This window comes from Enterobacter cloacae complex sp. SYL001 (genome assembly GCF_049237025.1).
Classification (GTDB): domain Bacteria; phylum Pseudomonadota; class Gammaproteobacteria; order Enterobacterales; family Enterobacteriaceae; genus Enterobacter; species Enterobacter intestinihominis.
Map to the genome: position 1 here is coordinate 1 of NZ_JBMKJI010000002.1, position 115343 is coordinate 115343.

General features: G+C 55.2%; 99 protein-coding genes, 3 tRNA genes and 1 pseudogene (1 of these 103 running past the window's edge). 63 read left to right on the forward strand and 40 right to left on the reverse strand.

The window, feature by feature from the left end; genetic code table 11:
• Positions 1 to 396: 396 nt before the first annotated feature.
• From ACOTZP_RS03300 to ACOTZP_RS03315, 4 genes are all read left to right on the forward strand, one after another.
• Positions 397 to 540, forward strand: coding sequence for a hypothetical protein (locus tag ACOTZP_RS03300; protein ID WP_058676772.1), 144 nt, complete (start codon positions 397 to 399; stop codon positions 538 to 540).
• Positions 541 to 752: 212 nt separating this feature from the next.
• Positions 753 to 1928 (forward strand): OmpP1/FadL family transporter, encoded by a 1176-nt coding sequence (locus ACOTZP_RS03305; protein WP_063152116.1) that lies wholly within the window; start codon positions 753 to 755, stop codon positions 1926 to 1928.
• A 63-nt stretch (positions 1929 to 1991) separates the two neighbouring features.
• Complete coding sequence (locus ACOTZP_RS03310; protein WP_022649277.1) at positions 1992 to 2621, forward strand: winged helix-turn-helix transcriptional regulator; 630 nt, start codon at positions 1992 to 1994, stop codon at positions 2619 to 2621.
• A 100-nt stretch (positions 2622 to 2721) separates the two neighbouring features.
• The gene (locus ACOTZP_RS03315; protein ID WP_022649276.1) at positions 2722 to 3333 is read left to right on the forward strand and encodes an outer membrane beta-barrel protein; all 612 of its coding nucleotides are present in this window, start codon (positions 2722 to 2724) and stop codon (positions 3331 to 3333) included.
• Positions 3334 to 3391: 58 nt separating this feature from the next.
• Here ACOTZP_RS03315 and ACOTZP_RS03320 read toward each other — a convergent pair whose 3' ends face one another.
• Positions 3392 to 3790, reverse strand: a complete 399-nt coding sequence (locus ACOTZP_RS03320) for a hypothetical protein (protein ID WP_022649275.1) — start codon at positions 3788 to 3790, stop codon at positions 3392 to 3394.
• Between the two features lie 171 nt (positions 3791 to 3961).
• On the opposite strand from ACOTZP_RS03320, the gene ACOTZP_RS03325 reads away from it, so the two are divergent.
• Positions 3962 to 5944 (forward strand): alkyl/aryl-sulfatase, encoded by a 1983-nt coding sequence (locus tag ACOTZP_RS03325; protein ID WP_271074801.1) that lies wholly within the window; start codon positions 3962 to 3964, stop codon positions 5942 to 5944.
• Positions 5945 to 6046: 102 nt separating this feature from the next.
• Here the strand turns inward: ACOTZP_RS03325 and ACOTZP_RS03330 are convergent, their stop codons facing one another.
• Both ACOTZP_RS03330 and ACOTZP_RS03335 read right to left on the reverse strand, forming a co-directional pair.
• Positions 6047 to 6931: an SDR family oxidoreductase gene (locus ACOTZP_RS03330; protein WP_022649272.1), complete on the reverse strand. Its 885-nt coding sequence runs from the start codon at positions 6929 to 6931 to the stop codon at positions 6047 to 6049.
• 61 nt (positions 6932 to 6992) lie between these two features.
• Complete coding sequence (locus ACOTZP_RS03335) at positions 6993 to 7382, reverse strand: YdeI family stress tolerance OB fold protein (protein ID WP_022649271.1); 390 nt, start codon at positions 7380 to 7382, stop codon at positions 6993 to 6995.
• A gap of 139 nt (positions 7383 to 7521) precedes the next feature.
• On the opposite strand from ACOTZP_RS03335, the gene ACOTZP_RS03340 reads away from it, so the two are divergent.
• The 4 genes from ACOTZP_RS03340 to ACOTZP_RS03355 are packed head-to-tail and all read left to right on the forward strand — an operon-like array spanning position 7522 to position 10018.
• The gene (locus ACOTZP_RS03340) at positions 7522 to 8025 is read left to right on the forward strand and encodes a hypothetical protein (protein ID WP_023298530.1); all 504 of its coding nucleotides are present in this window, start codon (positions 7522 to 7524) and stop codon (positions 8023 to 8025) included.
• A 9-nt stretch (positions 8026 to 8034) separates the two neighbouring features.
• A complete protein-coding gene (locus ACOTZP_RS03345; protein ID WP_421633654.1) occupies positions 8035 to 8481 on the forward strand; it encodes a DUF421 domain-containing protein in 447 nt (148 codons plus the stop codon).
• 15 nt (positions 8482 to 8496) lie between these two features.
• Complete coding sequence (locus tag ACOTZP_RS03350; RefSeq protein WP_022649268.1) at positions 8497 to 9015, forward strand: 2-oxo-tetronate isomerase; 519 nt, start codon at positions 8497 to 8499, stop codon at positions 9013 to 9015.
• Positions 9016 to 9031: 16 nt separating this feature from the next.
• Positions 9032 to 10018, forward strand: a complete 987-nt coding sequence (locus tag ACOTZP_RS03355) for an SDR family oxidoreductase (protein ID WP_063147422.1) — start codon at positions 9032 to 9034, stop codon at positions 10016 to 10018.
• Here ACOTZP_RS03355 and ACOTZP_RS03360 read toward each other — a convergent pair whose 3' ends face one another.
• The 7 genes from ACOTZP_RS03360 to ACOTZP_RS03390 form a co-directional block, all read right to left on the reverse strand.
• Positions 10019 to 11644 carry an alpha-amylase family protein gene (locus ACOTZP_RS03360; protein WP_022649266.1) on the reverse strand — a complete coding sequence of 542 codons (1626 nt, stop codon included), beginning with the start codon at positions 11642 to 11644 and terminating at the stop codon, positions 10019 to 10021.
• 8 nt (positions 11645 to 11652) lie between these two features.
• Positions 11653 to 12663, reverse strand: coding sequence for a cytochrome d ubiquinol oxidase subunit II (gene cydB, locus ACOTZP_RS03365; protein ID WP_022649265.1), 1011 nt, complete (start codon positions 12661 to 12663; stop codon positions 11653 to 11655).
• The gene (locus ACOTZP_RS03370) at positions 12663 to 14066 is read right to left on the reverse strand and encodes a cytochrome ubiquinol oxidase subunit I (RefSeq protein WP_063147423.1); all 1404 of its coding nucleotides are present in this window, start codon (positions 14064 to 14066) and stop codon (positions 12663 to 12665) included. The genes cydB and ACOTZP_RS03370 overlap by 1 nt, the downstream gene beginning before the upstream one ends.
• A gap of 70 nt (positions 14067 to 14136) precedes the next feature.
• The gene (locus ACOTZP_RS03375; RefSeq protein ID WP_022649263.1) at positions 14137 to 15009 is read right to left on the reverse strand and encodes a manganese catalase family protein; all 873 of its coding nucleotides are present in this window, start codon (positions 15007 to 15009) and stop codon (positions 14137 to 14139) included.
• 17 nt (positions 15010 to 15026) lie between these two features.
• The gene (locus tag ACOTZP_RS03380; RefSeq protein WP_022649262.1) at positions 15027 to 15533 is read right to left on the reverse strand and encodes a ferritin-like domain-containing protein; all 507 of its coding nucleotides are present in this window, start codon (positions 15531 to 15533) and stop codon (positions 15027 to 15029) included.
• 62 nt (positions 15534 to 15595) lie between these two features.
• Positions 15596 to 16093 carry a ferritin-like domain-containing protein gene (locus ACOTZP_RS03385; RefSeq protein ID WP_003862851.1) on the reverse strand — a complete coding sequence of 166 codons (498 nt, stop codon included), beginning with the start codon at positions 16091 to 16093 and terminating at the stop codon, positions 15596 to 15598.
• Between the two features lie 90 nt (positions 16094 to 16183).
• On the reverse strand, positions 16184 to 16372 hold the full coding sequence (locus ACOTZP_RS03390; protein WP_022649261.1) for a general stress protein: 189 nt from the start codon (positions 16370 to 16372) through the stop codon (positions 16184 to 16186).
• Positions 16373 to 16824: 452 nt separating this feature from the next.
• Between ACOTZP_RS03390 and yjdI the strand changes: the two genes are divergently transcribed.
• Together yjdI and ACOTZP_RS03400 are read left to right on the forward strand one after the other, a co-directional pair.
• Positions 16825 to 17055, forward strand: coding sequence for a 4Fe-4S mono-cluster protein YjdI (gene yjdI / locus ACOTZP_RS03395; RefSeq protein ID WP_022649260.1), 231 nt, complete (start codon positions 16825 to 16827; stop codon positions 17053 to 17055).
• Positions 17056 to 17065: 10 nt separating this feature from the next.
• Positions 17066 to 17338, forward strand: coding sequence for a GNAT family N-acetyltransferase (locus ACOTZP_RS03400; RefSeq protein ID WP_006811846.1), 273 nt, complete (start codon positions 17066 to 17068; stop codon positions 17336 to 17338).
• A 33-nt stretch (positions 17339 to 17371) separates the two neighbouring features.
• Here ACOTZP_RS03400 and ACOTZP_RS03405 read toward each other — a convergent pair whose 3' ends face one another.
• Together ACOTZP_RS03405 and ACOTZP_RS03410 are read right to left on the reverse strand one after the other, a co-directional pair.
• Positions 17372 to 18601: an amino acid permease gene (locus ACOTZP_RS03405; RefSeq protein ID WP_022649259.1), complete on the reverse strand. Its 1230-nt coding sequence runs from the start codon at positions 18599 to 18601 to the stop codon at positions 17372 to 17374.
• 116 nt (positions 18602 to 18717) lie between these two features.
• Positions 18718 to 19182 carry a multidrug/biocide efflux PACE transporter gene (locus tag ACOTZP_RS03410; RefSeq protein ID WP_022651793.1) on the reverse strand — a complete coding sequence of 155 codons (465 nt, stop codon included), beginning with the start codon at positions 19180 to 19182 and terminating at the stop codon, positions 18718 to 18720.
• A gap of 101 nt (positions 19183 to 19283) precedes the next feature.
• On the opposite strand from ACOTZP_RS03410, the gene ACOTZP_RS03415 reads away from it, so the two are divergent.
• The 3 genes from ACOTZP_RS03415 (at position 19284) to ACOTZP_RS03425 (ending at position 22422) form a co-directional block, all read left to right on the forward strand.
• Positions 19284 to 20150, forward strand: coding sequence for a LysR family transcriptional regulator (locus tag ACOTZP_RS03415; protein ID WP_023298525.1), 867 nt, complete (start codon positions 19284 to 19286; stop codon positions 20148 to 20150).
• Between the two features lie 92 nt (positions 20151 to 20242).
• Positions 20243 to 21421, forward strand: coding sequence for an acetyl-CoA C-acetyltransferase (locus ACOTZP_RS03420; RefSeq protein WP_193129779.1), 1179 nt, complete (start codon positions 20243 to 20245; stop codon positions 21419 to 21421).
• Positions 21422 to 21738: 317 nt separating this feature from the next.
• A complete protein-coding gene (locus tag ACOTZP_RS03425) occupies positions 21739 to 22422 on the forward strand; it encodes an oligogalacturonate-specific porin KdgM family protein (protein ID WP_003862842.1) in 684 nt (227 codons plus the stop codon).
• A gap of 184 nt (positions 22423 to 22606) precedes the next feature.
• Here ACOTZP_RS03425 and ACOTZP_RS03430 read toward each other — a convergent pair whose 3' ends face one another.
• Complete coding sequence (locus tag ACOTZP_RS03430) at positions 22607 to 23782, reverse strand: oligogalacturonate lyase family protein (protein WP_022649254.1); 1176 nt, start codon at positions 23780 to 23782, stop codon at positions 22607 to 22609.
• Positions 23783 to 24082: 300 nt separating this feature from the next.
• On the opposite strand from ACOTZP_RS03430, the gene kduI reads away from it, so the two are divergent.
• The 3 genes from kduI to ACOTZP_RS03445 all read left to right on the forward strand — a co-directional run bounded on the left by kduI (position 24083) and on the right by ACOTZP_RS03445 (position 27472).
• Entirely contained in the window at positions 24083 to 24919 is an 837-nt protein-coding gene (gene kduI, locus ACOTZP_RS03435; protein ID WP_017382863.1) for a 5-dehydro-4-deoxy-D-glucuronate isomerase, read from the forward strand.
• 63 nt (positions 24920 to 24982) lie between these two features.
• Positions 24983 to 25744, forward strand: a complete 762-nt coding sequence (kduD, locus tag ACOTZP_RS03440; protein WP_003862835.1) for a 2-dehydro-3-deoxy-D-gluconate 5-dehydrogenase KduD — start codon at positions 24983 to 24985, stop codon at positions 25742 to 25744.
• 312 nt (positions 25745 to 26056) lie between these two features.
• The gene (locus ACOTZP_RS03445; protein WP_023298523.1) at positions 26057 to 27472 is read left to right on the forward strand and encodes a sugar porter family MFS transporter; all 1416 of its coding nucleotides are present in this window, start codon (positions 26057 to 26059) and stop codon (positions 27470 to 27472) included.
• Between the two features lie 70 nt (positions 27473 to 27542).
• Here the strand turns inward: ACOTZP_RS03445 and ACOTZP_RS03450 are convergent, their stop codons facing one another.
• The 4 genes from ACOTZP_RS03450 to ACOTZP_RS03465 are packed head-to-tail and all read right to left on the reverse strand — an operon-like array spanning position 27543 to position 31768.
• Positions 27543 to 28829: an ABC transporter substrate-binding protein gene (locus ACOTZP_RS03450; protein ID WP_023298522.1), complete on the reverse strand. Its 1287-nt coding sequence runs from the start codon at positions 28827 to 28829 to the stop codon at positions 27543 to 27545.
• Between the two features lie 13 nt (positions 28830 to 28842).
• The gene (locus tag ACOTZP_RS03455; protein ID WP_271074799.1) at positions 28843 to 29970 is read right to left on the reverse strand and encodes an ABC transporter ATP-binding protein; all 1128 of its coding nucleotides are present in this window, start codon (positions 29968 to 29970) and stop codon (positions 28843 to 28845) included.
• 12 nt (positions 29971 to 29982) lie between these two features.
• Positions 29983 to 30885 (reverse strand): carbohydrate ABC transporter permease, encoded by a 903-nt coding sequence (locus tag ACOTZP_RS03460; RefSeq protein WP_022649251.1) that lies wholly within the window; start codon positions 30883 to 30885, stop codon positions 29983 to 29985.
• On the reverse strand, positions 30878 to 31768 hold the full coding sequence (locus ACOTZP_RS03465) for a carbohydrate ABC transporter permease (protein WP_003862825.1): 891 nt from the start codon (positions 31766 to 31768) through the stop codon (positions 30878 to 30880). Before ACOTZP_RS03465 ends, ACOTZP_RS03460 begins: the two co-directional genes overlap by 8 nt.
• A gap of 543 nt (positions 31769 to 32311) precedes the next feature.
• Between ACOTZP_RS03465 and wzz(fepE) the strand changes: the two genes are divergently transcribed.
• Positions 32312 to 33448 (forward strand): LPS O-antigen length regulator Wzz(fepE), encoded by a 1137-nt coding sequence (wzz(fepE), locus tag ACOTZP_RS03470; protein ID WP_069596923.1) that lies wholly within the window; start codon positions 32312 to 32314, stop codon positions 33446 to 33448.
• 33 nt (positions 33449 to 33481) lie between these two features.
• Here the strand turns inward: wzz(fepE) and ACOTZP_RS03475 are convergent, their stop codons facing one another.
• Positions 33482 to 33805 carry a cupin domain-containing protein gene (locus tag ACOTZP_RS03475; RefSeq protein WP_022649249.1) on the reverse strand — a complete coding sequence of 108 codons (324 nt, stop codon included), beginning with the start codon at positions 33803 to 33805 and terminating at the stop codon, positions 33482 to 33484.
• A 135-nt stretch (positions 33806 to 33940) separates the two neighbouring features.
• Here ACOTZP_RS03475 and ACOTZP_RS03480 point away from each other — a divergent pair, with 135 nt between their 5' ends.
• Positions 33941 to 34633, forward strand: coding sequence for an aspartate/glutamate racemase (locus tag ACOTZP_RS03480; RefSeq protein ID WP_023306862.1), 693 nt, complete (start codon positions 33941 to 33943; stop codon positions 34631 to 34633).
• Here ACOTZP_RS03480 and ACOTZP_RS03485 read toward each other — a convergent pair.
• Positions 34628 to 35554 carry a LysR family transcriptional regulator gene (locus ACOTZP_RS03485; protein ID WP_022649247.1) on the reverse strand — a complete coding sequence of 309 codons (927 nt, stop codon included), beginning with the start codon at positions 35552 to 35554 and terminating at the stop codon, positions 34628 to 34630. The two genes, ACOTZP_RS03480 and ACOTZP_RS03485, sit on opposite strands and share 6 nt — an antisense overlap.
• 120 nt (positions 35555 to 35674) lie before the next feature.
• Here ACOTZP_RS03485 and lysA point away from each other — a divergent pair, with 120 nt between their 5' ends.
• Positions 35675 to 36937 (forward strand): diaminopimelate decarboxylase, encoded by a 1263-nt coding sequence (gene lysA / locus ACOTZP_RS03490; protein WP_017692727.1) that lies wholly within the window; start codon positions 35675 to 35677, stop codon positions 36935 to 36937.
• On the opposite strand, the gene ACOTZP_RS03495 is transcribed toward lysA, so the two are convergent.
• Positions 36907 to 37944: a LacI family DNA-binding transcriptional regulator gene (locus tag ACOTZP_RS03495; RefSeq protein ID WP_022649245.1), complete on the reverse strand. Its 1038-nt coding sequence runs from the start codon at positions 37942 to 37944 to the stop codon at positions 36907 to 36909. The two genes, lysA and ACOTZP_RS03495, sit on opposite strands and share 31 nt — an antisense overlap.
• A gap of 299 nt (positions 37945 to 38243) precedes the next feature.
• Here ACOTZP_RS03495 and ACOTZP_RS03500 point away from each other — a divergent pair, with 299 nt between their 5' ends.
• From ACOTZP_RS03500 to ACOTZP_RS03515, 4 genes are all read left to right on the forward strand, one after another.
• Complete coding sequence (locus ACOTZP_RS03500; protein WP_003862812.1) at positions 38244 to 39569, forward strand: PTS sugar transporter subunit IIC; 1326 nt, start codon at positions 38244 to 38246, stop codon at positions 39567 to 39569.
• Positions 39570 to 39576: 7 nt separating this feature from the next.
• Positions 39577 to 41004, forward strand: coding sequence for a glycoside hydrolase family 1 protein (locus tag ACOTZP_RS03505; protein ID WP_023298517.1), 1428 nt, complete (start codon positions 39577 to 39579; stop codon positions 41002 to 41004).
• A 78-nt stretch (positions 41005 to 41082) separates the two neighbouring features.
• Positions 41083 to 41856, forward strand: a complete 774-nt coding sequence (locus ACOTZP_RS03510; RefSeq protein WP_058671145.1) for a GntR family transcriptional regulator — start codon at positions 41083 to 41085, stop codon at positions 41854 to 41856.
• Entirely contained in the window at positions 41853 to 42329 is a 477-nt protein-coding gene (locus tag ACOTZP_RS03515) for a GNAT family N-acetyltransferase (protein WP_032626051.1), read from the forward strand. Before ACOTZP_RS03510 ends, ACOTZP_RS03515 begins: the two co-directional genes overlap by 4 nt.
• Here the strand turns inward: ACOTZP_RS03515 and galR are convergent.
• Positions 42284 to 43306 (reverse strand): HTH-type transcriptional regulator GalR, encoded by a 1023-nt coding sequence (gene galR, locus ACOTZP_RS03520; RefSeq protein ID WP_271074796.1) that lies wholly within the window; start codon positions 43304 to 43306, stop codon positions 42284 to 42286. The genes ACOTZP_RS03515 and galR overlap by 46 nt on opposite strands.
• Before the next feature lie 616 nt (positions 43307 to 43922).
• On the opposite strand from galR, the gene aas reads away from it, so the two are divergent.
• Together aas and lplT are read left to right on the forward strand one after the other, a co-directional pair.
• On the forward strand, positions 43923 to 46082 hold the full coding sequence (gene aas, locus ACOTZP_RS03525; protein ID WP_063150163.1) for a bifunctional acyl-ACP--phospholipid O-acyltransferase/long-chain-fatty-acid--ACP ligase: 2160 nt from the start codon (positions 43923 to 43925) through the stop codon (positions 46080 to 46082).
• Positions 46075 to 47268 carry a lysophospholipid transporter LplT gene (gene lplT, locus ACOTZP_RS03530; RefSeq protein ID WP_022649240.1) on the forward strand — a complete coding sequence of 398 codons (1194 nt, stop codon included), beginning with the start codon at positions 46075 to 46077 and terminating at the stop codon, positions 47266 to 47268. Before aas ends, lplT begins: the two co-directional genes overlap by 8 nt.
• A gap of 105 nt (positions 47269 to 47373) precedes the next feature.
• Here lplT and ACOTZP_RS03535 read toward each other — a convergent pair whose 3' ends face one another.
• From ACOTZP_RS03535 to mutH, 3 genes are all read right to left on the reverse strand, one after another.
• Positions 47374 to 48414 (reverse strand): NADP(H)-dependent aldo-keto reductase, encoded by a 1041-nt coding sequence (locus tag ACOTZP_RS03535; RefSeq protein WP_015571754.1) that lies wholly within the window; start codon positions 48412 to 48414, stop codon positions 47374 to 47376.
• A gap of 132 nt (positions 48415 to 48546) precedes the next feature.
• Positions 48547 to 48765, reverse strand: coding sequence for a YgdI/YgdR family lipoprotein (locus tag ACOTZP_RS03540; RefSeq protein WP_003862794.1), 219 nt, complete (start codon positions 48763 to 48765; stop codon positions 48547 to 48549).
• A 128-nt stretch (positions 48766 to 48893) separates the two neighbouring features.
• Positions 48894 to 49586 carry a DNA mismatch repair endonuclease MutH gene (gene mutH, locus ACOTZP_RS03545; protein WP_271074794.1) on the reverse strand — a complete coding sequence of 231 codons (693 nt, stop codon included), beginning with the start codon at positions 49584 to 49586 and terminating at the stop codon, positions 48894 to 48896.
• A gap of 684 nt (positions 49587 to 50270) precedes the next feature.
• Here mutH and rppH point away from each other — a divergent pair.
• The 12 genes from rppH to recD all read left to right on the forward strand — a co-directional run bounded on the left by rppH (position 50271) and on the right by recD (position 68632).
• Positions 50271 to 50801, forward strand: coding sequence for an RNA pyrophosphohydrolase (gene rppH, locus ACOTZP_RS03550; protein WP_032622373.1), 531 nt, complete (start codon positions 50271 to 50273; stop codon positions 50799 to 50801).
• Positions 50802 to 50813: 12 nt separating this feature from the next.
• The gene (gene ptsP, locus ACOTZP_RS03555; protein ID WP_023306854.1) at positions 50814 to 53060 is read left to right on the forward strand and encodes a phosphoenolpyruvate--protein phosphotransferase; all 2247 of its coding nucleotides are present in this window, start codon (positions 50814 to 50816) and stop codon (positions 53058 to 53060) included.
• A gap of 228 nt (positions 53061 to 53288) precedes the next feature.
• Positions 53289 to 54164, forward strand: coding sequence for a prolipoprotein diacylglyceryl transferase (gene lgt, locus ACOTZP_RS03560; protein WP_022649236.1), 876 nt, complete (start codon positions 53289 to 53291; stop codon positions 54162 to 54164).
• Between the two features lie 6 nt (positions 54165 to 54170).
• Positions 54171 to 54965, forward strand: a complete 795-nt coding sequence (gene thyA, locus ACOTZP_RS03565; RefSeq protein ID WP_006811817.1) for a thymidylate synthase — start codon at positions 54171 to 54173, stop codon at positions 54963 to 54965.
• A gap of 183 nt (positions 54966 to 55148) precedes the next feature.
• Positions 55149 to 55613: a prepilin peptidase-dependent protein gene (locus tag ACOTZP_RS03570; protein ID WP_023298512.1), complete on the forward strand. Its 465-nt coding sequence runs from the start codon at positions 55149 to 55151 to the stop codon at positions 55611 to 55613.
• On the forward strand, positions 55604 to 56164 hold the full coding sequence (locus ACOTZP_RS03575) for a prepilin peptidase-dependent protein (protein WP_271074792.1): 561 nt from the start codon (positions 55604 to 55606) through the stop codon (positions 56162 to 56164). Before ACOTZP_RS03570 ends, ACOTZP_RS03575 begins: the two co-directional genes overlap by 10 nt.
• Positions 56161 to 56559 (forward strand): DUF2509 family protein, encoded by a 399-nt coding sequence (locus ACOTZP_RS03580; RefSeq protein ID WP_421633655.1) that lies wholly within the window; start codon positions 56161 to 56163, stop codon positions 56557 to 56559. The genes ACOTZP_RS03575 and ACOTZP_RS03580 overlap by 4 nt, the downstream gene beginning before the upstream one ends.
• Positions 56544 to 56867, forward strand: coding sequence for a prepilin-type N-terminal cleavage/methylation domain-containing protein (locus tag ACOTZP_RS03585; RefSeq protein ID WP_023298509.1), 324 nt, complete (start codon positions 56544 to 56546; stop codon positions 56865 to 56867). The genes ACOTZP_RS03580 and ACOTZP_RS03585 overlap by 16 nt, the downstream gene beginning before the upstream one ends.
• Before the next feature lie 12 nt (positions 56868 to 56879).
• Positions 56880 to 60254 (forward strand): exodeoxyribonuclease V subunit gamma, encoded by a 3375-nt coding sequence (gene recC, locus ACOTZP_RS03590; protein ID WP_271074791.1) that lies wholly within the window; start codon positions 56880 to 56882, stop codon positions 60252 to 60254.
• Between the two features lie 139 nt (positions 60255 to 60393).
• Positions 60394 to 63276 carry a pitrilysin gene (gene ptrA, locus ACOTZP_RS03595; protein ID WP_271074790.1) on the forward strand — a complete coding sequence of 961 codons (2883 nt, stop codon included), beginning with the start codon at positions 60394 to 60396 and terminating at the stop codon, positions 63274 to 63276.
• Positions 63273 to 66815, forward strand: a complete 3543-nt coding sequence (gene recB, locus ACOTZP_RS03600; RefSeq protein ID WP_271074789.1) for an exodeoxyribonuclease V subunit beta — start codon at positions 63273 to 63275, stop codon at positions 66813 to 66815. Before ptrA ends, recB begins: the two co-directional genes overlap by 4 nt.
• Positions 66812 to 68632, forward strand: coding sequence for an exodeoxyribonuclease V subunit alpha (recD, locus tag ACOTZP_RS03605; protein ID WP_271074788.1), 1821 nt, complete (start codon positions 66812 to 66814; stop codon positions 68630 to 68632). Before recB ends, recD begins: the two co-directional genes overlap by 4 nt.
• 33 nt (positions 68633 to 68665) lie before the next feature.
• Here the strand turns inward: recD and argA are convergent, their stop codons facing one another.
• Positions 68666 to 69997: an amino-acid N-acetyltransferase gene (gene argA / locus ACOTZP_RS03610; protein ID WP_022649227.1), complete on the reverse strand. Its 1332-nt coding sequence runs from the start codon at positions 69995 to 69997 to the stop codon at positions 68666 to 68668.
• A 227-nt stretch (positions 69998 to 70224) separates the two neighbouring features.
• On the opposite strand from argA, the gene amiC reads away from it, so the two are divergent.
• The gene (amiC, locus tag ACOTZP_RS03615; RefSeq protein WP_022649226.1) at positions 70225 to 71478 is read left to right on the forward strand and encodes an N-acetylmuramoyl-L-alanine amidase AmiC; all 1254 of its coding nucleotides are present in this window, start codon (positions 70225 to 70227) and stop codon (positions 71476 to 71478) included.
• Positions 71479 to 71567: 89 nt separating this feature from the next.
• Here amiC and ACOTZP_RS03620 read toward each other — a convergent pair.
• The 3 genes from ACOTZP_RS03620 to ACOTZP_RS03630 all read right to left on the reverse strand — a co-directional run bounded on the left by ACOTZP_RS03620 (position 71568) and on the right by ACOTZP_RS03630 (position 71886).
• Positions 71568 to 71644, reverse strand: a tRNA-Met gene (locus tag ACOTZP_RS03620).
• A gap of 44 nt (positions 71645 to 71688) precedes the next feature.
• Positions 71689 to 71765: transfer RNA gene (locus tag ACOTZP_RS03625), tRNA-Met, on the reverse strand.
• 44 nt (positions 71766 to 71809) lie between these two features.
• A tRNA-Met gene (locus tag ACOTZP_RS03630) sits at positions 71810 to 71886 on the reverse strand.
• Positions 71887 to 72094: 208 nt separating this feature from the next.
• Between ACOTZP_RS03630 and mltA the strand changes: the two genes are divergently transcribed.
• A complete protein-coding gene (gene mltA / locus ACOTZP_RS03635; RefSeq protein WP_022649225.1) occupies positions 72095 to 73192 on the forward strand; it encodes a murein transglycosylase A in 1098 nt (365 codons plus the stop codon).
• A gap of 75 nt (positions 73193 to 73267) precedes the next feature.
• Complete coding sequence (gene tcdA / locus ACOTZP_RS03640) at positions 73268 to 74074, forward strand: tRNA cyclic N6-threonylcarbamoyladenosine(37) synthase TcdA (RefSeq protein ID WP_006811804.1); 807 nt, start codon at positions 73268 to 73270, stop codon at positions 74072 to 74074.
• Here the strand turns inward: tcdA and csdE are convergent.
• Together csdE and csdA are read right to left on the reverse strand one after the other, a co-directional pair.
• Positions 74065 to 74511, reverse strand: coding sequence for a cysteine desulfurase sulfur acceptor subunit CsdE (gene csdE / locus ACOTZP_RS03645; protein ID WP_023306844.1), 447 nt, complete (start codon positions 74509 to 74511; stop codon positions 74065 to 74067). The genes tcdA and csdE overlap by 10 nt on opposite strands.
• Entirely contained in the window at positions 74511 to 75716 is a 1206-nt protein-coding gene (csdA, locus tag ACOTZP_RS03650; protein WP_022649223.1) for a cysteine desulfurase CsdA, read from the reverse strand. The genes csdE and csdA overlap by 1 nt, the downstream gene beginning before the upstream one ends.
• Before the next feature lie 192 nt (positions 75717 to 75908).
• Between csdA and ACOTZP_RS03655 the strand changes: the two genes are divergently transcribed.
• The 4 genes from ACOTZP_RS03655 (at position 75909) to rlmM (ending at position 78932) form a co-directional block, all read left to right on the forward strand.
• Entirely contained in the window at positions 75909 to 76136 is a 228-nt protein-coding gene (locus ACOTZP_RS03655) for a YgdI/YgdR family lipoprotein (RefSeq protein WP_015571738.1), read from the forward strand.
• Between the two features lie 350 nt (positions 76137 to 76486).
• Positions 76487 to 77404, forward strand: a complete 918-nt coding sequence (gcvA, locus tag ACOTZP_RS03660) for a glycine cleavage system transcriptional regulator GcvA (protein WP_022649222.1) — start codon at positions 76487 to 76489, stop codon at positions 77402 to 77404.
• A 39-nt stretch (positions 77405 to 77443) separates the two neighbouring features.
• Positions 77444 to 77839: a DUF423 domain-containing protein gene (locus ACOTZP_RS03665; RefSeq protein WP_003862756.1), complete on the forward strand. Its 396-nt coding sequence runs from the start codon at positions 77444 to 77446 to the stop codon at positions 77837 to 77839.
• Positions 77832 to 78932, forward strand: a complete 1101-nt coding sequence (gene rlmM, locus ACOTZP_RS03670) for a 23S rRNA (cytidine(2498)-2'-O)-methyltransferase RlmM (protein ID WP_022649221.1) — start codon at positions 77832 to 77834, stop codon at positions 78930 to 78932. Before ACOTZP_RS03665 ends, rlmM begins: the two co-directional genes overlap by 8 nt.
• Before the next feature lie 57 nt (positions 78933 to 78989).
• On the opposite strand, the gene xni is transcribed toward rlmM, so the two are convergent.
• From xni to queF, 5 genes are all read right to left on the reverse strand, one after another.
• Positions 78990 to 79745, reverse strand: a complete 756-nt coding sequence (gene xni / locus ACOTZP_RS03675) for a flap endonuclease Xni (protein ID WP_023298503.1) — start codon at positions 79743 to 79745, stop codon at positions 78990 to 78992.
• A gap of 112 nt (positions 79746 to 79857) precedes the next feature.
• Complete coding sequence (locus ACOTZP_RS03680; RefSeq protein ID WP_022649219.1) at positions 79858 to 81225, reverse strand: L-serine ammonia-lyase; 1368 nt, start codon at positions 81223 to 81225, stop codon at positions 79858 to 79860.
• Positions 81226 to 81287: 62 nt separating this feature from the next.
• Positions 81288 to 82577: an HAAAP family serine/threonine permease gene (locus tag ACOTZP_RS03685; protein WP_022649218.1), complete on the reverse strand. Its 1290-nt coding sequence runs from the start codon at positions 82575 to 82577 to the stop codon at positions 81288 to 81290.
• A gap of 504 nt (positions 82578 to 83081) precedes the next feature.
• A complete protein-coding gene (ppnN, locus tag ACOTZP_RS03690; protein WP_023298502.1) occupies positions 83082 to 84446 on the reverse strand; it encodes a nucleotide 5'-monophosphate nucleosidase PpnN in 1365 nt (454 codons plus the stop codon).
• 116 nt (positions 84447 to 84562) lie between these two features.
• Complete coding sequence (gene queF, locus ACOTZP_RS03695) at positions 84563 to 85405, reverse strand: NADPH-dependent 7-cyano-7-deazaguanine reductase QueF (protein WP_271074544.1); 843 nt, start codon at positions 85403 to 85405, stop codon at positions 84563 to 84565.
• Between the two features lie 69 nt (positions 85406 to 85474).
• On the opposite strand from queF, the gene syd reads away from it, so the two are divergent.
• The 8 genes from syd (at position 85475) to ACOTZP_RS03735 (ending at position 93809) form a co-directional block, all read left to right on the forward strand.
• Positions 85475 to 86020: a SecY-interacting protein gene (gene syd, locus ACOTZP_RS03700; RefSeq protein ID WP_022649215.1), complete on the forward strand. Its 546-nt coding sequence runs from the start codon at positions 85475 to 85477 to the stop codon at positions 86018 to 86020.
• Between the two features lie 632 nt (positions 86021 to 86652).
• Complete coding sequence (locus ACOTZP_RS03705) at positions 86653 to 86982, forward strand: YqcC family protein (protein ID WP_022649214.1); 330 nt, start codon at positions 86653 to 86655, stop codon at positions 86980 to 86982.
• Positions 86979 to 87764 carry a tRNA pseudouridine(65) synthase TruC gene (gene truC / locus ACOTZP_RS03710; RefSeq protein WP_193131767.1) on the forward strand — a complete coding sequence of 262 codons (786 nt, stop codon included), beginning with the start codon at positions 86979 to 86981 and terminating at the stop codon, positions 87762 to 87764. Before ACOTZP_RS03705 ends, truC begins: the two co-directional genes overlap by 4 nt.
• 15 nt (positions 87765 to 87779) lie before the next feature.
• Entirely contained in the window at positions 87780 to 88229 is a 450-nt protein-coding gene (locus tag ACOTZP_RS03715; protein WP_022649212.1) for a flavodoxin, read from the forward strand.
• A gap of 308 nt (positions 88230 to 88537) precedes the next feature.
• The gene (gene gudP / locus ACOTZP_RS03720) at positions 88538 to 89893 is read left to right on the forward strand and encodes a galactarate/glucarate/glycerate transporter GudP (protein WP_003862734.1); all 1356 of its coding nucleotides are present in this window, start codon (positions 88538 to 88540) and stop codon (positions 89891 to 89893) included.
• Entirely contained in the window at positions 89893 to 91233 is a 1341-nt protein-coding gene (locus tag ACOTZP_RS03725) for an enolase C-terminal domain-like protein (protein WP_271074546.1), read from the forward strand. The genes gudP and ACOTZP_RS03725 overlap by 1 nt, the downstream gene beginning before the upstream one ends.
• Before the next feature lie 15 nt (positions 91234 to 91248).
• The gene (gene gudD, locus ACOTZP_RS03730; RefSeq protein WP_023298497.1) at positions 91249 to 92586 is read left to right on the forward strand and encodes a glucarate dehydratase; all 1338 of its coding nucleotides are present in this window, start codon (positions 91249 to 91251) and stop codon (positions 92584 to 92586) included.
• A gap of 77 nt (positions 92587 to 92663) precedes the next feature.
• Complete coding sequence (locus ACOTZP_RS03735) at positions 92664 to 93809, forward strand: glycerate kinase (RefSeq protein WP_206227601.1); 1146 nt, start codon at positions 92664 to 92666, stop codon at positions 93807 to 93809.
• Positions 93810 to 93859: 50 nt separating this feature from the next.
• Here ACOTZP_RS03735 and barA read toward each other — a convergent pair whose 3' ends face one another.
• A complete protein-coding gene (gene barA, locus ACOTZP_RS03740) occupies positions 93860 to 96619 on the reverse strand; it encodes a two-component sensor histidine kinase BarA (protein ID WP_022649206.1) in 2760 nt (919 codons plus the stop codon).
• Between the two features lie 57 nt (positions 96620 to 96676).
• Here barA and rlmD point away from each other — a divergent pair, with 57 nt between their 5' ends.
• The 5 genes from rlmD to eno all read left to right on the forward strand — a co-directional run bounded on the left by rlmD (position 96677) and on the right by eno (position 104358).
• A complete protein-coding gene (rlmD, locus tag ACOTZP_RS03745; protein ID WP_022649205.1) occupies positions 96677 to 97975 on the forward strand; it encodes a 23S rRNA (uracil(1939)-C(5))-methyltransferase RlmD in 1299 nt (432 codons plus the stop codon).
• A gap of 51 nt (positions 97976 to 98026) precedes the next feature.
• Complete coding sequence (relA, locus tag ACOTZP_RS03750) at positions 98027 to 100258, forward strand: GTP diphosphokinase (protein WP_022649204.1); 2232 nt, start codon at positions 98027 to 98029, stop codon at positions 100256 to 100258.
• Positions 100259 to 100324: 66 nt separating this feature from the next.
• The gene (gene mazG / locus ACOTZP_RS03755; RefSeq protein WP_022649203.1) at positions 100325 to 101116 is read left to right on the forward strand and encodes a nucleoside triphosphate pyrophosphohydrolase; all 792 of its coding nucleotides are present in this window, start codon (positions 100325 to 100327) and stop codon (positions 101114 to 101116) included.
• A gap of 223 nt (positions 101117 to 101339) precedes the next feature.
• Entirely contained in the window at positions 101340 to 102977 is a 1638-nt protein-coding gene (gene pyrG, locus ACOTZP_RS03760; protein WP_022649202.1) for a glutamine hydrolyzing CTP synthase, read from the forward strand.
• An 82-nt stretch (positions 102978 to 103059) separates the two neighbouring features.
• Positions 103060 to 104358, forward strand: coding sequence for a phosphopyruvate hydratase (gene eno / locus ACOTZP_RS03765; RefSeq protein ID WP_022649201.1), 1299 nt, complete (start codon positions 103060 to 103062; stop codon positions 104356 to 104358).
• Positions 104359 to 104410: 52 nt separating this feature from the next.
• Here the strand turns inward: eno and ACOTZP_RS03770 are convergent, their stop codons facing one another.
• Positions 104411 to 105235 carry a MurR/RpiR family transcriptional regulator gene (locus tag ACOTZP_RS03770; protein WP_015571725.1) on the reverse strand — a complete coding sequence of 275 codons (825 nt, stop codon included), beginning with the start codon at positions 105233 to 105235 and terminating at the stop codon, positions 104411 to 104413.
• A 166-nt stretch (positions 105236 to 105401) separates the two neighbouring features.
• On the opposite strand from ACOTZP_RS03770, the pseudogene ACOTZP_RS03775 reads away from it, so the two are divergent.
• The 3 genes and pseudogenes from ACOTZP_RS03775 (at position 105402) to queE (ending at position 108393) form a co-directional block, all read left to right on the forward strand.
• A pseudogene (locus ACOTZP_RS03775) lies at positions 105402 to 106960 on the forward strand (maltose/glucose-specific PTS transporter subunit IIC).
• Positions 106960 to 107667 (forward strand): N-acetylmannosamine-6-phosphate 2-epimerase, encoded by a 708-nt coding sequence (locus ACOTZP_RS03780; protein WP_023298492.1) that lies wholly within the window; start codon positions 106960 to 106962, stop codon positions 107665 to 107667. Before ACOTZP_RS03775 ends, ACOTZP_RS03780 begins: the two are co-directional and overlap by 1 nt.
• A gap of 54 nt (positions 107668 to 107721) precedes the next feature.
• Entirely contained in the window at positions 107722 to 108393 is a 672-nt protein-coding gene (gene queE, locus ACOTZP_RS03785; protein WP_006811780.1) for a 7-carboxy-7-deazaguanine synthase QueE, read from the forward strand.
• Positions 108394 to 108410: 17 nt separating this feature from the next.
• Here the strand turns inward: queE and ACOTZP_RS03790 are convergent, their stop codons facing one another.
• Positions 108411 to 109808 carry an MFS transporter gene (locus ACOTZP_RS03790; protein ID WP_032626005.1) on the reverse strand — a complete coding sequence of 466 codons (1398 nt, stop codon included), beginning with the start codon at positions 109806 to 109808 and terminating at the stop codon, positions 108411 to 108413.
• Between the two features lie 27 nt (positions 109809 to 109835).
• A complete protein-coding gene (locus tag ACOTZP_RS03795; RefSeq protein WP_271074541.1) occupies positions 109836 to 111005 on the reverse strand; it encodes a M20 aminoacylase family protein in 1170 nt (389 codons plus the stop codon).
• 171 nt (positions 111006 to 111176) lie between these two features.
• On the opposite strand from ACOTZP_RS03795, the gene ACOTZP_RS03800 reads away from it, so the two are divergent.
• On the forward strand, positions 111177 to 113531 hold the full coding sequence (locus tag ACOTZP_RS03800) for a helix-turn-helix domain-containing protein (RefSeq protein ID WP_271074540.1): 2355 nt from the start codon (positions 111177 to 111179) through the stop codon (positions 113529 to 113531).
• Here the strand turns inward: ACOTZP_RS03800 and queD are convergent.
• The gene (queD, locus tag ACOTZP_RS03805) at positions 113516 to 113881 is read right to left on the reverse strand and encodes a 6-carboxytetrahydropterin synthase QueD (RefSeq protein ID WP_006811776.1); all 366 of its coding nucleotides are present in this window, start codon (positions 113879 to 113881) and stop codon (positions 113516 to 113518) included. The genes ACOTZP_RS03800 and queD overlap by 16 nt on opposite strands.
• A gap of 303 nt (positions 113882 to 114184) precedes the next feature.
• Between queD and cysJ the strand changes: the two genes are divergently transcribed.
• On the forward strand, positions 114185 to 115343 hold the 5' portion of the coding sequence (gene cysJ, locus ACOTZP_RS03810) for an NADPH-dependent assimilatory sulfite reductase flavoprotein subunit (protein ID WP_271074539.1). It continues 647 nt past the right edge of the window; the window shows 1159 of its 1806 coding nt (coding positions 1-1159); it begins with the start codon at positions 114185 to 114187; its stop codon lies beyond the right edge, outside the window.

The following is a 115343-nucleotide window of genomic DNA, read 5'->3' on the forward strand; positions in this document are numbered from 1 at the left end:
ACTATATCGTCGGGTATTACAGCTCGCTCAGGCCGCATGACTATAACGGTGGGTTACCGCCAAACGAATCGGAAAACCGATACTGGAAAAAATCTAAAGCCGTGGCCCGTTTTAGTTGACCACTACAGCTCTATTATAGATCCGCTGAGTGGAACGATTAACCGCCTAATAATTTCACTGGACCTGCATGAAATATTCTGGTGTTGCCACTGCCTCACACCGCTTTGCTTACGTTGCAATTTGCCTCGCTTTATTGCAACAGTCACAAAGCTCTCTTTTCGTAGTAAAAAGCCTTCTTTTGCTAAACAACGAATCACTCATGGCATAACACGCTAAGTTGCACATTTCCTGTACCCTGGATACCCTGAGATTAATCCTAATAACTCAAGGGTGAGTATGGCTAGCGGGAAGAGAAAGAATCAAAAGGAATCGCCTGAAGAAGAGTTAGATCGCCTGCTGGATGAGCTTGAACTCACACCGGAGCAACGGGAGTTTATCGAATCCATGCGAGAGGATAAGGGCGATCCCAGTAGTGAGTAACGCTTGTCTTAAGCCGAACGAGTACAAACGGCATTGTAAGAAATTCCTCTCCTGGTGCATGCAGAATCACGGTGCCTTTGTTCCGGCTGTCGCTGGAGTGTCATAAATATAATTACGCGCGCGCATAATTTAAAATTAAACCCTCTTTCTTTTTACGTAATCAATCGCCCCTGTTATATCTGTCGGCAAATTTTTTATTTCCCGGATCGCAGATGAAAACACGACTCCTCCTGTGCGCTGGCTTATTAGCTGCCTCCAGTGCCCATGCCAGCGCCCTCTATTTTTATGAAGCTGGCACCGAAGATACCGCGCTTGCCGGAGCAGGGCAGGCGGCTCGTGCGCAGGATGCCTCTACAATTATGACCAACCCGGCTGGCATGACGCGCTTACCGGATCATATTGTCACAGGTGGGTTACAGGTTATGGATGGCTCCATCGACAACCAGCTGGATAACGATGCCCATCAAAGCCCCGGCGATGTGATGAAAACCATCCCGAATGCCAGCGCCTTTTATAGCCAGAAGGTGACCGATAATCTTTATGCCGGGGTCGGGCTTTACGGTAATTACGGCCTGGGGATCGACTACGGCAGCTGGGCGGGCGACAGGCTGATTAAAAAGAGTACCATGGTAGCCATGACGCTCAGCCCCTCGCTAGCCTATAAGCTTAACGACCGTCTTTCGATTGGCGCGTCCGCCAACGTTAACTACGGTTACTTCTCGCTGACTCGCAGCGTTAACGATGATGACTACCGGCGACGAGATGAAGACCTGGCCATGAGCTATCGGCTTGGGCTGCTGATGCAGCTAACTGACCAGACCCGAGCTGGTATTACCTGGAACAGCGAAACGGACTACAGCTTCAATATTGACGGCAACGCGCGTCTACAGAACGGCACCTACGACCTGCCGGTGTCAGCACAAATCAGCGCGCCGCAGCAAATTATGCTCAGCCTTGTGCATGACATTAACCCGCAGTGGTCGGTTATGGGCGATCTCGGCTGGCAGGACTGGAGCCAGTTCGGCGCGCCGCAAATCGTCGTCGGGGACCAGCAGCTGAACAACGTCAGCCGCCTGAAGGACACGTGGCACGGTGCGGTGGGCGTGCAGTATCGTCCAACGCCTCAATGGCGACTGAATGCCGGTGTGGCGTTCGACAGCTCGCCGTATGAAAGCCAGAGCGATGTGGCCTTAACCTTACCTACCGGCGATGAGTGGCGATTTGGTACGGGAGCCCAGTATCAGATCACCCCGGCCAGCAATATTGGTATTGCCGTGTCGTATCTTCATATGCAGTCGTCGCATGTGAAATCGCCGGTGGCGTTTGCCGGAAGTTACGACCATCCTTATCTTTGGTTTGCCAGCGTCAACTACAGCTACCAGTTTTGATCGGCTAACCGCTTAAAATATATGGTCTATAATGGCAGATACTGAATGTCAGAAGGTTGTACCATGCATATTTTACCGCCTGTTCGACCCGAAAAATCCATCGAACGACTGACCGCTATCCTTGAGCCGATAGCGGAGAAAGTGCACGTTGTTCCACGTAAGCGACTCACCTGGTTACGGAAGGGGAAACAGCAGATGTACCTCTTTCTGGAAGGGGAGCTGTCCCTGCTGCGGACATCGGATGGACTGGTGGTCGTGACCGTTTACGAGCCGCATTTGTTTGGTATTGCTGAGATGATCCAGCCTACGCAAGGCCATTTTCTCCGTGCGGAAAGGGAGTCGACCATTTTACGTCTCGATGCGGACAAGGCGGCCGAGTTATTCCGTGCCGAGGGCGTCTGGGAGGATGTCGCAGCGCTGCTCTCATACCATACGGCCTATTTGATATTCCGTGATGCGCAGGTACTCCAGCAGCGTACCTATTCCGTTATTCGTAACCACCTTCAGGAAATGATTTTGCTCCCGGAGGAGACGCGTTTGCGTACCACGATACTGGAATATATTCAGGATCGTACGCTGCTTTCTCGCAGTAGTATACTCAATGTATTATCCGCCCTTAAACAGGGAGAATATATCTCCTTTAAGCGCGGTGGGTATTTGCTTGAAGTCAGACACTTACCTGAATCATTCTAGGGGAAGTTTAAAATTAAACAGAAATGGAATTAACGAGGCTGTTAATTTTCTATATCGTTTGCTTTCTAAGGTTTATCTTTATTAAGTAAACGGTATATTTATGAAAAAGACAGTTCTCGCTTTGATTATGGTTAATGCGTTTACCGCCACTTCCGCGTTCGCCGCCGCTGATGCGGGCACCTGGTATGGCGGAGCGAAATTCGGCTGGTCACACTATTTTGATACCAATATGGGTTCAAAAGCGTTTGATAACAATAATTCCGACCACTTCGATTTTGACCATGATAATGTCGGTGGGGGTGTTTATACGGGTTACCAGATTACCCCATGGCTTGCGGTAGAAGGCGGTTATGATTATTTAGGCAACATGCAGATCAAGGGTCAGCATGGCGCAGGGGCGCAAATGAAGACGCAGGGTCTGCAAATGTCCCTGAAGGCCAGCTATGCCTTAACCAATGACTGGGATATCTACGGCCGTGCCGGTGCGATGGGCTATCGCGCTGAATCCGATGTAAGTGGTCACAATCGTTTTGAAACCGGTGTGCGCCCGCTTGCAGCTGTGGGTACTGAATACGCCTTCAATAAAAACTGGGCTGGCCGCCTGGAATATCAGTGGGTAAGCAATGTGGGTAATGCAAACCAGATCGGTGTGAGCAGCGACCTGAGTTCCGTCACCGCAGGGCTTAGCTATCGCTTTGGTCAGTACGACTGATGCATGTGATATGGCGATTAAGAAAAACCCGGCTGCTATGTTGCCGGGTTTTTTGTTGTCAGCTGGCGAATAACGGTTCAAGCATAATATGAATATTTTGCAGGCCCGTGACATTATTGTCTTTCAGGTATTGCTGATTAACCATATCTAACTGTTCCAGTTTGGTCAGCGAGGCGTAAACGCGTTGAACAGCGCTGTCCGCAACAAAAATTTCTTTTGCGGTAGTGTCCTGAAGATACTGTGATTTTACGCTGCGCGTTAAGTTATCGATCTGCTGTTTATTTTCCTGATAAAGAGACGCGATATGAGATATCTGTGCCTGCGGCGGTTTTTCCCCCGGTAATACCAGCGGAATTTGCAGATGATTAATCTTTTCAACGTTGTCTGGTGGTGGAGAGCTACATGCTGTTAATGTGCTCAGACTTAATATAGCGAAAAAGAACGGCAGGCTCTTCATCGAATCACTCCGGGGAAATAATTGGACTCAGCATTATCCCTGAAGGCCGCAGCGACGAAAGAATAAACTTATTTATTTATAAACGTTATTTCCATAGGTAAAAGAAAAGCCCGGTGATAGCCTCCTTTCCCCCCATGTACCGCCAGCGTGAATATGACGCCTCGAGGATGTATGAAATTTAAAACTCTCGTTAGTGCGATGGCCGTTGCTGGTCTGCTATTGGCCTCGTTGATCTCATTGCCTGTCCTGGCACAAAAGGAGGTGAAGGAAGCTACTGCCCATACGAAACACATGAATGATGCACTTTATGGTCAACTGCCCTTCTTTGATAAAACCGATTTCCGAAATGCGCATAAAGGCTTTATTGCCCCGCTGCCACCTGCGGTGATTAAAGGTGAAAAAGGCGCCGTTATCTGGAATCCCCAGAAATACGCTTTTATCAAAGAAGGGCAAAAAGCGCCGGATACCGTCAACCCGAGCCTGTGGCGTCAGGCGCAGCTGAATAATATCGGCGGTCTGTTTGAAGTCACGGAAGGCGTCTACCAGATCCGCAACCTCGATCTGTCGAATATGACAATCATAGAGGGCAAAGAGGGGATCACGGTTATCGATCCGCTGGTGTCTGCGGAAACGGCTAAAGCGGGCTTGGATCTTTACGTTAAGCATCGCGGCAAACGTCCGGTTGTTGCCGTTATTTATACCCATAGCCACGTCGATCATTATGGCGGCGTGCGTGGCGTAATTGATGAAGCCGGGGTAATGTCCGGCAAAGTGAAAGTCTATGCGCCAGCCGGTTTTATGGAAGAGGCGGTATCGGAAAATATCATGGCCGGAAACGCCATGAGCCGCCGTGCCAGCTATATCCACGGAAACCTGCTGAAGCCCGGTGTGAAGGGGCAGGTGGGGGCAGGTCTGGGGACGACCACCTCAGCCGGAACGGTCACGCTCATCGCGCCCACTCACTCTATTACCGAAGAGGAGCAGAAAGAGGTCATTGACGGTCTCACCTATGACTTTATGCTGACGCCGGAATCGGAAGCACCGTCTGAAATGCTCTGGTATGTGGAAGAGAAAAAGCTGATCGAAGCAGCAGAGAACGTCACTCACACCCTGCACAATACCTACTCGCTGCGCGGGGCGAAAATACACGATCCGCTGGCATGGTCAAAGTACATCAATAACGCCATCGATCGTTGGGGTGATAAAGCGGAAATCATTATCGCGCAGCACCACTGGCCCACGTGGGGTAACAAAAAAGTGGTGAAGCTGATGAAAAGCCAGCGTGATATCTACCGCTATATCAACGACCAGACGCTCAGACTGGCGAATAAGGGGCTGACGAGGGATGAAATAGCCGCTAATTTCGCCCTGCCTTACGGGCTGGCTAAATCCTGGGCAGGCCGTGGCTATTACGGCTCGGTAAGCAACAACGTCAAAGCCACCTATGTCTACTATCTTGGCTGGTTCGACGGCAATCCGGCGACGCTCGATGAACTGCCTCCGGTCGAGGCGGCGAAAAAGTATGTCGATTACATGGGCGGAGCCCGCGCGATCCTTGAAAAAGCCCGTGTCGATTATGCCCGGGGGAATTATCGCTGGGTGGCTCAGGTGGTCAGTAAAGTCGTTTTTGCCGATCCGAATAATAAAGCGGCGCGCGAACTGGAAGCCGATGCGTTTGAACAGCTGGGATACCATGCGGAGTCAGGGCCGTGGCGTAACGCCTACCTCACCGGTGCGCAAGAGTTGCGTAACGGCGTGAAGATAAAGCCGACGCCCAAAACCGCCAGCCCGGATGCGGTCCGTGCCATGTCGACTGAGATGATTTTTGACTACTTCGGCGTTCATCTTAACGGCGTCAGAGCAGCGAATGCCAGAGGCGTTTTTAACGTTGATTTAGGCCGCGAGGGCGGCAGGTATAAGCTGGAGCTGGAGAATGGCGTGCTAAACCACAGTGCCAATATCCAGGCAGAAGATCCGGATGCAACCATTACGCTCAGCCGCGAAACGCTGAACAAAATCATCCTTAAGGAGACCACGCTGAAAAAGGCGCAACAGGCAGGAGAGGTGACGATCGTCGGCAACGCCGCGAAGGTAGACGAAATGCTGCGCTGCATGGAGAGCTTCAGTTTCTGGTTTCCTGTCGTCACCCCTTAAAAGTAAAAAAGGCTGCTTTCGCAGCCTTTTAGCATTCGCCAGCAACAATTTGCCGGGTGGCGGCTTCGCCTTACCCGGCCTACACTCTGCGCTGCTTAAGCGCTAGATGACGCCATCCCCGCCGTCTGAACACCAGACCTGCCCGGAGGTGTATGAACACTCATCCGAGGCCAGAGTGACATACAGCGGTGCGATCTCCACAGGCTGTCCCGGGCGTCCCAGAGGGGTACTCTCGCCAAAATGTTTCACTTTTTCCTGTGGCTGCCCACCGCTGGGCTGGAGCACGGTCCAGTAAGGTCCGGGCGCTACCGCGTTCACGCGGATCCCTTTCGGACCCAGCTGTTTCGCCAGCGCTTTGGTAAACACCGCGAGACAGGCTTTGGTCTGCGCATAGTCAAGCAGTACGGCGCTCGGTTTTACCGCCTGTACAGATGAGGTATTAATGATGGAAGCGGGAGCTTTCATGTGGCGCAACGCCGCCTTTGTGATCCAGAAAGGCGCATAGACGTTGGTTTTAAAGGTCGCGTCAAAATCTTCCGTGGTCAGTTCTTCCAGCGTCTCACGATACTGCTGGCGGCCTGCGTTATTCACCAGGATGTCCAGCCCGCCCAGTTTTCCGACGGCCTGTTCCACCAGGTTCTGACAAAAAGTTTCGTCCCGCACATCGCCCGGAAGCGCGACGGCATTCCGTCCTTCCGCTTTAATCAGGGCGATCACTTCCGCAGCGTCTTCTTCCTCTTCCGGCAAATAGTTAATGGCGACATCTGCCCCTTCGCGGGCATAGGCAATGGCTACCGCGCGTCCGATGCCGGAATCGCCCCCGGTAATTAGCGCCTTCTTACCGGTAAGCCGGCCATGCCCTTTGTAGCTTGTCTCGCCGTGATCGGGAACAGGGTCCATTTCAGAGGCCAGGCCCGGTGGCGTCTGGGGCTGCTCCGGGAAAGGTGGCGTTGGGTAAGCGTTCGTACGTTGTTCATTATCACTCATAGCTAACTCCTTGTTAGGGGTGAGATTAGATGGATAGTTACAGCGTTAACGCTTCGCTGAATTATTTTTGCAAGTGGCTGACCCGCACTACGGGTGGGGATGATTTTTTATCGAGCGAGCCGCTAATACTGATCATGTTGTCAGGTTCCACGGTTCTGTCGTCAAATACGGCTTTTGGGATAATAACGTCGATTTTCCCGGTTTTATCCTGGAATACGTATTTATCGCCATTGCCATCAATAAGATTGCCGCGCAGTGAAATAGAGGCGCCATCATGCATCTCTTTTGCCTGAGTAATGGTCATAATGCGCGCATCGTCAGTACCACGATAACCACTGTCCAGGGCATGCGGCGGTGGCGGCGCTTCACCCTTTTGTAACCCGCCGTTATTATCTGCCCATGCGGAAGGGATAATTAATATTAACAAGGCTGAAATCACTGATAATTTCATCTGATATCCTTAATTTTGGATGTCTTGACTTATTAAGTATTGTTGCTATTCCTTTATGTGGCAAATGTGATAAGTCTTAAAAGCATTTGCGTAGAAAAATCAAAAATTTCGGCAATTAAGCGAAACGGTGACAAAAGCCATGGAACCAAAAAATGAAAAAGTGCCTGGGATAAAAGAGAGTTATCGTTTACTGACGTTTGAGTATGCATTTCGTCAGGTGGGTTTTATTGTACTGTTAGGTATTATCGTGGCCGCATTAGCCGGCCTGTTTTCCAGCGGTGCGGTTAGCGACGTGGAGAAAACAAACGAAGCAAAATCCCTGAACCTGAGCTATGAGCGCTTCGGCCGCCGCCAGACCGAATCGCGGATGACGCTGACGTTTCCGGTGACGTCTGAGGGTAAATATATTCTCAGCCTGACCAGCGAAAGCAGCGACGTATATGAGCCGGGCAGCGTCTGGCCGCAGCCGGACAGCATGTATAGCCGGGGGAACACCTTGTTTCTCGTTTACGACAATCTGAAACAGAGCGATAAGTTCACCGTCCTGCTGTTCATCACGCCGACAAAAGCAGGGAAATGGACAAACAGCATCCGCGTAAACAACGGGCCAGATATCCGCTTCTGGCAGTTTATTTACCCCTAGGAGTCGAATATGGACATGGTTTTTCGTGCCCTGGCAATATACCTGTTTCTGGTGATCGTGTTTAAAGTCGCCGGACGGCGCGCCCTGCTGCAAATGACCAGCTTTGACCTTATTTTGCTCTTAATTATCAGTGAGGCGACGCAGCAGGCGCTACTGGGCGAAGATTTTTCCGTCACCGGTGCGATGATTACAATAACAACGTTCGTGGTGGTGGATATTATTTTTGGTCTGATTAAAAAATATTCTTCTTCTGTTGAGAATGTTCTTGATGGCACCCCGGTGATATTGGTAGAGAATGGTATTCCCATCGAGGATAAACTGAAAAAAGTCGATGTATCCTGCGATGATATATTGGTTTCAGCACGCCAGAACCACGGCATAACGGAATTAAAGGATATTAAGTACGCGATCCTTGAGCGTAACGGCCATATTTCAATTATTCCTGAAGAAAATTAACTAAGGGGCACATCCATGAGCAACCTTATTCACGATAATAATACGACCATCAGCGAGCTGACGAAAAAGCTTGCCACGACGCTCACAGAAAGAGGACTGCGTCTAACCACGGCGGAGTCCTGCACCGGGGGTAATCTCGCGGTTGCGCTTTGCGCTGAAGAGAACACGGCGGAATTTTATGACGTTGGCATGGTGGTGTTCAGCGATGCGGCGAAGGAGAGGATCCTCGGCGTGCGGCACGAAACGATTGAGCGCTTCACCGCCGTCAGTGAACAAACGGTTACTGAGATGGCCGCTAAAATTCGCGATATTGCCGAGGCGGATATTGGTGTTGCCATCAGCGGCTATGCGGGACCGGAAGGCGGAGACGATGGCACGGCAGCCGGTACGGTCTGCTTCGGCTGGAATATTCGCGGACAGACGGAAACCCGCACCGTGCTGTTTTCCGGTGAATGTCAGGATGTGGTGGAAAAAGCGGTGCGTTATTCGCTGTCTGAACTGATCGAAATACTCTCCGGATGGGATAACGTCTGAGACAAGGGGAAAGGCTATGGCTGTTATCGTTATTACCGGCGGTACGGCGGGCGTGGGGAAAGCCACGGCGCTGCACTTTGCTAAAGCGGGCTACGATGTAGGCATTATTGCCCGCGATGAGCAGAGCCTGCGCTCCACAGAAGAGGAGTTGCGCCGTTTCGGGATCAACGCGTGTGCCGTTCAGGCCGACGTGGCGGACAGCAAGGCGGTGACCGATGCTGCTAACGAAATTGAATACCGGCTTGGAGCCATCGATGTGTGGGTGAATAACGCCATGGGCGGGATGCTGGCGCCGTTTCGCACCATGTCCCCGGAGGAGTTTCGCCGCGTCACCGAGGTGACCTATCTGGGCTATGTTAACGGCACCCGCGCCGCGCTGGAGTTAATGACCCCTCGCGATCGTGGAACGATTATTCAGGTTGGCTCCGCGCTGGCCTACCGTTCCATTCCCTTGCAGTCAGCCTACTGTGGGGCGAAGGCCGCGATCCGCGGATTTACCGATGCCGTACGCACCGAGCTGATGCATGAAAACAGCCGGGTGCAGATCGCAATGGTACAGATGCCGGGCCTCAATACGCCGCAGTTCGAGTGGGCGAGGAATAAATTTGCCTGGGCGATGCGCCCGGTTCCTCCCGTGTTTCAGCCGGAAGTGGCTGCCAGCGCTATTTTTAAGGTGGCGCAGAAACCGGTGCGGGAGCTGTGGGTAGGCAGCAGCACTGTCCAGTCGATTGTCGGGCAGTTTTTTTTCCCCGGTTTTCTGGACCGGCTGATGGTTAAAAAGGCCTGGGAAGGGCAGATGACCGATACGCTAAATGCGGATGACCGTCAGGACTATCTGGATCAGCCGGTTAACGATCTGCATAAAATCCACGGGCATTTCACCGACGAAGCAAAAGAGCGCGCCACCAGCGTTACCTCCGGCATGCCGGGGAAAGTGCTGCTCGGCTCCCTCGCCGTCACGGGCGCGATCGTGGCGCGTCTGCTGCTCTCGCGGAGACGATAATCAGCGCAGTGCGGTACGATCGGTCCAGAACCAGCGGTAGCCATAGCCGCTGAGGTTAAGTGCGACGGTTTTGCCGCATACCAGCGCGTCGTCGTAGCGTTTGTCCGCCAGGCATGCGGTCCAGGTCGCATGCCGGATCCCTCTGGCGGTAAAATTAACGGGCTTATCGCTGAAATTAACGAAGGTCAGAATGCTGCGCGTGTCGGTTTCGTAATAGATCCCCAGTACCGCATCGTTGTCGATAGTAATAAGACGAAACGGCGCGACGCCGATCTCAGGAAACTCCGAGCGCGTATTGGCGATATCGATAATGCAGTGCAGGAGGGAGTTGCGGTGCAACAGCGAATCCGCCACGTTGATTTTTTGATAGCGGTACGGACCATGGTCAATCATTGGGGCGATAAAGGTTTTCGGGTCGGCATCTGAGAAACCGCCGCCCTGCGACCCGGCCCACTGCATCGGGGTGCGTACGGCGTAACGCTCCTCCAGATCTAAATCATCGCCCATTCCAATTTCATCCCCGTAGCGCATGACCGGTACGCCCGGCAGCGAAAACAAGACCGCATGGCAAAAGGCCAGCCGCTTTCGATCGCCCTTAAGCATCGGCGCCAGACGGCGGCGGATCCCTCGCTGATACACGCTCATCTCTTCATCAGGGGCGAAGGCATCAATGACGGTCTGCTTCGCTTTTTTGCCTATCCCTTCCAGATCCAGCTCATCATGATTGCGCAGCCAGTTGGCAAAACAGCAGGAGTCCGGCGGCACAATCATCTTTTTCACCGCGTTGCGCAGCGGTCGTGCGCTCTTCTCTGCAAGGCTGACGTAAAAGTACTTATTGAGCCAGAAATTCAGCACCAGGTTGAGCCGGTCATTCTGACCAAAATAATCTTTGTAGGCGTCGACCTCCACGTCGACTTCGCCGAGCAGGATCGCGTCCGGATTGCGCTGTTCGATAAGACGGCGCAGATGCTCCAGGATCCACAGGCCGCGTTTTTCATCTCCACGCCCGGCCTGTTTTGTCAGGTGCGACGCTGCATCCAGGCGAAAGCCCGACACCCCGAGCTTTAGCCAGAAGATGATGATGTTCTCAACCTCCTTCAGCACCGCCGGGGAGGCCAGATTGAGATCCGGCTCGTGGTGATAAAACATATGCCGGTAGTATTGCCCCGCTTCGTCGTCCCATGTCCAGACGCTCTTTTCCACGCCGGGGAACATCGGTGGCGTATCGTCCTCGTCCGTGTCAGACCAGAGATAATAGTCACGGTAGGGTGACTGCGGGTTGCGGCGGGCTTGCTGAAACCAGGGATGCGCATCCGAGGTGTGCTGGATCAGCAGCTCAATAATGACCTTCATCCCCAGCTCCCGCGCCTGTTCAATAAAGGCGATGATATCGTTGAGCTTGCCGAAGCGGGGATCGACCTGCAAATGGTCGCTTACGTCATAGCCTTCATCGAGAAAAGGGGTGAGGTAAAACGGGGTGATCCAGATAACCGTCGCGCCCATCCGGCGGATGTAGCGCAACTTCGCGGCGATCCCGGCGATGTCGCCACAACCATCGCCGTTAAGATCGTAAAACAGGGCGGTATCAATCTGGTAAATAATGGCGCGTGTATGCCAGCCTGCCATAGCAATCCTTAGTGATAACCTTCGGTATCAGACACTTTGCCCCGGAAGACGTAGTAGCTCCAGGCGGTGTAAACCAGGATCACCGGGATGATTAACAGCGTGCCGATCAGCATAAACAGCTGGCTGGCAGGCGGCGCGGCGGCTTCCCACAGGGTGATGTGCGGCGGGATAATGTGTGGCCACAGGCTGATGCCCAGTCCGCTAAAGCCGAGGAAAATCAGGCCCAGCGTTAACAGGAACGGACGGGCATGGCTGTCGGGATTGCGCGTCAGCCGCCAGATCCACAGGCTGAATACCGCCACCAGAACCGGAACCGGCAGGAACCAGAAGAAGTTAGGCAGTGTAAACCAGCGCTCGGCGACAAACTGCCAGCCGAGCGGGGTCCAGATACTCACCACCGCAATAACGGCGATCAGTGCCAGCAGCACGTGCCGGGTCAGCTCACGCATCCGGTTTTGCAGCGCGCCTTCGCTTTTCATGATCAGCCATGTGGTAGCCAGCAGGGTATAGGCGACAATCAAACCCAGCCCGCAGAACAGGTTAAACGGGGTTAACCAGTCCAGCGAGGAGCCCACAAAGCGTCGCCCTTCCACGTCAAAGCCGTTGATCATCGCGCCGACCACGATCCCCTGGCTGAAGGTTGCCAGCAGGGAACCGCCAGCAAAAGAATAGTCCCAGAATTTGCGGTGGGAAGGGGTCGCCTTAAAGCGAAACTCAAATGCCACGCCGCGGAAAATAAGCCCGATCAGCATGGCCGTGAGCGGGATGGTCAGGGCATCGATAATCACCGCGTAGGCCAGCGGAAACGCGCCGAACAACCCTGCGCCGCCGAGAACCAGCCAGGTTTCATTTCCGTCCCAGACCGGTGCGACGCTGTTCACCATTACGTCGCGCTCTTTGGCATCGCCCACAAAGCTGAACAGCATGCCGATACCGAGATCGAAACCGTCCATGATGATGTACATCAGCGTGGCGAAGACAATAATGGCAAACCAGATGACCGGGATATCGACGCCCATCAGATCTTCTCCTCTTCCGGAACGGACTCGGCGGCGGACAGCGGACGGGCAGGGGTGCCCGACGTATTAGACGTTAGCGTGCCCACAGGCTGCGGACCTTTCTTAATCAACCGGGCGAGATACACATAACCCACGCCAAACACCGAACAGTAGACCACGATAAAGGCCAGCAGGCTGATGCTCATCTGCAACGTGCTGTGCAGAGACACCGCATCTATCGTGCGCAGATAGCCGTAGACGACCCACGGCTGGCGGCCCACTTCGGTGGTGACCCACCCGGCGAGCAGCGCAAGCAGTCCGGCTGGCCCCATGAACAGGGCAAACCAGTGGAATGGTCGCGAGTGATAGAGTCGGCGGCGATAGCGCAGCCAGACGCTCAGCACACCAAGCGTAATCATCAGCAGCCCCATGCCGACCATAATGCGGAAAGACCAGAAGACGATGAGCGAGTTCGGGCGGTCCTCTTTCGGGAAATCTTTCAGCGCCGGGACCTGTTTATCCAGGCTATGCGTCAGGATCAGGCTGCCGAGCGCCGGAATTTCAAGCCCGTATTTGGTGCGCTCCTCCTCCATATCCGGTACGCCGAACAGCAGCAGCGGGGTAGCCTCGCCGGGCGGATTTTCCCAGTGGCCTTCAATCGCGGCGATTTTGGCAGGCTGATGCTCAAGCGTATTCAGGCCGTGCATATCCCCAACCACGGCCTGTATGGGCGCGACCAGCAGCGCCATCCACATGGCCATGGAGAACATTTTGCGAATAGCGGGCGTGTCGTTGCCGCGCAGCAGATGCCATGCCCCGGACGCGCCCACAAACAAGGCGCTGCACAGGAAGGCGGCGATGGACATATGGATCAGACGGTAAGGGAATGAGGGGTTAAAAATAATGGCCAGCCAGTCTTCGGGAATGACCTGACCGTTCTGAATACTGAAGCCCTGCGGGGTGTGCATCCAGCTGTTGGAGGCGAGGATCCAGAAGGTGGACATCAGCGTGCCCAGCGCCACCATGCAGGTGGCAAAGAAGTGCAGGCCGGGGCCGACCTTGTTCCAGCCGAACAACATCACGCCCAGGAAACCGGCTTCGAGGAAGAAGGCGGTTAAGACTTCATAAGTGAGCAGAGGGCCGGTTATGCTGCCTGCGAACTGGGAAAATCCGCTCCAGTTAGTCCCAAACTGGTAAGCCATTACCAGCCCGGAAACCACGCCCATACCAAAGTTAACGGCGAAAATTTTCAGCCAGAAATGGTAAAGCGAGCGCCAGACATCATTTTTTGTGCGAAGCCACATGCCCTCGAGAACCACCAGATAGCTCGCAAGCCCGATGGTGATTGCCGGAAAGAGAATATGGAAAGAGACGGTAAAGGCGAACTGTATCCTGGCCAGATGAAACGCATCAAGCTCGAACATGCTCCGTACCTCTGGAACTGATAGCCCACAAGGCATTGCCAGACAGCCTCAGGCTGCCTGGCAAAACCGGTTACGGTTTTTTCTTACCCGCGCCAAGCTCGGCACCGGTAAGCGGATCGGCTTTAGGATCGGATTTCGTACGTGCGCACATTGCTTTGACCAGCGTAGCCTGCTCTGTTGTGAGCGTTACGCTTGCGCCGCCGTCACCGCCATCGACCGCTGGCTGAGGAGATTCCACGTAGTCGAAATGCTTGTCGCTGTTCCAGCTTCCGCGAACTTCTCCCCCCTCAGACATATTGTAGTACTTGTTGGTGTACTCTTCGATTGGAGGCAATTTACCCGGTGGGAAGTTGTTACGGATCGACTGGAGCGCCTTCTCAAACGAAAGCTGGTGTGCTGCCTCACGCGTCATTAAAAACGCCAGCGCATCTTTAACACCTGGATCGTCCGTTACGTTAATAAGCCGTTCGTAGATAATTTTGGCGCGCGCCTCGGCCGCAATGTTAGAGCGCAGATCCGCGGTGGGTTCGCCAATGGTATCCACGTACGCCGCCGTCCACGGTACGCCTGCGGAGTTAGTGAGCGGAGTACCGCCCCCGTAGAGCAGGGAAGTGATATGACTGTCATTGCCGTTTTCGGTCATGGACCGGTACAGCTCCGCTTCATTTTCAACGCCTTCCGCCAGTTCACCTTTCGCACCCTTATTAAGCATACCCACCAGGGTGCCGATAATTTCCAGGTGACTTAACTCCTCGGTCGCGATATCCATCAGCATATCTTTACGACCGGGATCGTCGTCGCTCAATCCTTGCGTAAAGTAACGACATGCCGCGGCAAGTTCGCCCTGTGGCCCGCCAAACTGCTCAAGCAGAAGATTAGCCAGACCCGGATTCGGTTCGGCTACGCGTACTGTGTATTGCAGCTGTTTTACGTGTCGAAACATATATTCTCCCTCTTCCGTTATTTTTTCGCTTCAACGCCGTCCGCGTCGGAGCGCAGCAGGAACTGTTCCGTCGTCTGTGGAATATGTTGAATCAGCCAGTCCGCCATCTGGCGCTCTTCTTCCAAAATGGATTCAATGGCTGGAATGGAGGCGGTATCGCCCGCTTGTTTGGCCGCGGCCAGCAGAGAGGTGTAGCAGGCAATTTCAAACTGCTCAAAAACGTAGCCGCTGATGGAGCCTTTAACAATTTCGTCGGAAGGGAACATGCCGCCAATGGACTGGCCGAGCGCCGCCATTTTGCTCATGGAATCTTTTATGACCGAACGGGAAATATTATTGCGGTCGAGAATTTCTTCCAGCACGGTAATTTGATGTTTAGTTTCATTAACGTGTTGTTCAATTCGTGCACGTAAGTCGGGATAATTATCAATACGGCTGGCCATTGATTCCAGCATGGATTCGGCTTGCTTTTCCATCGCATGGGCATCGCGTAGCCAATCATGGTAGTGTTCTACATGATTCATAATTAACTCCTGTGATTTATTTTCTGGTTAATTGTTGGTGCTGATGCTCATCAAATTTTTATTTATCCTTTCTGGGCTTTTTGATTAATATTGCCGACAGCCAGATCGGTTAATTTGAGATCGGTTTCTTTTTCTTCTTCCAGTGTTTCTGCAAGAAGTTTAACGGCTTTTTTATAGCCTAATTGTTCAGCCAGGGTGGCCAGGGTGCCGTAGCTGGCAATTTCGTAGTGCTCGACTTTCTGTGCGGCGGCAATTAATGCAGCGTCACGCACTTCGTTTTTCTCAGTGCTCTCAATAACTTCGTTGGCTTCTTCAATTAAGCCTTCCATTGCAACGCATTTCATGCGCTTCAGCTTGAGGCCGGATTCCTGCTCAATAATCTGATCGATACGTTCGATCTGTCCCTGCGTCTCCTCAAGGTGAGCCGTGAAGGCAGCGCTCAGCTTCTCGCTTGATGCGGCACGGGCTAACTTGCTTAGCGCGCGGGTCAGCTGCTTCTCAGCGCTGTAGGTATCGGATAACAGGTGAATAAATACATCTTCAACAGTTTTCATATTCATATATTCGCTCCAGTGAAATAAAGGGAAGGTACTGCGAGCCGACAGGCCCGCAGCATGCTCTCGGTATATTTATAAGAGCTTTAAATAAGATCAGGAGTTATCAGATTTACGGCCCCCGCCGTGACTGTTCTGTCCCCCTTTCTTACCCGCTTCAGATGCGCGTTGCGGATCGTTTTTGAAATTACCGCCGCTGTGCTGGCCGCCTTTACGTCCAGCTTCTGATGCTTTTTCACGGTCTTGCGCGAAATTACCGGAACCACCACGATGTTGCTCTGCCATATATCAACCCTCATGTTGCGTTTATGTCAGGTGATACGATAAGTAATTCGTATCAGTTGTCGTTCAGAAATTAACATTAGTCGTTATGTGAGAAGAGTCAAATTTCCTGTCTGGGTTGTTTTGCACCATTTCCAGAGATGCGGGGGAAATACCGCTTCGTTACGATTTTTGAAAATCGGAAGTAAATCCATTGCTTAGGGGGAAATAAATTGTGTCGTTAGGATTCCGCTTAGCTAATAATCTTAATGTGAACGCGGCGGAAATGATTACAAGAATTGACGTAGCGCAAAAATATATCTTACCGACCTGAGTCTTTATAATCGGAATAGTCTTAAGCGAGAAGTAAAATAACGAGCCAAAACAGTGTATCCGATCGTCGTTTTTGACGTGGTCAGGCGGATCGGGTGAGGGTATGCTGCATTTGTTACCACAATAATTACAGAGGCAATGTCATGGATCAGGAGCTACTGGATGCAGGGTACCGGGCCTATACCGGTGAGAAAATCGATGTCTACTTCAACACAGGGATCTGCAAACACTCGGGCAACTGCGTACGCGGCAGCGCGGCGCTGTTCGACCTGAAGCGTAAACCCTGGATCGCACCGGATGAAGTGGATGCAGAAACTGTTGCGCGCGTAATTGATACCTGCCCGAGCGGTGCGCTGAAGTACCGCCTAAAATAAGTGAGGAACCATGGATATTCTTGAAGGCCATAACAAGTTTTATGTCAACGACGCCGAAGGCAATCAGGTTGCGGAGATCGTCTTTGTCCCGACCGGCGAGCATCTGAGCATCATCGAGCACACCGATGTGGATCCGAGCCTGAAAGGGCAGGGTGTGGGTAAGCAGCTGGTGGCGAAGGTGGTAGAGAAGATGCGCGGGGAGAACCGTAAAATTATCCCGCTGTGTCCGTTTGCGAAGCATGAGTTTGATAATACGCGGGAGTATGACGATATTCGGGCGTAAAACAGATGCCCGGCATTGCGCCGGGCAGCACACTCAACCGACAAACATCACCGACACACACAGCACACCCACAATCAGCGTCAGCAGGTTACCGATGGAGCGGTACGGTTTTAACGACGGGATCAGGTACGTCGACAGCGTCGGCATGATGAACAGGATCATGGCGATAAGCGGACCGCTGATGGCGTAAATCATCGAGATCGCATTCGGGTTGATGCAGCAGACCGCAAAGGTAATCAGCGACACGCCGAGAATCGAAACCGCGCGGTTAAAGGCACGACTTTTCTTCACACCCACCTGATTCAGCGACGATTTCACAATTTCCGTTGCCCCTTCAATCACGCCAAAATAGGTGCCGAGGAACGATTTCGACATCGCTATAATTGCCACGATAATGCCGGAAATGCCCAGCCATGCCGGGGACGAAGGCATCATCGACAGCGCGGACAGGATCGTCACCCCTTCCTCTTTTGCCGCCACGATATAGGACGGTGGAATCGAAAGCAGGCAGCTGAACACAAAGAACAACACGCTGAGGCAGATGATCAGGTACGCCACTTTCATGATTTTTTTGCATTTACCCATAGCCTCTTCACCGTATTTCTCGCGACGATCTACGGCGAAGGTCGAGATGATCGGGGTATGGCTAAAAGCGAAAACCATCACCGGGATCGATATCCACACCTGGTGCAGCGTATGCTGGTCGAAGGCCATCTGGCTGGTCAGCAGCGACGGCTGCCAGCTGCCCGTCAGATACAGCGAGACAAACAGGAAATAGGCGATCAGCGGAAAGACAAGGAAACCCATCACCTTAATGGTGATGTGCCGCCCCATCAGGAAGATCAGATTCAAAATCAGCACCACGCCAAAACTCACCAGCATCCGCACGCTGGTATCCACCGTCATCCGTTTCGCCAGCTGTTCAGTAAGTGAGTTGGTTATCGCCACCGCGTAAATCAGAACCACCACAAAGAAGGCCACGAAATAGAGCGTGGTGATGAGGTTGCCGATCTTTTTGCCGTAGTAATGGGAAACGGCACCGGTGATCCCTTCGTTGCCTTTCGTCTTCGACGACAGAATAAATTGCGCCAGCGCTTTATGCGGCCAGTAGGTTAAGGGATACGCCACAAGGGCGGTGATCAGCAGGACAATTGCGCCAGCAGAGCCGAGCTGAATGGGCAAGAACAGGGTTCCTGCGCCCACGGCAGTGCCGTAGAGGGCGAAACTCCAGAGAGTCTCTTCTTTTGACCAAATTTTCGACATTAGAGCAACGTATCAACTATAAAACGAACAAAAAGGAGTGCAATTTACCATAATTATGCGTTGAGGTCGCCGTTGCTTCGCTGGGGTTGGGCCGGAGAAGGTCTCCGGCCGGAAGGTCATTCGCTTGCCAGGGCGCGACGTTGCTGGCGGCGCTTGATAATTTTCTCCCGCAGGGTGTCATACGCCCAGTTGTAGAGCATGGTGTACGGCAGGAAGAACAGGAAGAAACCAATCTCCAGCGTGAAGGCCTGGAGCAGCGTCACGCCCAGCACGGCGGCAACGATGGTTACGCCAATCACAATAAAGCCGCATTCAAAACCCAGCGCATGCAGGGCGCGCACTTTTGCCGTGCGCTTCACCCGCTGAACGGGCCAGAAACGGTCGAAGCCAAAGTTATAGATAATGTTCCAGAGCATTGCCGTGGTCGCCAGAATAATAGTGAGACCCCCCATTTCAACCACCGAGCGCTGCATTAGCCACGCGGCCGTAGGGGCGAGGATCGCCGTAGCAATACCTTCAAAACAGACGGCATGGAAGATCCGCTCCGGCAATTTACGTTGGAGTGCATCCTGATGTTGCATATTTACCTCATAAAGACGCCAGTATGGGCGTTGATGCGGCCTATTCTTATCGCTTAAGGTGATATATAAAAGATGGTATCCATCGATAAAGTAGATACATCATGCGTTATTCTCCCGAAGCACTGACCGCGTTTGTTGAAACTGTCGCCGCAGGTTCGTTTTCAGCTGCGGCACGACGGCTGCGTAAAAGCCAGTCCACCATCAGCACCTCCATCGCCAACCTTGAAGCTGACCTTGGCTTTGAGCTGTTTGATCGCTCGGCGCGTCACCCGGTGTTAACCGCCCAGGGTGAACAGGTGCTGGGCTATGTCCAGTCAATCCTCGCCGCCAGCGCGCGCCTTGATGAGCTGGCCGTATCCTTAACGGCGCAAACGGAGGCGCGTTTTACCTTTGTTCTCTCCGATACGCTTAACCCGACCGTGCTGGAAGAGATGATGAGCCAGTTCGACCAGCGTTTTCCGCACACCGAATTTGAGTGCCTGATTGGGGAAGAGGAGGACGTGATCGATCTGCTGCAAAAGGAGCGGGCGCAAATTGGCCTGACGGAAGCACGCGACAGCTACCCGACCGATATTGGCGCGACCCGCCTGCCTATGCAGACGCGGATGGCTATTTACGTTTCTGCCGGACATCCTCTGGCAGGGCAACATGAGACGCAGGCGGACGAGCTGCATGGCTGGCGCGAGCTGCGGCTGAGTACCTATCTTGAACGGGAAGCGCCCCTTGCGCGCGGGCCGGTCTGGTCTGCGCCGAACTACCTGCTGCTGCTAAGCATGGCGGTACAGGGCTTTGGCTGGTGCGCGTTACCCTGCGCGCTGGTCGACGAATTTGCCGCATCGAAATCGCTGGTGCAGCTGAACGTGCCGGGATGGCCGAGGTCGATTGCCATCGATCTGGTATGGAACAAAAGAACCCCGCCCGGCGTCGCCGGAAGCTGGCTGCGCCAGTACTTGCAGGACGCACGATAATCCTGTGACTAAACTCACTAATTTTAAACATTTGCGTCAATTGTTGATAACAATCCTCTACTATCGTCATGTCATTTTGCACAGAGGTCGTGATGAAAGATGTCGTTATAGTGGGTGCGTTACGTACGGCTATCGGCTGTTTTCAGGGAGCGCTTGCGCGTCACTCTGCGGTTGATCTCGGCAGCGTGGTGGTAAGAGCGCTGGTGGAACGCAGCGGGGTTGCCGCACATGAAATTGATGAGGTGATCCTCGGCCAGGTGCTGACCGCGGGCGCGGGACAAAACCCTGCGCGCCAGGCGGCGCTGAAGGGCGGCCTGCCTAATACCGTTTCGGCGATTACCATCAACGACGTCTGTGGTTCAGGTTTGAAAGCGCTCCATCTTGCGACGCAGGCCATCCAGTGCGGTGAAGCGGACGTGGTCATTGCCGGAGGGCAGGAAAACATGAGCCGCGCCCCGCATGTCCTGACCGACAGCCGGACCGGCGCGCAGCTCGGGAACAGTCAACTGCTTGACAGCCTGGTTCATGACGGGCTGTGGGACGCCTTCAACGACTACCATATGGGCGTCACGGCGGAAAACCTGGCGCGGGAATACGGCATCAGCCGCGAGCTTCAGGATGCGTATGCGCTTAGCTCGCAGCAAAAAGCACGCGCGGCGATCGATTCTGGCCGTTTTCGCGATGAAATTGTCCCGGTCAGTACCCTGTGCCAGAACGGCGAAGCGCTCATCGTTGATACCGACGAGCAGCCGCGCACCGATGCCAGCGCAGAAGGGCTGGCAAAACTCGATCCGGCCTTCGAAACGCTCGGTTCTGTAACGGCAGGTAACGCATCATCCATTAACGACGGTGCGGCGGCGGTGATGATGATGAGTGAAAGCAAAGCCCAGGAGCTGGCGCTGCCAGTGCTGGCGCGCATCAAAGCGTTTGCCAGCGTGGGTGTTGATCCTGCGTTAATGGGGATCGCCCCGGTCTATGCCACGCGCCGCTGTCTTGAGCGGGCGGGCTGGCAGCTGAACGATGTAGATCTGATTGAAGTCAATGAAGCCTTTGCTGCACAGGCGATCTCGGTCGGGAAAATGCTGGAATGGGATCCGCTGCGGGTCAACGTCAACGGCGGTGCGATCGCGCTCGGTCATCCTATTGGCGCTTCCGGCTGCCGCATTCTGGTGTCGCTAGTCCACGAAATGAAAAAGCGTAACGCCCGAAAAGGGATCGCAACGCTCTGCATTGGCGGAGGGCAGGGGGTAGCCCTGGCTATCGAACGGTAATTTCCCCCTCTGCGCACAGAAAGCCTCCCTCGGGAGGTTTTTTTATGTCTGCAGAATCCTTTTTTAACACTTCTGCGTTCTTTCTTAAGCCCACAATAATTATTGCGCGGTGAATTATTCGCTTTGTGAAGTTCTTAGTGTGATCTCACGCCTGGAATTTATGCGTTATACGCCTTTTTTGTTGATGAGGTTCACGTCGATCTTTGCCAAAAAAAATGAAACAAATAATTTCGATCCTTGTCACTAAAATAACGGTACATAAAAAATAAACTCAAGTTTCATAAAAACGAAACGTTATTTTAATTGAGGGTTTTTTCATGTTTAAGAAATCTCTGCTCCTTGCTTCCCTTATTAGTGCCTCTTTTGCGGCTAGCGCCGTTACCGTCGATCTGCGTCACGAATATATTGACAGCGGCTCGAATGCCGACCGTGTTGCCGTCTCGCACCGCTTTGACAATGGCTTCGGTTTTTCAGTCGAGGCGAAGTGGAAATCAGGCGGGGACAAGGCAGATCAGCCATTCGCGGATGTGGTGGGGAACGGTCACGAAGATCAGATTAGCTGGCGCTGGAAAGCGACAGACAATATCGCCCTGACGCCTGCGTTTACGATTGAAAGCACAGACAGTCGTACCATTTATAAACCGAATCTGCATGTGCAATATAGTTTCGATAATGGCTTCTACGTGGCCGCGCGTTACCGTTATGAATATACCCGCTACCCGTCAAGCTCAAATAAGGACGATGATAAAGTTAACCGTGGTGATGCGTGGGTCGGTTGGGTATTAGGTGACTGGCGTACCGAGCTGAACTATGTTTACGCGAAAAGCTCTGAAGGCGTGGCCCGAAATAACAATAAAGATTATTCCAATGAATATAACGCCAAGCTCGCCTACAAATGGGATAAAAACTGGGCACCGTATGTTGAGGTGGGCAACGTGGGGGTTAAAGACACTGACGAACGCCAGACCCGTTTCCGTTTAGGCGTGGCGTACTCCTTCTGATAATCCAGTTTCTTCGCTAAAAACCGCCGGGTGGCGCTTCGCTTACCCGGCCTACACTTTCCTTCCACTCCGCCGTTTCGTAGGCCAGGTAAGCGAAGCGCCACCCGGCAAAAAGCGCCGCAATCACCCAAAAAAAAGCCCTCCGAATCGGAGGGCAAGGCCAGTTACAGAAACACTAACTCATTCAGGCATGCAACATTTCAGGTTGCTCGGGGAGTTTCGCGATATAGAGGGCTGGTTTGCCGTCTTTATCGGAACTGTACAGCACCGCTTTTTCGTCCGGCGTGAAGGACGGATGCGGGTGGGTTACCTGGCGGCTGTTCGCCACCGTAGCCCAGGAAGTGTCATGACGGGCAATGCGGTAATAGGCTTTCTTCGCCACGTCAAAGGCATACAGATAAGGATCGTTATCAATGGTGTAGCCGCCGGTGTCTTTCACATCGACAGGCGTGCCGGAACCGTCGCCAACCAGCATGGTGCCGTCGACGTTGCTCATCAGGTGCGAACAGGCGGGCATGTTCATTACCGCTTCATTCACGCCGGTGTCCGGATTGAAGCGGGAGATGGTACGACCTTGCTGACCTTTCAGGTAAGAGACGTAGATCAGCGCGGACCCGTCCGGCACCCAAAATTCATGCGTGCAGCTTTCCCCTTCCGCGTGCGTTTTCACTTTCCGCACGTTGCTGCCATCTTCGTTGACCAGCCACATGCGGGCGTCAACCAGGTCGTGTGGCCCTTCATGACAGAAGGCCACGGTATTGTCATCGAACGGGCGATAAATCGGATGTCCCAGCCAGATCTTCTCGTCATGGATGGTGGTGCTTTCACCCGTTTTTAGATCAACGCGCAGCAGGCGGCAGTGCGGCCCTTTGTGGAAGAAGTCGTGGAAAATTTTCCAGTCGTTGAGTGGCGTCCAGTCACGTCTGGCAATCTCAATACCTACCAGTTTGGTGCAGTCGCTGTTCGCGACCCAGGTGCCGTAGCCAACCCACTCTTCCGGGACGCGGTACACTTCGCGCTCTGCCAGCGTCTTTAAATCCACCTCAAGCAGGGTGCGATCGTTCTTCACATAGTAGAGGGATTGATCGTCCGGAGAGAGGAACCCGCCAAAGGTGTTATCGCCCGCGCCTTCGGTCAGCTGCACCGCTTCGGCGTTTTTCAGATCCAGCAGGTAATAGTTCCAGTGACCGTCGAACTCCCCGGCGAACAGCAGGTGGCTGCCATCGTTAAAGAAGCACTTCTGGTAAAAGTAGTTGCGATGACAGGTTACTTCCGGTGGGGTCAGGCGGGTAACTTCCACGCCTGTATCCGGATCGCGGCTGACCTCGTAGTTCAGCTTGACCCGCATACCTTTAGCCATAATGCACTCCTTTGAACGCGTAATATAGGTTGAAAACTAGGTGTTAAATTATCAAGACATCGTTTCATTGTGTGTGACTGACAGCGCAAATTCTCAGTTTCTTTAGCCAGATTGAGGGGCTTAAAGATTTATCGTGATCGAAACACCATTTCTGGCATAAACATACAGAAAAAATGAAACGTTGTTTTAAATGTAATTGAAAACCCCATGTACAGGGGATAATATGTGTTCATCACGAAAACGGAACATTGTTTCGTTATTCATCTTTGCCTTCGGGCACGATCAATTCTGGAGGTTTACGTGGACGTCAGACAAAGCATCCACAGTGCGCACGCAAAAACGCTGGATACTCAGGGGCTGCGCAGTGAGTTTTTAGTTGAGCAAGTGTTCGAAGCCGACAAGTACACCATGGTCTACAGCCATATTGACCGCATTATTGTGGGCGGGATTATGCCGGTGGCGAAAACCGTCTCCGTGGGCGGTGAAGTGGGCAAACAGCTGGGCGTGAGCTACTTCCTCGAACGCCGTGAACTGGGCGTGATTAACATTGGCGGGCCGGGCACCATAACCGTCGATGGCCAGTGCTACGAAATTGGTCACCGTGACGCGCTGTACGTCGGAAAAGGCGCGAAAGAAGTGGTGTTCGCCAGCATCGATGGCAGCAAACCGGCGAAGTTCTACTACAACTGCGCCCCGGCTCATACGACTTACCCAACCAAAAAAGTCACGCCAGCGGACGTTGCCCCGGTGACCCTTGGTGACAACCTCACCAGCAACCGCCGCACCATCAATAAATACTTCGTACCGGATGTGCTGGAAACTTGCCAGCTCAGCATGGGGCTGACCGAGCTTGCGCCGGGCAACCTGTGGAACACCATGCCGTGCCATACCCACGAGCGCCGCATGGAAGTCTATTTCTACTTCAACATGGATGAAGATGCCTGCGTGTTCCACATGATGGGACAGCCGCAGGAAACTCGCCATATCGTGATGCACAACGAGCAGGCGGTCATTTCGCCAAGCTGGTCCATCCACTCTGGCGTGGGAACGAAAGCTTATACCTTTATCTGGGGTATGGTCGGTGAAAACCAGGTCTTCGATGACATGGACCACGTCGCTGTTAAGGATCTGCGCTAGTCGCAGGCAGTTAAGCATACATCTGCCTGTTGGTGACAGGCGCTGAACGATTAAGGAACAAACATGATTCTGGATGCATTTTCTCTGCAGGGTAAAGTGGCTGTGGTTTCCGGGTGTGACACCGGGCTGGGGCAGGGTATGGCGTTAGGTCTGGCGGAAGCGGGCTGTGATATCGTCGGGATTAACATCGTAGAGCCAACGGAAACCATCGAGCGCGTCACCGCGCTGGGCCGTCGTTTCCTGAGCCTGACCGCGGACCTGCGCAAAATCGATGCGATCCCTGAACTGCTGGATCGCGCGGTGGCGGAGTTCGGGCATATCGATATTCTGGTCAACAATGCGGGCCTGATTCGCCGTGAAGATGCGATTAACTTCAGCGAAACGGACTGGGACGACGTGATGAACCTGAACATCAAGAGCGTGTTCTTTATGTCCCAGGCGGCTGCGAAGCACTTCATCGCGCAGGGGAAAGGCGGCAAGATCATCAATATTGCCTCCATGCTCTCTTTCCAGGGCGGCATCCGCGTACCGTCTTACACCGCATCGAAGAGCGCCGTGATGGGCGTGACCCGTCTGCTGGCGAACGAGTGGGCGCAGCACAATATCAACGTCAACGCGATTGCGCCGGGCTACATGGCCACCAACAATACCCAGCAGCTGCGTGCTGATGAAGAGCGCAGCGCGGCAATTCTGGAACGTATTCCAGCGGGTCGCTGGGGTCTACCGAGCGATCTGATGGGCCCGGTTGTGTTCCTGGCTTCTCCGGCTTCGGATTACATTAACGGCTATACCGTCGCCGTTGACGGCGGCTGGCTGGCACGTTAATTCAGCCTTAATAAAGAACCTCTGCCCTCGGGTGGAGGTTTTTTTTGCGCCAAAATTGGCTTTATCCATATCCTTAAAGATGAAAAATCCATACTAAAAAGGAATAAATGACGGGTATCACACATCTATTGCTTAAATATTAACTAATTAATAAAAAATAAGGTTAAACCACCCTGATTTGAAATTGTAATGTCCATCACAGAACGGTATGTCGTAGCGAAATAATCCATATCTTCACCAGTTCCGACCTGACACTTTCTTCCGGTATCTCGTAATTTCACTTAACGAATTTCGCTGTTGAGGCAGGAAACTATGACATCTATAAATGACTCTACCCTTATGCCCGCTGCGCTGCGCGATACCCGACGCATGAACCAGTTTGTTTCTGTTGCGGCCGCCGTAGCCGGTCTACTGTTTGGTCTGGATATCGGCGTTATCGCTGGCGCACTGCCCTTTATTACCGACCACTTTACGTTAAGCAACCGCCTGCAAGAGTGGGTGGTGAGCAGCATGATGCTGGGCGCGGCCATCGGCGCGTTGTTTAACGGCTGGCTGTCGTTCCGTCTCGGGCGCAAATACAGCCTGATGGTTGGGGCGATTCTGTTCGTCGCAGGCTCCATCGGCTCCGCGTTTGCGACAAACATAGAAGTGCTGCTGCTTTCACGCGTGTTGCTTGGCGTAGCGGTGGGTATCGCGTCCTACACCGCGCCGCTTTATCTCTCTGAAATGGCAAGCGAGAACGTGCGCGGGAAGATGATCAGTATGTATCAGCTGATGGTGACGCTCGGTATCGTGCTGGCGTTTCTGTCGGATACGTACTTCAGCTACAGCGGCAACTGGCGGGCAATGCTTGGCGTGCTGGCGCTGCCTGCGCTGCTGCTGATTGTGTTAGTCATTTTCCTGCCGAACAGCCCGCGCTGGCTGGCGCAAAAAGGGCGTCACGTGGAGGCGGAAGAGGTACTGCGCATGTTGCGCGACACGTCTGAAAAAGCGCGTGAAGAGCTGAACGAAATCCGCGAAAGCCTGAAGCTGAAGCAGGGCGGCTGGTCCCTGTTTAAGGCGAACCGCAACGTGCGCCGCGCGGTGTTCCTCGGCATGCTGTTACAGGCGATGCAGCAGTTTACGGGGATGAACATCATTATGTATTACGCCCCGCGCATTTTTAAAATGGCCGGTTTTACCACCACCGAACAGCAGATGATCGCCACGCTGGTGGTGGGGCTGACCTTTATGTTCGCCACCTTTATCGCGGTTTTCACCGTTGATAAGGCCGGACGTAAACCCGCCCTGAAAATTGGCTTTAGCGTGATGGCGCTCGGCACCTTAATCCTTGGCTACTGCCTGATGCAGTTCGATAATGGCACGGCGTCAAGCGGTCTCTCCTGGCTCTCCGTGGGCATGACCATGATGTGTATCGCCGGTTACGCGATGAGCGCCGCGCCGGTGGTGTGGATCCTGTGCTCTGAAATACAGCCGCTGAAATGCCGCGACTTTGGTATCACCTGTTCCACCACCACCAACTGGGTGTCGAACATGATCATTGGCGCGACCTTCCTGACGCTGCTGGATGCGATTGGCGCGGCAGGCACCTTCTGGCTCTATACGGTGCTGAACGTGGCGTTTATCGGTGTGACCTTCTGGCTGATCCCCGAAACCAAGGGCGTGACCCTGGAGCATATTGAACGCAAGCTGATGAGAGGGGAGAAACTACGTAATATCGGCGTGTAATGTAATTGCCCGGTGGTGCTTCGCTTACCGGGCCTACGATACCGTGTAGGCCGGGTAAGCGGCTTAGTGTTTACCGCATCGCACGTCTCAAAATACGCTCCGCCTGACGCTGGAAGTCAGCGGCCGTCTCTTCCACGGTTTTCTGGCCGTAGTCGATATACTGCAAAGAAGTACCGAACTGCGCCACAATCTGTGGGTCGTCAAAGTATGGCGAGACGGTGAGTTTCGCCGGCAGCGACTGCGCCAGACGCAGGCCTGCCACGGAAGGATCGTCCTCTTTAATGGTGCCGTCTTCAGTCAGATACTGCACCGCTACTTTGCTCAGCGGTACGCCACGCTCAAGGCCCAGCGTATCGACCCCTTCTTTGCTGTTGAGCAGGAAATTAATCAGCTTCGCCGCCGCTTCCGGGTTTTTGGTCGACTTACCAATCGACAGCATTTGCGCCGGTTTGAAGAACAGGCCCGCGTCGGTGGCGCCCGGCAGCATTGGGTAGCTGCCCAGCTCCAGTTTCGCCGGTGGCTTCAGGTTGTCGGAATATTTGTTGATGGTGGAGTTCCACATATAGGTGCCGCCCCATTCTCCCTGGATCCACGGCTTCATCTCATACATGTTGCTCTTACCAAATGAGGCATAATATTTGGTGTCCGGCATGACGTGGCTGTCGATCAGCTTTTTGTAGGTCTGGAAGAACTCCACCCACTGTTCCTTTGTGTAGCTGAACTTTTTGGTTTTCTCATCCACCGCAGGAATGTTGTACTTCTGGATCATGTACGAATTCAGCAGCGCCAGCGTATCCTGGTGCTCCAGGATCACCGGATAGTATTGCTTACCGAGCTTGCTCTCGAAGGTTTTACCGGCCGCCATCAGCTCGTCCCAGGTTTTCGGGTACGCAATACCCGCTTTTTTCCAGGTTTCGTCATTGAAGTAGAACACCCGCGCCGTCACCGAGATCGGAATGCCGTTCAGCTTGCCATCCACGGTGGTGGTTTGCAGCTCTTTGGGATCGAACTGCGACAGGTCGATCACCTCCTTCAACTTGTTCAGATCGTAGAAGCCGTCACCGGTTTTGGAGAAGATCGGCAGCCAGTTCCAGTTCGTCTGCATTACGTCTGGCTCGGTTCCACCCGCAATCTGGGTGGTCAGACGGGAGAGGTGACCGTCCCAGCCGGTGTATTCCGCTTTCACGTTGATGTCCGGGTTCTGCTTATGGAACTCCTCCAGCGCTTTCAGGGTGACCTGGTGACGGCCGTTGCCGCCCCACCAGGACATCCGTAAATCCACATTCTGCGCCATCGATGGCAAAGCGGTAAGGCCCAGGGTCGCGGAGATAGCTGCGCTTAAAAGCACTTTTTTCATTTTTATCACTCCATCAGAGAGAGAGGTTCTGTTCAGTTTTTGCGTCAAAAATATGACACTTATTCATATCAAACGTGAAATACACCTTACGATGAAGTCCCTTATCAATCATTGGTTTAGCTTCATCGGAAGGGATTCTTGCGGTCAGTTCGTAGTCCGCGACCTTCAGGTACACAAAGAATTCGTGGCCCATGTTCTCAACGCGCACCATCTCCCCGCTACAGCCGCCGTTCGGGAAGGGCTCATCAGAGAGCGACACAAATTCCGGGCGCACGCCGAAGAAGATCTCCTGACCCGCGTAAGCGGCGACTTTCTCCTGCTTCTCCGCGTTCAGCGGCATGGTTTCATCACCAATGGCGATGTTCAGCTGTCCCGCTTTTTCGACCAGCACGCTTTTGCGTATATTCATCTCCGGCGCGCCGATAAAGCCCGCCACGAACATATTCTTCGGCTTGTGGTAGAGATTGTCCGGCGTATCCACCTGCATGATATGGCCGAGCTTCATCACGCAGATGCGGTCGCCCATGGTCATCGCTTCGGTCTGGTCGTGGGTCACGTAAACGGTGGTGGCCGGTTTTCCGGATTTCTTCAGCTGCTTATGCAGGTCGGAAATACGGATACGCATCGAGGCGCGCAGTTTGGCGTCGAGGTTTGAAAGCGGCTCATCGAACAGGAACACATCCGGTTTTTTCACAATCGCACGGCCTACCGCCACGCGCTGCGCCTGGCCGCCGGAAAGCTGGCGCGGCAGGCGGTCGAGCAGCTCTTCAAGCTCAAGAATTTTAGCGGCTTCATTCACCTGGGACTCAATCTGATCTTTCGGCAGCTTGCTCAACTTGAGGCCAAAGGCCAGATTCTCGCGCACCGTCATGTGTGGATAGAGGGCGTAGTTCTGGAACACCATCGCAATCCCGCGCTCTTTCGGCGCGAGGTTGTTCACGATCTTGTCGCCGATACGCACCTCGCCGCCGCTGATGGTTTCCAGTCCCGCCAGCATGCGCAGAGTAGTGGATTTGGCGCAGCCGGATGGTCCGACGATCACCATGAATTCCCCTTCGGCGATTTTAAGATCGATAGCGTGTACCGCTTTAAAACCGTTGGAGTAGACCTTTTCCAGCTTGTTGAAAATAACTTCAGCCATGGTATTTCCCTCTTAACCTTTAATTCCGCTGCTGGTGACGCCCTGTACGAAGTAGCGCTGTGCCAGGAAGAAGACAATGATGGATGGCAGAATGGAGATGCTCGCCATTGCCAGAATTTCGTTCCACGGCGCCCCTTCGGTGACGTCGATGGACATTTTCAGCGCCAGTGCAATCGGGTATTTATCCACGCTGTAGACATAAATCAGCGGCCCGATAAAGTCGTTCATGGACCACATGAACTGGAACAGGGCGACGGAGATAATGGCCGGTTTAAGGATCGGCACAACCACGTACCACAGCACCTGAAGGGAGTTACAGCCGTCAATCTGCGCCGCCTCTTCCATGTCACGCGGGACGCCGCGCAGGAACTGGATCAGCATGAAGACGAAGAACCCCTGGGTGGCGAAGGCCAGCGGCAGGTACAGCGGCATATAGCTGTTCAGCATGCCCATTTCACGGAACATCAGGTACTGCGGGATCAGCAGCACGGTGCTGGGTAGCAGCATGGTGGTAATGAGCGTGGCGAACCAGAACTTCTTCCACGGGATCTCGAAGCGGGCAAAGCCATACGCCACGATGGTGGAGGAGATAATGGTCAGGATCACTTTCGGGATCACATACTTAAAGGTGTTCAGCATGTAGTGGCCGAAGTTGTACTCGGTGCCGGTTTTCCAGCCGTTGATGAAGCCGTCCCAGGTGGCATGGGCAGGCCACAGGCTCAGGGTGGTGAAGATCTCGTGGTTCGGTTTGAACGACGCGGAGAACATCCACACCAGCGGGTAAAGCATCAGCAGGCCGACAAACAGCAGGATCGCATAGCGAACGGTGGCATTGATTTTCTCTCTGCGCAGCGTGCGGGCTACTTCGCGTTCGGCGATGCTTCTTGCCGTGGAGAGTTGTTGAATATCAGCCATTTTTGCCTCCTTTATCGGCGGAGTAGAACACCCAGTATTTCGACGACTTAAAGGCGATACCGGCGAAGACGGCCACCACCAGGAACAGGATCCACGCCAGCGCCGCGCCATAACCCATATCGAAATACTTAAACGCGGTGTCGTAGATGTAGAGCGAGAACAGGTAGGTCGAATAGGTCGGCCCGCCGCCGGTGATCACGTACGGCCCGGTAAATTCCTGGAACGCCTGCGTGGTCTGCATGATGAAGTTGAAGAAGATCACCGGCGTAATCAGCGGCACGGTCACCTTCATGAACATCTGCCATTTCGATGCGCCATCGATCATCGCCGCTTCATACTGGGACTGCGGTACGTTTTGCAGCGCGGCCAGGAAGATGACCATCGCGGAACCGAACTGCCAGACGCGCAGCAGGGTAACGGACATTAGCGCCAGTGACGGTTCACCCAGCCAGTTCACCGGGTCAAAACCAAATACGCCGATAAAGCTGTTCAGCAGGCCATCGATGGCAAATAAGGCGCGCCACAATACGGCAATGGCGACGGAACTGCCGAGGATCGACGGAATATAGTAGGCAGTACGGAAAAATCCGATGCCGCGTAATTTAAAGTTCAGGACAAAGGCAATCCCTAATGCGAAGGCGAGCTTTAACGGAATGGTTAAAAATACGTATGCAAAGGTCACGCCCATGGATTTCCAGAAGAGCGTGTCTTCGGTAAACATGTAGCGATAGTTTTCGATGCCGTTAAACACCGGCGGACTCATCAAATCGTAATCCGTAAAGCTGAGGAAAAATGATGAGACGAAGGGGAATGCCGTAAAGAGTATCAACCCGATGATGTAGGGTGATATCCATGCGAGCCCCAGCAGCTTGTTTTCATTCATACATACCTACCTGGCGATCAATGGTTTAAAACGGAATCAGCTTTGTTACATCTTCCCAGGCCAGCATCGCGCGGCATGAGAGCTGAGTTTTAGGGTGCAATATCTGGCGTCGGCTAAATATAAAATTGTTTTTTAACGCCTTTTTGCCTTCCTCTTTGCGCTAAATGCGTTGGGTTTCAAAAGAGCTGAACCGCCGTTCTTGGATACTAAAACATCGTTTTATTTTATATTATTGCGATTTATTTCTGCGTCATTCGCTTAATGATGGAAATGTGATCAGCGTCGAAACGCTGTTTCAATATAGTGAGGGAGGTGGCATTTTTGCCTTTTCACGGACGTTCGTCGGGGCTGCGAGGAGGCGATACGAAGCACAAGTGGAAACGGGAAAAACAATAGTCACGCAGCGTGGCTAACTACCAGATCTGATAGCAGGTCTACAGATGTACCAATTCGGCATTCAGATAATTCTTACATTCTTGTATGATTTCTTAAACCGGAACCAGTCAGGCAGAATTTCACTGCATCCTTAAAAGAAGAACAGTTATGTCAGCAATGGATTTCAAACAACATACGGATCTCAACTTTCCTCACTATGCTCCCCCGGCGGTCAGCGCTAAAGAAATAGATCTCCTGGGTCTGCTGGACGTCCTGCTGGCAGCAAAAAAACGCATCATTACCATTGTGTTTGCATTTGCACTGGTCGGCCTGGCAATCGCCTTCCTGATACCGCAAAAATGGACCAGTAAAGCGGTCATTACGCCAGCGGAACAGACGCAGTGGAGTTCGCTGCGCCAGATGATGGTGACGCTGCAGGTGCTTGATGTGGACGTTAAAGTTACCAGTGCGGATGTATTTAATCTGTTTATCAAAAAGTTTCAGTCTCAGTCCCTGCTTGAAGAGTACATGAAGAGCTCTCCTTACGTGATGGCTCAGCTCGATGGCGCCGAGGTTGACCCGCTGGAGCTGCACCGCGCGGTGGTCAATATCGCCGAAAAGATGAAGGCTATTGATAACACCCAGGAAAAAAATGCTGATAAAGCACCGTATCTCTCCTGGACGTTAAGCTTCACTGCCCCAACGGCAGAGGACGCGCAGAAAGTGTTGAATGGTTACATTCAGTACATTTCCCGCATCGTCGAGCAGGAGACCATGCAAAACATCCGCGATCAGCTGATCCTGAGAACCAAAACGGTTCAGCAGCAGCTGGAGCTGGATCGGGTTCGACTGACCAATATCCACAATACCAACCTGCAACGCCTTAACTACTCGCTGGAAGTGGCGAACGCGGCAGGGATCAAAAAGCCGGTTTACAGTAACGGACAGGCGGTGAAAGACGATCCGGATTACTCCGTCGCGCTCGGCGCGGACGGGATTGCGCAGAAATTGCAAATTGAAAAAAATCTGAAGGATGTTTCTGAGCTGAACGCCGATTTCCAGAACCGCGAATACTATCTGGCGCAGCTGCAAAAACTTTCCTTCGAAGACGTGAGCCTGGAGCCGTTCAAATACCAGCTCTCTCCTTCTATGCCGGTGAAAAAAGATGGCCCGGGCAAAGCACTGATCGTGCTGCTGGCGGGTATTCTGGGTGGGCTGTTCGCCTGTGGCAGCGTGCTGCTGCGCGAAGCAATGCGCTCCCGCAACCCGCTGCCGGAACAACTTCCTGAGCCGGTTACGGAATAACATGAAAAAAGGCGCTCTGATGAGCGCCTTTTTTTATTTCAGGAAATCCTCGCGTACCGGCGTAAAGGTATCCAGCAAGGTGCCGGGTTTGAGGCAAACGCAGCCGTGCATCACGTGCGGCTTTTTATAGAGAGTGTCGCCCGCCGTTACCACATGCTTTTCCTCGCCAATGGTGAACTCAAATTCCCCCGAGAGAACGTAGGTGAGCTGCTCATGCGGGTGGTTATGCAGCGGGCCAATCGCACCTTGCTCGAAATTCACTTCCACTGCCATCATCCTGCCGTCGTGCGCCAGAATACGACGCGTCACGCCGTTGCCCAAATCCTCAAGCGTGGTCTCTTTATGGAAAATAAACATATTTTCGCCCTGTTATGTAATGAAACGTTGTTTCATTTAACTTATCTCAGCCGCAGCGAAAAGAAAACGTTTAGCCAAATAACTGGAAAGGCGATCACAAGTTTGCTTCACTGGGTGAAACGTACAGGAGGAAAGATGAAAACGATCGGTCTGTTAGGGGGCATGAGCTGGGAATCAACGATCCCGTACTACCGCCTGATTAATGAAGGCGTCAAACAGCGTCTGGGCGGTCTGCATTCGGCCAGCCTGCTGCTGCACAGCGTGGATTTCCATGAAATAGAAGCCTGCCAGTCGAGCGGGGAGTGGGACAAAGCCGGGCAAATGCTGGCAGACGCCGCACTTGGCCTGGAGCGTGCGGGCGCGCAGGGTATTCTGCTGTGTACCAACACCATGCATAAGGTGGCGTCGCATATTGAAGACCGCTGTTCGCTGCCGTTCTTACATATCGCGGATGCCACCGGGCGTGCCATACGTGCCGCCGGCATGACGCGCGTGGCGCTGCTGGGGACGCGCTACACCATGGAGCAGGATTTTTACCGCGGGCGGCTGAGTAGCCAGTTCGGGATTGAAAGCCTGATCCCGGAGGAGGCAGACCGGGCGCGCATTAACCAGATTATTTTTGATGAACTGTGCCTCGGCACCTTCAGCGAAGCTTCGCGCGCCTGGTACGTCAGCGTGATTGAGAAACTGGCGCAGCAGGGGGCGGAAGGAGTCATCTTCGGCTGTACCGAAATTGGCCTGCTGGTGCCGGCAGACCAAAGCCCGATACCGGTCTTTGATACCGCCGCCATCCATGCCGCGGATGCGGTGGAGTTTATGCTGTCATAAAGGTTTTTGCAGGTCAGGTAACCGAAGCGCCACCTGACGCGCGTGCGCAATCAGGTGTTCACTAAAGGCATCAACCAGCGCTGAGGCGGGCCGGTGCAGCGGGCGGATCAGGCTTACGGTAAAGGGAACGGAAACGCTAAAACGGCGCAGAACCACGCCGCTGCTGGCGTAGTCCATAGCCGTGAGCGGGTTCACCACCGAAATACCCACGCCCGCGCGCACCATCGCGCAAATTGATGCCGCACTGTGCGTTTCCATCACCATCCGCCGCTTCACCTGATGTTCGGCAAACAGGCCATCCAGAAGCTGTCGGTAGCTGTCGGTCTGCGACAGGCTGATATAGTTCTCACCGTGAAAATCTGCCGGGGTCAGAACTGCTTTGAAAGCAAGCGGGTGGCTGGCAGGCAGCACGCAGACCTCATCCAGCGAGAGCAGCTCCGTGCGTTCCGTTCCCGCTGGCGTGACGAGGGTTTCGGTCAGACCCAGATCGTGGCGCTGGGCCGAAAGCCACTCCTCCAGCAGCGGCGACTCCTGCGGCACGATGGTCAGGCTGACCTCCGGATAGCGGGCCAGAAACGGCTGTAGCAGTACCGGCAGGAACGACTGAGAAAAGACCGGCAGGCAGACGATGGACAGCTCGCCCTGGCGAAACTCCCTCAGGCTCTCCGCCGCGCTCACGATCCTGTCCAGCCCGTACCAGGAGCGCTGAACCTCCTCAAAAAGACGTAAACCCTGCACAGTTGGATGCAGCCTGCCGCGGGTGCGTTCAAACAGCTTCAGCCCCAGCACTTTCTCAAAACGCGCCAGCTCGCGGCTGACCGTCGGCTGCGAGGTGTGCAGCATCTGCGCGGCTTCAGTGAGATTGCCGGTGGTCATCACCGCATGAAAAATCTCGATATGGCGTAGGTTAACGGCGGGCATAGGGCACCTGATGGCTGAGCGTGGTCCATATCATTTTTGCATAGACTCACGATAAAACGATATTTTTTATTCTCTTCAGGCTGTGGCGTAATGATAAAAAACAGAATACCGGAGACGACCATGCCACGCCCGCTCAACCAGACCGAAACCGATTTAAACGCCGATAACCTGCTGCGCCTGCCTGCCGAATTCGGCTGTCCGGTGTGGGTCTACGATGCGCAGATTGTTCGCGAGAAAATCGCCGCGCTGCATCAGTTTGACGTGGTGCGTTTTGCGCAGAAGGCCTGCTCCAATATTCATATTCTGCGCCTGATGCGCGAGCAGGGCGTGAAGGTTGACTCCGTATCGCTGGGTGAAATCGAACGTGCGCTGGCGGCCGGGTTTGATCCAAAGGCCGATAGCGACGCGATCGTCTTCACCGCTGACCTGATAGACGACGCCACGCTGGCGCGCGTGCACGAGCTGCAAATCCCGGTGAATGCCGGTTCGGTGGATATGCTGGAACAGCTTGGGCAGGTTTCCCCGGGCCATCGCGTCTGGCTGCGCATCAACCCGGGCTTTGGTCACGGTCACAGTCAGAAAACCAACACCGGGGGCGAAAACAGCAAGCACGGGATCTGGTATGCCGATATGCCTGCGGCGCTGGAGGTTTTACAACGTTACAACCTTAAGCTGGTGGGTATTCACATGCATATCGGATCCGGCGTGGATTATGGCCATCTTGAGCAGGTCTGTGGCGCGATGGTGCGTCAGGTTATCGATTTTGGTCAGGATCTGGAGGCGATCTCCGCCGGGGGAGGGCTTTCGATCCCTTACCGCGAAGGGGAAGAGGCGATCGACACGGATCACTATTACGGCCTGTGGAGCGCCGCGCGTGACAGCATCGCCGCTCATCTGGGCCATGCGGTGAAGCTGGAGATTGAGCCGGGTCGTTTCCTGGTCGCCGAAGCTGGCGTGCTGGTGGCGCAGGTGCGGAGCGTGAAGGAGATGGGAAGCCGTCACTTTGTGCTGATTGATGCTGGCTTCAACGACCTGATGCGCCCGTCCATGTACGGCAGCTATCATCACATCACCGCGCTTGCCGCCGATGGCCGCGATCTGGTCAACGCCCCGCGCATCGAGACCGTTGTTGCCGGCCCGCTGTGTGAATCCGGTGACGTCTTTACTCAGCAGGAAGGCGGGAAAGTCGAAACCCGTTCGCTGCCAGAGGTAAAACCGGGAGATTATCTGGTGCTGCATGATACCGGTGCATACGGGGCGTCTATGTCTTCGAACTACAATAGCCGTCCGCTGCTGCCGGAAGTGCTGTTTGATAATGGCGTGGCGCGGCTGATTCGCCGTCGCCAGACCATTCAGGAATTGCTGGCGTTAGAGCTGGTCTGATTAAACCAGGGCCCTGTTGTCACCGAATCGCGTAACACCAGCGTGCCGGTGAACGGTGGGATGGCTTCAACCGGCTGGTTTTTTGCCAGCCGGATCGCCTGGTCGATCGCCGTGACGATCATGTTGTCGATCGGCAAATACACCGACGACAGGGCAGGCTCCAGCCACTTTGCGCTGGGGGCATCGTCAAAACCAAACAGCGAAATATCCTGCGGGATCTTCAGCCCGGCCTGGTGTAATGCTTTGGAGGCGCCCAGGGCCATATCATCATTACAGGCAAACAGGGCGCTGAACGATGTCTTTTCCGCAATCAGCTCCTTGCACAGCTCGTAACCCCGCGTCATGCCTGCATCGCCGTATTTAATCCGCCGCTCATCGAGACGAATACCGTGCTTCTCCAGCGCCTTACGGTAGCCCATCAGCCGCGCTTTACCCGTTGGGGTGTGGATCGGGACGGTGATACAGGCGATCTCCCGATGGCCCTGGCTTATCAGGTAATCCACCGCTTTGAAGGCTGCGTCCTGCTGTTCAAAGAAGACGCAGCGATCCGCCGCCTGGCTCACTTCGCGGTTAATGATCACCAGCGGCGTCTGCACGCTGTTGATCAGCTTCAGGATCGTCTTTTCGCTCATGTAACGCGTGTACAGCACGATGGCGTCGCACTTGCGGTCGGCGAGCATCTGCACCGCCAGTTCTTCCTGTTCAGGGGCATCGTGACCGTCGGTAACAATCAGCTGTTTACCGTGCGTTTCGGTCTGCCGTGACGCCTGCTGTAGCAAACGACCAAAGTAAAAACCGTCGAACGTCGAGACGACCAGACCGATGCTGTTGCTGGTCTGGTTAGCCAGCGAGCGCGCGAGAAAGTTCGGACGATACCCCAGCTCCTCCATCGCGCGAAATACCTGCTGGCGCGTGCTCTCTTTAACCTGACCTGTGCCGTTCAGCACGCGCGAAACGGTGGCCTTCGACACGCCCGCACGCAGTGAGACATCCAGCATTGTTGCCATTCGAAATTCCTGTTTCCACGTAATGGTTTGCAGTTTAACACAGACCATCCGGCGCATAAGCGACGTGGGAAGGACAAAACCCCATAACGATCACGCTTTTCAGTAACGATCCTCGCCCGCGAAATAAATGCCTGTCATTGGTATACCAAAATGGTGATAAATCATAATCTGGAATACCTCTAACGGCGTTGGGAGCTTAATCACAGAACAAATCGCCTGTGGACGCTATTTTTGGCATACCAATAGTATCCGGCTGTACACCTTATTCAATAAAAGCCCTTTTACTGAGGTATTACCCTATGGCATTTCAGGAAAAACTGATCGACGCTCTGGGCAGTTTTGCCACTACCTTCAACAGCTATCGCTATATCCAGGCGATCAAGTCTGCGTTTATTACCTTAATGCCAGTCATCATAGTGGGGGCGTTCTCGGTATTGATCTCCAATATGGTGCTGGATCCGAAAAACGGTCTGGCGAGCTTTCAGTCGCTGTCGTTTCTCGCGGCCTTAAAGCCGATCACCAGCGCGCTCAACTATGCCACGCTGAACTTTCTCAACATCGGCGCGGTGTTTTTAATCGGCATTGAGCTGGGGCGTATTAACGGCATTAAGTCTCTGTTCCCCGGCCTGCTGGCGGTGATCTGCTTTATCTGCGTGACGCCGACCACGGTGGAAATGCTGGTGGACGGTGAGATGCACGTGGTGAAAGATGTGCTGCTGCGCCAGTTCTCAGATACCCGCAGCCTGTTCCTCGGTATGTTTATCGCCATCCTGTCGGTGGAGATCTACTGCTGGCTGGAAAACCGCAAGGGGCTGAAAATCAGGATGCCGGACACGGTGCCGCCGAACGTTGCCGCGTCGTTCTCTGCGCTGATCCCGGCAATTATCACCACCACCGCCATCGCCACCTTTGGCTTCGTGTTTCATCAGATTACCGGCATGTATCTCTACGACGCGGTATACCAGGTGGTGCAACAGCCGCTGGAGCGCGTGGTGCAAAGCCTGCCGGGGATCCTGCTGCTGATGTTTGTCGCCCAGCTGTTCTGGGTGATTGGTATTCACGGCAACCAGATGATCAAGCCGATCCGCGAGCCGCTGCTGCTGGGGGCAATCACCGTTAACATGAGCGCGTTCGAGCAGGGCAAAGAGGTGCCAAACATCATCACCATGCCGTTCTGGGACGTCTATATGAGCATCGGCGGCTCCGGCCTGACCATCGGCCTGCTGATAGCCGTCATGATTGCCACCAAACGTAAAGAGATGAAGGAGATAGCCAAGCTCTCCATCGGGCCGGGTATTTTTAATATCAATGAGCCGGTGATCTTCGGTATGCCAATCATGCTCAACCCGATCCTGGCTATCCCCTTCATCATCACGCCGCTGGTGACGGGCTCGATTGGCTACTTTGCCACCGTGACCGGATTTGCCGGGAAAGCCGTGGTGATGGTGCCCTGGACCACGCCGCCGCTGATCAACGCCTGGCTGTCAACGGCGGGCTCCATGGGGGCGGTCATCACCCAGTTTATCTGCATCGTGACCGCGGTGATTATCTATCTGCCGTTTGTGAAAATTGCTTCACGCCGCGCAGAGCAGGCCGCACTGCAACAAGCCACCGATAACGCATGAGGATACGATGAGCACAAAACAGATAGCCATACCGCAAGATTTTATTCTGGGCGCGGCGGCATCGGCCTGGCAGACCGAGGGCTGGAGCGGCAAAAAGCCGGGGCAGGATTCGTGGATCGATCTCTGGTACATGAACGATCGTCACGTCTGGCACAACGGCTATGGTCCAGCGGTGGCAACCGACTTTATCAATCGCTTCCGCGAAGATGTAGCGCTGATGAAGCAGGCGGGACTGACGCACTATCGCACCTCGATCAACTGGTCGCGCTTTTTAACCGACTATGAAAATGCGACGGTAGATGAAGAGTACGCCGCGTATTACGACGCGCTGTTCGATGAAATGCACCGTCAGGGCATTGAGCCGATGATCTGCCTGGAACACTACGAATTGCCGGGCGTGCTGCTGGAGACCTACGGCGGCTGGGCGTCAAAGCACGTCGTCGAGCTGTTCGTTCGCTATGCAGAAAAGGTATTTGAGCGCTTTCACGGCAAAGTCACCCGCTGGTTTACCTTCAACGAACCGATTGTGGTCCAGACGCGCGTCTACCTTGACGCGCTGCGCTGGCCCTATGAGCAGAGCACCAGCACCTGGATGCAGTGGAACCACCATAAGGTGCTGGCGACGGCGAAAGTGGTGAAGCTGTTTCGCGAGAAAGGGTATGACGGCACGGTGGGCTGTATTCTTAACCCGGAAGTGACCTATCCGCGCTCCCGCGCGCCGCATGACGTGCGAGCGGCAGAGATGTACGATCTGTTCTACAACCGCGTCTTTCTCGACCCGCTGGTGCACGGGCGCTATCCGCAGGCGCTCTTTACCCTGCTGGCGCAGCATCAGGTGCAGTGGGACTACACGGCTGACGAGCTGGCGCTGATTGCCGACAACACCGTCGATGAGCTGGGCATTAACCTCTATTACCCGCATCGCGTCAAAGCCCCGTCCCGCGCCTGGCACCCGGAGACGCCGTTCCATCCGGCGTACTACTACGAGCCGTTTGAGCTGCCCGGACGGCGTATGAACACCTCCCGCGGCTGGGAGATCTTTCCGCGCATTATTTACGACATGGCGATGCGGATTAAAAACGACTATCGCAACATTGACTGGTTTGTGGCGGAAAGCGGGATGGGCGTGGAGAACGAAGCGCAGTATCGCAATCGTGACGGCGTCATTGACGACACGTACCGCATCGCGTTTATCAGCGAACATCTCTACTACACGCTGCTGGCGCGGGAGGCGGGGGCGAACTGTCACGGTTATATGCTGTGGGCCTTCACCGACAATGTCTCCCCGATGAACGCGTTTAAAAACCGCTACGGGCTGATTGAGATCGACCTTGAAAATCAACGCGCACGGCGGGCAAAGAAATCAGCGTCCTGGTTCCGCCAGCTGCGCGATGAGCGTGTGCTGACGCTCAGGGTAGACGATGAATGGAAGTAAGCCTTCTGGTAAAATAGCGCACAAACTGGCCGGGAGGACGTCCGGCCCGCGCATTAACTGAAAAACACAGGTGAAAACGTGGATAAGTCTGTCATCCTGCCGGAAAAAAAACAGTACCAGGAAATTGGCGAGGATTTACGGGCGCAGATTATCCAGGGGCATTATCCCGTGGGATCGCGTCTGCCGCCGGAGCGCAACATCGCCGAGACGTATGGCGTCAGCCGCACTATCGTGCGCGAGGCGCTGCTGATGCTTGAGCTTCAGGGAACGGTGGATATTCGCCAGGGGTCAGGCGTGTACGTGATGCGCATTCCGGAAGAGCATGAAAACGAGGAAGAGCGTTTTCTGAACAGTGACGTTGGGCCGTTTGAAATTCTCCAGGCGCGTCAACTGCTTGAAAGCAACATCGCTGCCTTTGCCGCAAAAATGGCGACACGGGCGGACATCGACAACCTGCGCCGCATTATCGAGCAAGAGCAACGGGCGATTGCCGTCGACGATCGCAGCCAGGACAACAACAAAATGTTCCACCTGGTGCTGGCTGGGGCCACACAAAACCAGATGCTGCTGGCGACGGTTGAGAGTGTCTGGCATCACATGGACAGCAGTCCGCTGTGGCAGCAGTTCAATGGCCATATCGCCAGCCGCGCCTGGCGCCTGAAGTGGCTCGGAGACAGGCAAACCATTCTCGCTGCGCTCCGCCGCCGCGACGTGATGGGGGCGTGGCAGGCGATGTTCCAGCATCTTGAAAACGTCAAAAAGAGCCTGCTTGAGCTGTCAGACGAAGACGCGCCCGATTTTGACGGCTATCTCTTCGAATCGGTCCCTCTTTTCCAGGGGAAGCTGGTGTGAATATACTGCCGCTTCACGCTGCGCCGCAGTTTACACAGCAGGTGATCGACTGGATCTGGAACGCGTTTGGTGAAGGTATGCCGCGTGCCTTTTTCCAGAGCATTGTCGAGCACAGCCTGACGCCGGGCGAGTTACCGCTCACCTTTATTGCTGTTGAGGAAGACCGGCTGTTGGGCACCGTTGGGTTGTGGCGTTGCGATTTAATTTCCCGGCAGGATCTTCATCCCTGGCTGGCTGCGCTGTATGTCGATGAAGCCGCGCGGGGAAACGGGCTAGCGGGAAAACTTCAGCAGCATGTTATCGGCTACGCGCGACGCGCCGGGTATCACGAGCTCCACCTCTGGTCTGCCTGCCGCGACTTCTACGAACGTTACGGCTGGCACTACATCGGTGATGCCCTGGAATACCCGGATAAAACCGTCCATCTCTATCGCTGTTCGCTCACGGCTTCCGCGGGCGATACCACCGAGTGACGGCGCACTAAGGTTGGGCTGAACAGGTGGGTAATTTCCGGTGGCGGGCGATGCTCGGCCAGCGCTAACGCCAGTTCTGCCGCCTGCGTTGCCATGGTCACAATCGGGTAGCGCACGCTGGTCAGGCGAGGGCGCACGTAGCGCGACACCAGCACATCATCAAAGCCAATCAGCGAAATTTCTGCCGGGACGTCAATCCCGTTATCATTCAGCACGCCCATCGCGCCGGCGGCCATGGAGTCGTTATAGCTGGCCACGGCGGTGAAATTCCGCCCGCGGCCGAGCAGCTCGGTCATCGCCTGTTCGCCGCCACTCTCATCCGGTTCTCCGTACGCCACAAGACGATCGTTGCACGGCAAACCGGCTTCGCGCAGCGCGTCGTAATAGCCCTGAAGGCGATCTTCCGCATCGGAAATTGGGTGGTTGGAGCACAGATAACCAATTCGGGTATGGCCCTGCTGGATCAGGTGACGGGTTGCGAGCCATGCGCCGTAACGGTCGTCGAGCGCCACGCAGCGGGTTTCAAATCCGGGAATAATACGGTTGATAATCACCATCCCCGGCATCTGTTTCATCAGATGGATCAGCTCGGCGTCGGGGATCATTTTGGCATGGACCACCAGCGCCGCACAGCGATGACGGATCAGCTGCTCAATGGCCTGGCGTTCTTTCTGTTCATTGTGGTAGCCATTACCAATCAGCAGGAAATTACCGGTGTGATAAGAAACTTGTTCTACGGCTTTGACCATCGCACCGAAAAACGGATCGGATACATCCCCGACCACCAGCCCGATGGTTTCTGTCGACTGTTGGGCAAGGGCGCGTGCGTTGGCGTTAGGGTGATAATTCAGGTTTTCCATGGCGTCCTGCACGGCCTGGCGTGATGCATCACTCGCTTTAGGGGAGTTGTTGATCACGCGGGAGACGGTCGCGACGGAAACACCGGCCAGACGAGCCACATCCTTAATTGTCGCCATTCAATACCTTCTTATAGGGGTAAGCGTTTACACCCTAACTAGTGTTGCGGAAAAGCGGCGCGCATTCAAGGGGAGCGGGTGAGCGTCCTCTGCAAACGTGAAGCAGAACATCCCTCGCGGTGTAATCGTTACACGGCCAGTCATGTCTGAATAATGTCAATCTGAACCTTTAGTTACACTTTGCCTCAGGCTGTTGCGATTGTCCGTTGGCAACGATGCGTTGTGAATTGCTAGAGTCGAGATCCCAGAGGTATTGATAGGTGGAATCAACTTCGGTTGATTAACACGATTTACACCAACCTGCGTTTTACGCAGGTTTTTTTTGCCTGTAAGTTCAACCTGTAACAGCAAAAGAGATTATTCACACCTGGTTGCACTTCGGCTCATTCCCTTGCGTTTTCCTGCTGGCGAAGCCTGTCGCCGGAGGCCACAATCAAGATCCCAGAGGTATTGATTGGTGAGAATTCCTGGTACGTTTTCGTACTCTTCACTTGCACCAACCTGCGCGGATGCGCAGGTTTTTTTTCGCCTCTGTTTTTGCTATCGCTCCCTCACTACTTCTCGTGTAATCTGCCACCATTTATACCTTTCACACTGGCTGGCAAAGGGAGTTGAAATGCTTTTTGGGTTCTTCCGCACACTGTTTCGTGTCCTGTTTCGCATTCGCGTGACTGGCGATACGCAGGCACTCTATGGCGAGCGTGTTCTTATCACACCGAATCACGTCTCTTTTCTTGATGGCGTATTGCTGGCGCTTTTTTTGCCCGTGCGGCCCGTCTTTGCGGTGTACAGCTCCATCAGTGAAAAATGGTACATGCGCTGGCTCAGGCCGCTGATTGATTTTGTCCCGCTCGACCCTACCAAACCGATGATGATTAAACATCTGGTGCGTCTGATTGGGCAGGGGCGTCCGGTGGTTATCTTCCCGGAAGGGCGGATTTCAGTGACGGGCTCCCTGATGAAAATTTACGACGGGGCCGGTTTTGTCGCGGCGAAGTCTCAGGCCACCGTCGTGCCGCTACGCATCGACGGGGCTGAGCTAACCTTTTTCAGCCGTCTGAAAGGGCTGGTGAAGCAGCGTCTGTTCCCGAAAATTACCCTGCATATATTACCGCCGACGTCACTGCCGATGCCCGAGGCGCCGCGCGCGCGCGACCGCCGTAAAATCGCAGGGGAAATGCTGCACCAGATTATGATGGAAGCGCGCATGGCCGTACGCCCGCGCGAAACGCTGTATGAATCGTTGCTGTCGGCGCAGTATCGCTACGGTGCGAAGAAAAACTGCATCGAAGACATCAACTTTACGCCGGATACCTACCGTAAGCTGTTGACCAAAACGCTGTTTGTCGGGCGTATCCTGGAAAAGTACAGCAAACAGGGCGAAAAGATCGGACTGATGCTGCCAAACGCGGGTATCAGCGCGGCGGTGATCTTTGGTGCCGTCTCCCGGGGCCGCATTCCGGCGATGATGAACTACACGGCGGGCGTGAAAGGGCTCTCCAGCGCGATTACCGCAGCACAAATCAACACCATCTTTACCTCCCGCCAGTTCCTGGATAAAGGCAAGCTGTGGCACCTGCCGGAACAGCTGACGCAGGTGCGCTGGGTGTTCCTGGAAGATCTGAAAGCAGACGTCACGACCGCCGACAAGCTGTGGATTTTCGCGCACCTGCTGATGCCGCGTCTGGCGCAGGTTAAGCAGCAGCCGGAGGATGATGCCATTATCCTCTTTACCTCCGGCTCTGAAGGCAACCCGAAAGGTGTGGTTCATAGCCACAAAAGCATTCTGGCAAACGTCGAACAGATTAAAACCATCGCTGACTTTACCGCCAACGATCGCTTTATGTCGGCGCTGCCGCTGTTCCACTCATTTGGTTTGACCGTGGGTCTCTTTACGCCGCTGCTGACCGGTGCCGAGGTGTTCCTCTACCCAAGCCCGCTGCACTACCGCATTGTGCCGGAGCTGGTTTATGACCGTAACTGCACGGTGCTGTTCGGGACGTCCACCTTCCTCGGAAACTACGCGCGCTTCGCCAACCCGTATGATTTCTTCCGCGTGCGCTACGTGGTGGCGGGGGCGGAAAAACTCCAGGACAGTACGCGCCAGATCTGGCAGGACAAGTTTGGCCTGCGGATTCTGGAAGGCTATGGCGTGACGGAGTGCGCGCCGGTGGTCTCCATCAACGTTCCGATGGCGGCGAAACCGGGAACGGTTGGCCGCATTCTGCCGGGGCTGGACGCGCGTCTGCTGGCGGTGCCGGGTATTGAAGACGGCGGACGTCTTCAGCTGAAAGGGCCGAACGTCATGAACGGCTATCTGCGTGTGGAAAACCCGGGCGTGCTTGAGGCGCCGACGGCCGAGAACGTCAATGGCGAGGTTGAAACGGGCTGGTACGACACGGGCGATATCGTGCGCTTCGACAATCAGGGCTTCGTGCAGATCCAGGGACGTGCAAAACGCTTCGCCAAGATCGCCGGGGAAATGGTCTCTCTTGAAATGGTCGAGACGCTGGCGACCGCAGTCTCGGCGGAGAAAATGCATGCGACCGTGGTGAAAAGTGATGCCAGTAAAGGCGAGGCGCTGGTGCTCTTTACTACCGACGGTGAACTGAAGCGTGATGCGCTTCTCAGGTATGCGCGCGAACATGGTATCCCCGAGCTGGCGGTCCCCCGTGATATTCGTTACCTCAAACAGTTACCGGTGCTGGGCAGCGGTAAACCCGATTTTGTGACCCTGAAGGGCATGGTTGAAGAGGCGGAACAGCATAATGCGTGAGTCAGTACACACTAACACTTCAATCTGGTCGAAAGGCATGATGGCGGTTATCGCCGCCCAGTTTCTTTCCGCGTTCGGCGATAACGCGTTGCTGTTTGCTACGCTGGCGTTGCTGAAAGCTGAGTTTTATCCCGACTGGAGCCAGCCGATCCTACAGATGGTGTTTGTGGGTGCTTACATTGTATTTGCGCCGTTTGTCGGCCAGGTGGCAGACAGCTTCCCGAAAGGTCGGGTCATGATGTTTGCCAACAGCCTTAAGCTTCTGGGCGCGGCAAGCATCTGCTTTGGTATCAACCCGTTTGTCGGCTACACGCTGGTGGGCATTGGCGCGGCAGCTTACTCCCCGGCGAAGTACGGCATTCTGGGTGAGCTCACCACCGGCGATAAGCTGGTGAAGGCCAACGGCCTGATGGAGTCCTCCACCATTGCGGCTATTCTCCTGGGTTCGGTGGCGGGCGGCGTGCTGGCAGACTGGCACGTGCTCGCCGCGCTTGGCATCTGTGCCCTGATGTACGGTGGCGCGGTGATCGCCAACCTGTTTATCCCCAAACTGGCCGTGGCGCGTCCGGGACAATCCTGGCGCTTCGGGCCAATGACCGGCAGCTTCTTTAACGCCTGCCGCGTACTGTGGCGTAACGGTGAAACACGCTTCTCGCTGATGGGCACCAGCATGTTCTGGGGGGCCGGCGTTACGCTGCGTTTCCTGCTGGTGCTGTGGGTGCCGGTGGCGCTGGGTATAACAGACAACGCCACGCCGACCTACCTGAATGCCATGGTCGCCGTCGGGATTGTGGTCGGGGCCGGGGCTGCGGCAAAACTGGTGACGCTCGAAACCGTTGCGCGCTGCATGCCTGCGGGGATCCTGATCGGCGTCGGCGTTCTGTTCTTCTCCCTGCAACATGCCATATTGCCAGCCTATGCCCTGTTGTTACTGATCGGCGTATTAGGCGGTTTCTTTGTGGTGCCGCTCAACGCGCTTTTGCAGGAGCGCGGCAAGCAGACCGTCGGGGCTGGCAACGCCATTGCGGTGCAAAACCTTGGCGAAAACATGGCGATGCTGCTGATGCTGGGGATTTACTCGCTGGCGGTAAAAGCAGGTGCGCCGGTTGTGGCAATCGGGGTGGGGTTTGGCGCACTGTTTGCGCTGGCGATTACCGGGCTGTGGGTCTGGCAGCGTCGGCGGTGATATCTTTGCCAGGTGGCGGCTCCGCCTGACCCGGCCTACGTTTCGTGATGTTGGCGGATTTTGTAGGCCCGGTAAGGCAACGCCTCCACCGGGCAAATCGTCAACTTAAGGTGCCGGGTAAGTATAAACCTGATGCACCGCTTCAATCTCCGCTAAGACCTCTTCACTCAGGTTCAGGTGGAAACTCTCAATATTGGTTTTCAACTGATCCATTGTCGTTGCGCCGAGCAGGGTACTTGCCACAAACGGCTGACGACGCACGAAGGCCAGCGCCATCTGCGCCGGATCGAGTCCGTGACGCTTCGCGATATCCACATAGGCCGCCACGGCTTTTTGTGTCTGCTCGCCGCTATAGCGGGTGAAGCGGCTGAAAAGCGTGTTACGCGCGCCAGCCGGTTTCGCGCCGTTCAGGTATTTGCCCGTCAGAGTTCCGAAGCCCAGGCAAGAGTAGGCGAGCAGCTCCACCTCTTCGTACTGCGTCACTTCCGCGAGACCCACTTCATAACTGCGGTTCAGCAGGCTGTACGGGTTCTGGATGGTCACGATCCGCGGCAGGTCGTGTTTATCGGCCAGATGCAGATAGCGCATTACGCCAAACGCCGTCTCGTTGGAAACGCCGATGTAGCGGATCTTACCCGCGCGCTGGCATTCCGTAAGCGCCTCCAGTGTTTCCAGCAGGGTGACGGCCGGAGCACTCTCGTTCCAGGTGTAGCCAAGCTTACCGAAGCAGTTCGTCGGACGCTGCGGCCAGTGCACCTGATAAAGATCGAGATAGTCGGTTTGCAGGCGCTTGAGGCTGGCATCCAGCGCAGCACGGATATTCTTGCGATCGAGGATCTGGTTAGGGCGGATCCCGGCATCGTTATTACGGGAAGGGCCGCTAACCTTAGAAGCGATGACCAGCTTTTCGCGATTGCCGCGTTTCGCCAGCCAGTTGCCGACATACGTTTCGGTAAGACCTTGAGTTTCCGGGCGGGGAGGAACTGGGTACATCTCCGCCACGTCAATCAGGTTAATGCCCTGGCTGACGGCGTAATCGAGTTGTGCATGGGCATCGGCTTCGCTGTTTTGTTCACCAAATGTCATGGTGCCTAACCCCAGCTGGCTGATCTCCAGAGCGCTATGGGGGATACGGTGATAATGCATAGCCGGTTTCCTTTTTTAGACATACAGACCGCGTCAGGAACCTCCCGACAAAGGAATATAAACATGGCAGAGGGAAGGCAAAAGGGGAAGGAAAAAATCAAAAAGGCCAGCAAGCTACTGACCTTTATCTGTTTAACGCTCGATGATCTGGGAGACTTCGTCGCGATTAATTTGCATTTGATTGCCTTCGCGATCGCGGTAACTCACCAGACCGGTATCGTCGTCGACTTCGGGTTTGCCATCGGTCAGGATCATACGACCATCTTTCGTTGACATGACATAGTCGCTGCTACAACCCGATACCGCAAACGCTAAACCGACTGCTGAGATAATTACTGCCCATTTTTTCATCGTTCTCATCCTCACCTGGCTCGTATCAAATCATAGTGTAGTAATAACCTGATATTACGACAGGTGAAAGGGGGGAAATCTTAAAAAGGAGGAGATTATGTTAGCCGGAGCGCAAAATTGGTAAAAAACTATGTTTTCAACAGGAAATGTCGTGCCAGCAGTGCACCGGTGAAATTCTTTTTAAGATAGAAGCCGCGCGGCAGCGTCAGGATCGGTTCGCCCTGTGCACCTACCGCTTCAGTGAGCGCTTTGCTGTTGGCGGCTTTGGGACGGAGTTGCAGCACTTCGCCATGCCGGGCGGTGATCTGCTCAACCTGTCCCAGCACAATCATGTCCATCAGCTCTTCCCAGTCCTGGGAAAGCTGTCTTTCTTCTTCTTCATCCGGGCTCCAGAGCAGCGGGGCGCCAACGTGACGCTCTGCCAGCGGGATCTGCCTGTCACCCTCAACGGGTACCCACAACACCCGCTTCAGCTTATGCCTGACGTGGCTGGTTTCCCATGTCACTCCGCTATTACCCGTTAGCGGCGCAACGCAGACAAAGGTAGTTTCCAGCGGCCGCCCCAGGCTATCAATGGGGATCGTCTTCAGTTCCACCCCCAGCGCCGCAAAATCTTGCTCGGGTTTACTGCCCGCGCTTGCGCCCAGCCAACGTTCAAGCAACACGCCGATCCAGCCTTTATCGCGCTTCAGATCGTTGGGTATCGTCAACCCCGCCATCACGGCCAGCTCGCCCAGTGCATAGCCTGCCAGACGTTGTGCCTGCTGGAACAACTGGGCTTCACTGACGGGAGGAGAGAGCAGTGGGGCGAGAGAATGCATGCTGACAACCTTTTGGTTAAAAAATGAACTGATATTTTATCCCTTGTGGATAGAGTTTACTTTTTTCTGAGTATATATTCCATGTGGATGATTTATATTATGTTTTTTACGAATGTATCCCGTCGCGCCATGGCAAAAAAACAGGTTGTGCAATTCTGGTCACTGACAATAAACAGGATCTTACACCATGTTATCCACAGAAAAATGGGATAACTGCGAATAACCGCCACTACTGTTTCAATTTACAGCCTTGACGTGCGATGAAAATCGAATTTTCACACAAATTGTGCCTAACTTATTGGCACAATCTGTGGATAAAACCGACGCTGTTCGATCTTTCATCACCAGGAAGATCTTTGATGTGACGATCGTCACGTTAATCGCCTTTGATACCCTAAGTTTACGTTTAACTAGATGAATTTAAATAATTTATTTAAAGTGATGAAAATTGCCGATTCGCCGGGCCACAAGGTTGTTCATCGGTAATTCCATACTTCTTCACAACTATATCCACAGAAAAGGTGAATAAAAATGGTCTCAGTCGCCCTCATCTGTTTATAACTCCTCACAAAATTGTGAGTTATTCAAATGTTATTAGGTTGCAGGCCTGTAAGAGAGTGGTTTACCGCCTCCCTGTAGTGTGAAACAATCATTCATATATCAGATTTAGTTTGGGGTAGTCCGGTGATTGATGACGATGGCTACCGCCCAAACGTAGGAATAGTAATTTGTAATCGTCAGGGCCAGGTGATGTGGGCCCGGCGATATGGTCAGCACTCCTGGCAGTTCCCGCAAGGCGGGATCAATCCTGGAGAGTCCCCAGAACAAGCGATGTACCGGGAGCTGTTTGAAGAGGTTGGTTTAAGCCGAAAAGATGTTCGCATCCTGGCTTCGACCCGCAACTGGTTGCGTTACAAGTTACCGAAACGTTTGGTGCGTTGGGACACAAAGCCGGTTTGTATCGGCCAGAAACAGAAGTGGTTTCTTTTGCAGTTGGTGGGCAACGATTCAGATATCAATATGCAAACCAGCAGCACGCCAGAGTTTGATGGCTGGCGTTGGGTAAGCTACTGGTATCCGGTTCGTCAGGTCGTGTCATTCAAGCGCGATGTATACCGTAGGGTGATGAAAGAGTTCGCAAGTGTCGTGATGCAGCTTCAGGAGACGACTCCGAAGCCACAGAGCGCACCTGCCTGGCGACGTAAAAGAGGTTAAGCTACGCAAATCATGCTCACCCGCTTGCGAGAAATAGTTGAAAAGGTCGCCAGTGCGCCTCGCCTCAACGAGGCGCTGAATATTCTGGTGACGGACATCTGTCTTGCGATGGAAACCGAGGTCTGTTCGGTCTACCTGGCCGACCATGACCGACGTTGCTACTACCTTATGGCAACCCGCGGTTTAAAAAAACCACGGGGACGTACCGTCACGCTCGCGTTTGATGAAGGTATTGTTGGCCTGGTCGGGCGACTGGCGGAGCCAATCAACCTTGCCGATGCGCAAAAACACCCCAGCTTCAAATATATTCCTTCCGTCAAAGAAGAGCGTTTCCGCGCGTTTCTTGGCGTACCGATTATTCAGCGCCGCCAGCTGCTTGGCGTGCTTGTTGTTCAGCAGCGCGAGCTGCGCCAGTACGATGAAAGCGAGGAGTCCTTCCTCGTCACGCTGGCAACGCAGATGGCGGCGATCCTCTCTCAGTCCCAACTGACAGCCCTTTTTGGTCAGTATCGTCATACGCGTATTCGCGCGCTTCCGGCCTCGCCGGGGGTCGCTATTGCCGAAGGCTGGATGGATGCCACGCTCCCGCTGATGGAGCAGGTCTACGAAGCCTCTACGCTGGATGAGGCGCTTGAGCGCGAACGGCTCACCGCTGCGCTGGAAGAGGCGGCGAATGAGTTTCGTCGCTACAGCAAACGCTTTGCCGCTGGCGCGCAAAAAGAGACGGCGGCCATTTTCGATCTCTACTCACACCTGCTTTCCGATGCGCGTTTGCGTCGTGAGTTATTTGCCGAGGTCGATAAGGGGTCGGTGGCAGAGTGGGCGGTTAAAAAGGTCATTGAAAAATTTGCCGAGCAGTTTGCGGTACTGACTGACGGCTATCTGAAAGAGCGCGCCGGCGATTTACGCGCGCTTGGGCAACGTCTGCTGTTCCACCTCGATGATACTATTCAGGGGGCTAATGCCTGGCCGAACCGGTTTGTGCTGGTGGCCGATGAACTCTCGGCGACGACGCTGGCGGAATTACCGCAGGACAGGCTGGCGGGCGTGGTGGTGCGCGATGGCGCAGCTAACTCTCATGCCGCCATTATGGTGCGTGCGCTCGGTATTCCGACCGTGATGGGGGCGGATATTCAGCCCTCCGTACTGCATCGCCGTACGCTGGTGGTGGACGGATATCGCGGTGAGTTGCTGGTGGATCCTGAGCCGGTTCTTCTTCAGGAGTACCAGCGTCTTATCAGCGAAGAGAATGAATTAAGCAAGCTGGCGGAAGATGACGTCAACCTGCCCGCGCAGCTCAAGAGCGGTGAGCGGGTGAAGGTGATGCTCAACGCGGGATTAAGCCCCGAGCATGAAGAGAAGCTCGGCAGCCGCATCGATGGCATTGGTCTCTACCGCACCGAAATACCGTTCATGCTGCAAAGCGGCTTCCCGTCAGAAGAGGAGCAGGTTGCGCAGTATCAGGGCATGTTGCAGATGTTTAACGACAAACCCGTCACGTTGCGCACCCTCGACGTCGGCGCGGATAAGCAACTGCCCTATATGCCCATCAGTGAAGAGAATCCCTGCCTCGGCTGGCGTGGGATCCGCATTACCCTCGATCAGCCGGAAATTTTCCTTATCCAGGTTCGTGCGATGCTGCGTGCCAACGCGGCCACGGGGAATCTCAGCATTTTGCTGCCGATGGTCACCAGTATTGACGAGATCGACGAAGCGCGGCGGTTGATTGAACGTGCAGGGCGCGAAGTGGAAGAGATGATCGGCTACGCGATCCCTAAACCCCGTATTGGCGTGATGCTGGAAGTGCCTTCGATGGTCTTTATGTTACCGCAGCTGGCGACCCGCGTTGATTTTATCTCCGTTGGCACCAACGACTTAACGCAATACATTCTGGCGGTCGATCGCAACAATACGCGCGTGGCCAGTATCTACGACAGCCTGCATCCGGCGATGCTTCGTGCCCTGGCGATGATCGCCCGCGAAGCCGAGCAGCATAATATCGACCTGCGCCTGTGCGGTGAAATGGCCGGCGATCCGATGTGCGTGGCGATCCTGATTGGCCTCGGTTTCCGTCACCTGTCAATGAACGGACGTTCCGTTGCGCGTGTGAAATACCTGTTACGTCACATCGAACAAGATGAGGCGCATGAGCTGGCCGCGCGAAGCCTGGAGGCACAGCTGGCAGCCGAAGTGCGCCATCAGGTGGCGGCGTTTATGGAGCGACGCGGCATGGGCGGTTTGATCCGCGGCGGCCGCTGATCCCCACAAAATAATGACTGCTCGGACGACCCCCTCTCCCTTGAGGAAGAGGAATGGGGTGAGGGGGAACAGCGCGCATAAAACCCTATACACATCTTTTACATCTCAGGCGCATCCTCCGCGCCTGCCTTATGCTATGATTCGCAACTTTGGAGCACCTGCCAACGGCGGGAATGCAATTCAGCCGCTGTCCACTTTCAGCGGAATAACAACATCTTGTGGTGACAGATGAACAGTGGTTATCTGCATTTTCCGGAATTCGATCCGGTTATTTTCTCAATAGGACCTGTAGCGCTTCACTGGTACGGACTGATGTACCTGGTGGGCTTCGTCTTTGCCATGTGGCTTGCTGGTCGTCGCGCCAGTCGTCCGGGCAGCGGCTGGACGAAGAACGAAGTGGAAAACCTGCTTTATGCTGGCTTTCTTGGCGTATTCCTGGGCGGGCGCATCGGCTATGTCCTGTTCTACAACTTCCCGGTATTCCTGAACGACCCGCTCTATCTGTTCCGCGTCTGGGACGGCGGCATGTCCTTCCACGGCGGACTGATTGGTGTGATCCTCGTGATGGTGATCTTCGCCAAACGCACCAAACGTAACTTCTTCCAGGTGGCTGATTTTATTGCGCCATTAATCCCGTTTGGGCTGGGTGCAGGGCGTCTGGGCAACTTCATCAACGGTGAACTCTGGGGGCGTGTCGATCCGAGCGTGCCGTTTACCATGCTGTTCCCGGGCTCCCGCGCAGAGGATATCGCGCTGCTGCCTTCGCATCCTGAGTGGCAGTCCATTTTCGATACCTACGGCGTTCTGCCGCGTCATATGTCTCAGCTTTATGAGCTGGCGCTGGAAGGTGTGGTGCTGTTTATCATCCTGAATCTGTATATCCGCAAACCGCGCCCAATGGGGGCAGTATCTGGTCTGTTCCTGATTGGCTACGGCGCGTTTCGTATCATCGTCGAGTTCTTCCGCCAGCCGGATGCACAGTTTACCGGCGAGTGGGTACAGTACATCAGCATGGGGCAGATCCTCTCCATTCCGATGATTGTCGCGGGTGCCATTATGATGATTTGGGCGTATCGTCGTCGTCCACAGCAACAACTTTCCTGAGGAATCATGAAACAGTATCTTGAATTGATGAAAAAAGTGCTCGACGAGGGCACGCCGAAAAACGACCGCACCGGCACCGGTACGCTCTCCATTTTTGGCCACCAGATGCGCTTCAATCTGCAAGAAGGCTTCCCTCTGGTGACGACGAAGCGCTGCCATCTGCGCTCGATCATTCATGAACTGCTCTGGTTCCTGCAAGGCGATACCAACGTTGCTTATCTGCATGAAAACAATGTCTCCATCTGGGACGAGTGGGCAGATGAGAACGGCGACCTGGGGCCGGTTTACGGCAAGCAATGGCGCGCGTGGCCTACCCCGGACGGCCGCCATATCGACCAGATCACGACCGTCATGAACCAGCTGAAAAATGACCCGGACTCGCGCCGTATCATTGTTTCTGCCTGGAACGTGGGTGAACTGGATAAAATGGCGCTGGCGCCTTGCCACGCGTTTTTCCAGTTCTACGTGGCGGACGGCAAACTCTCCTGCCAGCTGTATCAACGCTCCTGCGACGTGTTCCTCGGCCTGCCGTTTAACATCGCCAGCTACGCGCTGTTAGTGCACATGATGGCGCAGCAGTGCGATCTTGAAGTGGGCGATTTTGTCTGGACGGGCGGTGATACCCACCTCTACAGCAATCATATGGAACAGACGCATCTCCAGCTGACGCGCGAACCGCGTGCATTGCCGAAGCTTGTGATCAAACGCAAACCGGACTCGATCTTCGATTACCGTTTTGATGACTTCGAGATTGAAGGCTACGACCCGCATCCTGGCATCAAAGCCCCTGTCGCCATCTGATACGGCGAATCCTGACATAACCGGTGCTCTTTAGCGCCGGTTTTTTTCGCGCTCGTTTTGTTCTTCGAGCCTGTTTCCAGAGACGATGTAACGCGTTGCAACGGGTGAAAATCTCCGGAAAGCGGCTCGTAATGTTCTGGTTTAACGCTCGCGCCTTTTCTGCCATTCCGCCACACTCCCGCCATGAAAAACGAACATGGCTTTACGCTTATCGAAACCCTTTTCGCCATCTCGCTGGTTGTGATCCTCAGCGCGACGGGACTTTATGGCTGGGACAGCTGGCAACAGCGGCAGCGGCTCTGGCAGACAGCCTGTCAGGTGCGGGATTACCTGGCGTTCTTACGAAACGACGCAAATCGTCACAACAGCGAGCACAGGATCGCGCTTCACGCTGACGGGAATCAGGCCTGCCTTGTCAGCGCTGTGGTCCCGGGCTGCGACAGCGGCGGCCCGTTCGTGATGAAACCGTTATGGCCGGAGGTCACGCTGAGCGACGTAACGCCTGCGCTGGGATTTTACGGCTTAAGGGATACCGCATGGGCCGGACATATTCGCGTGCAGAGCCGCGCCGGTGCGTGGTGGGTTATTGTCTCAAATGGCGGACGTATCAGGCTGTGTAATGCCGCAGGAGAAAGTCTATGCCAGTAAAACAAAAAGGGTTTTCCCTGCTGGAGGTCCTGATTGCGATGACGATAAGCAGCATTCTGTTACTCAGCACGTCACGTTTTTTACCGGGGCTACAGCGGGGTGTTTTACTGCAATCCGGGCAACGGGAGCTGGAAGATGAGGTGTGGCAACGCCTGCTTGCGATGGGTAAACAGTTCCAGCGAGCAGGATATTGTGCAGGGCATTGCCAGGGGCAGGGGGTGATCATCGGCAGGCAAGGACGATGTGCAATTGTGCAGTGGGATGCAAACAGCAACGGCCAGTGGGATAGCACCGCGTCAGAAAATGACAGCACGGGATTCCGGCTTGAGTCCGGAACGCTCGAAACGCTGCGGGGCGCGACATCCTGTGAAGGTAAGGGATGGGATAAGCTCACTGACCCGGATCGGGTCCTGATAGAGCAGTTTATGGTCATTAAAACCGATCGTGCTGGCTTTGCGCCGGTCATCAGTATCGAGCTGCGTGCCCGCCGCAAAGGTGAACTGACCGCACCCTTTTCGGCTCGCCACACCGTAACGGGGTTTAATCTGTGAATCGTCAGCGGGGCATGTCATCGCTGGCGCTGGTCCTGCTATTGCTGGTGCTCGGCACGCTGATCCTCACCGGATTAAACCAGCAGTTGCAAACCTTTAGTACGTTGGTGAATGTCGAGAGTTTGTCTGTTCGCCAGCAGGCTGCCTTGCAATCTGCACTGGAGTGGGGACGCGTTCAAGACTGGGCTTTACAGCCAGAGGTTCAGTGCAAGCAGACACAAGGTCTGCGGGTCTGTGTAAGGCTGTTTGAGGAGCGTGTTTTGCTTGTTGCCGGAAATGACGATCTGTTGCTATGGCGAGGCGGGGATATCGCGGAAGGACAAATACGCTTTTCTGCCCACGGCTGGAGCGACTTCTGCCCCCTTAAGGAAAGTGCGCTATGTCAGTTACCCTGAGCAGACAAAAAGGATTTAGCATGGTTGAGGTTTTGCTGGCAATGATGTTGCTGGTTGTAGTTGTGACGGCGTTATCCGGATATCATCGCGCGCTGGCAGCCCGGTATGCGGCGCTTAGCCAGTATCGCCAGCTATGGCATCATGCGTGGAATCAGTCGCAGATCTCAACATTAACGCTCCCGCCGGGCTGGCAGGTCAGTCGGGGGCAGACAACACAGTCCGGATGTGTCAGCATCACGGTCACACTTATTTCTCCTCTGGGGCGGCAGGGCGCGTTGACGCGTCTGCATTGCCCGGTTAGCCGCTAGTCGGGAGCGTTTATGCTAAGGGTTTACCACTCAAATCGTCTGGATGTGCTGGAAGCACTGATGGAGTATATCGTTGAGCAAGAGCGTCTTGACGATCCGTTTGAGCCAGAAATGGTGCTGGTGCAGAGCACCGGTATGGCGCAGTGGCTACAAATGTCCCTTTCGCAGAAGTTTGGCATTGCGGCGAATATCGATTTTCCGCTGCCCGCGAGCTTTATCTGGGAGATGTTTGTACGCGTCCTGCCGGATATTCCTGAGCAGAGTGCCTTCAACAAACAAAGCATGGCCTGGAAACTGATGACGCTGCTGCCGGACATGCTGGCGCATGATGAGTTCGCCATGCTGCGCCACTATCTGAATGACGACACCGACAAGCGCAAACTTTTTCAGCTGGCCTCACGCACTGCTGACCTCTATGACCAGTATCTGGTTTACCGCGCAGAATGGCTGATTCGCTGGGAAGCGGGAGAATTAGTCGATGGGTTACCGGAAGCGCAAATCTGGCAGGCGCCGCTCTGGAAAGCGCTGGTCGAGCATACCGGGCAGCTCGGTCAGCCTAAATGGCACCGTGCTAACTTGTACGATCGCTTTATCTCAACACTCGAGAACACCGCAGAACGGCCAGCCCGTTTGCCGTCACGCGTGTTCATTTGCGGTATCTCCGCGCTGCCGCCTGTCTACCTGAACGCGCTAAAAGCGCTCGGTAAGCACATTGATATCCATATCCTCTTTACCAACCCATGTCGGCACTATTGGGGAGATATTCAGGATCCGCGCTGGCTTTCACGGCTGGTCACCCGCCAGCGTAAACGCCTCTTTGAGGAACGCGCCGTGCCGCTGTTTAAAGACAGTGAAAACGCGGCGCAGCTTTTCGATGAAGAGGGGATTCAGAACCTGCCGAACCCGCTACTTGCCTCGTGGGGCAAGCTGGGGCGCGACTATATTTATCTGCTTTCAGATATCACCTCCTCGGGAGAGGGGGACGTGGACGCGTTTGCGGATATTACGCCGGACAGCCTGCTGCACAATATTCAGCTTGATATTCTGGATTTAGAAAACCGTGCCGTGGCCGGGATCACTGCCGAGGAGTTTGCGCGAAGCGATAAGAAGCGAAAACTGGATCCTGACGATCGCAGTATCGCGATCCACGTTTGCCACAGCCCACAGCGTGAAGTTGAAATTCTTCATGACCGCCTGTTGGCTATGTTGCAGGGCGACCCAACCCTGACACCGCGCGATATCGTGGTGATGGTGGCGGATATCGACAGCTACAGCCCGTTTATTCAGGCTGTATTTGGCAGCGCAACGGGCGACCGCTATCTTCCCTACGCGATCTCTGACCGCCGTGCTCGTCAGTCACACCCGGCGCTACAGGCCTTTATCAGCCTGCTTTCGCTGCCTGATAGCCGGTTTATCTCTGAGGATGTGCTGGCATTACTGGATGTGCCTGTTCTGGCCGCACGCTTCAGCATTAACGAAGAGGGCTTGCGCTACCTGCGCCAGTGGGTCAACGAATCCGGCGTCCGCTGGGGAATCGACGATGATAACGTCCAGGAGTTTGAGCTGCCCGCGACTGGCCAGCATACCTGGCAGTTTGGCCTGACGCGTATGCTGCTGGGGTATGCGATGGAGAGCATCCACGGCGAATGGAATGACGTGCTGCCGTACGATGAGTCCAGTGGGTTAATTGCGGAACTGGTTGGTCACTTAGCCTCGCTGCTGATGCAGCTCAACCGCTGGCGCCGTGCATTGATGCAGCCCCGTCCACTCGAAGAGTGGCTGCCGATTTGCCGCGAAATGCTAAATGACTTCTTCCTGCCGGACAGCGAAACGGAAGCCGCCATGGCGCTTATCGAGAAGCAGTGGCAGGCCATCGTTGATGAGGGGGTTAATTCGCACTATCACGAGGCGGTTCCCCTTTCGCTTCTGCGTGATGAGCTGACGCAACGTCTCGATCAGGAGCGCATCAGCCAGCGCTTCCTTGCTGGGCCGGTGAATATCTGCACCCTGATGCCGATGCGTTCAATCCCGTTCAAAGTAGTCTGTCTGCTTGGCATGAACGACGGTATTTATCCACGTGCGCTGCCACCCCTTGGCTTTGATCTCATGAGCGCACAGCCGAAGCGGGGCGACCGCAGCCGCCGCGATGATGACCGTTATCTCTTCCTTGAGGCGCTGATGTCTGCGCAAAGCAGGCTTTATATCAGCTATATCGGCCGTTCAATTCAGGACAACAGCGAGCGTTTCCCATCCGTGCTGGTGCAGGAGCTGATGGACTACATCGGGCAGAGTCACTATCTGCCGGGCGATGAGGCCTGTAACTGCGACGAAAGCGAACGTCGGGTGAAAGCGCATATTACCTGTCACCATAGCCGTATGCCGTTTGATCCTGTCAATTACGTTCCTGATGAACTGCAAAGCTACGCCCGCGAGTGGCTTCCCGCTGCGAAGAACGCGGGCACACCGCAAACCGATTTCATTCAGGCGCTCGAACCGCGCGCCATAGACACCCTTACGTTTGAGCAGCTGCAGCGCTTTTGGGCCCATCCGGTTCGGGCTTTTTTCCAGCAACGCTTGCAGGTGAACTTCCGCTCGGAAGAGAGCGAAATCCCTGATGCGGAACCGTTTATTCTTGATGGACTGGAGCGTTTTAAGCTTAATTCCCAGCTTTTGAATGCGCTGGTTGACGAAGAAGACGCCAGTAAACTGTTCCGACGTTACAGGGCGTCGGGATTACTGCCGTATGGTGCGTTCGGCGAAATCGTCTGGGATGCCCAGTGTGAGGAGATGCAAGCGCTTGCTGACCGGGTTATCGCGTGTCGGCAACCGGCGAGCAGCATTGAAATTGATCTCGATTGTAACGGTATGCACCTCAGCGGCTGGCTCACGCACGTGCAGTCTGACGGGCTGCTACGCTGGCGCCCATCTATGCTCAGCGTTTCACATGGCCTGCAACTCTGGCTCGAACATCTTGTCTACAGTGCGAGTGGTCACGAAGGCGAAAGCCGGTTGTTTGTACGTAAGGACGGCGAGTGGCGCTTCCCGCCGATGGAGCCTGAGCAGGCGTTGACGTATCTGTCGCTTTATATTGAAGGTTATCGTCAGGGCATGAACAAGCCTCTGCTTTTGCTGCCTGAAAGTGGGGGGGCATGGATAAAAGCCTGTTACGACGCGCAGAATGATGCCATGTTAACGGATGAGGCTTCGCTCCAGAAAGCGCGCAGCAAGTTTTTGCAGGCCTACGAAGGGAACATGATGGTACGTGGCGAGGGCGACGATGTCTGGTATCAACGTTTATGGCGAACGCTGGAGCCAGAATATTTCGACATTATCACGGAAGAGGCGCAACGCTACCTGTTACCGTTGTTCAAATTTAAGCAGTCCTGAGTGCTGTATAAAAATTGCACAGCACGGGGTGTTCATTTATGATGCACCTCTTATCACGGACTGATGTACCCAGAGAAAGAGATGCTGGCGTGTCCAGCACGCACGTTGTTAATGATGTAGCCGTGATAAAGAGGTCGTAATGCCAGGCAGCACCTTGTTCAAAGCGTTTGTTTTGTTTATCGCCCTTTGGGCTCCCGTCACTCAGGCCGATTCCGGTTGGCAACCTGTCCAGGAAACAATCCGTAAGAGCGATAAGGACACCCGTCAGTATCAGGCGATTCGTCTTGATAACGGGATGACCGTGCTGCTGGTTTCCGATCCTCAGGCGGTTAAATCGCTCTCCGCACTGGTTGTGCCGGTCGGATCGCTGGAAGATCCTGATGACCATCCGGGACTGGCGCACTACCTTGAGCACATGACGCTGATGGGGTCTAAAAAATACCCACAGCCTGACAGCCTGTCCGAATTTCTGAAAATGCATGGTGGCAGCCACAACGCCAGCACTGCGCCGTATCGTACTGCGTTTTACCTGGAAGTGGAAAATGATGCGCTTGACGGGGCGGTGGACCGTCTGGCGGATGCCATCGCCGCACCGCTGCTGGATAAAAAATATGCTGACCGGGAACGCAACGCCGTAAACGCCGAACTGACGATGGCGCGCACGCGAGACGGTATGCGCATGGCGCAGGTTAGCGCTGAAACCATCAATCCGGCGCACCCGGGTTCGCGCTTCTCAGGCGGCAACCTTGAAACGCTGAGCGACAAGCCGGGTAGCCCGGTGCTCGATGCGCTGCATGCGTTTCGTGAAAAATACTATTCCGCCAATCTGATGAATGCGGTTATTTACAGCAATAAACCGTTGCCGACGCTGGCAAACATGGCTGCGCAGACCTATGGCAGGGTGCCAAATAAAAATATCGATCTGCCGCAGATTAACGTGCCGGTTGTCACGGACGCGCAAAAAGGCATTGTTATTCACTATGTGCCGGCCTTGCCGCGCAAGGTGTTACGCGTTGAATTCCGTATTGATAACAACACGGCGCAGTTCCGCAGCAAAACCGACGAGCTGGTGACTTATCTTATCGGTAACCGCAGCCCGGGTACGCTCTCCGACTGGCTGCAAAAGCAGGGGCTGGTGGAAGGTATTCGCGCTGACTCCGATCCCGTCGTAAACGGGAATAGCGGCGTGCTGGCCATCTCCGCGACGCTGACCGATAAAGGGCTGGCTCACCGTGACGACGTCGTTGCGGCCATTTTCAGTTATCTCTCTCTGCTGCGCGACAAAGGCGTCGATAAACGCTACTTCGACGAGCTGGCGCACGTGCTGGATCTCGATTTCCGCTATCCCTCTATTACGCGTGATATGGACTACGTCGAGTGGCTGGCAGATACCATGATCCGCGTGCCGGTGGAACATACGCTGGATGCGGTAAATATTGCCGATCAGTATGACGCCGGGGCGCTCAAAGCGCGTCTGGCGATGATGACTCCGCAGAATGCCCGCGTCTGGTATATCAGCCCGAACGAACCGCATAACAAAATGGCCTACTTCGTTGATGCCCCGTATCAGGTTGAAAAAATCAGCGAACAGACCTTCGCGGGCTGGCAGAAAAAGGCGGGGGAAATTGCGCTGAAGTTACCGGAGCTTAACCCCTACATCCCGGACGATTTCTCGCTGATCAAACCCGCAAAGGCCTATCCGCATCCGGAGCTGATTGTTGATGAGCCGACGCTGCGCGTGGTCTACACCCCAAGCCGCTATTTCGGCGACGAGCCAAAAGCGGATGTCAGCGTAGTGCTGCGTAATCCTAAAGCAATGGACAGCGCCAGAAACCAGGTGCTGTTTGCGCTTAACGATTATCTGGCCGGTATTGCCCTCGATCAGCTCAGCAACCAGGCTGCCGTTGGCGGTATCAGTTTCTCCACCAATGCCAATAACGGTCTGATGGTGAATGCCAACGGCTATACCCAGCGTTTGCCGCAGCTGTTCCAGGCGCTGCTGGACGGTTATTTCAGCTATACGCCTACGGAAGAACAGCTCGAGCAGGCTAAGTCCTGGTATGCCCAGATGATGGATTCTGCCGAGAAGGGTAAAGCCTACGATCAGGCGATTATGCCAGCACAGATGTTGTCCCAAATTCCTTATTTCCAGCGCGAAGATCGCCGCGCGTTATTGCCCTCAGTCACCTTAAAAGAGGTGCTGGCTTACCGTGATTCGCTGAAAACCAATACTCGTCCGGAGTTCCTGGTTGTAGGGAACATGAGCGAAGATCAGGCTAAAACGCTGGCACAAAACGTGCGTGCGCAACTGGGTTCAAAAGGCGATGAGTGGTGCCGTAACCAGGATGTGCTGGTAGAGAAAAAGCAGAATGCGATCTTCGAAAAAGCGGGAAGCAGCACGGATTCCGCGCTGGCCGCGGTGTTTGTCCCTGTCGGATATGACGAATTTACCAGCTCTGCCCAGAGTGCGGTGCTCGGTCAAATTATTCAGCCGTGGTTTTACAACCAGCTGCGCACCGAAGAGCAGCTGGGTTATGCGGTATTCGCTTTCTCGATGAATGTGGGCCGTCAGTGGGGGTTGGGCTTCCTTCTGCAAAGCAGCGACAAACAACCCGCTTACCTGTGGCAACGTTATCAGGCATTCTTCCCGCAGGCGGAAGCAAAACTGCGCGCCATGAAGCCGGAAGAGTTTGCCCAGATCCAGCAGGCGGTTATCGCCCAGGTGATGCAACCGCCGCAGACGCTGGGTGAAGAGGCCTCGCAGCTGAGCAAAGATTTTGATCGCGGTAATATGAAATTTGATTCGCGTGATAAAATAGTGGCCGAAATAAAACAGCTGACGCCACAAAAAGTTGCCGATTTCTTCCATCAGGCGGTAGTAAAACCGCAGGGTATGGCCATCCTGTCTCAGGTTTCTGGCAGCCAGAACGGGAAAACGGACTACGTAAAATCAAAAGAGTGGACCGTCTGGAAGAGCGTCAGCGCGCTGCAACAAACTATGCCCTGGAGTAAGAAAGAATGACCCATACCGCTGAGCCGCTTGATCCCCTAAGTTTACCTCTACAGGGTGAGCGACTGATTGAAGCCTCAGCGGGAACGGGAAAAACCTATACCATCGCCGCGCTCTATCTGCGTCTGCTGTTGGGGCTCGGCGGCAACGCCGCTTTTTCGCGCCCGTTAAGCGTGGAAGAGCTGCTGGTGGTAACCTTCACCGAAGCGGCCACTGCCGAGCTGCGTGGCCGTATTCGCAGCAACATTCATGAGCTGCGCATCGCCTGTCTGCGTCAGACGACGGATAACCCCCTCTATGCGAGCCTGCTGGACGAGATTGCGGATAAGCAACAGGCTGCGCAATGGCTGCTGCTGGCCGAACGGCAAATGGATGAAGCGTCCGTCTTCACCATTCACGGTTTTTGTCAGCGCATGCTGAGCCTGAATGCGTTTGAATCCGGCATGCTCTTTGAGCAGCAGCTTATTGAAGATGAATCCGAGCTTCGCTATCAGGCCTGTGCGGATTTCTGGCGTCGTCACTGTTATCCGTTGCAGCGCGACATTGCTGAAGCGGTTCACGCCCTGTGGAAAGGTCCGGAAGAGCTTCTTCGCGCCATCGACCGTTACCTGCAAGGCGAAGCGCCGGTCATTAAATCTCCTCCGCCTGCCGATGAAACGCTGGCCTCGCGCCATGAAAAGATCGTCGCCAAAATTACCGCGCTTAAGCAGAAATGGAATGAGTCGGTTGGTGAAATTGATGCAATCATCGAAAACTCAGGCATCGACAGACGCAAGTTCAACCGTGGGAACCAGGGGAAGTGGATCGAAAAGATCAGCGCCTGGGCCCAGGAGGAGACGCGGGGTTACCAGCTTCCGGACGCACTGGAAAAATTTTCGCAGCGCTTTTTGACCGAGCGAACCAAAGCCGACGGTATTGTGCCTGAGCATCCCCTGTTTGTGGCGATTGAAGCGCTGCTTGCGGAGCCATTAACGCTCAATGACCTGATGATCACCCGCGCCATGACGGAGATCCGCCAGGCCGTCGCGCGCGAAAAACGTCGCCGGGGCGAGCTGGGGTTTGATGACATGCTGAGCCGCCTGGACGAAGCCCTGTCCAGCGAGAATGGTGAAGCGCTCGCCAGCGCGATCCGTACCCGTTTTCCGGTGGCGATGATTGACGAATTTCAGGACACCGACCCCCAGCAGTACCGCATTTTTCGCCGCATCTGGCGACAGCAGCCCGACACTGCCCTGCTGCTGATAGGCGACCCTAAACAGGCCATTTACGCCTTCCGTGGGGCAGATATCTTCACCTATATGAAAGCCCGTAGTGAGGTGGTCGCGCATTACACGTTAGATACCAACTGGCGCTCCGCTCCGGGGATGGTTGAGAGCGTCAATGCGCTGTTCAGCCGTATGGAGACTGCGTTTATGTTCAATGAAATCCCTTTCCTGCCGGTGAAATCCGCCCCAAACAACGCATCCCTGCGCTTTGAAGTCAGCGGTGCGGTGCAACCCGCCATGACCTTCTGGCTGCTTGAGGGGGAAGGCTATGGCGTTGCCGATTATCAGGCGGCGATGGCCCAGCACTGCGCCGCGCAAATCCGTGACTGGCTAAGCGCAGGCGCGCGCGGCGAGGCACTACTGTGGAAGGGGGAACAGGCATATCCTGTAAAGGCCTCTGATATTACCGTGCTGGTGCGCAGTCGTCAGGAAGCGGCGTTAATCCGCGATGCGCTAACGTTGCTGGATATTCCGTCAGTGTATCTCTCTAACCGCGACAGCGTGTTCGACACGCTGGAAGCCCAGGAAATGCTCTGGTTGCTTCAGGCGGTGCTGGCGCCGGAGCGCGAAAATACGCTTCGAAGCGCGCTGGCCAGTTCTATGCTGGGGTTGAACGCACGGGATATTGATGAACTCAACCATGACGAAAACGCATGGGATGCGGTGGTAGAAGAGTTTGTCCATTACCGTGAACGCTGGCAAAAGCGCGGCGTCATGGCGATGTTGCGCGAGCTGATGACACGGCGTCAGATTGCCGAAAATATGCTGGCGACATCCGGCGGTGAAAGGCGTCTGACCGATATTTTACACATCAGCGAACTGTTACAGGAAGCGGGTACCCAGCTTGAAAGTGAACATGCCCTTGTGCGCTGGCTGGCGCAGCAAATCGCGGATCCAAACAGTAACTCTTCAAGCCAGCAGATGCGTCTTGAGAGCGATAAGCATCTGGTGCAAATCGTCACCATTCACAAATCCAAAGGTCTCGAATATCCGCTGGTCTGGCTGCCTTTCATCGCGAACTACCGGGTTCAGGATCAGGCCTTTTACCATGACCGCGAGACTTTCGATGCGGTGCTCGATCTCAGCAAGGCGGAGACCAGCGTTGAACTGGCAGAAGCGGAGCGTCTGGCGGAGGATTTGCGCCTGCTTTACGTGGCGCTGACCCGTTCTGTCTGGCATTGCAGCCTGGGCGTCGCCCCGGTTTTCCGCCGTCGCGGGGAGAAAACAGGGGAAAGCGATTTCCATTTAAGCGCGTTAGGGCGGCTTATTCAGCGTGGCGAGCCGAAAGATGCGGCGGGGTTGCGCCTCTGCATTGAGTCGCTCTGCGGTGACGATATCGCGCTGCATATCCCGTCTCTGCCAGACAATAGCCGCTGGCAAATGGCGCAAGAGCCCGCGACCGATCTTAATGCGCGCCAGATCACGCGGGTGCTTGCCGACGACTGGCGCGTCACCAGCTATTCTGGCCTGCAACAGCATGGGCAAAGTATTGCGCTGGATCTCATGCCGAAGCTGGACGTGGATGCCGCAGGGGTGGGTGATATTCCGGTTGAACCGACGTTAACTCCGCATCAGTTCCCACGCGGCGCGTCGCCGGGCACCTTTTTGCACAGCCTCTTTGAAGAGCTTGATTTTACTCAGCCTGTCAGTGAGGAGTGGGTGCTGAAGATGCTACAGAGCGGGGGCTATGACGCGCACTGGCAGCCCGTTCTCACTGACTGGATCAACGCCATTTTGCAGGCACCGCTGACTGAGCAGGGCTTCGCTCTTCGTCAGCTAACGGCCAGAAATAAACAGGTTGAGATGGAGTTTTATCTGCCTGTCGCAGGCCCGCTTAAGGCCGACGCGCTCGATGCGCTTATCCGTCAGTACGATCCGCTCTCAGCCGGTTGCCCGCCGTTGAACTTCCGTCAAGTGCAGGGCATGCTGAAAGGCTTTATCGACCTGGTCTTCCGTCACGAAGGACGGTACTACCTGCTGGATTACAAATCGAACTGGCTGGGCGAGAACAGCGAAGCCTATACCCAGCAGGCGATGGCGGCAGCCATGCAAATGCATCGCTACGATCTGCAATATCAGCTCTACACGCTAGCGCTGCACCGCTATTTGCGCCACCGTATTGCGGATTACCGCTACGACGATCATTTTGGTGGCGTCATCTACCTCTTCTTGCGCGGGGTCGACGCTGCCGATCCGCGCTCCGGGATCTTCAGCACCCGTCCGGATGCGGAATTGATTAATAAAATGGATAACCTGTTTGCAGCAAACACGGAGGAGATGGCATGACGATGCAGGACTTATTGCTGGAAGCGGTAGAGCAACGCGTGCTGCGTCAGCTGGATGTGCAGTTTGCCATGATGATTGCCGCTGACCAGCCCGCCGTGATGCTTGCCGCTGCCCTATTAAGTAAAGACGCCGGAGAGGGGCATGTGTGTCTGCCGCTCTCGCGTCTGGTTGTTGACGAGAAAATGCCGCATGTCCTCCAGTCCTGCTTTGCGCTGCTGGGGGAGAGGGTGGACTGGCAGAAAATTTTGCGCGAATCGTCGGCCGTCGGGCCGGGAGAAAACCAGGCGCCGCTGATCCTGACGGGGGAGCGCTTATATCTGAACCGTCTGTGGCGAAACGAACTGACGGTAGCGCGTTTCTTTAGTGAGACCAACGCGCCGCTTCCCTGCGACGAAGCGCAGCTTCGCCAGACACTGGACAGGCTGTTTGACTCCGGTGAGCCTACAGACTGGCAGAAAGTGGCGGCGGCCGTCGCCCTGACGCGGCGGATTTCGGTGATTTCAGGTGGCCCGGGGACCGGGAAAACCACGACCGTCGCAAAGCTGCTGGCAGCCCTGATCCAGCTATCAGGCGAGCAGCGATGCCGTATTCGTCTGGCGGCACCCACCGGGAAGGCTGCGGCGCGACTGACCGAATCACTGGGCGGTGCGATGCAACAGCTGCCGCTCACTCAGGAGCAGCTTGCGCTTTTCCCGGGTGAAGCGAGTACCCTGCACCGTCTGCTCGGCGCGCAGCCGGGTAGCCAGCGGCTGCGCTACCATGCGGGTAATCCGCTGCATCTGGACGTGCTGGTGGTGGATGAAGCCTCCATGATTGACCTGACCATGATGTCGCGCCTGATCGATGCTCTGCCGCCGCATGCGCGCGTGGTTTTCCTGGGCGATCGCGACCAGCTCGCCTCCGTGGAAGCCGGGGCGGTACTGGGGGATATCTGTACCTACGCCAGCTACGGTTATACCGCCGCGCGGGCGCAGGAGCTTGCCCGCCTGACCGGCTGCTCGCTTGAACCCGATCACTCGCCGGTCGCAGGCGCACTGCGTGACAGCCTGTGCCTGCTGCAAAAAAGCTACCGTTTCGGTAGCGACTCCGGCATCGGCCAGCTGGCTGCGGCGGTCAACCGTGGCGATCGGCATGCCACGCGCACGGTGTTTGACGGCTCTTTCACTGACATTGAAAAGAAATCGCTGCAAAGCGGAGAAGAGTATCAGGCTATGCTTGAGGAGGCTCTCCATGGATACCAGCGTTTTCTGAGCTGCGTGCAGCAGCGCAGTCAGCCCGGGCAGGTCATTGCCGCATTTGGCGAATACCAGCTTCTGTGCGCATTGCGGGAAGGGCCGTTCGGCGTTGCGGGCCTGAACGACAGGCTGGAGCAGCTGCTCGTGCAGAAACGCAAAATTAACCGTCAGCAGCATTCGCGATGGTATGAAGGCCGGCCAGTGATGATCTCCCGCAACGACAGTACGCTGGGGCTGTTCAACGGGGATATCGGTATTGCGCTCGATCGCGGTAACGGTTTGCGCGTCTGGTTCCAGCTACCGGACGGCAGCGTGAAGTCCGTCCAGCCCAGCCGTCTGCCAGAGCATGAAACGGCATGGGCGATGACGGTACACAAGTCTCAGGGCTCAGAGTTCAACCATGCGGCGCTGATCCTGCCGACACAGCTTTCGCCGGTCGTAACCCGTGAGTTGGTCTACACCGCCGTTACCCGTGCGCGCCAGCGTCTGTCGCTGTATGCGGATGAGCGCGTGCTGGGTCAGGCGATTGCCACTCGCACCGAGCGCAGAAGCGGATTAAGCGCGATTTTTGAATCTGTCTGAGTAATCACCCTCTCCGACAGGAGAGGGTGATTGTTATCCCAGGTCCGCCATTAACACCTTCGAGCGGCGCTGGTAGTTGTACATCTCTTTCTTACTTTCCGGCAGAGAATCAATATCCACCGGCGTGAAGCCGCGCTCCTGGAACCAGTGAATGCTGCGCGTGGTGAGCACGAACAGCTTGCTCAGACCCATCTGGCGCGCCTGTGCCGCCACGCGTTCAAGCAGCAGTTCCCCCCGCGAGGAGCTACGGTAATCCGGGTGCACGGCAACGCACGCCATTTCGCCAATCTGCTCTTCCGGGAACGGATAAAGCGCCGCACAGGCAATGGTCAGGTTATCTCGCTGGATGATGGTGAACTTGTCGATCTCCATCTCCAGCTGCTCGCGGGAGCGGCGAACCAGAATGCCCTGTTGTTCCAGCGGACGGATCAGCTCCAGAATGCCGCCGATGTCATTGATGGTGGCACGGCGGATCTGCTCGGCGCTCTCCATTACGATCTGCGTACCGATCCCGTCCCGGGAGAACAGTTCCTGCAACAGCGCGCCGTCTTCCTGATAGCTGATCAGGTGGCTGCGGCGTACCCCGCTGCGGCACGCTTTGACGGCGCCGCGCAGAAAACGCACGGTACCGGAATAGTAATCGCCTTGTGCTTCCAGCGCTTCGACGCGCGCCTGGGCTTCATTCGGAAAAAGTTCTGGCACAATCACGCCCTCATCGTTCACGACACCCTGTGAGGAGCAAAAGCCGATCATTTTTTCCGCTTTCAGCTTGATGGCCAGCTGGGTGGCAATCTCTTCTGAGGTCAGATTAAAACTTTCACCCGTTACGGAAACGGCAACGGGTCCCATCAGGACGATCGCGCCATTGTCTAACTGGCGGTGAATGGCTTCTTCATCAATGCGCCGGATGCGGCCGCTGTGGCAGTAATCCACGCCATCGTCCACGCCGAGCGGCTGAGCGATGATAAAGTTGCCGCTCACCACGTTGATGTGCGCGCCCTGCAGCGGCGTATTACTCAGGCTCATCGACAGGCGGGCGGTGATATCGAGCTGCAACAGACCCGCCGCCTGTTTGACCAGTTCGAGGGTTTTCGCATCCGTCACGCGGGTATGTTTGTGGTAGATCGGCTCATGGTGATGGGCGGCCAGGTTGGCTTCGATTTGCGGACGTGCGCCATACACCACCACCAGACGGATGCCGAGGCTGTGCAGCAGGCCGATATCATTGACGATACTGGAAAAGTTCTCATGCTCAATGGCTTCGCCGCCAAGCATGATGACAAAGGTTTTCCCCCGATGGGTGTTGATATAGGGAACAGAATGGCGGAATCCCTGGACCAGTTCGGTTCTGCGTTCCTTAACCATGACACAACCCTTAATGAATGTTTATTCGTTATTTATGTATTTTTATTCGATTGTGGCCGCGTGTGCAAGCCAAAATTTTCTGCGACACACAGAAAATAATAAGTAATCCGTGCGTTAACGTATGATTGTTTACCCTTTTATAGATGACAGTTTATGCGTCATTCGTTAAAGTTTTCGGTCAATTTGGGCGTTTTGTTCATCAATCAGATTTCTTGCTCGGGAGAAGCATGTCGGGATCCAATTCAGCAATAAGCCGCCGCCGCCTGTTAAAAGGGGCCGGGGCGATGTGGTTGCTTAGCGTCAGCCAGGTGGGTCTTGCCGCCACAAGCCAGGTAGTCGCGGTGCGCGTCTGGCCGTCGTCGACCTATACGCGCGTGACGGTCGAGTCCAACCGCGTGCTGAAATACAAACAATTTGCCCTCAGCAATCCTGAACGTGTGGTGGTTGATCTCGAAGGTGTGAATCTCAACTCCGTGCTTAAAGGCATGGCGGCGCAGATCCGTGGCGACGATCCTTTTATCAAATCGGCGCGTGTCGGGCAGTTCGATCCGCAAACCGTGCGCATGGTGTTTGAGCTGAAGCAGAACGTGAAACCGCAGCTCTTTGCCCTTGCGCCTGTTGCTGCCTTTAAGGAGCGCCTGGTAATGGATCTCTATCCGGCGAATGCAACGGATATTCAGGATCCGCTCCTGGCGTTACTTGAAGATTACAACAAAGGCGATCTCCAGCGGCAGGTCCCACCTGCGCAAAGTGGTCCTAAGCCGGGCAGGGCGGGGCGCGATCGTCCGATTGTGATCATGCTCGATCCTGGCCACGGCGGAGAAGATTCCGGCGCCGTTGGGAAATATCACACCCGCGAAAAAGATGTGGTGCTGCAAATTGCCCGTCGTCTGAAGGCGTTAATCGACAAAGAGGGCAATATGCGCGCCTACATGACGCGCAACGAAGATGTCTTTATCCCGCTGAAGGTCCGCGTGGCGAAAGCGCAGAAGCAGCGCGCGGATCTGTTTGTCTCTATTCATGCGGATGCCTTCACCAGCCGCCAGCCGAGCGGATCGTCGGTGTTTGCCCTGTCAACGAAAGGGGCGACCAGTACCGCCGCGAGATACCTGGCGGACACGCAGAACGCCTCGGATTTAATCGGTGGCGTGAGTAAAAGCGGGGATCGTTACGTCGACCATACGCTGTTTGATATGGTGCAGTCGCTGACCATTACCGACAGTCTGAAGTTTGGTAAAGCGGTGCTGGGCAAACTGGGCCGGGTCAACAAGCTGCACAAAAACAGCGTCGAGCAGGCCGGATTTGCGGTACTGAAAGCGCCAGATATTCCGTCCATTCTGGTCGAAACCGCGTTTATCAGTAACGTGCAAGAGGAACGCAAGCTCAAGACGGCTAAATTCCAGCAGGAAGTGGCGGAGTCGATTCTGGCGGGTATTCGGGCCTATTTCTCAGACGGGGAAACGCTGGCGCGGCGGGGATAGGGTACTACGCCGGGTATCTCGCCCGGCACTTTCACAAACGGCAGATACAAAAAAACACCCTTAAGGGTGTTTATTGTTTTAAGAAGTGTTGGTTGCGGGGGCCGGATTTGAACCGACGACCTTCGGGTTATGAGCCCGACGAGCTACCAGGCTGCTCCACCCCGCGTCCGTCTTTCTACACTTGTAGAAACTTACTTCTTCAAATTTGATTGGTTGCGGGGGCCGGATTTGAACCGACGACCTTCGGGTTATGAGCCCGACGAGCTACCAGGCTGCTCCACCCCGCGTCCGTCTTTCTACAGTCGTAGAAGATACTTCATCAAATTTTAATTGGTTGCGGGGGCCGGATTTGAACCGACGACCTTCGGGTTATGAGCCCGACGAGCTACCAGGCTGCTCCACCCCGCGTCCGTGGAAGCGCACTATACTCGGATAGGTTTGTGATGCAACCCCTTTTTCGCATAATTCATTATTTTGTATGCAAAATGAACGGGAATAGCCACTTTGGACTATTTTTTGTCCAGAATTTGCCAAAGGGAAGGCGATCGCATTTCATTACCACGATGGGTTTGTTATCTTCATCACGCGGAATTGGGCAACTAAAAGACGAGAAATAATGAAAGGACGTTGGGTGAAGTATCTGATGACAGGCGCAATGGTAGCGATTCTTGCGGCCTGCTCTTCCAAACCGACCGATCGCGGTCAACAGTATAAAGACGGGAAGTTATCCCAGCCTTTCTCTTTAGTTAACCAGCCAGATGCCGTGGGTGCTCCAATCAATGCCGGGGATTTCTCCGAGCAGGTGTACCAGATCCGCAAAGCGTCGCCGCGCCTGTATGGCTCACAGAACAACGTTTATAGTGCAGTGCAGGACTGGCTGCGCGCTGGCGGTGATACGCGCAATATGCGCCAGTTTGGTATTGACGCGTGGCAGATGGAAGGGGCGGATAACTACGGTAACGTTCAGTTTACCGGCTACTACACCCCGGTTGTCCAGGCACGACACACGCGTCAGGGCGAATTCCAGTATCCGATTTACCGCATGCCGCCAAAACGCGGTCGTCTCCCGTCCCGCGCTGAAATCTATGCCGGTGCGCTTAGCGAAAATTACGTGCTGGCCTACAGCAACTCGCTGATGGATAACTTCATCATGGACGTGCAGGGCAGCGGCTATATTGATTTTGGCGACGGCTCGCCGCTGAACTTCTTTAGCTATGCCGGGAAAAACGGCCATGCCTATCGCAGCATCGGTAAGGTGCTCATCGACCGTGGTGAAGTGAAACGAGAAGATATGTCGATGCAGGCGATCCGCGAGTGGGGCGAAAAACACAGCGAAGCGGAAGTGCGTGAGCTGCTTGAGCAGAATCCATCGTTTGTCTTCTTCAAACCGCAGAACTTTGCGCCGGTGAAAGGGGCGAGCGCCGTCCCGCTGATTGGCCGCGCTTCTGTGGCATCGGATCGTTCGATTATCCCGGCGGGTACCACGCTGCTGGCGGAAGTTCCTCTCCTCGACAACAACGGCAAATTCAACGGCAAGTATGAATTACGCCTGATGGTGGCGCTGGACGTGGGCGGGGCGATTAAAGGCCAGCACTTCGACATTTATCAGGGCATCGGCCCGGATGCCGGCCACCGTGCAGGCTGGTATAACCACTACGGGCGCGTGTGGGTGCTGAAGACAGCGCCGGGTACCGGGAACGTATTTAGCGGCTGAGTGTGGTATTCTGAGCGCAAGACGGATTACGGTTCAGGGTGAGGAATACCTCACCCTTTTTACATCTGAGGTTTTATGTCTGTGGTAATCAGCGATGCCTGGCGCCAGCGTTTCGGCGGCACGGCACGGTTATACGGTGAAAAAGCCCTGCAACTGTTCGCGGATGCGCATGTCTGCGTGGTGGGCATTGGTGGCGTGGGTTCGTGGGCGGCAGAAGCGCTGGCGAGAACCGGCATTGGCGCAATTACGTTGATTGATATGGATGACGTCTGCGTCACTAACACTAACCGTCAGATCCACGCCCTGCGTGATAACGTCGGTCTGGCGAAGTCCGAGGTGATGGCGGAGCGTATTCGTCTCATCAACCCGGAGTGCCGCGTAACGGTGATTGACGACTTTGTGACGGCAGATAACGTGGCGGAGTACATGAGCAAAGGCTACAGCTATGTGATTGACGCCATCGACAGCGTGCGGCCAAAAGCGGCGCTGATCGCTTACTGTCGTCGTTACAAGGTGCCGCTGGTGACAACGGGCGGCGCGGGTGGACAAATTGATCCGACGCAGATCCAGGTGGCAGATCTGGCGAAAACCATTCAGGATCCACTGGCCGCTAAGCTGCGCGAGCGCTTAAAAAGCGACTTCAACGTGGTGAAGAACAGTAAAGGCAAGCTGGGCGTGGACTGTGTGTTCTCGACAGAAGCGCTGGTTTATCCGCAGGCGGATGGTTCGGTCTGTGCAATGAAAAGCACGGCGGAAGGGCCAAAGCGGATGGATTGTGCTTCAGGGTTTGGAGCGGCCACCATGGTGACCGCCTCCTTCGGCTTTGTGGCGGTCTCTCACGCCCTGAAGAAGATGATGGCGAAGGCGGAACGTCAGGCCTGAGCCTGACGGGCGGCATCCAGCACCGCGTCGTTTAGCGCAATCAGTCCCTGACCGCGCGAGGCGCTAAGCTGCGTGCGAAGTCCCAGCTCATCAAACAGCGCCAGCGGAGAATGCGCCAGCAGCTCTGCGGCGCTTTTCCCTTCGATTGCGGTCAACAGCACCGCCAGCAGACCGCGAACAATGCGTCCCTCGCTGTCGCCGAAGAAATGCAGTTTCTCACCGGATATGCTAAACCCAAGCCAGACGCGGTTCTCGCAGCCAGCTATCTCCTTCGCCTGCGATTTCAGTTCGTCTGACAGCGTGGGCAACTGTTTGCCCAGCAGGATCAACTGACGATATTTATCTTCCCACTGCGTGAGCGGGACGAAGGTCTGTTTTAACGTCTCTTCAGTGATAACGGTGCCGAACGGATGCCCGGCTAAGGCTGAACTTGTCATTAATCCACCAGTAATTCCAGGGCGCGGTCGACGGCGGAAACCAGCGCGTCGACGTCACTTTTTGTGTTGTACGGTGCAAACGAGGCGCGCAGGGTACCGCTCACCCCCATGGCCGCCAGCAGCGGCTGGGCGCAGTGCTGTCCTGCGCGCAGGGCAATGCCGTATCCGGCAAGCAGCGTCACCATGTCGCTATGGTGTACGCCCGCAAAATCAAAGGCGAGCAGGCTGGAGTCCTGGACGCGGAACGAGCGAAACCCGGGGCGTTTCTTAAGCTCTTCTTCTGCCAGCGTCGCCAGGCCCCGGCTCCAGCTTTCAGCCTGAGCCACGTCCGTATCTGCGAGAAATTCGAGCGCTGCGCTCAGACCGATAACCCCTGCCACGTTCGGCGTACCGGCTTCCAGGCGGTAAGGCACATCCTGCGTTTTGAAACCGTCGAAGGTGACTTCGGTAATCATCTTGCCGCCGCCGAGCCACGGCGTCATCCGGGCCAGCAGTTCAGGTTTGCCGTACAGCGCGCCGATACCGGTTGGCCCGTACAATTTATGCCCTGAGAAGGCATAGAAGTCGATATCCAGCGCCTGAACGTCAGCCGGAAAATGCACCACACCCTGCGCACCGTCGACCATTACCACCACGCCGCTGGCATGGGCAATCTCAATGGCGCGCGCCAGATCCGGACAGCCGCCGGTGACGTTGGACATCTGCCCCAGCGCCAGAATACGGCTGCGCGGCGTAATCAGCTCAGGCAGACGCGCCACGTCAGGCAGGAAGTCTGTACCCAACGGGAGTTTTACAACCCGTGCCCCGGTTTGTTCGACCACCATCAGCCAGGGCACCAGGTTGGCGTGGTGTTCCGCCTCGCTGACGATGATCTCATCCCCGGGCTGCAACAGCGGACGCGCGTAACATTGCGCCACCATGTTAATGGCCTCGGTAGTGCCCCGAGTCCAGACGATGTTCTTAGCGCTGTCAGCATTGATCAGGCGCGCGACCTGATCCCGTGCGGCTTCGTATTGCGCCGTTAAGCGCTGCGCGTCGGCATACTGGCTGCGATGCACGTTCCCGGCGCTCAGGCTGTAAAACTGGCGGGTTGCCTCAATCACCGCTTGCGGCTTAAGGGCCGTGGCGGCGCTATCAAGATAAATGCCGGCATCGGCCAGCGCAGGAAACTGTGCGCGAAACTGCGCAGGACTGAAAGCGTTCATGGAATTCCTCATATCGATTCTACGATCGTCGCGCAAATTCATCGGCAGGGCAAGGAAGTTGATATCTATCAGATTTGTCTGCTTATCCTGGCGAGTCTGAAAAAGCAGGTTATGCTAAATAGTGTTAGGCGGATGTTTTAGCCTGTTATAAATCGAGGTTTGAATAGCATTAATTGCTAAAGGAGAATAATCATGAAAAAGACAGCTGCAATCATTTCTGCCTGTGCGTTGACCTTTGCCCTGAGCGCATGTTCTGGTAATAACTACGTAATGCATACCAACGATGGTCGATCTATCGTCTCTGAAGGGAAACCGACAACCGATAATGATACCGGGATGATTTCATACAAAGATGCTAACGGGAACAAACAGCAGATCAATCGCAGTGACGTGAAAGAGATGAAGGAAATCGAGCATTAACAGTTAGATAAGCGAAAAAAAAGCACCGCAAGTTGGCGGTGCTACATTAATCACTATGGACAGACAGGGTAAATGTACAGGAAGTGAAAAATTGGTAGCGTTGCTACCGTGGTCTGAATCGCAGACCAATTGCAAACACAACAACACAACATCACAACCGTAAGCCAAAAGCCCTTCAGAACACGCATTCCAAAAAAAGCTTTTCGTTCCGGCTCAGGAAGTGCCGCCACTATAGGTATTTGCTGGTAGTTCCTCAACGGACAAATTATAATGGCTCAGATAAAAAAAACTAATAGGTTAAACGTTGTTTCCTATATGTTAAATCTCGTTAACATCTAAGCCAGATAACCATGTCCAAGCGATTGCCACCCCTAAATGCATTACGTGTTTTTGATGCAGCAGCACGCCACCTCAGCTTCACCCGCGCAGCCGATGAGCTTTTTGTGACACAGGCCGCAGTAAGTCATCAAATCAAGTCTCTGGAGGATTTTCTGGGGCTTAAGCTGTTCCGTCGCCGCAACCGTTCGTTGCTGTTGACCGAAGAAGGGCAGAGCTATTTTCAGGATATTAAAGAGATTTTCTCCCAGCTGACGGAAGCCACCCGTAAGCTTCAGGCACGGAGCGCAAAAGGCGCCCTGACTGTGAGTTTATTGCCCAGTTTTGCCATTCAGTGGCTGGTGCCGCGACTCTCAAGCTTTAACTCAACTTATCCGGGAATCGATGTACGAATCCAGGCGGTGGACCGTCAGGAAGACAAGCTTGCAGACGATGTGGATGTCGCGATTTTTTACGGTCGTGGTAACTGGCCGGGCTTGCGTGTTGAAAAATTATACGCAGAATATCTGCTGCCGGTCTGTTCACCGCTGCTGCTGACGGGGGAGAAAGCGCTCAAAACGCCCGCCGATCTGGCGCAACACACGCTTTTGCACGATGCGTCGCGTCGCGACTGGCAAACTTATACCCGCCAGTTAGGTCTTAATCATATAAACGTGCAGCAGGGGCCCATTTTTAGCCACAGCGCGATGGTGTTACAGGCTGCCATTCACGGGCAGGGCGTGGCATTAGCGAATAACGTCATGGCGCAGTCCGAAATTGAGGCAGGCCGTCTGGTTTGCCCATTTAACGATGTACTGGTCAGCAAGAATGCATTTTATCTGGTTTGTCATGACAGTCAGGCAGAACTGGGTAAAATAGCCGCTTTCCGGCAGTGGATACTGGCGAAAGCGGCAAGCGAGCAAGAAAAATTCCGCTTCAGGTATGAACAATAACGTTTGTGTGCCGGGCACGCATTAATTCAGGACTTAAACATGACCAGCCGATTCATGCTGATTTTCGCCGCGGTGAGTGGCTTTATTTTTGTAGCTCTGGGCGCGTTTGGCGCGCATGTCTTAAGCAAGTCTTTGGGCGTTGTGGAGATGGGCTGGATCCAGACCGGCCTTGAATATCAGGCGTTCCACACGCTGGCAATTTTTGGGCTGGCGGTGGCGATGCAGCGCCGTATCAGCATTTGGTTTTACTGGAGCAGCGTCTTTCTGGCGCTGGGTACCGTACTGTTCAGCGGCAGTCTCTACTGTCTGGCGCTGTCGCATTTACGCCTGTGGGCGTTTGTTACACCTGTCGGCGGCGTCAGCTTCCTGGCGGGTTGGGTTTTAATGTTTATCGGAGCTATCCGTCTGAAACGCAAGGGCGTTGTTCATGAATAAGGTTGTTTTATATTGTCGCCCGGGGTTTGAGAAAGAGTGCGCCGCGGAAATCACCGATAAAGCGGCGAAGCGTGAAGTCTTCGGATTCGCTCGCGTCAAAGAGAACGCGGGCTATGTGGTATTTGAATGCTATCAGCCTGATGATGCCGACAAGCTGGCGCGCGAACTGCCGTTCAGCTCGCTGATTTTCGCCCGTCAGATGTTTGTCGCGGGCGAATTACTGAAAGATCTTCCGCCGGAAGATCGCATCACGCCGATTGTTGGCCTGTTGCAGGGTGTGGTGGAGAAGGGCGGCGATTTGCGCGTGGAAGTGGCTGACACCAATGAAAGCAAAGAGCTGATGAAGTTCTGCCGTAAGTTTACCGTGCCGCTCCGCGCGGCACTGCGTGATGCGGGAGTGCTGACAAACTACGAAACGCCAAAGCGTCCAGTCGTGCATATCTTCTTTATTGCGCCAGGATGTTGCTACACCGGCTACTCGTATACCACCAATAACTCGCCGTTCTTTATGGGGATCCCGCGTCTGCGCTTCCCGTCAGACGCGCCGAGCCGTTCAACCCTGAAGCTGGAAGAGGCGTTCCACGTCTTTATCCCGGCGGACGAGTGGGACGAACGTCTGGCAAACGGCATGTATGCCGTCGATCTTGGCGCGTGCCCGGGCGGCTGGACCTATCAGCTGGTGAAACGCAACATGTGGGTTTCGTCTGTGGATAACGGCCCGATGGCGCAAAGCCTGATGGACACCGGGCAGGTCACCTGGCTGCGTGAAGATGGTTTCCGCTACCGTCCTACCCGTAACAACATCTCCTGGATGGTGTGCGACATGGTAGAAAAACCGGCGAAAGTCGCAGCGCTGATGGCCTCCTGGCTGGTGAACGGCTGGTGTCGTGAGACGATTTTCAACCTCAAGCTGCCGATGAAAAAGCGTTACGAAGAGGTGTCGCAGAACCTGGCTTATATTCAGCAGCAACTGGACGAACACGGGATTAACGCGGAAATCCAGGCGCGTCAGCTGTATCACGACCGTGAAGAAGTGACGGTGCATATCCGTCGCTGGTGGGCGGCCGTGGGTGGGCGTCGCGACGAGCGATAACGTTTGTAACGCCCGGTGGCGCTGCGCTTACCGGGCCTACAAAATCGTGTAGTTGTTTTAACGTTCTAACCTTAACTGCTGTAAATTCCCGTCCAGCTGTAAATCCGTCTGTAACGTTGCGATTTCCCGGCAGATAAACGCCATCTCTTTATTCGCCTCCAGCTTCTTGCGCCATTTTTCCGGCACTTCCTCAAGCCTTGCGTAAATCCCTTCCAGATTCTGAAACTCCGTCAGCAGCTGTGCGGCACTTTTGGGTCCAATACCGGCGACACCCGGCACTCTGGAGCTGCTGATCCCCGCCAGCCCCCAGTAATCCGGCAATTGCTCAGGCGATACGCCAAACTCGCTGGCAATAAATGGCGCGTCCAGCCAGCGTTTCTGGAAGTAGTCGCGGATGCGGACCGTTGGAGAGAGCAGCTGGCAGTAGCCTTTGTCGGTTGAAACGATAGTCGCCTGATGCCCGGCGCTCGCGACTTTAACCGCCAGCGTTGCGGCTAAATCGTCAGCCTCATTACCGTGTGCGCCCCAGCACGGAACGCCGCGCTGTTCAAAGGCCGCGCGTATAACGGGCATTTCGGCGTGCAGATCGTCCGGCATCGGCGCACGCCCGGCTTTGTAGTCCGGCAGGCGCTGGTGCCGCCAGCCGGTATTGCGTGCTTCATCGTCGAATACGGCAACAGCGTGGGTGGGTTCGCTATGGCGAATGAGCTGCTCCAGCGCGTGTAAACAGGTGTCCTTGCAGGGGGTGCCCTGTACCGCGTGAATACGGCGAATCAGGTTAAGCGCATCGACGATAAGCAAATGAATGGCCACAGATAATCTCCCTTCTGTCTAATGGGGGAAGGGTAACACTGAGCGCAGCATGAAACTATGAATGGTGGGGAAAACAGGAAGAAGCCTCGCAAAACGAGGCTTCCTGAGAGGCTTAATCGCAGGTAACGATCTTCATCGCCAGGCCACCGCGGGAGGTTTCGCGGTATTTGGCGTTCATATCTTTACCGGTTTCGTACATGGTTTCGATAACCTTGTCGAGACACACGCGCGGTTCGCTGGTGCGGCGCAGCGCCATACGGGCCGCGTTCACCGCTTTCACAGAGGCGATGGCGTTACGCTCGATGCATGGCACCTGGACCTGTCCGCCGACCGGATCGCAGGTCAGCCCCAGGTTATGTTCCATGCCGATTTCCGCCGCAATACAAACCTGCGCAGGACTTGCGCCCAGCAATTCGGCCAGACCCGCCGCCGCCATAGAGCAGGCTACGCCCACTTCACCCTGACAGCCCACTTCCGCGCCGGAAATCGAGGCGTTCATCTTGTACAGTGAGCCAATCGCACTGGCGACCAGCATATACCGCGCGAGTGAGTTTGCATTCACTTCACGGATAAACTTGTCGTAATACGCCAGGACCGCCGGAACAATGCCGCACGCCCCGTTGGTTGGCGCGGTGACGACGCGGCCACCCGCGGCGTTCTCTTCGTTCACCGCCAGCGCGAACATGTTGATCCAGTCGACAACGGCCATCGGGTCGGTGGTGGTTTTGTCGGTGCTGACCAGCATGCGACGCAGCGCAGCCGCACGACGTGGAACACGCAGTTTCCCCGGCAGCACGCCTTCGGTGGTAATCCCGCGCTCAATGCCGCTGCGCATCACTTCCCAGACGTTTGCGAAGTGCTGTTCCAGCTCCTCTTTGCTGTGCAGGGCCAGCTCGTTTTTCATCATCAGGCCGGAGAGAGAAAGGCCTGTCTCCTGGCAGTGACGCTGTAAATCGGCCGCGTTTTTGTACGGGTACGGCACCTCAACGGCGGAGCCGTTGGTTTGACCAAAATGGTCTTCGTCGACGATAAACCCGCCGCCGATGGAGTAATACGTCTGGCTGTAAACCGCTTTATCGCCGACCAGCGCGGTAATGCGCATGCCGTTTTCGTGCAGCGACAGGTTATCCGCATGGAAATTCATGCAGTGGTCAACCGGAAATTCAACTTCGTGCTCGCCGTTGGCCAGCAGCAAACGACCATGGGTGTTCACGTCCTGGATAAAGCCAGGAATGGAGTCAATATCAACGGTATCCGGCAGGTTACCCGCCAGCCCCATGATAATGGCAATATCGGTATGGTGGCCTTTACCGGTCAGGGAAAGGGAACCGTATACATCGACAACCACGCGGGTGATGTCGTGCAAAATGCCGCGTGCAATCAAGTCATCCGTGAATTGTTTACCGGCTTTCATTGGTCCGACGGTGTGAGAGCTGGAAGGACCAATACCGATTTTGAAGATATCGAATACGCTAATCATGATGCGTCCATTGCTTCAGTCAGAGGGGAGGAGTGCGCCATCCGCAGACGGCGCAGGAGGTATTAGCTGAACAGCGAGTAGAAAATAGCGGAGATGGCAATCAGACCCATCACAACAACGAACACGTTGCTGATATGGCCGCTGTATTTACGCATCGCTGGCACTTTCTGAATCGCGTACATCGGCATCAGGAACAGAATCATCGCGATAATCGGGCCGCCCAGGGTTTCAATCATGCCCAGAATGCTTGGGTTCAGGGTGGCTACCGCCCAGGTGGTCACCAGCATGAACAGCGCGGTGATTTTGTTCAGACGGTTGATTTCAATGCTCTTGCCTTTACCGCGCAGAGATTTAATCACCATACCGTTGAAGCCTTCACGTGCGCCCAGGTAGTGGCCCAGGAAGGATTTGGTGATGGCGATAATCGCGATGATCGGTGCCATCCACGCAATCAGCGGTGCGTTAAAGTGGTTTGCCAGGTAGGACAGAATAGAGATGTTCTGCTCTTTCGCCGCCGCCAGATCCGCCGGGGAAAGGCTCAGCACGCAGCTGAACACGAAGAACATAACTGTCAGTACCATCATGATGTGTGCGCGAGCCAGGATGCTGGAGCACTTCTTCTCTGCACCATTGCCGTACTCTTCACGCTTCGCCACCGCGAAGGAGGAGATGATTGGCGAGTGGTTGAAGGAGAACACCATTACCGGGATCGCCAGCCACAGGGTCAGTAGCAGGCCGTTACCGGTTGCGGATGCGCTGCTCAGAGACAGAGTTTCCAGCGCAGCGCCGTTCCACTGTGGGATCAGGTACAGCGCCAGCACCATCAGGGCTGCAACAAACGGGAATACCAGCACGCTCATCGCTTTGACAATCATCTGCTCGCCAAAGCGCACGATGGTCATCATACCGACGATCAGGATCAGGGACAGGATCGCACGCGGCGGCGGGGTCATCTGCAGCTGGTGCATCATGAAGCTTTCAACGGTGTTGGTGATAGCAACGCTATACACCAGCAGAATCGGGTAAATCGCGAAGAAGTAGAGCAGGGTAATCAGCTTACCTGCGCCGACGCCGAAGTGTTCTTCAACGACTTCAGTAATGTCTTCGCCCGGGTTTTTACCGGACAGCACGAAGCGGGTCAGGCCGCGGTGTGCAAAGAAGGTCATCGGAAAGGCGATGATGGCCATGATGATCAGCGGGATCAGACCGCCGACACCTGCGTTGATAGGAAGGAACAGTACACCAGCGCCGATTGCCGTGCCGTACAGGCCAAGCATCCACATGGTATCCGTTTTGCGCCAACCGCTTCGGGATTCAATCGAAGCAACGGTGCTGGTTTGAGTGGTTTCCATCTGTATCTCCTGGAGGAAGCAAATTGTCAGGTTTTTAGTCAAATCCGATGAAAAAGTGCCTGACGGTAATATGAAATTCGTTCAGTGACGGTTTTTTAATAATTTTTGCCCGTAACTATTGGCGGGCGGAAAGATACATTCTCGTTATGAATCTATCAGTGATCGCGATCCCAAATGCAATAATCCACTTATGATGTGGGCATATTTAGACCATTTATCTGTTAAAAAAACATCAAAGAGGATTTACGGGCGCGAAGGCTACCATTAACGACATGTTTTCGAAAAGGCTGACCCGCGAGATAGGTGTCTTTCGCTGTAAAGAAATAGGATTTTAGGATTTTCTGGCAGGTAATTTCGATTAAGGCTGATTATTTACGGTTTCAAAAACGAGGTAATCGTTTGCGTGGGCGCCAGATTTGTTAATAACATTGAAGATCGCTATGAATTACATCACTAATAAAAAAGCCGGATGACAATCCGGCTTGAGAGGAGGGAAAGGACGCTTTATTTGATGATTTCGTAACAGGGAATATAGGCAGAACCCGGAAGTTTCATGCGGTGCTGAGCCACAAAGCCCTGCAGCATGTCATCCATGCGGCGCATCATCTCCGGGTCACCGTGGATTTTATACGGCCCGAACTCCTCAATCGCGCGGATCCCCACCTCCTTCACGTTCCCCGCCACGATGCCAGAGAAGGCGCGACGCAGGTCAGCTGCCAGTACTTCCACCGGCTGATCCGGATAGAGTTTGAGGTTCGCCATGTTCTCATGCGACGGCTCGAAGGGGATCTGGAGATCCGGTGCGATACGGATGGACCAGTTAAAGCTGTAGGCATCCCCGGTATCACGACGGTTCTCTTTCACCAGCGGCATCGCTTTTTTCATCTGACGGGCCACTTCTGCGGCATCGTCAATAATAATGCGGTAGTGACGGCGCGCGTCTTCCCCCAGCGTATGCACGATAAATTCATCCAGCACGCGGAAGTAGTCGGCGCTCTCTTTCGGGCCGGTCAGAATCAGCGGCAGAACCTGATTTTTGTTGGCCGGGTTCATCAGGATCCCGAGCAGATAAAGCAGTTCTTCCGCCGTACCTACGCCGCCCGGGAAGATGATAATGCCGTGCGCGATACGGACAAACGCCTCAAGACGTTTTTCGATATCCGGCATAATAATCAGTTCGTTAACCAGCGGGTTAGGCGGCTCAGCGGCGATGATCGACGGCTCGGTCATGCCGATAAAACGGCCTTCTTTATAGCGTTGCTGCGCGTGTCCTACTGCCGCGCCTTTCATCGGCGCTTCCATCGCGCCAGGACCGCAGCCGGTACAGATGTTCAGCTCGCGCAGGCCGAGCTGATTACCCACGCGGCGGGCGTACAGGTATTCGGTTTCGTTAATGGAGTGACCACCCCAGCAGACGACCATGTTCGGCGCTTCGCCAACGTGCAGGGCGCGGGCGTTACGCAGAATGGAGAAAACCAGGTTGGTGATATGAACGGAGCTTTCCAGATCGAGATGCTGGAAACGACCGGCGTTGCTGATCTGTCCGTTAACAAACAGGATGTCGCGCAGCACGGCAAAAAGGTTGGCCTGAAGTGAGCGAATAATACGCCCATCGACAAAAGCCTCTTCCGGCGGGTTGATCACTTCCAGCTTCACCCCGCGCTCGCGGCGCAGCACATTGATATCAAAACTTTCGAAGCGGGACAGCAGCTCTTTACTGTTGTCGGTCAGGCTTCCGGAGTTCAGTACAGCAAGTGAACAGTTACGAAACAGTTGATACAGGTCGCTACTGGCGGTGCGTTTAAGCATGTCCACTTCCAGTTGCGACAACATATCCATAGAGCCAAGCGGGCTAATATGTGTAATCAAGTGAGCTCCTTATGGGACGATTATCGTCTTTCCCTGTTGATTACAATAGCCCTGGCTTATGACGTTTCACAACACTTCGGGCGGAATACCGCCCGCATATTGTGAAAATATTTATCTTACTGGCGCACCAGCCGTCCGGTGGCAGGCACAAAATCGGTATTGGTGCGCCATGGGTTAATGTCCAGGCCGCCGCGACGGGTATAGCGGGCATAAACGCTCAGCTTTTCGGGCTGGCAGAAACGCTGTATGTCATTGAAGATGCGTTCCACGCACTGCTCGTGGAATTCGTTGTGATGACGGAATGACACCAGGTAACGAAGCAGCTTTTCCCGGTCAATCTGCGGGCCGCGATACTGGAGCTGTACCGAGCCCCAGTCCGGCTGATGGGTGATAAGGCAGTTGGATTTCAGCAGATGGCTGACCAGCGTTTCGTCGACCACTTTTCCGCCCGCCGCGTTTTCCAGATAGTCGGTGCTAAATTCGTAGCTCTCCACATCAATGTCCTGATCGTCGATGCAGGTGCCGTGGAAATGGGCGATGGGCTGACCTTCCAGCTCATGCAGACGGTATAACGAGACGGTTACGTTCCCCTGCGCGCACGCGCTTAAATCACGTTCAAGCGTCTGTTGTACCTCGTCCCAGCTGTTAAATTTGGTCTGGTTAAAGCTGTTGAGATAGAGCTTAAAGCTCTTGGATTCGACCAGGTTTACGCTGGCGTAATCCAGCTCGACATGGCCCACGGCCACCTGCGGCAGACCGCGCGCATTCAGCCAGGAGAGTTCGTACAGCGTCCAGATGTCGCCGCCGACGAACGGCAGCGCGTCGGCATGAAGGCCAAGCGGATCGCGGTTCAGGCTGCGCGGCACACCCTGAAGCAGGCTTGCGTCGTAGGTGTCGCGGTAATCGGTCGATTTACCCAGCGTTAAGCCCGTTAACGCCTGATGATTTTCGTAAGACATGTTTCATAGCCACTTTACAGGTACACTTAGGGGCTGAGTTTATCCTGTCTTACAAGAAGAGAGAAATCGGTGGATATCGAAACTGCAAATGCTCTGACGTCCTTCACGACCCGCTATTGCGATGCCTGGCATGAAAAGCGGGGGACGTGGCCGCAAAGTACTGACTTATATGGCGTGCCGTCACCGTGCATTATCGCTTCGCAGGATGATTACGTTATCTGGCAACCGAAACCGTTCACGGGCGAGCAGAATGTAAATGCGGTTGAACGCGCAATGGACATTGTGATACAACCTGCGCTTCATGCAATTTATACCACGCAGTTTGCCGGGGATATGACTGCATGTTTTGCAGGACAGCCGCTGACGCTGCTGCAAACCTGGAGCGAAGACGATCTTCAACGCGTTCAGGAAAACCTCATTGGTCACCTGGTCACGCAAAAACGCCTTAAGCTCTCCCCGACTCTCTTTATTGCGACGCTCGACAGTGAACTGGACGTCATTTCAGTCTGCAACCTGTCTGGCGAGGTCATTAAAGAGACGCTCGGCACCCGCAATCGCGACGTTCTCGCGCCTTCTCTTGCGGATTTTCTTACCCGACTTGAGCCGCTTCTGTAATCCATGATGCTACTGGACGTGTGAGAGATCTCTTACACGCACTGTGAGACATCGCCGAAACAATTAGCATTGTCTTAGAGATTTCAGATTAATATTAGTTTCCCTTTCAACAGGTTAGCGATTTCCTGAAACGATTATCCCCGTTTCGCCAGGCTTACCTTGCTCACAGGGTGGGTTGTAAGACGAGGCAGAATAGCGGATTCTATCTGTGTCGACAGGATGCCGACGCGAGAAACGAACATCAGGATGATGGCGTTTCTCACCAGGAACACGTCAGGACGACGCCGCAGGAAGGCTTCAGGATGAAGCAAAGTGGATCACGCAGGATGCGTAAGGGACACCTCCAGGAAGGAGAACGTGAGCCGGTCAGGATGGTCGGTGGGTCAGGATGGCCAGGACGTTTCAGGACGAAACCTACACGTCAGGATGATGTGAGCAGGAAGCAAAAGGTAAAGGGATGACCAGGCCTTCGGGCATCAGGAAAAGTTGTCACGGATGAGCAGGGAGCACGTATTGTAGCTGGAATGCTGCGAAACGAACCGGGAGCACTGTTTTTACAGTGCTCCCTTTTTTTATTTCTGTCTTCCGCAATGCTATGCTTCGCGCCATTCCGTTTTTCAGTTGAGGTTACTATGACGCATCACGATAGCGTTCGTGCGCAGTTGCACGCCATCGAAGCCCTTATGCGCCAGCATCAGCTGTGGCAGGAAAGTGCGCCGCAGCCAGACGCGTTCGCCAGCACCCAGCCGTTTTGTCTGGATACGCTGTCTCCATTCGAATGGCTCCAGTGGGTATTAATTCCGCGCATGCACGCGCTGCTGGAAGGGGGACACGCGTTGCCCCAGGCGTTTGCCGTCTCTCCCTATTACGAAATGGCGCTGGAGGCGACCCACCCGGCGCGCGACGTTATGTTGGTTGAGCTGGAAAAGCTGGATACGCTTTTCGCCGGTGACGACGCATGACGCTTGAGATCCTGTATCAGGATGAGTGGCTGGTGGCGGTGAATAAACCGTCCGGCTGGCTGGTACACCGAAGCTGGCTCGATCGCGATGAGAAAGTGGTTGTTATGCAAACCGTGCGCGACCAAATCGGTCAGCACGTCTTTACTGCCCACCGTCTGGATCGGCCAACCTCTGGCGTTCTGCTGATGGGGCTTTCCAGTGAGGCCGGGCGCCTGCTGTCGCAGCAGTTTGAACAGCACCAGATCCAGAAGCGCTACCACGCCATTGTGCGCGGCTGGCTGACGGATTCCGCCACGCTGGATTATCCGCTGGTGGAGGAACTGGATAAAATCGCCGATAAATTTGCCCGCGAAGATAAAGGTCCGCAGCCTGCGGTGACCAACTATCGCGGTATGGCGACCACAGAACTGCCGGTGGCGACCAGCAAATTTCCCACTACGCGATACAGTCTGGTTGAGCTTTTGCCCAAAACCGGGCGCAAGCACCAGCTTCGCCGCCACCTTGCACATCTGCGCCACCCAATTATCGGCGACAGCAAGCACGGCGATCTGCGGCAGAACCGCAGCGCGGCAGAGCACTTTGGCTGTAACCGACTGATGCTGCACGCCAGCGAGCTAAGCCTGACGCACCCGTTTACCGGCGAACCGCTGACTATTCGCGCGGGGCTGGACGAGGTCTGGATGCAGGCGCTGTCACAGTTTGGCTGGCTGGGACAACTCCCCGAAAATGAAAGGGTTGAGTTTGCCGCAGGCAACGTTCAGGATGAACAGCAAGCGCAATAATTACGGGAGCAAAGCATGGCTGAAGTAGGTATTTTTGTCGGCACGATGTACGGCAACTCGCTGCTGGTTGCGGAGGAAGCAGAAGCAATCCTCGTCAATCAGGGCCATAAAGCAACGGTCTATGAAGACCCGGAGCTGGCGGACTGGGAAAAGTATAAAGATAAATACATTCTGGTGGTGACCTCCACCACCGGGCAGGGCGATCTCCCGGACAGCATCGTCCCGCTTTTCCAGGGCATTAAAGACCAGCTTGGCTATCAGCCAGATGTTCACTATGGCATCATCGCCCTCGGCGATAGCTCTTACGCCAATTTCTGCGGCGGCGGTAAGCAGTTCGACGCGCTGTTGCAGGAACAGCACGCTCAGCGGGTCGGCGAGATGTTACTGATTGATGCTGGCGAGCACCCCGAACCGGAAAGCGAGTCAAATCCCTGGGTTGAACATTGGGCCACGCTCCTGAACTAACCCTGTACTATACGAGCTGTAGGCCGGGTAGGGCGTAGCCGCCACCCGGCAACGAAGCTGCACCATATCCTCAATTCCGTGAAGTATCTTCCACCACTTTGGGCTTATGCCCCAAACCACGTTCCCCACGCCCGTCAATGTTGTGTTTCTGCACGGTGAGAGAACCGGTCACTCCTTCATATACTTTTCCCGTCACTATAAAACGGCTTCGGGCCGTACCAAAACCAAACACAAATCTCTCATTCTGATTACCCTACAGGTGCTGTACAGAATGAACCAGGCGAAAGCTATGTTTCAGGAGTGCAACAATGAGTACATTAAGCCACGCGGCGAGCAGCGCTGAGAAGCGCACCAACGCCCGATACTGGATAGTGGTGATGCTGTTTATCGTCACCTCTTTCAACTACGGCGACCGTGCCACGTTATCCATTGCCGGCTCTGAGATGGCAAAGGACATCGGACTTGATCCGGTGGGTATGGGTTATGTTTTCTCCGCATTTTCATGGGCCTACGTAATCGGCCAAATCCCTGGCGGCTGGCTGCTGGACCGCTTTGGCTCAAAACGGGTCTATTTCTGGTCCATTTTCATCTGGTCGATGTTTACCCTGTTACAGGGCTTCGTGGATATCTTCAGCGGCTTCGGCATTATCATTGCGCTCTTTACCCTCCGCTTCCTGGTGGGTTTAGCGGAAGCGCCATCTTTCCCGGGCAACAGCCGCATTGTGGCCGCCTGGTTCCCGGCGCAGGAGAGGGGAACGGCGGTAGCAATCTTTAACTCGGCGCAATACTTTGCGACGGTTATTTTCGCGCCAATTATGGGCTGGCTGACGCACGAAGTGGGCTGGTCGCACGTCTTCTTCTTCATGGGCGGGCTGGGGATCGTCATCAGCTTTATCTGGCTGAAAGTGATCCACGAACCAAACCAGCACCCGGGCGTGAACAAGAAAGAGCTGGACTACATTGCTGAAGGCGGGGCGCTGATCAACATGGATCAGAAAACCCAGAAAGCAAAAGTCCCGTTCAGCCAGAAATGGGGGCAGATCAAACAGCTCGTCGGCTCACGGATGATGATCGGTATCTATCTCGGCCAGTACTGCATTAACGCCTTAACCTACTTCTTCATCACCTGGTTCCCGGTTTACCTGGTGCAGGCGCGCGGGATGTCGATTCTGAAGGCGGGTTTTGTCGCCTCTGTGCCAGCCATCTGCGGCTTCGTGGGCGGGGTGCTCGGCGGGGTCATCTCCGACTGGCTGATGCGTCGCACCGGTTCGCTGAATATTGCGCGTAAAACGCCAATCGTGCTCGGCATGCTGCTCTCCATGACCATGGTGTTCTGTAACTACGTCAGCGCGGAGTGGATGATTATCGGCTTTATGGCGATGGCCTTCTTCGGTAAAGGCATCGGCGCGCTGGGCTGGGCGGTGATGGCAGATACCGCGCCGAAAGAGATCAGCGGCCTGAGCGGCGGTCTGTTCAACATGTTTGGCAACATTTCCGGCATTGTCACCCCAATCGCTATCGGTTACATCGTCGGCACCACCGGCTCCTTCAATGGTGCGCTGATTTATGTAGGCGTCCATGCGCTGGTGGCGGTACTCAGTTACCTGGTGCTGGTGGGGGACATCAAACGAATCGAACTGAAACCTGTTGGGGAGCGCGGATGATGACAACGCAATCAAGCCCGATCGTGACGGAGATGAAAGTCATCCCGGTGGCGGGTCAGGACAGCATGCTGCTCAACATTGGCGGCGCGCATAACGCCTGGTTCACCCGCAACATCGTGGTGCTGACCGACAGCGCAGGGAATACCGGCGTCGGGGAAGCGCCTGGCGGAGAGGTGATTTACCAGACGCTGGTCGACGCCATCCCGCAGGTGGTTGGGCAGGAGGTCGCCCGCCTGAACAAGGTGGTTCAGCGGGTGCATAAGGGCAACCAGTCGGCTGATTTTGATACCTTCGGCAAAGGCGCCTGGACGTTTGAACTGCGCGTTAACGCGGTGGCGGCGCTGGAGGCGGCTCTCCTTGATTTACTGGGCAAGGCGCTGAATGTGCCGGTCTGCGAACTGCTGGGGCCAGGCAAACAGCGTGATGCGGTAACGGTGCTGGGCTATCTGTTCTACGTTGGCGACCGGACGAAAACCGATCTGCCGTATCTGGAACGCTCGCCGGGCAGCCACGCGTGGTATCACCTGCGTCATCAGGAAGCGCTCTCTGGCGAGGCGGTGGTACGCCTGGCAGAGGCGGCGCAGGATCGCTACGGCTTTAAAGACTTCAAGCTGAAAGGCGGCGTTCTGCCGGGCGAACAGGAGATTGACAGCGTGCGCGCGTTGAAAAAACGCTTCCCGGAGGCACGCATCACCGTCGATCCGAACGGCGCCTGGCGGCTGGATGAAGCTATCGCGCTGTGCAAAGGACTGGGCGACGTGTTGACCTACGCGGAAGATCCGTGCGGCGCCGAGCAGGGCTTTTCTGGTCGCGAGGTGATGGCCGAATTCCGCCGCGCTACCGGGCTGCCGGTTGCGACCAACATGATCGCCACTAACTGGCGCGAAATGGGCCACGCGGTGATGCTGAATGCGGTGGACATACCGCTGGCTGATCCGCACTTCTGGACCCTTTCCGGCGCGGTGCGCGTGGCGCAGCTGTGCGATGACTGGGGGCTCACCTGGGGCTGCCACTCCAATAACCATTTCGACATTTCGCTGGCGATGTTTACCCACGTTGGCGCGGCGGCGCCGGGTAACCCGACCGCCATCGATACGCACTGGATCTGGCAGGAAGGCGAAGCGCGCCTGACCAAAAATCCACTTGAAATCAAAAACGGCACCATTGCCGTACCGGATGCGCCGGGGCTGGGCGTGGAGCTTGACTGGGATCAGCTCCACAAGGCGCATGAAGCGTATAAAAAACTGCCGGGCGGCGCGCGCAACGACGCAGGCCCGATGCAGTACCTTATCCCCGGCTGGACATTTGACCGTAAGCGCCCTGTATTTGGACGTCACTGATAAAAGGATCGAACGATGAGCACATTTTCTACCCCTGTAGTCACCTCCATGCAGATCATTCCTGTCGCGGGACATGACAGCATGCTGATGAACCTGAGCGGCGCCCATGCGCCGTTCTTCACCCGTAATATTGTGGTGATCAAGGACAACTCAGGGCATACCGGTGTCGGTGAAATCCCGGGCGGGGAGAAGATCCGTAAAACGCTGGAGGACGCCATTCCGCTGGTGGTAGGTAAAACGCTGGGCGAGTACAAAAATGTGCTGACCAGCGTGCGTACGACCTTTGCCGATCGTGATGCGGGTGGCCGTGGTCTGCAAACGTTTGATCTGCGTACCACTATCCACGTGGTCACGGGCATTGAAGCCGCGATGCTGGATCTGCTAGGCCAGCATCTGGGCGTCAATGTCGCCTCCCTGCTGGGCGACGGCCAACAGCGCAGCGAAGTGGAAATGCTCGGCTACCTGTTCTTTATCGGCAACCGCAAACTCACCCCGCTGCCGTACCAGAGCCAGCCGGACGAAAAATGCGACTGGTATCGTGTGCGTCACGATGAAGCGATGACCCCGGATGCGGTGGTGCGCCTGGCTGAAGCCGCGTATGAAAAATATGGCTTTAATGACTTCAAGCTGAAAGGCGGCGTACTGGCGGGTGAAGAAGAAGCTGAGGCGATTGCCGCGCTGGCGAAGCGCTTCCCGCAGGCGCGCGTCACGCTGGATCCGAACGGTGCCTGGTCCCTTGATGAGGCGATCAAAATTGGTAAGCAGCTCAAAGGCGTGCTGGCCTACGCGGAAGATCCGTGCGGCGCAGAGCAGGGGTTCTCTGGACGTGAAGTGATGGCGGAGTTCCGTCGCGCCACCGGGCTGCCAACCGCCACCAACATGATCGCGACCGACTGGCGCCAGATGGGGCACACGCTCTCGCTGCAATCGGTGGATATTCCGCTGGCAGACCCGCACTTCTGGACGATGCAGGGCTCGGTTCGCGTGGCGCAGATGTGCCATGAGTTCGGCCTGACCTGGGGCTCGCACTCCAACAACCACTTCGACATCTCGCTGGCGATGTTCACCCACGTAGCGGCTGCTGCGCCGGGCAACATTACCGCTATCGACACCCACTGGATCTGGCAGGAGGGCAATCAGCGCCTGACTAAACAGCCGTTTGAGATCAAGGGGGGGATGGTGCAGGTTCCAGCTACGCCGGGGCTGGGCGTTGAACTGGATATGGATCAGGTCATGAAAGCGCACGAGCTTTACCAGAAACACGGGCTGGGCGCACGTGATGATGCGCTGGCGATGCAGTACCTGATCCCAGAGTGGTCATTCGACAATAAACGTCCGTGCATGGTACGATAAGCCAACTGGGACCGCTCCCATTGGCGGTCCCTTACGTGGTGTATGCTTAACGTAACTAACATGCGTAAGGATGGCTTATGAAAATTGTTATCGCTCCGGACTCGTATAAGGAAAGCTTGAGCGCGCTGGAGGTGGCGACAGCGATAGAGGTCGGTTTTCGCGAAATTTTCCCCTCAGCGGAGTACGTCAAATTACCGGTTGCCGATGGTGGCGAAGGGACGGTGGAAGCGATGGTGGCAGCCACCCATGGGCGTCTTGTCCATGTTCCCGTTACCGGGCCTTTGGGAGAACGCGTGGAAGGGTTTTTCGGGTTATCCGGAGACGGGAAAAGCGCGTTTATCGAGATGGCGGCCGCGAGCGGTCTGGAGCTTGTTGCTCCTGCAAAGCGTAACCCGTTAATCACCACCTCGTGGGGGACCGGGGAACTGATCCGTCATGCGCTGGATGCGGGCGTTAAGCATATCATTATTGGCATTGGAGGCAGCGCGACCAATGACGGTGGCGCAGGCATGGTGCAGGCGCTGGGCGTAAAACTGCTGGATGCGAAAGCACAGCCCGTTGGGCCGGGCGGCGGCGAACTGGCAAGCCTTGCGCATATCGATCTTAGTGGGCTGGATGAGCGGCTGGCAGACTGTCGAATTGAAGTGGCCTGCGATGTGACCAACCCCCTGATTGGCGAGACTGGCGCTTCTGCGGTATTCGGTCCGCAGAAAGGGGCGACGCCGGAGATGGTCAGGACGCTGGACAACGCGCTTGCGCATTACGCAAACATTATCGCCAGGGATCTGGATATTGACGTCTTAAACCTGGCGGGGGGCGGAGCAGCTGGCGGAATGGGGGCGGCGCTGTATGCATTTTGCGGGGCACAGCTTCGTCGGGGGATTGAGATTGTCACCGATGCCCTGCATCTCGATGAACAGGTCGCGGACGCCGATCTGGTGATCACGGGCGAAGGGCGTATCGACAGCCAGACGATCCACGGCAAAGTGCCCGTTGGCGTGGCGAGAGTCGCGAAACGCTATAACAAACCGGTTATCGGCATTGCCGGCAGCCTGACGGCGGATGTTGGCGTGGTGCACGAGCACGGACTGGATGCGGTATTCAGCGTGATTTACACCATCTGCTCGCTGGAGGATGCGCTGGAAAATGCGCAACAGAATGTACAGATGGCCGCAAGGAATATTGCGACGGTGATAAAGGTGGGGCAGGGGATGTCGCGTTAACGATCGTGCTCCTGTAGGCCCGGTAAGCGAAGCGCCACCGGGCTTTTGTCTTAGCTTCCCAACACCTTCATCGCTTCCCGCGTCACGTTGTCCATCTCGTCCAGCAGCTCCAGAAACTCCGGCTCAAGATCGGATTCTGGCGTACCCGCGCGGAGCTGCTGTTCAAGCAACTGGCAGAGATTTTTCAACCGCGGCACGCCGCTGTAGCCGCAGCTACCGTGCAGTTTATGGATGGCCTCCAGCAGCCCTTCAGGGTTTTCGCCCACCAGCTGTTCTTCAACCTTGTTACGGATCTCAGGCAGGAAGTCCACCAGCATTTGCAGCATATCGCGGGCCAGATCGGCTTTGCCTGCTGCCTGGCGCAGCGCCAGTTGCCAGTCAAACGTGGCATTCTGGTTAACGCTGATTTCCGGCGATTCAGCTGAAATGGTGTACGTCCCGCCAATGTGACCCGGTTTGTAGCGCAGCAGCAGGCTGTGCAGCTTCTCTTCATCAATCGGTTTCGCCAGATAATCGTTCATGCCCGCACCCAGCAGTTTCTCTTTTTGTCCCGCCATCGCGTGCGCCGTCACGGCAATCACCGGCGTCTGCTGCTGGTGCGGAAGCTGACGAATTAATTCGCAGGCGCGGATGCCATCCATGCCCGGCATCTGAATATCCATCAGGATCAGGTCAAACTGCATCTGTTTGGCTTGTTCTACGGCTTCGGCGCCGCTGGTACACAGTTCAACGTGCTGAACCTGATCCTCAAGCAGCACGCCAATCAGCTTAAGGTTTGCCGGGTTATCATCCACGGCCATCACCGTCATCGGCAGCTTATGTTCGTCGTTTTCCAGCGGCAGGGACTGATGCGTCAGACGGCAATATTCGGTCAACGCAGGTAACAGCCGTGTGGCGGTGAGGGGTTTCAGCAGACATGCCGCCGCCCCGTCGTTTTTAAGCTCTTCGGCGTTGATTTGGGCGTGGCACGGCAGAGCCAGCAGCAGGTAGTCCGTCATTGAGGCAGCCTTTGCCAGCCGTTCCTGCTGCATGGTCAGTTCTCCGGTAAACGTCACCGGAATCCCCAGCAAAAGAATATCGTAATGATCGTTCGCCAGCGCGGAGAAGGTCGGGCTGTAGACCACCTCCAGCGGCGTGCTGCTTAATACATCCAGCGTACACTGCGCCGCGGCAGCGTTCGGTTCCACATAGGCCAGACGCATCCCTTTCAGGCAGTCGGTGACCGGACCGTCGGTTTGCACGTTCGGATTAAGATCAAGATTGATATGGAACCAGAAGGTCGAGCCCCGGTTAGGCTGGCTGTGGAAGGAGATATCGCCTCCCATCTCTTTCACCAGCTTTTGGGTGATCACCAGACCCAGGCCCGTTCCGCCGTGCCGACGGGAAATGCTCGCATCGGCCTGGCGGAACGCCTGGAACAGACGCGACTGATCGCGCTCCGGAATGCCGATGCCGGTATCCCGGATCTGAACTTCAATCTGGACCTTATTATTACTGAGCGCCCTTTTTTCGACCAGAATGTCGATGTTGCCGCTCTCGGTGAACTTAATCGCGTTGCCCACCAGATTGGTGATGACCTGTTGCAGGCGCAGCGGGTCGCCAATGACGTTATCCGGTACGTCATTTTTGATATTGAGCGTCAGTTCCAGCCCCTTATCATGCGAGGAGTGGGCGAGAAGCGTGACCACGTCATCCAGTGTGCTGCGCAGCGGGAAGGGGATACTCTCCAGAATCAGCTTGCCCGCTTCCAGCTTCGAGAAGTCCAGTACGTCGTTAATAATGGTCAGCAGGTTGTTGGCTGAGCGTTCAATGGTATGCAGGTGGTCACGCTGGGTCGGGTTGAGCTCGCTTTTGAGCGTCAGACGGGTGAAGCCAATCACCCCGTTCAGCGGCGTGCGCAGCTCATGCGACATGTTCGCCAGAAACTCAGACTTAATACGGGCCGCCTCCTGAGCGCGTTTTTTCGCCAGATCCAGCTCCACGTTCTGGATCTCCATCTGCTCCAGCGTTTCGCGCAGGTCAGAGGTGGCCTGGTCAACGTTGTGCTGCATCTCTTCGTGATAAGCCGCCAGCGACATCGCCATTGAGTTGATGCCGTTTTTCAGCATATCCAGCTCGCCGAGCATGAAGCCTTCCACGCGGCTGTCCAGCTGACCCCGGCGGATCCGGTCAACGGTATTCACCATGTTACGGATAGGCCCCGTGACGTCGCGCATCAGCCGCCAGCCGAAGATCAACGCGATGCCGATACAGAACAGCATCATCACGCCGGAGATGAATATTTCTTTGTACTGCTGGAGCCGCACCGACTTGAGATCCAGCTCCAGCGCCACATATCCCAGCATATTATTGCTGGACTTCGCATCGGACTGGGCGGATTCGTCGGGTGAATAGCTTTCTGAGATAATCGGCGTGCGCAGGATCATGATATCGCCGCGCCGCAGGACCGTGAGATGACGCGGGAAAGGGGTACCTTCCGGGATTTTCAGCGACGTGGGATCCAGATGGAAATTCGAGGTGACGAAAAGACGGTTATGCTCATCGTAAACGGAAATGGCGCGCACAATCTCTGAATGACGGCGGTGCAGCACGCTGATTAACTGACCAATGGATTCACGGTTTTGCAGGTTCATACCGTACTCGCTGGAGACGGCCAGCGGTTCGATAATGCTGGCCCCGGCATCTTCAAGCTGTCTCTGCAAATCGTTATAGCGATGCACCACAAAGAAAATGCTCAGCAGCAAACCGATGAGAACGGTAGGAGCGAGGATCAAAATCATCATGCGCGCGCGCAGGCTGTAGTTGGTCATGGAGTTCCGTTATGGGACAATCAGGCTAATTATGTTTATTTGAGAACAATCTCGGCGATGGCGCAATTCTACTCTGCAAAACGACGCGTGACGACGCGTCAGATCATAACTGTTGAAGCCTCTGACCTCGACCCTTTTGGACAGGGGGTAGCGCGTCACAAGGGTAAGACACTGTTTATCACAGGTTTGCTGCCAGGAGAACGCGCAGATATTACGCTGACGGAAGACAAACGCCAGTATGCGCGCGGCCAGGTCAAGCGCCGTCTTAATGATAGCCCGGAGCGCGTGACGCCTCGCTGCCCCCATTTTGGCGTTTGCGGAGGCTGTCAGCAACAGCATGCCAGCACAGAATTACAGCAAAAAAGTAAAAGCAACGCGCTGGCCCGCCTGCTAAAACATGACGTCAGTGACATCGTTGCTGACCAGCCGTGGGGCTACCGTCGCCGCGCTCGCCTGAGTCTAAGCTACCAGCCAAAAACTGAAAGGCTGGAGATGGGTTTTCGCAAAGCCAGCTCCAGCGATATCGTCTCCATCACGCAATGCCCTGTTTTGGTGCCCCAACTTGAGGCACTGCTCCCGGCCGTGCACCACTGTCTTGCATCGCTGGATGGTGTGCGTTCGCTGGGCCATGTCGAACTGGTGCTGGCCAACGGCGGCCCGCTGATGGTGCTGCGCCACACCGCACCGCTGTCCAGGGCAGATCGCGAAAAACTGGAACGCTTTTCGCATTCTCATGAGCTTGCGCTTTTCCTCGCGCCGCAAAGCGAGATACTTGAGCAGGTTAGCGGAGACGCGCCCTGGTATGCGTCAGACGGGCTACGCTTAACGTTTAGCCCGCGGGATTTTATCCAGGTCAATGACGGCGTGAACCAGCAGATGGTGGCGAACGCGCTGGCGTGGCTTGACGTCCAGCCCACCGATCGGGTGCTCGATCTGTTCTGCGGTATGGGTAACTTTACCCTGCCGCTGGCCCGCAAAGCCGCAAGCGTGGTCGGGGTGGAAGGCGTTGAGGCGTTGGTGGCGAAAGGCCAGGAGAACGCCCAACAGAACGGCTTGCAAAATGTGACATTCTTTCATCAAAATCTTGAGGATGATGTTACTCAGCAACCGTGGGCTAAGCAGGGCTTTGATAAGATCCTGCTCGATCCGGCGCGCGCAGGTGCGCCGGGCGTGATGCAGCATATAATTAAACTCGCGCCTGAACGCGTGGTCTATGTTTCCTGTAACCCGGCGACGCTGGCCCGTGACAGCGAAGCATTATTGAGCGGGGGTTACCAGATTCGGCGTCTGGCAATGCTGGACATGTTCCCGCACACTGGACATCTGGAATCAATGGTGTTGTTCGAGCACATCTAATGAGTTTGGCTTGTCGACTTCGACAGGCCCTTGTCCCTAAAGGAGAGGACGATGGTTGCGGTAAGAAGTGCACATTTAAATAAAGCTGGTGAGTTTGACCCTCAAAAATGGATCGCAAGTCTGGGGATTTCCAGCCAGCAGTCGTGTGAACGCTTAACCGAAACCTGGGCCTATTGTTTACGCACAACGCAGGGGCATCCGGACGCTGAACTGCTGTTGTGGCGCGGCGTGGAGATGGTTGAAATTCTCTCCATGCTTAACATGGATATCGAAACGCTACAGGCCGCACTGCTGTTCCCACTGGCAGATGCTAACGTGGTGACGGAAGACGTGCTGCGTGAAAGCGTCGGCCAGTCCGTCGTGGCGCTCATCCACGGCGTGCGTGATATGGCCGCCATCCGTCAACTGAAAGCCGCGCAAACGGATTCTGTCTCTTCCGAGCAGGTGGATAACGTCCGCCGCATGCTGCTGGCGATGGTGGATGATTTTCGCTGCGTGGTGATCAAGCTGGCCGAACGGGTTGCCCATCTGCGCGAAGTGAAGGATGCGCCGGAAGACGAGCGCGTCCTGGCCGCCAAAGAGTGTACGAATATCTATGCGCCGCTGGCGAACCGTCTGGGTATCGGGCAACTGAAGTGGGAGCTGGAAGATTACTGCTTCCGCTATCTGCATCCGGCGGAATACAAACGCATTGCAAAATTGCTGCACGAACGCCGCATCGACCGCGAACACTATATCGAGGAATTTGTCAGCGGGCTGCGCCAGTCGATGAAAGAGGAGAATGTGCGCGCCGAGGTCTACGGGCGTCCGAAGCACATCTACAGCATCTGGCGCAAAATGCAGAAGAAACACCTCGCCTTTGACGAGCTGTTTGACGTGCGCGCCGTGCGTATCGTGGCGGAGCGTCTCCAGGACTGCTACGCCGCGCTGGGGATAGTACATACTCACTTCCGCCATCTGCCGGATGAGTTCGATGACTACGTCGCGAACCCCAAACCGAATGGCTATCAGTCCATCCACACTGTGGTGCTCGGCCCCGGCGGCAAAACTGTGGAAATTCAGATCCGTACTAAACAGATGCACGAAGACGCCGAACTGGGCGTCGCCGCGCACTGGAAGTACAAAGAAGGCACTTCCGGCGGCGCGCGCTCCGGACACGAGGACCGTATCGCCTGGCTGCGTAAGCTGATCGCGTGGCAGGAAGAGATGGCCGACTCCGGCGAAATGCTCGACGAAGTGCGCAGTCAGGTCTTCGACGATCGCGTCTACGTCTTTACCCCGAAAGGGGATGTGGTTGATCTGCCGGCAGGCTCTACGCCGCTCGATTTCGCCTACCACATTCACAGCGACGTGGGGCACCGTTGCATCGGGGCGAAGATCGGCGGACGTATCGTACCGTTTACCTACCAGCTACAGATGGGTGACCAGATTGAAATCATCACCCAGAAGCAGCCAAACCCAAGCCGCGACTGGCTGAATCCAAACCTCGGTTACGTGACCACCAGCCGCGGGCGCTCTAAAATTCACGCCTGGTTCCGCAAGCAGGATCGTGACAAGAATATCCTTGCCGGTCGTCAGATCCTTGACGACGAGCTGGAGCATATCGGGATAAACCTGAAAGAGGCGGAGAAGTTCCTGCTGCCGCGCTACAACTTCAACGAGCTCGACGAACTGTTAGCGGCGATTGGCGGCGGCGATATCCGCCTGAACCAGATGGTGAACTTCCTGCAAGCGCAGTTCAACAAGCCAAGCGCGGCAGAGCAGGATGCGGCAGCGCTGAAACAGCTCCAGCAGAAAACCTACGCTCCGCAGCAGCGCAGCAAGGACAATGGCCGCGTGGTGGTTGAAGGGGTGGGTAACCTCATGCACCATATTGCCCGCTGCTGCCAGCCGATACCGGGTGACGATATTGTCGGCTTTATCACCCAGGGGCGCGGGATCTCAATTCACCGCTCCGACTGTGATCAGCTTGCTGAGCTGCAATCGCATGCGCCGGAACGTATCGTGGAAGCCGTCTGGGGTGAAAGCTACTCCGCTGGCTACTCGCTGGTGGTGCGCGTCACTGCCAACGACCGCAGTGGCCTGCTGCGCGACATCACCACCATTCTCGCCAACGAGAAGGTCAACGTGCTGGGCGTTGCCAGCCGCAGCGATACCCGCGAGCAGCTTGCCACCATCGATATGACCATCGAAATCTATAACCTGCAGGTGCTGGGCCGGGTGCTCGGTAAACTGAACCAGGTGCCGGATGTGATTGACGCGCGTCGTCTGCACGGCGGCTGAACATCCTCTTCTGTAGGCCGGGTAAGGCAACGCTGCCACCCGGCATTTTGACATCAGGACAGAACTATGACTCAAATCGACCGCCTGCTTGGCATCATGAAACGCCTGCGCGACCCGGAAAACGGCTGCCCGTGGGATAAAGAGCAGACTTTCGCCACCATTGCGCCTTACACGCTGGAAGAGACCTACGAAGTGCTGGACGCGATTTCGCGCGAAGATTTCGACGACCTGCGCGGTGAGCTGGGCGACCTGCTGTTCCAGGTGGTGTTCTACGCACAGATGGCGCAGGAAGAGGGGCGCTTTAACTTTGACGACATCTGCGCCGCTATCAGCGACAAGCTGGAGCGCCGTCATCCGCATATCTTTGGCGATGCCTCCGCAGGCAACAGTGCGGAAGTGCTGGCGCGCTGGGAGCAGATCAAAAGCGCCGAACGCGCTGAAAAATCCCAGCACTCGGCGCTGGACGACATTCCCCTGAACCTTCCTGCGCTGATGCGCGCGCACAAAATTCAAAAGCGCTGCTCGGCGGTAGGGTTTGACTGGACCTCTCTCGGCCCGGTGCTGGAAAAAGTGCACGAAGAGATCGACGAGGTGATGCATGAAGCGCAGCAGGCCGTTGTGGATGAAGCAAAGCTGGAAGAGGAGATGGGCGATCTGCTGTTCGCGACCGTCAACCTTTCTCGCCACCTCGGTGTAAAAGCGGAAACCGCCCTGCAAAAAGCGAACATTAAATTCGAACGTCGCTTCCGCGAGGTTGAGCGCATTGTGGCCTCGCGCGGCCTGGAAATGAGCGGCATTGACCTCGAGGCGATGGAAGAAGTCTGGCAGGAAGTAAAACGCCAGGAACATGATCTCTAACGAAATTTTGCGATCAAGCGCAATTTGTGTGATTTTTTAAATGACAAGCGCTTGATTTGTGTCAAAAACATTTACCCAAAAGGGGCTATTTTCTCACTCCTTATGTTTGTCATGGCCTGGGAAGGAGACGGAGAATGAAAGTTTGTGGCGCTCGTCGTGTTCGGGTATACTACTTTCCCGTCCTGGTTATTCCATCGTTTCACCCTAACTTCTCAGGTTCAGCATGACAACGAACTATATTTTTGTGACCGGCGGGGTCGTATCCTCTCTGGGTAAAGGCATTGCCGCAGCCTCCCTCGCAGCCATTCTTGAAGCCCGTGGCCTCAATGTGACCATGATGAAACTGGATCCGTACATCAACGTCGATCCAGGCACCATGAGCCCAACCCAACACGGGGAAGTGTTCGTTACTGAAGACGGCGCTGAAACCGATCTGGATCTTGGCCACTACGAGCGTTTCATCCGTACCAAAATGACCCGTCGTAACAACTTTACGACTGGCCGTATCTACTCTGACGTTCTGCGTAAAGAGCGCCGTGGTGACTACCTGGGCGCGACCGTGCAGGTCATCCCACACATCACTAACGCCATCAAAGAGCGTGTCCTTGCCGGTGGCGAAGGGCATGACGTTGTGCTGGTTGAAATCGGCGGTACCGTAGGGGATATCGAATCCCTGCCGTTCCTCGAAGCGATTCGTCAGCTGGCGGTAGATATTGGTCGTGAGAACGCGCTGTTCATGCACCTGACGCTGGTGCCTTACATGGCGGCAGCAGGTGAAGTGAAAACCAAACCGACTCAGCACTCTGTTAAAGAGCTGCTCTCCATCGGTATTCAGCCTGATATCCTGGTTTGCCGTTCCGATCGCGCGATTCCGGCGAACGAACGCGCGAAAATTGCATTGTTCTGTAACGTGCCTGAAAAAGCCGTTATTTCAATGAAAGACGTCGATTCCATTTATAAAATCCCGGGCCTGTTGAAATCACAGGGTCTGGACGATTATATTTGTAAACGATTCAGCTTGAACTGTCCGGAAGCTAACCTGTCTGAATGGGAGCAGGTGATTTACGAAGAAGCCAATCCGGGCGGCGAAGTGACTATCGGTATGGTCGGCAAGTATATTGAACTGCCGGATGCCTATAAGTCAGTTATCGAGGCGCTGAAGCACGGTGGTCTGAAGAATCGCGTCTCCGTCAACATCAAGCTGATTGATTCGCAGGATGTTGAAACGCGCGGCGTTGAAATTCTCAAAGATCTGGATGCGATTCTCATCCCTGGCGGCTTCGGCTACCGTGGTGTTGAAGGCAAGATCGCCACTGCACGCTATGCGCGTGAAAACAATATTCCATACCTCGGCATCTGCCTGGGTATGCAGGTTGCGCTGATTGAATTTGCGCGCAACGTAGCGGGAATGGAAAACGCGAACTCTACGGAATTTGTGCCAGACTGTAAGTATCCTGTCGTGGCGCTGATTACGGAATGGCGCGACGAAGACGGTAACGTCGAAGTCCGTACCGAGAAGAGCGATCTGGGTGGCACCATGCGTCTTGGCGCACAGGCCTGCCAGCTGTCAGACGATAGCGTGGTTCGCAAGCTGTACGGCGAGCCGGTGATTACCGAGCGCCATCGTCACCGCTATGAAGTCAACAACATGTTGTTGAAACAAATTGAAGCTGCGGGTCTGCGTGTTGCGGGCCGTTCCGGGGATGATCAGTTAGTCGAGATCATCGAAGTGCCAAACCATCCGTGGTTCGTGGCCTGCCAATTCCACCCGGAATTTACTTCAACGCCGCGTGACGGGCATCCGCTGTTTGCAGGCTTCGTGAAAGCCGCCAGCGAGTACCAGAAGCGTCAGGCGAAGTAAAAAAAGTTAGAACGGCAACGCGTACCCCTGGTACGCGTTGTTTGTCTGGAGTTTTAGTTTAACTTGTACTGAGGAAAATCTAATGTCCAAAATCGTTAAAGTCATCGGTCGTGAAATCATCGACTCCCGTGGTAACCCGACCGTTGAAGCCGAAGTTCATCTGGAAGGTGGTTTCGTCGGTATGGCTGCTGCTCCATCAGGCGCATCTACAGGTTCCCGCGAAGCGCTGGAACTGCGTGATGGCGACAAATCCCGTTTCATGGGCAAAGGCGTACTGAAAGCGGTTGGCGCTGTTAACGGTCCTATTGCTCAGGCTATCGTTGGCAAAGATGCCAAAGATCAGGCTGGCATCGACAAGATCATGATCGATCTGGACGGTACTGAAAACAAATCTAACTTCGGTGCGAACGCAATCCTGGCAGTTTCCCTGGCGAACGCCAAAGCAGCAGCTGCTGCTAAAGGTATGCCACTGTTCGAGCACATCGCTGAACTGAACGGCACCCCAGGCAAATACTCCATGCCTGTACCAATGATGAACATCATCAACGGTGGTGAGCACGCAGACAACAACGTTGATATTCAGGAATTCATGATTCAGCCTGTTGGCGCGAAATCCCTGAAAGAAGCTGTGCGTATGGGTTCTGAAGTGTTCCACAACCTGGCTAAAGTTCTGAAAGCTAAAGGTATGAACACTGCTGTTGGTGACGAAGGTGGCTACGCGCCAAACCTGGGTTCTAACGCAGAAGCGCTGGCTGTTATCGCTGAAGCGGTTAAAGCAGCAGGCTACGAGCTGGGCAAAGACATCACCCTGGCGATGGACTGTGCAGCATCTGAATTCTACAAAGACGGTAAATACGTTCTGGCTGGCGAAGGCAACAAAGCGTTCACCTCCGAAGAGTTCACCCACTTCCTGGAAGACCTGACCAAACAGTACCCAATCGTTTCTATCGAAGACGGTCTGGACGAGTCTGACTGGGATGGTTTCGCATACCAGACCAAAGTACTGGGCGACAAAATCCAGCTGGTTGGTGACGATCTGTTCGTAACCAACACCAAGATCCTGAAAGAAGGCATCGAGAAAGGCATCGTTAACTCCATCCTGATCAAATTCAACCAGATCGGTTCTCTGACCGAAACGCTGGCTGCGATCAAAATGGCGAAAGACGCTGGCTACACCGCTGTTATCTCTCACCGTTCTGGCGAAACTGAAGACGCTACCATCGCTGACCTGGCTGTGGGTACCGCTGCTGGCCAGATCAAAACCGGTTCTATGAGCCGTTCTGACCGTGTTGCTAAATACAACCAGCTGATTCGTATCGAAGAAGCGCTGGGCGAAAAAGCACCTTACAACGGTCGTAAAGAGATCAAAGGCCAGGCATAAGCCTGAACTTTCGTTCTTATGAAAAAACCCGCTTCGGCGGGTTTTTTGTTTTCTATAGCAGAAGCGGCAGCGTGGCGCTGGCCGTTTGCTGGCTTACGTCACCGTAATGGCTGTCTACTGCGATAAGGGAAGTGGTAAGCAGTTCAACCAGCAGCATCACGCCAACCTTGGCATTGAGCGCACCTGCGCTCAGCGGTCCCTCGGGCTTGGCTGCAACCAGCTGTAAATCGCTCAGGGAGGCCAGCGGGCTGCGGGGCGTATTGCTGAGCGCCAGTACCTTAACGCCACGCTTGCGGGCGAGTTTCACCACGTGAAGCAGATCCCGTGTAGAGCCAGAACTTGAGATGGCCACCACCAGCGTCTCTTTCGAGAGCGTCGTCGCATTCATGGCGGCGCGATGCATATCGCTAAACAGCTGTGCAGGTTTGCCGAGTCGCAGCAGCTTGTAATGCAAATACTCCCCCAGAATCGCGCTGGCTGCCACCCCGTAAATTTGCACTGATTGCGCCTGATGCAGGGCCAGTGTCGCCTGTTCAAGCTGGGCCCGGTCGAGGAGTTTTGCGGTATCTTGCAGCGCCTGGACAGACTCATCCACCACGTTATCTATCGCATCTCCTGCCTGACGCTCTGGCAAACCCTGCTGAATATCCAGCGCAAGCGCCATTTTAAATTCGTTATATCCCTTACAGCCCAGCGTGCGGCAAAGGCGTGTGACGCTGGCCTCGCTGGTGCCGCTTTCACGCGCCAGCTCGGTGATCGTCAGGTAGAGCACCCTGGCAGGATCGTTGAGAACAAACTCCCCCAGTTTTTGTTGCGTTGGGCTGTACCCGGAAGCCTCCTGGCGTAGCTTCAGCAGCAGGTTTTCATGGTCCGACATGCTAGATCCTTAATGCGTTTCTCTGCCAACTAGTGTGGCGGAAAGCGGGGGAGAGATGCCAGTCATTTCGAAAAAGTATGATCGGCGTCCTGGTTTTTGGTGGTAATTTTCACAATTAAAATTATATGTGGTAAAAATTTTCATCAACAACCAGGGGGATAAAAAAATGATGCAAATGTTCAGCGGAGCGTCTTCCGGCGGATGGTTTGAAAAAGCGCAGCGCTTTGGCAAATCCTTTATGTTACCCATCGCCATACTGCCCGCAGCAGGTCTGTTGCTGGGGATCGGCGGGGCGCTATCGAATCCGAATACGCTTACCGCGTATCCATTTTTAGACGTTGGCTGGCTACAGGCCATCTTTACCATCATGAGCAGTGCAGGCTCGATTGTGTTCGCAAACCTGTCGGTACTGTTTGCTATTGGGGTCGCCGTTGGGCTGGCAAAAAATGATAAAGGTACGGCAGGGCTGGCGGCATTACTCGCTTATCTGGTGATGAATGCCACTATCAATGCGCTGCTGATCCTGACCGGAAAACTGGCGCATGAGAACCCGGGCGCCGTAGGGCAGGGCATGACGCTGGGTATTCAGACGCTTGAAACGGGCGTGTTTGGTGGGGTCGTTATTGGGCTTGTGACCTGCGCACTGCATCATCGGTTTAATAAAATCGCGCTTCCGCAATTTCTGGGCTTTTTTGGCGGCTCACGCTTCGTACCCATTATCAGCTCACTGGTGGCGATACTCGTCGGCGCGCTGATGACCGTGGTCTGGCCGCATTTTCAGAAGCTGATCTTTGGCCTTGGCGGTCTGGTGGATGCCACCGGCTATCTGGGGACATTGCTGTACGGCTTCATCCTGCGCATGCTTGGTCCGTTTGGCCTGCACCACATCTTTTATCTGCCGTTCTGGACCACCGCGCTTGGCGGCAGTGAAATTGTTAACGGTCACCTGGTTGAGGGCACGCAGCGGATCTTCTTCGCTCAGCTCGCGGACCCGAACACCCAGCACTTCTATGAGGGCACGTCGCGCTTCATGTCCGGGCGCTTTATTACGATGATGTTTGGCCTGCTCGGCGCCTGCCTGGCGATGTACCACACGGCTAAACCCGAGAACAAGAAGCGCGTAGCCGGGCTGCTGCTGTCAGCGGCGTTAACCTCTTTCCTGACGGGCATTACCGAGCCCATCGAGTTCTCATTCCTGTTTATTGCGCCGGTGCTGTACGCCATTCATGCGCTGTTTGACGGGCTGGCGTTTATGCTCGCGCACATGCTGCATATCACCATCGGGCAAACTTCTCCGGCGGGTTTATTGATTTCGTGCTGTTCGGCATTTTGCAGGGTGAAGCGAAAACTAACTGGATGTTCGTCCCGCTGGTAGGCGTACCGTGGTTCTTCCTTTACTACTGTACTTTCCGCTATCTGATTAAACGTTTTGATTTTGCCACGCCGGGCCGTGAAAAGGAGGCGTTGGCTGACGAGGCTACCCTGCCGCAAAGCGAGCGTGCCGCGGCGGTGATCGCCGGATTGGGTGGAAGAGACAATCTGGATGACGTTGACTGCTGCGCCACGCGTCTTCGCGTCACGGTGAAAGACGGTAGCAAAGTCAATGAAGCAGCACTGAAAGCGACCGGCGCGCGCGGCGTTATCGTCCGCGGCAACGGTGTCCAGGTCATCTATGGCCCGCACGTCACCCTTATCAAAAACGAAGTGGAAGAGATCTTATCGTAATGAAAACTGTACTGGATAACCTGAAAGGAAAACTGGTCGTCTCCTGCCAGGCGCTGGAAAATGAACCGCTGCACAGCCCGTTTATTATGTCGCGAATGGCGCTGGCGGCAGCCCAGGGCGGTGCCGCTGCGATCCGCGCCAATAGCGTGGTGGATATCAAGGCTATCAAAGGGCTGGTCTCACTGCCGGTCATCGGCATCATCAAACGGGACTATCCGGATAGCGAGGTGTTTATCACCGCAACGCTCAAAGAAGTGGATGAGCTGATGGCGGTCGCCCCGGACATCGTTGCGCTGGATGCGACCGCCCGGAAACGGCCCGGTGGCGTATCGCTGGACATGCTGATCGCGCAGATCCGCACCCGTTACCCTTCGCTGCTGCTGATGGCGGATATTGCCACCGTGCAGGAGGCCGTGACCGCGCAGGCGCTGGGGTTTGATTGTGTCGGAACCACCCTTTACGGTTATACGGCAGAGACCGCGGGCCATTCGCTACCGGAAAATGACTGCGCGTTTTTGAAAGAGGTGCTGTCTGCCGTCACGATCCCCGTGATTGCCGAAGGTAACGTGGATACCCCCGATCGTGCGGCCAGGTGTCTGGAATTGGGGGCGCATACGGTTGTCGTCGGCGGGGCGATCACCCGACCGCAGCAAATTACGGAACGGTTTATGGCGGCAATTGGCGCGCAAAGCACCGATGGAGCATGATCATCTGACGGGGATCTGCGATACTTATCGTTTATTCCCTTAACAGAGTTGACTATGCAGTACCCGATTAACGAGATGTTCCAGACCCTGCAAGGCGAGGGTTACTTTACCGGCGTTCCCGCTATCTTTATTCGTTTACAGGGATGCCCGGTTGGCTGCGCCTGGTGTGATACCAAACATACGTGGGATAAGCTCGCAGATCGGGAAGTGTCGCTGTTCAGCATTCTGGCGAAAACCAAAGAGAGCGATAAATGGGGCGCGGGCAGCGCGGAAGATCTGCTTGCCATAATTGGTCGTCAGGGCTGGACGGCGCGGCATGTGGTGATCACCGGCGGGGAACCCTGCATTCACGATTTGATGCCCCTCACCGAACTGCTCGAGAAGAACGGCTATAGCTGTCAGATCGAAACCAGCGGTACCCATGAAGTGCGCTGCTCCCATTCAACGTGGGTAACGGTTTCACCGAAAGTGAATATGCGTGGCGGTTATGACGTGTTGTCGCAGGCGCTTGAGCGTGCGGATGAGATCAAACATCCGGTGGGGCGCGTGCGTGACATCGAAGCGCTGGACGAACTGCTGGCGACGCTGACGGACGAAAAGCAGCGCGTGATCGCGCTACAGCCTATCAGCCAGAAAGACGATGCAACCCGGCTGTGCATTGAAACCTGTATCGCCCGCAACTGGCGCCTGTCGATGCAGACGCACAAATATCTGAACATTGCCTGATACTTTTGTGGCCCCGCTTAACGCGGGGCTTTTGTTGTTGGCAGTAAAGCCCAGGTCACGACTGCCGACCCAAGGCAAATCGCACTGTTGAACAGCAAGGCATACTGCGCGGCACTGGCCGTTCCCATCGGCAGCCATAGGGCGTACAGCGATGCGGTGACCGCGATCCCCATTGCGCCGCCCAGGGAACTGCCCATCTTATAGATCCCTGAAGCCACCCCCACTTTGTTTTCAGGGGCATTCATTACCGCCGTGTCCGTTGAGGGCGTGGCGTAACATCCGAGCCCCAGCCCGAATAAAATATTGCTCAGAAAGACGGTGACAATGTAGACCTCTTTGCTTAAGAAGGTGCATGAAATCAGCGTAATACCTGTTGCGGTCAGCAGCGGGCCGGTCATCATCGGCAGCCTGGCGCCATAGCGCTGAAGCAGTTTTTCACCCACCCGGATCATCGCCAGTACGGTAACCAGATACCCCAGCGTCATCATGCCGGTCTGTAGCGGTGACAGATGATGGCCTTGCTGCAACCAGATGCTGGCGATCATCATGGTGCCAATGCAGCCGTTGAGCAGGAAATTTGAGAATACCGAGGCGCTATAGGCACGGTTTTTAAACAGGGCGAAATCGATCAACGCCGCATCGCCCTTCCGCCGCCCGGTAACGACAAAGCACATCAGTGCAATCACGGCTCCACACAGTACAAGAAGCGATAAACTGCTGCTCCAGCCCCAGCTGTGTCCTTTGCTGATAAACAGATTGAACAGCACCAGCATAAGGACAAAACTCACCAGGCCGCTGATATCCAGCTTGTGTCGACACGCATCAGGGCTGCGGCTTTCCGGCGTGGCGCGGATAAGCAATAGCGCGACCAGAGCCACCACTATCGACAAAATAAAAATCCAGCGCCAGCCCAGCGTGGTGGCGATGGCGCCTCCCACAAACGAGCTCAGGCCACTCCCGCCCCATGAACCAATAACCCAGAAGCTGATTGCGCGCTGGCGTGCTTTCCCTTCATACCAGGTCTTAATCAGCGCCAGCGTGGCGGGCATGATGCAGGCCGCGGATAGCCCCTGTATCGCTCTTCCCAACAGAAACAGGACGGGCTCCCATGAAATGAACAGCAGACCGCTTCCGATCATGCTCAAAATCAGGCCTGTCATGGTCAGGCGCATGCGCCCAAACTTATCGGCAAACCCACCGCAGGCTACGACAAAACAGCCGCTAAACAACGCGCTCAGGCTGACGGCCAGCGTAAGGGTTTCGAGGGCAATGTCGAGGCTATTCTGCATGGCCGGAACCACGTTGATAACCGACTGGGCAAACAGCCAGAAGGTCAGAACGCTCATGACGATACCCGCCAGCAGCCGATCGTTACCGGCGTAGGCGGATGCGTCTGTCAGGGAAACGGTACTCATAATGCAGCCCTCCCGGGAAGGTGCGAATCAGCGCAGATAGTGTTCGGTCAGTGCGGCCCACAGCGCCGCGCCGGTGAGGAGAATAGTGTCGTTAAAGTCGTAGCCCGGGTTATGCACCATGCAGCGGTCAGGCTCATCGCCAGCGCCAAGGGTGAAATAACAGCCATTGGGATTTTTCTCGAGCATGAACGCAAAGTCCTCGCTGCCCATAAACGCATTCACCTCCGCGACGGAATCCTGACCGAACAGATCGGTGGCGACGTTGCGCACCATCTCATTGGCTTGCGGATTGTTTTTCAGTACCGGGCTGCCATTAATGTGTCGAATGGTAGCCGTGGCATTGAAACTTTCCGCCTGCGCAACGGCGATATCATGGATGCGCTGTAGCACGGTTTGCCGCACGCTTTCATCCAGCGTGCGCACGGTAAGTTTCATCAATACTTTGTCGTTGATGATGTTGGGGGCATGTCCAGCCTGAATGCTGCCTACGGTAACGACGGCAGGCTGAAAAGGGGTGATATTGCGCGAAACAATGGACTGCAAAGCGATAGTGATATGGCAGGCAACCAGGGTGGCGTCAACGGTATGTTCTGGCACCGCGCCGTGACCACCCACGCCGTTAACCTCAATATGAAGGGTGTCGGAAGAGGCCATCATGGCGCCATCGCGCAGACCAATTTTTCCGAGGGGCTGTGACGGCATATTGTGCAGACCAAAGATGTGGTCGCAGGGGAACAGGTCAAACAAACCGTCCTCTACCATAACGCGTCCGCCATACAGAAGTTCTTCCGCGGGCTGAAAAATAAGGTGCAGCGTGCCGTTAAAATTACGGGTGCGTGCCAGGTACTCCGCTGCATACAGGAGCGTTGTGGTGTGGCCGTCATGACCGCAGCCGTGGAATTTACCCTCAACGGTACTGCTCCAGGCCTTGCCGCTGTTTTCCTGCATAGGCAGCGCATCCATGTCGGCGCGCAGACCCAGGCGTTTAGGCCCTTTACCCACCTTCAGCGTGCCGACCACACCGGTTTTCGCCAGGCCGCGATGAACCTCATATCCCCATTCCTCAAGCAACGCCGCAACGCGATCGCTCGTATTGTGCTCCTCAAAACCAATTTCAGGATGCTGATGAAAATAGCGACGTAATTCAGTGAACTGGGCCTCTTTGCCGCGCAGAGCTTCGATAATTGGATGTGTCATTTTTGTTATCCTTTTTATGCCAAACGGTGATAATTTCGAGTCTATGACGATCGCACTGCCAGAAAATGCATTTTTTTGTTGTAAAGCGACGGTTTTGTTTTGATTGTTTTTCATACAATTCCGTTATGACAAAAAAGAGCCGGTCATTATTTGTCTTTGATGAGGGGAAAGATGAATCAGCGGGGAGATGAATTTTGGGTGGAGATCCAGGACATTCGCCACTGCGTGGAGGATGAAGGCGATACGCTAACGTTGCTCTGGGTGCTGGAAGGGCGGGCTGAGCTGAATACCGATGTGGGACGTGACATCCTGGAGGCCAATACCCTTGCCATCATCAACCGTCATCGGCGCTGGCAGTTCACGAGCGAAACGGCAAATATCACCCTGCGCGTGTCCCTTTCCGGGCGCTGGGTGGTCCAGCTCTGCAATGATTTTTTTGTCCATGATTACGCTATACCGGCAGAAGCCGGAGGCGTCTGGCCCCAATGCGATGCGCTTCGCGATCTGCTGCGCCAGCTTCTTGTGGTCACCCTCATCAACGACCCACACCGCTACCGGCTGGAGGCGTACCGCTGGCTGAGCGAGATATTGCTGTTGCTGACCAGCCGCTTTCAGCAGCCCGCCCGGTTTTTGTCCCGTGAACTTTCCCCAGCGCACAGCAAACGCATTGCCCGGGTGATAGAGCGGATCAATGCCAGTTATTCTCGCCGTATTACGCTTGCGGAAATCGCCGCGAGTGAATATGTCTCTGAAGCCTGGCTCTCTCGTCTCTTTAGAAAGGAAGTGGGGATCAGTTTCATGCAGTACATCACTACCCTGCGGCTGGAAAAGGCGGCTGACGCGCTCCGTCTGACGAACCGACCGCTGCATCAGATTGCGCTTGAGCAGGGTTTCGCCAGCACGCGTATGATGACCGATCGGTTTCGGCGTGTTCACAATATGTCCCCGGGTGAGTTTCGTAAGTCCCGACGCCAGCACCCGGAGGCCACACGTGTTCGTACGGACAGGTGTGAGCAGCGCTATCCGGTGGCCATGGATAAGCTGTTTAGCCTGCTCAATGAACCGGTGGCGCGCGGCTGGGGAGCCTCCCCGCTTATCGATCGCCCGCAGCAGGAGCAGACACTGGATCTTGAGCAGCTTAATCCTCTCTCCACCTCGCTGCGTCGTATGCGGGTGGTCATTACCCTGCGTGAGCTCGACGATTTACTGCGTGAGGACGTTCGTCAGAATCTTGAAGCGATAAATGAGGCCATTCCCATAGAGGGAATTGATATCGCCGAACCTTTTCTCAGCAGCCGTCTGTTTGCCACCGGGTGGGATGACCCCCAGATGGCGGGCTACGCCTGCTGGTACAATCTGCATCAGCTCTTCACCTGGCTGGCAAAAAAGCAATGGACGGTGCTGCTGCACACCGGCGTAACGACCCGTCGCGATCTACTTGCCCGTTTTTTACAACGGTCGGTCAATCATTTTTCGCCCGAGATCACCGCGGGCTGGCACTTTGTCATGCACTGGTCAACACAGACGAGTGAGGAGACCCGGGAGCAGGTCTGGCTGGCGCAACAAAACGTCATACGCAACTATCTGCCACAGGCAAAGTTTGGTTTATGGCATCGATTTTCACCCGACAGCGCGGGCGTGAGCGACAATACCCTGTTCAGCTCAGCCATCCTGATGCAGGCCGATTTTCTTGCCTGTTCAGCCGATGCCAATGAACTTCTCGATCCTGCGCAGCGGGAGCCAGCCCAACTCTCTTCTACAGAAAATTATCCGGTACAGAAGATCCGCCAGATTATCGCCGCCCTTCGTCTGCGCAAATGTTCGCTTCCCGTCTGGCTTCTCTCCTGGAATACCCTCACCGGGAACACGCGGGCGACAAACGGCTGGTTTTTTCGTGGGGCGCTGCTGATGCAGAGCCTGCTCGGGCTATCGGAGCAGGTCTGGCTAGGGGGATTCTGGCTCAATTCGGGCCTTCAGGGTGAAGCTCGTGCGAATAATACCATCGATACCTCAAGCCTTGCGCTACAGTACAACCATGGTCTCCCACGGCCGGTTTATTGGGTACTCTGGCTCTGGCAACGCCTGCGGGGCGAGGTGCTGGTAAACGACGGGCGTGTTCTGCTCACGCGCCATCACAATGGTTACCAGTTGCTGCTGCGTAATGTGGTGGTTTTTAATCCGCTCCTTTCCAGTGAAGAAGCATTCATCCAGCGTTTTCGCCAGCAGTATCATTTACATCTGAAGGGCATGCGCGGTATTTGGCGAATTAAACGCCATCTTTTCGATCAGCATAACGGCGCGCTCTATCCGTTCCTTGAAGGGGTAGGCAGCGAAAGCGGCCCTGACGAAGAGATGTGGCGCTGGATAGCGCACAAAGCGCGTCCAACGCTTTCCCTATACGATGAACGCATTGATGACGGCTGGCAACTGACAGAATCACTGGAGAGTAATGCGCTGGTGCTCTATGAGTTTACGCCGCTCGTGCCTCTTGAGGCCGAAACGGAGGAGATTCACTCCCCGCGGTAGACGCAGCCTGCCGTGCAGGTCTCTTTGATCATCACCGCGCTCAGCAGCGGCACAAGCGGTTTCATCTGATCCCAAATCCATTTCGCCAGCACTTCGCTGGTCGGGTTTTCAAGGCCCGGAATATCATTCAGATAGTAGTGATCGAGACGATCGTAGGTCGGCTTAAACGCGGCCTTCAGTTCGGCAAAGTCCATGATCCAGCCCGTATGGGGATCGACTTCACCGGTGATTTCAAGACGCACCATAAACGAGTGTCCATGCAGGCGGCCACATTTGTGCCCGGCAGGAACGTGTGGAAGGTGGTGTGCGGCTTCGAAGGTGAAATCTTTAAACAGTGTGGTGGACATCATAGCTCTCAGGAATGCGGAAAAAACCGCCGCATAGTACCGGAAAGCACAATTTTTATCATTAACTAAAACGGCTCTGAACGGTCACCGCCTCGTATTCATGGTGTATATCGACTTTTGTTGTTTTATTTCATATGGTTATTTAATCGCTTTTATCGTTAAGAACGATAACTAAAACAGGTTAGTCCATTTGGTTATTAATTATTTCCATCCCTTCTTTAATTGTTATTATCCCCGCCGTTAACCTTATCTTCAGTTTGGATTTATTCGCTTAAAGTCCGCTTTGCTACTGGAACATAACGACGCATGACAACACAGGCCCCACCTTCAAATTTGCTTCCCCTTAACCCGGAGCAACTGGCGCGCCTCCAGGCCGCGACTTCCGATTTTTCACCCACCCAGCTTGCCTGGGTCTCCGGCTATTTCTGGGGAATGCTGAACCAGCAGCCGGGTGCTGTGGCAGGCGTCCCGCCAACGGCCGTTGAAATTCCTGCCATCACGCTTATCTCCGCTTCGCAAACGGGTAATGCCCGTCGTGTGGCCGAAGCGCTGCGTGATGACCTGCTCGCCGCGAAGCTGAACGTTAACCTGGTCAACGCCGGGGATTATAAATTCAAACAGATCGCGTCAGAAAAACTGCTGGTGGTGGTGGCGTCAACGCAGGGGGAAGGTGAGCCTGCTGAAGAAGCCGTCGCACTGCATAAGTTCCTGTTCTCGAAAAAAGCGCCAAAGCTCGAGGGCACCGCCTTTGCCGTCTTCGGCCTCGGTGATACGTCCTATGAATTTTTCTGCCAGTCCGGTAAAGATTTCGACAGCAAGCTGGCGGAGCTGGGCGCAGAGCGCCTGCTGGATCGCGTAGACGCTGACGTGGAATACCAGGCTGCCGCCGCCGAATGGCGGGCGCGCATCGTTGAGGTGCTGAAGGCCCGCGTCCCGAAAGATACGCCAGCGCAGGCCGCCGTTACCGTAGCCGGCACCGTTAACGAAATCCACACCAGCCCTTACACGAAAGAGGCGCCGCTGACGGCGAGCCTGTCAGTAAACCAGAAAATCACGGGCCGTGATTCAGAAAAAGACGTGCGCCATATCGAAATCGATCTCGGTGACTCTGGCCTGCGTTACCAGCCTGGCGATGCGCTGGGCGTCTGGTATCAGAACGATCCGGCGCTGGTGAAAGAGCTGGTCGAGCTGCTGTGGCTGAAAGGCGATGAACCGGTTACCGTGGATGGCAAAACGCTCTCGATCTCCGAGGCGCTCCAGTCGCATTTCGAACTGACGGTGAACACCGCCAACATCGTTGAAAACTACGCCACCTTAACCCGCAGCGAATCGCTCCTTCCGCTGGTCGGGGACAAGGCGAAGTTACAGCAATACGCGGCGACAACGCCGATTGTCGATATGGTGCGTTTCTCTCCGGCACAGCTGGATGCTGACGCGCTGGTCGGCCTGCTGCGTCCGCTGACCC

Excerpts from the sequence above, each read along its gene's own strand:
- ACOTZP_RS03300 (WP_058676772.1), top strand. The coding sequence starts at position 397 with ATGGCTAGCGGGAAGAGAAAGAATCAAAAGGAATCGCCTGAAGAAGAG.
- aas (WP_063150163.1), top strand. The coding sequence starts at position 43,923 with ATGCTTTTTGGGTTCTTCCGCACACTGTTTCGTGTCCTGTTTCGCATT.
- recC (WP_271074791.1), top strand. The coding sequence starts at position 56,880 with ATGCTAAGGGTTTACCACTCAAATCGTCTGGATGTGCTGGAAGCACTG.
- rlmD (WP_022649205.1), top strand. The coding sequence starts at position 96,677 with ATGGCGCAATTCTACTCTGCAAAACGACGCGTGACGACGCGTCAGATC.
- ACOTZP_RS03800 (WP_271074540.1), top strand. The coding sequence starts at position 111,177 with ATGAATCAGCGGGGAGATGAATTTTGGGTGGAGATCCAGGACATTCGC.
- ACOTZP_RS03770 (WP_015571725.1), bottom strand. The coding sequence starts at position 105,235 with ATGTCGGACCATGAAAACCTGCTGCTGAAGCTACGCCAGGAGGCTTCC.
- ACOTZP_RS03495 (WP_022649245.1), bottom strand. The coding sequence starts at position 37,944 with ATGGCAACAATGCTGGATGTCTCACTGCGTGCGGGCGTGTCGAAGGCC.
- queD (WP_006811776.1), bottom strand. The coding sequence starts at position 113,881 with ATGATGTCCACCACACTGTTTAAAGATTTCACCTTCGAAGCCGCACAC.
- csdE (WP_023306844.1), bottom strand. The coding sequence starts at position 74,511 with ATGACAAGTTCAGCCTTAGCCGGGCATCCGTTCGGCACCGTTATCACT.
- ACOTZP_RS03360 (WP_022649266.1), bottom strand. The coding sequence starts at position 11,644 with ATGGCAGGCTGGCATACACGCGCCATTATTTACCAGATTGATACCGCC.
- eno (WP_022649201.1), top strand. The coding sequence starts at position 103,060 with ATGTCCAAAATCGTTAAAGTCATCGGTCGTGAAATCATCGACTCCCGT.
- relA (WP_022649204.1), top strand. The coding sequence starts at position 98,027 with ATGGTTGCGGTAAGAAGTGCACATTTAAATAAAGCTGGTGAGTTTGAC.
- ACOTZP_RS03485 (WP_022649247.1), bottom strand. The coding sequence starts at position 35,554 with ATGCCCGCCGTTAACCTACGCCATATCGAGATTTTTCATGCGGTGATG.
- kduD (WP_003862835.1), top strand. The coding sequence starts at position 24,983 with ATGATTCTGGATGCATTTTCTCTGCAGGGTAAAGTGGCTGTGGTTTCC.
- ACOTZP_RS03320 (WP_022649275.1), bottom strand. The coding sequence starts at position 3,790 with ATGAAGAGCCTGCCGTTCTTTTTCGCTATATTAAGTCTGAGCACATTA.
- lgt (WP_022649236.1), top strand. The coding sequence starts at position 53,289 with ATGAACAGTGGTTATCTGCATTTTCCGGAATTCGATCCGGTTATTTTC.
- cydB (WP_022649265.1), bottom strand. The coding sequence starts at position 12,663 with ATGGGCGTCGATATCCCGGTCATCTGGTTTGCCATTATTGTCTTCGCC.
- ACOTZP_RS03390 (WP_022649261.1), bottom strand. The coding sequence starts at position 16,372 with ATGGCAGAGCAACATCGTGGTGGTTCCGGTAATTTCGCGCAAGACCGT.
- mazG (WP_022649203.1), top strand. The coding sequence starts at position 100,325 with ATGACTCAAATCGACCGCCTGCTTGGCATCATGAAACGCCTGCGCGAC.
- ACOTZP_RS03725 (WP_271074546.1), top strand. The coding sequence starts at position 89,893 with ATGACAACGCAATCAAGCCCGATCGTGACGGAGATGAAAGTCATCCCG.
- gudP (WP_003862734.1), top strand. The coding sequence starts at position 88,538 with ATGAGTACATTAAGCCACGCGGCGAGCAGCGCTGAGAAGCGCACCAAC.
- ACOTZP_RS03335 (WP_022649271.1), bottom strand. The coding sequence starts at position 7,382 with ATGAAATTATCAGTGATTTCAGCCTTGTTAATATTAATTATCCCTTCC.
- queF (WP_271074544.1), bottom strand. The coding sequence starts at position 85,405 with ATGTCTTACGAAAATCATCAGGCGTTAACGGGCTTAACGCTGGGTAAA.
- ACOTZP_RS03375 (WP_022649263.1), bottom strand. The coding sequence starts at position 15,009 with ATGTTTCGACACGTAAAACAGCTGCAATACACAGTACGCGTAGCCGAA.
- ACOTZP_RS03735 (WP_206227601.1), top strand. The coding sequence starts at position 92,664 with ATGAAAATTGTTATCGCTCCGGACTCGTATAAGGAAAGCTTGAGCGCG.
- ACOTZP_RS03575 (WP_271074792.1), top strand. The coding sequence starts at position 55,604 with ATGCCAGTAAAACAAAAAGGGTTTTCCCTGCTGGAGGTCCTGATTGCG.
- ACOTZP_RS03350 (WP_022649268.1), top strand. The coding sequence starts at position 8,497 with ATGAGCAACCTTATTCACGATAATAATACGACCATCAGCGAGCTGACG.
- ACOTZP_RS03460 (WP_022649251.1), bottom strand. The coding sequence starts at position 30,885 with ATGGCTGATATTCAACAACTCTCCACGGCAAGAAGCATCGCCGAACGC.
- ACOTZP_RS03415 (WP_023298525.1), top strand. The coding sequence starts at position 19,284 with ATGCGTTATTCTCCCGAAGCACTGACCGCGTTTGTTGAAACTGTCGCC.
- thyA (WP_006811817.1), top strand. The coding sequence starts at position 54,171 with ATGAAACAGTATCTTGAATTGATGAAAAAAGTGCTCGACGAGGGCACG.
- yjdI (WP_022649260.1), top strand. The coding sequence starts at position 16,825 with ATGGATCAGGAGCTACTGGATGCAGGGTACCGGGCCTATACCGGTGAG.
- ACOTZP_RS03480 (WP_023306862.1), top strand. The coding sequence starts at position 33,941 with ATGAAAACGATCGGTCTGTTAGGGGGCATGAGCTGGGAATCAACGATC.
- csdA (WP_022649223.1), bottom strand. The coding sequence starts at position 75,716 with ATGAACGCTTTCAGTCCTGCGCAGTTTCGCGCACAGTTTCCTGCGCTG.
- pyrG (WP_022649202.1), top strand. The coding sequence starts at position 101,340 with ATGACAACGAACTATATTTTTGTGACCGGCGGGGTCGTATCCTCTCTG.
- ACOTZP_RS03330 (WP_022649272.1), bottom strand. The coding sequence starts at position 6,931 with ATGAGTGATAATGAACAACGTACGAACGCTTACCCAACGCCACCTTTC.
- barA (WP_022649206.1), bottom strand. The coding sequence starts at position 96,619 with ATGACCAACTACAGCCTGCGCGCGCGCATGATGATTTTGATCCTCGCT.
- ACOTZP_RS03465 (WP_003862825.1), bottom strand. The coding sequence starts at position 31,768 with ATGAATGAAAACAAGCTGCTGGGGCTCGCATGGATATCACCCTACATC.
- ACOTZP_RS03795 (WP_271074541.1), bottom strand. The coding sequence starts at position 111,005 with ATGACACATCCAATTATCGAAGCTCTGCGCGGCAAAGAGGCCCAGTTC.
- queE (WP_006811780.1), top strand. The coding sequence starts at position 107,722 with ATGCAGTACCCGATTAACGAGATGTTCCAGACCCTGCAAGGCGAGGGT.
- mltA (WP_022649225.1), top strand. The coding sequence starts at position 72,095 with ATGAAAGGACGTTGGGTGAAGTATCTGATGACAGGCGCAATGGTAGCG.
- ACOTZP_RS03345 (WP_421633654.1), top strand. The coding sequence starts at position 8,035 with ATGGACATGGTTTTTCGTGCCCTGGCAATATACCTGTTTCTGGTGATC.
- ptsP (WP_023306854.1), top strand. The coding sequence starts at position 50,814 with ATGCTCACCCGCTTGCGAGAAATAGTTGAAAAGGTCGCCAGTGCGCCT.
- ACOTZP_RS03400 (WP_006811846.1), top strand. The coding sequence starts at position 17,066 with ATGGATATTCTTGAAGGCCATAACAAGTTTTATGTCAACGACGCCGAA.
- tcdA (WP_006811804.1), top strand. The coding sequence starts at position 73,268 with ATGTCTGTGGTAATCAGCGATGCCTGGCGCCAGCGTTTCGGCGGCACG.
- ACOTZP_RS03540 (WP_003862794.1), bottom strand. The coding sequence starts at position 48,765 with ATGAAAAAATGGGCAGTAATTATCTCAGCAGTCGGTTTAGCGTTTGCG.
- ACOTZP_RS03445 (WP_023298523.1), top strand. The coding sequence starts at position 26,057 with ATGACATCTATAAATGACTCTACCCTTATGCCCGCTGCGCTGCGCGAT.
- truC (WP_193131767.1), top strand. The coding sequence starts at position 86,979 with ATGACGCTTGAGATCCTGTATCAGGATGAGTGGCTGGTGGCGGTGAAT.
- ACOTZP_RS03455 (WP_271074799.1), bottom strand. The coding sequence starts at position 29,970 with ATGGCTGAAGTTATTTTCAACAAGCTGGAAAAGGTCTACTCCAACGGT.
- ACOTZP_RS03665 (WP_003862756.1), top strand. The coding sequence starts at position 77,444 with ATGACCAGCCGATTCATGCTGATTTTCGCCGCGGTGAGTGGCTTTATT.
- rlmM (WP_022649221.1), top strand. The coding sequence starts at position 77,832 with ATGAATAAGGTTGTTTTATATTGTCGCCCGGGGTTTGAGAAAGAGTGC.
- ACOTZP_RS03425 (WP_003862842.1), top strand. The coding sequence starts at position 21,739 with ATGTTTAAGAAATCTCTGCTCCTTGCTTCCCTTATTAGTGCCTCTTTT.
- ACOTZP_RS03410 (WP_022651793.1), bottom strand. The coding sequence starts at position 19,182 with ATGCAACATCAGGATGCACTCCAACGTAAATTGCCGGAGCGGATCTTC.
- ACOTZP_RS03315 (WP_022649276.1), top strand. The coding sequence starts at position 2,722 with ATGAAAAAGACAGTTCTCGCTTTGATTATGGTTAATGCGTTTACCGCC.
- ACOTZP_RS03430 (WP_022649254.1), bottom strand. The coding sequence starts at position 23,782 with ATGGCTAAAGGTATGCGGGTCAAGCTGAACTACGAGGTCAGCCGCGAT.
- ACOTZP_RS03570 (WP_023298512.1), top strand. The coding sequence starts at position 55,149 with ATGAAAAACGAACATGGCTTTACGCTTATCGAAACCCTTTTCGCCATC.
- gcvA (WP_022649222.1), top strand. The coding sequence starts at position 76,487 with ATGTCCAAGCGATTGCCACCCCTAAATGCATTACGTGTTTTTGATGCA.
- ACOTZP_RS03780 (WP_023298492.1), top strand. The coding sequence starts at position 106,960 with ATGAAAACTGTACTGGATAACCTGAAAGGAAAACTGGTCGTCTCCTGC.
- ptrA (WP_271074790.1), top strand. The coding sequence starts at position 60,394 with ATGCCAGGCAGCACCTTGTTCAAAGCGTTTGTTTTGTTTATCGCCCTT.
- ACOTZP_RS03355 (WP_063147422.1), top strand. The coding sequence starts at position 9,032 with ATGGCTGTTATCGTTATTACCGGCGGTACGGCGGGCGTGGGGAAAGCC.
- lysA (WP_017692727.1), top strand. The coding sequence starts at position 35,675 with ATGCCACGCCCGCTCAACCAGACCGAAACCGATTTAAACGCCGATAAC.
- ACOTZP_RS03705 (WP_022649214.1), top strand. The coding sequence starts at position 86,653 with ATGACGCATCACGATAGCGTTCGTGCGCAGTTGCACGCCATCGAAGCC.
- ACOTZP_RS03325 (WP_271074801.1), top strand. The coding sequence starts at position 3,962 with ATGAAATTTAAAACTCTCGTTAGTGCGATGGCCGTTGCTGGTCTGCTA.
- gudD (WP_023298497.1), top strand. The coding sequence starts at position 91,249 with ATGAGCACATTTTCTACCCCTGTAGTCACCTCCATGCAGATCATTCCT.
- ACOTZP_RS03685 (WP_022649218.1), bottom strand. The coding sequence starts at position 82,577 with ATGGAAACCACTCAAACCAGCACCGTTGCTTCGATTGAATCCCGAAGC.
- ACOTZP_RS03585 (WP_023298509.1), top strand. The coding sequence starts at position 56,544 with ATGTCAGTTACCCTGAGCAGACAAAAAGGATTTAGCATGGTTGAGGTT.
- ACOTZP_RS03450 (WP_023298522.1), bottom strand. The coding sequence starts at position 28,829 with ATGAAAAAAGTGCTTTTAAGCGCAGCTATCTCCGCGACCCTGGGCCTT.
- ACOTZP_RS03790 (WP_032626005.1), bottom strand. The coding sequence starts at position 109,808 with ATGAGTACCGTTTCCCTGACAGACGCATCCGCCTACGCCGGTAACGAT.
- ACOTZP_RS03505 (WP_023298517.1), top strand. The coding sequence starts at position 39,577 with ATGAGCACAAAACAGATAGCCATACCGCAAGATTTTATTCTGGGCGCG.
- ACOTZP_RS03500 (WP_003862812.1), top strand. The coding sequence starts at position 38,244 with ATGGCATTTCAGGAAAAACTGATCGACGCTCTGGGCAGTTTTGCCACT.
- ACOTZP_RS03305 (WP_063152116.1), top strand. The coding sequence starts at position 753 with ATGAAAACACGACTCCTCCTGTGCGCTGGCTTATTAGCTGCCTCCAGT.
- mutH (WP_271074794.1), bottom strand. The coding sequence starts at position 49,586 with ATGCATTCTCTCGCCCCACTGCTCTCTCCTCCCGTCAGTGAAGCCCAG.
- ACOTZP_RS03475 (WP_022649249.1), bottom strand. The coding sequence starts at position 33,805 with ATGTTTATTTTCCATAAAGAGACCACGCTTGAGGATTTGGGCAACGGC.
- ACOTZP_RS03715 (WP_022649212.1), top strand. The coding sequence starts at position 87,780 with ATGGCTGAAGTAGGTATTTTTGTCGGCACGATGTACGGCAACTCGCTG.
- recD (WP_271074788.1), top strand. The coding sequence starts at position 66,812 with ATGACGATGCAGGACTTATTGCTGGAAGCGGTAGAGCAACGCGTGCTG.
- ACOTZP_RS03420 (WP_193129779.1), top strand. The coding sequence starts at position 20,243 with ATGAAAGATGTCGTTATAGTGGGTGCGTTACGTACGGCTATCGGCTGT.
- recB (WP_271074789.1), top strand. The coding sequence starts at position 63,273 with ATGACCCATACCGCTGAGCCGCTTGATCCCCTAAGTTTACCTCTACAG.
- ACOTZP_RS03385 (WP_003862851.1), bottom strand. The coding sequence starts at position 16,093 with ATGAATATGAAAACTGTTGAAGATGTATTTATTCACCTGTTATCCGAT.
- lplT (WP_022649240.1), top strand. The coding sequence starts at position 46,075 with ATGCGTGAGTCAGTACACACTAACACTTCAATCTGGTCGAAAGGCATG.
- ACOTZP_RS03340 (WP_023298530.1), top strand. The coding sequence starts at position 7,522 with ATGGAACCAAAAAATGAAAAAGTGCCTGGGATAAAAGAGAGTTATCGT.
- ACOTZP_RS03405 (WP_022649259.1), bottom strand. The coding sequence starts at position 18,601 with ATGTCGAAAATTTGGTCAAAAGAAGAGACTCTCTGGAGTTTCGCCCTC.
- galR (WP_271074796.1), bottom strand. The coding sequence starts at position 43,306 with ATGGCGACAATTAAGGATGTGGCTCGTCTGGCCGGTGTTTCCGTCGCG.
- ACOTZP_RS03680 (WP_022649219.1), bottom strand. The coding sequence starts at position 81,225 with ATGATTAGCGTATTCGATATCTTCAAAATCGGTATTGGTCCTTCCAGC.
- ACOTZP_RS03655 (WP_015571738.1), top strand. The coding sequence starts at position 75,909 with ATGAAAAAGACAGCTGCAATCATTTCTGCCTGTGCGTTGACCTTTGCC.
- amiC (WP_022649226.1), top strand. The coding sequence starts at position 70,225 with ATGTCGGGATCCAATTCAGCAATAAGCCGCCGCCGCCTGTTAAAAGGG.
- ACOTZP_RS03370 (WP_063147423.1), bottom strand. The coding sequence starts at position 14,066 with ATGTTCGAGCTTGATGCGTTTCATCTGGCCAGGATACAGTTCGCCTTT.
- argA (WP_022649227.1), bottom strand. The coding sequence starts at position 69,997 with ATGGTTAAGGAACGCAGAACCGAACTGGTCCAGGGATTCCGCCATTCT.
- ACOTZP_RS03310 (WP_022649277.1), top strand. The coding sequence starts at position 1,992 with ATGCATATTTTACCGCCTGTTCGACCCGAAAAATCCATCGAACGACTG.
- ACOTZP_RS03535 (WP_015571754.1), bottom strand. The coding sequence starts at position 48,414 with ATGCATTATCACCGTATCCCCCATAGCGCTCTGGAGATCAGCCAGCTG.
- ACOTZP_RS03380 (WP_022649262.1), bottom strand. The coding sequence starts at position 15,533 with ATGAATCATGTAGAACACTACCATGATTGGCTACGCGATGCCCATGCG.